Below are 111,551 nucleotides of genomic sequence, written 5' to 3'. Positions count from 1 at the left end.
GGTGCAGATCGCCAGCGACGTGCCAGACTTCGACGACCTGATCGCCCCGCCCAGCGCGCAGGGCGGCATCTCGCACGGCGATGCCAGCCGCGCACCTGACCCGCTCGACCTGCTCGACGCGCCCGGCCCCGGCGGCGATTTCCTCGACGACCTGCTCGGCCCCGAAAGCAAACCCACCGGCCCCAGCCAGTTCAACCCGGTCGACCCGATCGACGACCTGCTGCCGCCCATGGGCGAAGAGGAAGATCCCTTCTTTCACAAGCCCAGCGACGGGCGCGAAGGCAGCGGCGCCAGCCTGCCCTCGCACAGCGCCGGCATCCACGACAGCTTCCGCGGCCAGTCGACCGGCGCAGGCCAGAACCTGATCCCCGACGACTGGGACGACCTGCTGGAAGGCACCGGCGCCCCGACGCCTCCGCCTCCACCCAGCGCGCCGTCCCCGCCGCAGGTGCCGACGCCCCCGCGCCGCACGCCGCCCACCGTCCCGCCCGTGACCGCGCCGCCCCCGCCCTTCGCGGAACAAGACGACGATCCGGACTTCGACACGGCCCCCCCCATGCCGCCGACGCCCGCGACGGCGCCGATAACGCCCGCCGCCTCAGCGGCCGGCGATCCAGAGTTGATGCAGGCCTTCCTCAAGGCCGCCGGCGCCGAAGATCTGCAGATCGACCCGGCCGACCACGCCAACACGCTGGCCCGCATGGGCCGTGTAATGAAGACTCTGGTCACCGGCCTGCGCGAAATCCTGATGACACGCACCTCGATCAAGTCCGAGTTCCGGATCGAACAGACGATGATCTCCGCCGGGGGCAACAACCCGCTGAAATTCTCGATCAGCCCCGAACAGGCGGTCGAGGCGATGATCAAGCCCGCCACGCGCGGTTACCTCAGTCCCGAAAGCGCCGCCGAACAGGCGCTCCAGGACATCAAGGCGCATGAGATCGCCATGGTCACCGGCATGGAAGCCGCCCTCAAAGGCGTGCTGAAACGGCTCGACCCAAAAGTGCTCGAAGGCCAGATCGAGGTCTCCGGCGCCTTCGGCAGCCTGCTGAAGGGCAAGAAGGCGCGCTATTGGGAAGTCTACGAAAAGATGTATGCCGAAGTATCCGATCAGGCCGAGAACGACTTTCACGACCTGTTCAGCCGCGAATTTGCCCGGGCCTACAAGGATCAGCTCGACAAGCTGAAACAATAGCGTCCGTTAAGATAGGGAGAACCACGTGTCCTGGGACAGCAAGGTGCTTTGGACCGAAGGTCTGTTCTTGCAGCCGCATCACTTCCAGCAGTCCGACCGCTATATGGAAGCGCTCGTCGGCGGGCTGGCGCGGCGCGTGCGGCCCTATGCCTGGGGCGTCAGCCAGCTGGAAATCGACGACGAGGTGCTCAAGGTCGGCCAGTTCGCGCTGAAAGGTATCGCGGGCCTCACCCATGACGGCACCGTCTTCCGCGTCCCGATGACCGACGATCATCCCCCCGCTCTGGAAGTGCCGACCACGATCAAGGACTGCGTGGTCATGCTGACCGTGCCGCAGCGCCGCCAGGGCGCGACCGAGGTCGACCTCTCCGGCGCCGAGATGTCAGCCAGCCGGCTGCGCCCGTCCGAACTCGAAGTCACCGACACCATGGGCCAGCAGAAAAAGCCGGTGACCATCGGCGTCGGCAAGCTGCGCCTGCAATTCGCGCTGGCGGTGGACGACCTCGCCGACAAGCTGGCGATCCCGATTGCCCGCATCATCGAGGTGCGCCCAGACAAGTCGATCATTCTCGACCAGTCGTTCATCCCCTCGGCCGTCGATGTGCGCGCCGCCAATCCGCTCAGCGGCTTCCTGCGCGAACTCGAAGGTCTTCTCTCGCACCGCATGACCGCGCTGGCCGGTCGGCTCTCCGAAGGCGCCGGCGCACGCGGGGCGGCGGAAATCTCCGACTTCCTCCTGCTCGGCGTCGTCAACCGCACCCTGCCGCTGGTCCGCCACCTCAGCCAGATCGAGAACCTGCACCCCGAAGACCTCTACCGCACCTTCGTCTCGCTCGCCGGCGAACTCTCGGTCTTCATGAGCGCCGACAAGGAACCGCCGCGCTTCCCGGCCTACACGCACGACAACCTCACCGCGACCTTCACGCCGGTGATCCGCACGCTGCGCCAGTATCTCAGCTCGGTGCTGGAACAGACGGCGATCCCGATCGCGCTCGAACCGCGCAAATACGGCATCAGCGTGGGTGTCATCGCCGACCGCAAGCTGCTCGGCAACGCCGGCTTCGTGCTGGCGGTCAACGCCGACATACCGGCTGAGGACGTGCGCCGCCATTTCGCCGGCCAGGCCAAAATCGGCCCGGTCGAGGAAATCCGCCAGCTGGTCAACTCGGCCCTGCCCGGCATCACGATCCGGCCCCTGCCGGTCGCGCCGCGCCAGATCCCCTACCATGCCGGCGTGGTCTATTTCGAACTGGACTCCGCCAGCCCCTACTGGGGCAAGATGACAACGTCCGGCGGCATCGCCGTTCACGTCTCGGGCCAGTATCCGGGCTTGAAGATGGAGCTTTGGGCGATCCGCAATGCCTGATCGGATGGGATGAAGCATGGCTGACGAAGACCCGTTTGCAGAACCCGACGACACCGACAAGACGGTGATCCGCCCCAATCCGGGCGGCCGGCGCAGCGCGACCAATCCGATGGCCCAGCCCGGCAGGGCGTCCGACCCGCTCGACCCGCCCGCGCAGGGCGGCGGCGGTCTCGATGCCTTTGGAGTCCCCCAGGGGGCAACGCCGCGACGCGACGCCCAGCGCTCGGGCGCGCCCAACGCCAAGATGGCGATGACCGGGATGAACCCGCTCATCGCCTGCGCCAGCACGCTGTTCTCGCTGATCTCGCGCATCCGCAACCGCGCCCAGCACATGGATCCCGACAAGCTGCGCCAAAGCGTGGTGGCCGAGGTGCGCGAGTTCGAGAACCGCGCCCTGCAGGCCGGGATCGCCGCGCAGACCGTCAAGGTCGCGCGCTACGCCCTCTGCGCGACACTGGACGACGTGGTGCTGAACACCCCCTGGGGCGGCCAGTCCGCCTGGGGGCTGCAATCCATGGTCGGCACCTTCCACCGCGAAACCGTCGGCGGCGACCGCTTCTACGACCTGCTCGCCCGGCTCGAAAAGGAACCCGGCGCCAATATCGACATGCTCGAATTCCTCTACATGTGCATGTCGCTGGGCTTCGAAGGCCGCCTGCGGGTCGAGCCGAACGGGCTCGAGAAACACACCCAGATCCGCGCCGCCCTCGCCCGCATCATCCGCGCCCAGCGCGGCCCGATGGAACGCGACCTCTCGCCCCATTGGGAAGGCATCCTGAAACCGTTCAAGGCGCTCTCGGCCTGGCGTCTCGCCTGGATCACCGTCGGCGTCACCGCCTTCCTGCTGACCGCGCAGTTCCTCGGCCTCGGCTGGCTGCTCTCGCGCTCGACCGAACGGGTCATAGGCCAGCTTTCGATCATCGATTCCGGCCCCGTCGCCCAGCTTCTGCGCCGCGCGCCCCCGCCGCCGCCACCGCCGCCCGCGCCCACCGCGCTGGACCAGCAGAAAAAGGTCGAGGGCTTCCTCAAGGAAGAGATCGCCGAAGGCATCATCGAGGTCTTCCCGCGCGCCAACACCCTCGTCATCCGCATCGAGGGCTCGGGCATGTTCGGCTCGGGCTCGGACGCGCTCGAACCCCGGTTCGTCCAGCCGATCCGCCGCCTGGCCGAGGCGCTGAACGACGAAAAGGGCGCAATCATCATCGTCGGTCACTCCGACAACGTCCCGATCAAGTCCTCGCGCTTCCCGTCGAACATGCACCTTTCGCTCGCCCGGGCGAAGTCGGTGATGAACGGCATCGCCGAGACCTTCGACGACCCCTCCCGGCTGACCGCCGAGGGCCGGGCCGACAAGGAACCGATCGCGGACAACAAGACACGGGAAGGCCGGGCCAAGAACCGGCGCATTGAGGTGGTATTGGTGCGAGAGGTCAGTCAATGATCCGCTGGATTATCCGGGGTTTCCGCTCGATCTATTTCGCGCTGACCTTCGTCGCGCTCATGCTCTCGCTCGCGGTCTGGTTCCTAGGCCCGCTGATCGGCAGCGACGACTGGCACCCCTTCACCGGCCTGATCGCGCGCATCGTCACCATCTGCATCATCTGGCTGATCTTCCTGATCATCATGCTGCTGGTGCTCTGGCTGCGCTGGCGCAGAAACCGCAAGATGACCGAGGAAATCGTCGAGGCGACCGAAACCGCCGAAGACGACGTGGTGTCCGAGGAAATCGGCGAACTGCGCTCCAAGTTCAAGCTGGCCATCGCCGAACTGAAGAAATCGAAGAACGGCAAACGCCACCTGAATGAACTACCCTGGTATGTGATGATCGGCCCGCCCGGCGCCGGCAAGACCACGGCCATCGTCAACTCGGGCCTGCAATTCCCGCTCGCCGACAAGCTCGGGAAAGAGGCCATCGGCGGCATCGGCGGTACCCGCAACTGCGACTGGTGGTTCACCAACGAAGCCGTCCTGATCGACACCGCGGGGCGCTATACCACCCAGGAAAGCGATGCCGACGCCGACAACGCGGCGTGGATCGGCTTCCTCGGCCTGCTCAAGAAATACCGCAAGCGCCAGCCGATCAACGGCGCGATGGTGGCCATTTCGCTCTCCGACCTCTCGTTGCAGGACGAGATGACGCAAAAGGCGCACGCCGCCGCCGTCCGCCGCCGCCTGAACGAACTGCGCGAAAAGCTTGGCGTGCGATTTCCGGTCTATGTCCTCTTCACCAAGGCCGACCTGATCGCCGGCTTTACCGAATATTTCGACGATCTCGGCAAGGAAGACCGCGAACAGGTCTGGGGCTTCACCCTGCCGCTGGAAAAGGCCAAGGGCGAAGCCTCGCCCGTCGCCGCCTTCGACGGCGAATTCGGCGCCCTGCTCGCGCAGCTGAACGCCCAGTCGCTGGAAAAGATGCAGCGCGAAACCGACCACCAGCGCCGCGCGCTGATCGCCGGCTTCCCCAGCCAGGTCGCGTCGGTCCGCCAGGTGGCACGCGACTTCCTGACCGAGGTGTTCCAGGACAATCGCTTTGAAAACCGCCACATGCTGCGCGGCATCTACTTCACCTCGGGTACCCAGGAAGGTACCCCCATCGACCGGCTGATGCTGGGCATGGCCCAGACCTTCGGGATCGGCCGCCAGGCCATCGGCACCGGCCAGGGCACCGGACGCTCGTTCTTCCTGACCCGACTGTTCGAAAAGGTGATCTTCAACGAGGCCGGTCTCGTCTCGGCCGATGACAAGGTGGAACGCCGCTACCGCTGGACCCAGCGCGCCGCCATCGCCGCGACGATCCTGATCGCCCTCGGCATGGGCGCGCTCTGGGTCCGCAGCTATCTCGGCAATTCCGAGCTGATCGCCGCGGCCGAGGCCCAGGCCACCGCCTATCAGGAAGCCGCCGCCGTCCTGCCGCCCAGCCCGGTGGGTGACACCGACCTGCCGCCCGTCGTGCTGGCGCTGAACCAGCTGCGCGACATGCCCGGCAATCCTGTGATCAACGAACCCGACCCCGAAGGCCGCCTGCGCTATGGACTGTACCAGGGCGAGGTCATCGGCACCCAGGCCGCGCAGACTTACCGTTCGGCTCTCAACCAGCGCTTCCTGCCGCGCCTCCTGCTCCGCCTCGAAGAGCAGATGACCGGCAACATGAACAACCACGAACAGCTGTACGAAGCCCTGAAAATCTACCTCATGCTCGGCCTCCAGGGACCGATGAACGCCGAGATGGTGACCGAATTCCTGCAAGCCGACTGGGAAAACGCCTATCCCGGCGTCGTGCGCGAACAGCTGCGCAAGGACCTCGGCGACCACCTCTCGGCGCTGCTCTCCCAGCCGATGGAAGAAATCGCGCTGAACGGCCCGCTGGTCGAACAGGTGCAGGGCATCCTGACCGAACTGCCTCTGGCGCAGCGCGTCTACAACGGCATCATCAACAGCACCAAGGCCACCGCCCTGCCGAAATGGCGCATCACCGACGCCGGCGGCCCGAACGTCGCCCGCGCGATGGTGCGCTCCTCCGGCAAGCCCCTGAACGAAGGGGTCGAGGGCATCTTCACCTACAAGGGCTTCCACGAGGTCTTCCTGCCCGAAGCGGTCAGCGTTGCCGAACGGGTCCAGAACGAAAGCTGGGTGCTGGGCGCGCGCGGCGATCAGGTCCAGTCCGAACAGGCGATGCTGGTCCTCGCCCGCGACGTGCTCGACCTTTATTACAACGACTATGTCGCCCGCTACGACGCCATCCTCGGCGATCTCGACATCATCCCGATGGAAAGCGTCAGCCACGCGGTCGAGGTCACCAACGTCCTCTCCGGTCCGACGTCGCCCATCGTCAACGTTCTGACCGAAATCGCCAAGGAAACCCGGCTGACCGAAAACCGCTCGGTCCTGCCGGAAGGCGCAGTGGCGGACGCGACAAACCGGATCGTCGGCATCGAAAGCCGCTCCAACCTGTCTCTGCAGGGTCAGATCATCTTCGAGGCGCTGACCTCGGCGGCCTCCTCCCAGAGCGGCGAGCCGCCCAAGCCGCCGGGCGCCTATGTCGAGGAACGCTTCGCCTGGCTTCAGGATCTGGTCGCTCGCCCCGAGGGCCAGCCCTCGCAGCTCGACCAGCTGATGACCGTGCTTACCGAGGTCTATCAGCAACTCAACAAGATGAGCTTCAGCGGCGTCAGCAGCGGCGGCGAAAGCGGCGAAGCCATCGCCAATTTCCAGCAGGCCGCCGGTCGTTTCGACGGCCCTCTGCAACGCTGGGCCTCGCAGATCACCACCGGTTCGACCGGCGCCGCGGGCGAAACGACGCGCGCCTCCATCAACGCCAAATGGCAGGCGACGGTCCTGCCCTTCTGCGAACAGGTCGTGACCAACCGCTATCCCTTCAACCGCCGCGCCGGCGCCGACGTGGCCATGGCCGATTTCGCGAAACTCTTCGCCCCCGCAGGGCTGGTCGACACCTTCTTCAATGACAACCTGCTGGCCCACGTCGACACCCGTACCCGCCCATGGACCTGGAAACCGGTCAACAACGTGGATCTCGGCATCTCGCAACAGGTGCTCGAGAATTTCCAGTACGCCTCGGAAATCCGCGACGCCTTCTTCGCCAACGGCGCGCCCAATCCAGCGGTGCAGTTCCAGATCGCCCCCTTCTCGCTGACCCCGCCCCCCGACGCCAAGTCGGTGACGCTGGAAATCGACGGCCAGGCGCTGACCTTCTCGCACCGCGATCAGGCCCGCCCCGCTGCCATCACATGGCCCGGCTCGGTCGGCTTCGCCCGCGTCCAGATCGACCCGGCCCGCAACAATGTGGAAAGCACGCTCAAGCGGGACGGCCCCTGGGCCTGGTTCCGCCTGCTCGACGCCGCCGAGGTGCGGCGCCTGAACACGACCGACCGCAAGCGGGTGATCTTCAACATCGGCGGCCGCGTCGCGATCTTCGACATGCAATCCGGCTCGGTGCTGAACCCCTTCGCGCTGCCGGCGCTGTCCAAGTTCAGCTGTCCCAAGTCGATGTGATCATGGCAAGCGGGTTCGGCGCCTTCGGAAAGATGCCCTCGGTGGGCGACTTCTTCCGGATCAATCTCCCGGGCGGTTTCGTCACTGCCTGGGACGCCTGGATTCAGGGCGCCATGCTCTCCGCCCAGCGCACACTGGGTACCGACTGGGACGCGCATTACATGTCGGCCCCGATCTGGCGCTTTTCTCTGGCGGCTGGCCTCGGCGCCTCCAGCAAGATGCTTGGCGTCCTGATGCCCTCGGTCGATCGCGTCGGCCGGCGATTCCCCCTCACGCTCGCCGCGGCGGTCACCACGCCCGGGCCCGCCCAACTCGACCATTTCAGCGAGGAACCCCTTTTCATGCGGCTGGAAGACCTCGCGCTCGACGCGCTTGAAGACGGCATGACCCGAGAGGTGCTGGAAAGCCGCCTCGCCGACATCGCCCCGCCCGAATTCCGACGCGCCGCCCCCCTGCGCGCGGCCGGCCGCACTCTTGTGCTTACCCCGGCCCTTCCCGCCAGCCCCCTGCCTGAACTCGCCGCCGCCCTGCTCGCCAAGCGCTACGAAACCCCGAGCATCTGGAGCGCGGTTGTGAACGGCGTGCCCCGGGTGATGGTCTGCGACGGCCTGCCCGACGAAACGACGGTCGAAGGGCTGTTCCACCTCAACGCACCGATCTGGAGCGAGGCGCGACCGATATGAACGAACTGCGTCCCTTCCGCTTCAACGCCAAGACCCACGTCGGGCTCAAACGCAAGGTGAACGAGGACGCGATCCTCGCGCTCCCCGATCACGACATCTGGGTTGTCGCCGACGGCATGGGCGGGCACGAGGCCGGCGACTTCGCCAGCCGACTGATCGCCGACAGCATCGCCACGATCCCGGCGGGGCTCGATCCCACCGAACGGATGCACGCCCTGCGCAGCGCGATCCAGGCCGCGCACCGGATCATCCTGGCCGAGGCCGAGGACCGCGGGCGCGGCGTCATCGGCGCCACCGTCGCTGCCCTTATGCTGGCCAACGGCCATTTTGCCGGCATCTGGGCCGGCGACAGCCGAATCTACCGACTGCGCGATCACCAGATCGAAATGCTCACCACCGATCACTCGGCCGTTGCCGAATTCGTTGCCGCCGGCAAGATGACCTGGGACGAGGCCGAACAGCACCCCCATTCCAATGCAATCACCCGCGCGGTCGGGGTCGGCGAGGTGCTGGAACTCGACAAGGTGCATGGCGAAACGCGACCGGGCGACCGCTTCCTGATCTGCTCGGACGGGCTGACCAAATACGCGACTTTCCGCATCCTGCGCAACGCGCTCGAACGCTATCCGCTGGAAACCGTGTCCGACGAGCTGATCCAGATCGCCCTGACCGGCGGCGGCGGCGACAACATCTCGGTCATCGTGGTCGACGTGGCCTGAACCCTGCCGAACCTTTCAGGGCTTGGCGGTGGTCAGGATCCGGCTGTCCAGCGACTGGATCACCGCCTCGTTCTGGCTGGCGTATTTCTCCAGCGCCTCGGCATAGCTCTTGGCCGATTCCGAACTCGGCAGCTGCCCCTCGAACAGCGGGGCAGTCGAATGGATGGCGATCACCTTGCTCTTGCCCAGCGTGCTGTCATCAACCCGGAAGGCCAGCTTCCCGGTCCCCGCCGCCTCGCTCAGCGGAAAGGCGACGCGCACGCGCACCGGCCCGTCACGACCGGCGCGCAGATCCTTCACCGAATTGTCCAGCTGGCTCAGGATCGGCAACATGTGCAGCACGTTGCCCGAAACGTCGATCACCGAGACGGTCAGATAGCCGTCGGTCACATCCGGCGGCAGCACCACATCGATCACCGGGTTCTCGCCCACGAAGAACCGGCCCGAGGGGTTCGGCTCGTTGCGGTCGCCCACGGTGAAGGCAATATCGATATCGCTCGACGGCGCCTTCGGCAGATGGCTCTCGATCAGGCACAGCGTGTCGTTCAGAACCTCGGTATCCACGACCACCTGCCGCCCGCCGGCCATGGCGGTCAGCTGGTCGAACAGACTGACCCGCGTGGCGGTATCGGCCACCCGCCCTGTCACCACGATCCGGCTGTCGGGCCCATAGCCCACGTTGGTCGCGCCCGGTGTCTCCAGCGGCCCGCAATCGGCCAGCTTCGACACCACCGCCGCGACCTCCGCCGCCGGCAGAAACAGCGGCTTGAAGGCGATCTCGGCACTGCCTTCCAGCGCGCCGGGCAGATCGCTGCCCATCGCCGCCATCAGCTGTTTCTGCTCCGCCTCATCCGTGGTGCGGCCGGTGACATGGCCGCGATTGCCGCTCAGGCTCAGCTTCCATTCGGGCAGCTCGTCGATCTGCTCGATGATCGAAATCACGTCCTCGCCCCAGCTCGGAGCGATATCGCCGCGTGCCACCGTCAGCTGCGCCTCGCCCGACTGCGCGTGCATCAGCTCGGTCAGCCGCTGCGCCACCGCCTCGCTCGGCACGTTGCCCACTGCGCTGGGCGTGCCGCCCTCGGCGCGCGCCACCAGCAGCGTATAGGGATCGGCCAGCGGCCGCGTGTCCCCGACAATGCCGTCCAGCGCCCCGCTGAACCAGGCGCCTCCGGCACCGACCGCGAGCAGAAGCACCAGCAGTGCGGCCACCAGACCGCCGCGCGACTTCTTCGCCGCCGGCGCATCCGGCGCGGGCTTTGCCGGCGCCTCGCTCCTCGGGGCCGGCGGCACCGTCGCCGTCTCGATCCGCTTGCGCGTGACCGGCGTGATCACCGTGGCGTCGCTGTCGACCGCCGCGCCGGGATTGTCGAGAAAGCTCAGAACCTCGGCCGTGCTCTGAAAGCGGTCATCCGGGTCGGGAGCGGTCATCCGGTCCAGCAGAGTCTTCAGCGGCTCAGGCACGCCGCTGGTGTCCAGCGGCTCGCTCTTCTTCTGCACAACCTCCATCGGATTGCGCCCGACATCCGGCGGCTTGCCCCGGAAGTTGGCCAGCAGCAGCGCGCCCAGCGAATAGATATCGGTGCGCGGATCGGTGTTTCCGCTTAGCTGTTCCGGCGCCGCATAGGCGTATTTCCCGGCGAATTCATTGCCGACAATCGTCTCGGCGCCCGGATTGGTGTCCTTGGCGATGCCAAAGTCGATGATCACCGCCTGCGCCGGATCGCCGCCCTTCAGGATGATATTGTCCGGCGATAGATCGCGGTGAACGATATTGCGCTTGTGCGCCGCGTTCAGCCCCTCGGCCACCCGCCGCGCGACGACCAGCAGCTCCTCCGCCGGCATCGGCCCCTGCTTCAGCCGCTTGTCCAGGCCCGGCCCCTCGACATAGTCCATCAACAGATAGACCTGCCCGCTCTGCGTGCGCGAACATTCCGAATAGCGCACCACCGCATCGTGGCGGATGTCCCGGATCTCCTCCTCGCGCGTCAGCAGCACAAGATAATCGTCGTTCCCGGTGAACTCCGATTTCAGCACCTTCAACGCCATGAGGCGCCCGGATATCTCCGAGCGCGCCCTGTAGACGTCCGAGGTACCGCCGCGCCCCAGCAGCGCTTCGATCCGGTAGGTGTTGTTCAAGAGCTCGCCAGGCTGAAAGGCATCTCCGGGACGCGAGTCAACCATGACGACAGCTCCGCCGGAGGGGTCTTGCAGGGGCGGTCAGGGCCGTTAACCCAGCGCCTGGAACTCGACGCGGCGGTTCACGTCGGCCTTGGGATCAGCGGAGTCGAAGGGGGCGGATTCACCCAGGCCCACGGCTTCCAGCCGCGTGTCGGGAATGCCGCACTCGCTGACCATGTGACGCTTCACTTCCTGCGCCCGCAGCAGCGACAGGCGCTGGTTGTACGAGGCGCTTCCCGAACTGTCGGTATGACCGATGATCTGATACAGCGCCGCATCCACCGACTTCATCGCTTCGCACAGCGCGGCGAGCTTCGGCTTCTGATCCTCGCGCAGCGAAGCGCTGTCGAAATCGAAGGAGATCTGCACGTTGACCTGATCTTCGCGGGCAACCTCGTTGTAGGTGGCGGGCGCGGCCGCGGCGACGCTGGTGGTGTCGCTGCCGGTGGCCTGCTGACCGGTCGGCACGATGACCAGACCGCGGGTCTTCTGCTTCTGCAGCTTTTCGGTGATCTGTGCGGCGGTCATTTCGCCGCTCGACTGGGCCAGTGTAGCCGCGGGCAGGCCGAGGACAATGCCGGTAACCAGAGAAATCGCGAGAAGGTTGTTAAAACGGACCATGGTTCGCTTTCCCTTTTGTAGCCGTTTGGGTTACGTAATAAGTCTATACCGTCAAGGGATATCCGACAACGGTCTATTCGATCAGTGAACTCGGTCACGTTGGTGGAAAAAAAGCGAAATTTCGAACAGATTGTGGCGAGACCCTAGGACATGAGTGCTCCCGAAGACCAGTTCATGCGCTTCATTCCGGCGGCCATCATCCTTGCCATCGCCATCGTTCTGGTGCCCATCATCTGGGTTCTGCTCAGCGTGGTTCTGCAACAGCCCGAGGACGACAGCGCCGGGGGCGCGCTCGACTCGGGTGCCCGCATCGAGATCGAACAGTTGCGCCAGCAGGTCGAGGATCTGCAGGAACGCCTCGCCCAGCTCCAGACCGAGGTCGCGCAGATCCCCGTCGGCCAGATGGGCCGCGGCCCCTACGAGCCGAACCAGGACGAGGAAGACGCGATCCTCCGTGGCACCGGCCCGAACGACATCATCAATTCCTACGCCCAGGTCGTGCTGATCGCCAACCGGACCGAGGTGAACCAGGGGCTGGTGGTCGCCTCGCCCGACTATCTCGAATCCAAGCTCGGCCGCCCGCGCGAGGTGCTGACCGACACCTGCGAGGCGATGACGAACGAGTCGCTGAAAGCCAAACTGGTGCTGGAAGAGGTCGGCCCGATCCGCGTGCGGATGCTGCGCCCCGCCGTCGACTCGCTGCGCCGCGTCTTCGCCAATGTCGAACGCGCCGACCCCGACCTTTACGCCCGGATCAACACCTCCGGCTCGCTCTGCGTGCGCCGCATCCGCGGCACGCAGGACCGTCTGTCGACGCACAGCTACGGCCTCGCGGTCGATCTCAACATCGACGGCCAGCTCGACATGTTCACCGATGGCAAGACCCAGTTGGGCCTGACGATCCTCGCCGATTTTTTCCGTCAGGAAGGCTGGGTCTGGGGCGCCGGCTTCAACCGCGAGGACTCGATGCACTTCGAGATCAGCCGCAAGCAGCTCGATGAATGGCTCGCGGACGGAGAGCTTTAGAGGTTACTCGCTCAGCCCATAGGCCAGCCGGATCGACTTGCGCGTCCCGGCCCCGAATTCCCCGTCCAGGCCACCGGTGTAGAACCCGAATTCCTTCAGCTTGCCCTGCAACGCCCGCCGCGTCTGGCGGGTGAACATGTTCGGCCGTTCGCTCAGCAGGTTCAGCACGTCGGAACTGCCCGACCGCAGCGCGGCATAGAGATATTCCGCCGCGTCCTCCGGCCCCTTGGACGGGATCAGCCCGTCGTCGATCAGCGCCGCGAAGTTGAACTGCGCCTGCGGATGGCGCAGGTCGGCCGCGCGCTCGAAATACTCGAGCGCACGTTTCGGATCCGCCGGCAGGCCCAGCCCGCCCTGATAATGCAGGAACCCCAGATCGTTGATCGCATCGGCAAAGTCCTGATCCGCCGCCTCCTGATACAGCTCCAGCGCCCGCGCCTCGTCGCGCTCGACCCCGGTGCCGCGCTCATAGAGCTTGGCCAGCTCGAACTGCGCCTCGGGCGATCCCGCCTTGGCCGCCCGCTCCAGGAAGGAAACCGCCTCCTGCGGGTTGAACCGCCCCTCGTTCGGGTTCAGCCGCATATAGGCCAGCCCCAGCATCGAGCGGGTATCGCCTAGCTCGGCCAGCGCCAGCAGCTGCTGTTCCTGATCCGGCTTGATCTTGGTCCAGGCGCTCAGCGCATCCTCGCCGCCGACATCCTCCTGCCCCTTGCCCGGCCCGGCGATGTAGAACGGCACACCCGAAAGCGAGCCATAGGTATGCGGTTCCTGCAGATTGTGCGTGGTTTCCAGCACCCGGTCGCGCACCTGGCGGAACATCAGGCTGATCTCCAGCCCCGGCACCACCATCTTTTCCATCAGCGCCAGCGCATAGGGGCTGTTTTCACCCGTGCCGTCCAGCGCGACCTGCCCGTCCTTCGCGGCAAAGGCGACCAGCGTGCCGCGATCCGGATCCGCCGGCGCAAGGCCACCGATTCCGCGCGTCGCGTCATCGGTCGACACCTGCTGCGCGGGAGCCTCCTGCTTGATGTCGATCAGATCGCCCAGCGGGTTGTTGCGGCACGAATCCAGGATGACGACCCGCATCTTGCGCGCATGGTCGACCGCCGCCAGCAACTGCTTCAGCGACACCGACTGACGCTGCACGTCGCGGTTGGACTGAACCTTGGCATCGACCGGGATCAGGAAATTCTCGCCCTGCACCTCGACGCCATGACCCGCGTAATAGATCAGCGCCAGATCGGCCGTTTCCGCACGAAAGGCGAAATCCTCAAGCAGCTTGAACAGCTGCTCCGACGTCGCGTCCAGCGCCAGCGTCACGTCGAACCCGATGCCCGACAGCGTGTTCGCCATCGCCTTGGCATCGTTGCGCGTATTGCTCAGCGGCTCGATGGTCTCGTAGGCCCCGAGGCCCAGCACCAGCGCCACGCGATCCGAAGCCGCGCTTGCCAGAGATGCCGTCCAACACAGCATCCACACGGCAACAGTTCTGACCGCCAGACTCATCATGTTGGTCCTGCTCGCAAAAATACCCGAGTCAACATCGGGCACTCTAACGCTGACGCAAAGGAAACAAAACAGCGGAATTCCTGCCTTGACGCCGATCCGCCCAGTTCCCATCTCGACTCCCACGATTGTGATCCGGTTGCTGGCCCCCCAGCGCGCCCGGCATTTGTTCTGGTTTTTTAAGTTCCGAGGTTTTTCACATGACGCATCTGTCTGCTCTTTCCCTGTTCCTCGTCGCTGCCGGCGGGCTGGCGTTCTCCAGTGCGGAATACCCTGCATCGGGCGACAGGCTCTTTTCCGGCGACGGCACCCCACAGCTCATCGGGCAAAGCACCGGCGGACAGGGCCAGACTGGCTCCGGCACCGGCGGATTGGGCGGCGAGCCCGGTGGCTTCGACGCCCGGGGCCTGCCCGTCGGCCCCGCGGTTGCCGCCTCGATCCCGGTGCCGGTCCAGATCACCGGCGTGCTGAACCGCAGCGCACTGGTCTGCGCCAGCGTGCCCAGGGAATACGCCATCGACTGCGTGATCGTTCACCTGAAACAGGCGATCTCGGTCACGCCGCACACCGGCGACTACGCCGAGGTGCGCAAAGTCCTGTCAGACACCGTAAACAGGCTCGAAAAGATCGTCGCCGACAACCGGGACGACACCAAACCGCTCATCCGCCTGCAGACCGGCGGCGCGGGGGGCCCGGCCACCGCCCGGATGCGCGCCATCCGCCCCGATACGGTGAACCGCGCCAATGCCGACGCCGCCCGCGTACTGGCCGAGGCGCAGACGGTGCTCCTGCGCTCCGCCTCCGCCCAGACCCGGGCGAAGCTGGAATATGTACGCATCGCCGAGGCGGTTGGCTCGAACAAGGTCCTGCTGCGGTCCTGACCCTCAGCGGGGCACGCCGTCCTCGCCCAGATCCCAGTAGAGCCCCGCCATAAGCCCCAGCGCCGACTCGCAGACCGGCAGCAGAACATGCTCGTCCGGCGCGTGCTGGGCGCAGCCGGCATAGGAATGCGGCAGCCAGATCGCCGGGATGCCCAGAAGGTCGGTGAACAGCTCGTTGCAGATCGACCCGCCCATTTGCGGCACCACCGCCGGTTCGGTCCCGGTCGACCGCGCCACCGATTTGCGCACCCATTCCGCCCAGGGATGATCCGGCTCGGTCCGGCTGGCCGAGAACCCGGCCTCCCGCTCGTCCGCCACCACGGCGACCCGCCCGAACCCGGCGCGGTCCAGATGGCGGCGCAACGCCGGCAGGATATCCGCCGCATCCGTCCCCGCGATGAACCGCAGCTGGCAATGCGCCCGCGCAGCTGGCGCAATCGCGTTCACCGGCGCCTCCGGCGTGCCCGCCGTCATCGCCAGCACCGCGAAACTGTTCCAGGCATAGACGTTTTCCGCCGGCGTCAGCCCCGGCTCGCCCCAGTCCGCGTCCACCTCCGGCCCGGTATCGCCGCCGTCCAGCGTCATCCCCGCCAGCAACTCGCGCACCAACGGCCGGATCGGTTCGGGCCGCCACTCCGGCACGCGGATCTGGCCCTCGGGCGTCACGATGCTGGCAATCGCATGGGCCAGGATCGCCGCCGGATCGGCCAGCGCCCCGCCCCAGTTGCCCGAATGATGCGCGCCCTCGCGCAGATCGCAGACCAGATCGAAATTCACCGCGCCCCGGCAGCCCAGCGACACCGTGGGCCGCCCGGGATGCACCCGCGGCCCGTCCGAGGCGATCAGCACGTTGGCGGCAAACGCCTCCGGATGTGCCGCGATGATCTCGTGCAGACCGGGCGATCCGGTTTCCTCGCCCGTCTCAATCATCACCTTTGCGTTGAATCCCAGCCGCCCCCGCGCGCGCAGAACCTCGGCCAGCGCGATCAGGTTGATCAGATGCTGCCCCTTGTTGTCCGCCGTCCCCCGCCCGTACAGCCGCTCGCCTTCGCGCCGCAGCACCCAGGGCTCGCGCCCCTGCGCCCAGCGCCCGGTCATCGCCCGCACCACGTCGCCGTGCCCATAGCCCAGCACGGTCGGCAGCCCCTCTCCCTCGTGCCGCGTCGCCAGCAGCACCGGCCCCCGCCCCGCCTTCGGGTTGTCGAACACCCGGCAGGTGAACCCCATCCCTTCGAACCAGCTCCGCATCGCGTCCAGATAGGCCGCGCAATGCGCCAGCCCCTCGGGCACCTGGCTCTCGCTCGGGATCGCCACCAGCCGTGCCAGTTCGCTTTCGAACCGCCCCGACCCCAGCCAGTCCACCGCCGCCGCCTGCACCGTTTCCCTGCTCATAACCGCTCCACATTCCGCCGCAGGATCCGCATCACCCGCAGCCAGGCTTCCATGTCCTCGGGGTCCACCCCCTCGATCAGCCGCGCCTCGCGCTTCAGCGCCCGCGCCAGGATCCGGTCATGCAGAGCCATCCCCGCTGCATTCAGCGCCAGTTTCTTGCGCCGCGGGTCGCTGTCCGAACTGGCCACGTCCAGCAGCCCCAGCTGATCCAGCCGGGCGACCGACCGGCTCACCGCCGCCTTGTCCAGCACGATCACCTCGCAGATCCGCGCGGCCGCGATGCCCGGCTCGGTCGCCAACCACGACAAGACCCGCCATTCCGTCACGCCAATCCCGAAATCGCGCAGATAGATCGCCGAGGCCGAGCGGGACAGCGCGGTGTTCACGGCAGTCAGGAAATAGGGCCCATAGGTGTCGATATCGATCACCCTGCGGCCCTCCGGCGTCAGGCGGACCGGCTGCGAAAGCCGTCCCTCCGGACAGGTCTTCTCATTCAATAGGGCAGTCCCACATAGTTGATCGCCAGCGTTTCCTGCGCCGTCCGCACCTCGCGAAGATGCGCGATCTCGGCTTCCTGCATCCGGATATCGAAATCCGATTGATTGGGAAAGTGGTGCAGCAACGTGGTCATATACCAGCTGAACCGCTGCGTCTTCCACACCCGCGCCAAGGCCTTCTCGGAATAACGCTCGATCCCGCCGCTGTCGCCCTCGGCGTAATAGCGGGTCAGCCCCCGATGCAGGTAGAACACGTCCGACGCCGCCGAGTTCAGCCCCTTCGCCCCGGTCGGCGGCACGATATGTGCCGCGTCCCCGCACAGGAACAGCCGTCCCCAGCGCATCGGCTCGCTCACGAAGGACCGCAGCGGCGCGATGGATTTCTCGATCGAAGGCCCCGTCACCAGCGCCTCCGCCGCCTCGGCCGGAATGCGCAGCCGCAGCTCGCCCCAGAATGCATCGTCGCTCCAGGTCTCCGCCTTGTCCGACAGCGGGCATTGTATGTAATACCGGCTGAGGTTGGCATTGCGCATCGAACACAGCGCGAATCCCCGCGACGAACTTGCATAGATCAGCTCGTCATGCACCGGCGGCGTCTCCGACAGGATGCCCAGCCAGCCAAAGGGATAGACCTTCTCGAACTCGCGCCGCACCGTGTCCGGGATGTTCTTTCGGCTGACGCCATGAAACCCGTCGCACCCGGCGATGAAGTCGCAGTCGATCCGCAGCTCTTCGCCGCCCTTGCGGTAGGTCACGAAGGGCTTGTCCGTCTCCAGATCGTGCAGCTCGACATCTGACACCTCGAAAATCGTACGCCCGACGGTCCTGTCCCGCGCGTCATACAGATCGCGCGTCACCTCGGTCTGGCCATAAACGGTCACATGCCGTCCGGTCAGCGCACCGAAGTCGATCCGCACCTGATCGTTGTCGAACGACAGGACCGCGCCGTCGTGCACGAACCCCTCGCGGTCGAGCCGCTCGGCCACGCCCGCCTCGCGCATCAGATCGACAAAGCCCATCTCCAGCACCCCGGCCCGAATCCGGCCCAGCACATGCGCCTTGGTCTGACGTTCGAGAACAACAGCCTCGATGCCGTCCTTCATCAGCAACTGCGACAGCAACAGGCCGGAAGGTCCGCCGCCGACGATGACAACCTGCGTGCGCATTGGGGTAATCCTCTCCTCTGGGATACCCCGATGTTGGATGTGCGAGTTGCGATGTCAACTCATTTCGGTCGCAGCCTCACAACTGGCCGTTTTCCTCCAGCACCTTGCGCGCCACGCGAAAGCACTCCAGCCCCTGTGGCACGCCGCAATAGATCGCCACCACATGGATGATCGCGCGAATTTCATCGCGGCTGACGCCGTTTTTCAGCGCACCCCGGCAATGGATTTCCCATTCGGTCATCTTGCCCAGCGCGCCGATCATCGACAGGTTCATCATGCTGCGCGTCTTGGCGTCGATCACGTCGTCGCCCCAGCCAAAGCCCCAGCACCAGGCCGTCATCGCCTCCTGAAACGGCCGGGTGAACGAATCGGCGGCGGCCAGATTGCGGTCCACGTATTCGGCCCCGAGGGTCGCGCGGCGCTGCTCCAGCCCCTTCAGGAACAGGTTTTCGTCAAAGATGTCGCTCATGTCCGGCCTCCAGTACTGCGGTTCGCCGCAAATCTGGGCCGGATAGCTGCCAGAGGCAACTAACCATGCCACGGCTGTGGCGGAGGAATGACAGGAGAAAGCGGGATGATATGGAGGCCGCGCCGGGCGCCTCACGGGCGCAGGGCGCGGCAAACTCATATCGCCTTCAGGCCGGTGATCCGGCCTGCGGCTGGGGCGCAAAGATCGGCGCCCCGGTGGTCGGTTCAGACGTAGTAGGTACCGCCCAGCACTTCACGGGCGATCTGGTCGCGGCGCAGGCCACGCTCTGCAAGCTGCTCGTCGCTCATTGCGGCGAGAACCGACAGTTTCTTGAAGCGCGGATCGGCTTCGGCCATGCGAACGAGACCGTTCAGGATCGCGTTGAAGAAGCGGCCGATTGCGTTGCCGTGCTCTGCGGCATGGGCCGGTGCGGTGGAAACATAAGCCATTGGAGATATCCATGTATAAGGTGTCAGTGTTCGCCAAGGAAGGTAGTTGCTGCACTGCAGCATGACCACCCCCTGACCCGGAATGCCCGCCTTGCATCTTTTGCAATGCTCCCTCCGACGCTAAACTGCACCAAGCCGCTGCGCCGGCGACGCCGTACAGCGTCGTCCCCACGCAGATCCGGCAGGGGTACGGGGTAGGAAATCAATGGCCGGACAGACCGAACAGGTTCTGAACGCAATTCTCGACGGCATCGACGCGGGCAGGCTCAATCCCGGCGATCTGATCGAGGAAGCGACCCTGATGGAGTCGCACAACGTCTCCCGCACCCCCGTGCGCGAGGCCCTGCTCCAGCTGGAGACCACCGGCCTGATCCGCCGCCTCCCCCGCAAGGGCGCGGTGCTGTTCAAGCCGACCCTGGAAGAGTTCCTCGCGATTCTCGAGGTCAACATGCGCCTCGAAGGTCAGGCCGCCGGCCTCGCCGCGCGCCGCCTGACCCCGGCCAACGCCGCCGCGCTCGAATCCGCCGTCGCCGCCTGCGAGACTCACGCCGCCACCCTCGGCGACGCCGAACCCGACGCCTATTACCAGCTGAACCTGCAGTTCCACAAAACCGTCGCGATCTCCGGCGGCAATCCGTTCCTGCTCGATCTGGTCAAGACCAACGGCCGCAAGCTGCTCGCCTATTACCGCGTCGCCTACCGCTATCCCGGCGCGATTGCCAACTCGGCCGCCGAACACCGCACCATCGCCACGCTGATCACCAGCCGCCGCATCGACGAGGCCGAGGCGCTGATGACCCGCCACGTCGGCTTCGATCACGTCACGGTCATGGACCTCATGGCAGCGCTGGGCTGAGCCTGCTCAAAAAACCGCGCCAGCGCCTCGGCAAAGGCGTCCATATCCGCCCCGCGCACCATCGACGCATGACCGCGCGCCGCCACCGCTTCGCCCAGCTCTCCGGCAAAGGCATCGGTCAGCGCGGCAAAGAACCCCGCCGTCATCTCCGGATGTTGCTGCGTCGTCCAGACGTGCCGCCCCACGGCAAACCCCGCCACCGGACAGCCCGCGCTGGCCGCAACCACCCGCGCGCCCTCGGGCAGCGCCGTCACCTGCTCCTTGTGGCTCGCGTAAAGATGCATGACTTCAGGCAGCCCCGCCGCGTGGTCCAGCACGCGCACTTTGGTCAGCCCATGCACCATCCCGCCCGGATTGTCGCCAACCGTCCCGCCCAGCGCCAACGCAATTGCCTGATGCCCGAAACAGGCCCCGAAGATCGCCTGCCCCTTTGCCACCGCCTCACGGATCACCTCCAGCAGCCGCCCGACCCAGGGCGCCCCCGAATTCACCGAATGCGGACTGCCCGTCACGATCAGCCCATCGAACCGCGCGATGTCATCAGGAAACACCCCGTCCTTCACCGCGAAAACCTCGGTCGTCCACCCCGGCCGCGCCTGCTCCACCAGCGCGGTAAACTTCTCGCCATCCTTCGGATGCGACTCTGCAAAGGCGCTTTCGTCCGTATTAGTCATGAGAATGGCAAGATGCATCGGCCGCCCGAAATTTTTCTATACATATTTAGAACCGCTTTTAATATACATCCCAGCCCCGCGATCGGAAAGCGCCAATGACAGTCTGGACTCCCACCGACAGTGGTCACGCGGACCTCACCAGCCACGACAGTTTCACCGCCGGCCCCCCGCTCAACACCTTCGCCCGCCTCCGCGTCGAAGACCCCCTGCACTGGACCGAATACGCCGCCGGGCAATCCTTCTGGTCCATCACCCGCCACGCCGACATCGCCGAGATGAACAGGCAGCCCAACCTGTTCAGTTCCGCCCAAGGCATCCGGATGGAGGACCAGACGGAAGAAGAGTACCTCGCCCGCCGCACCTTCCAGGAAACCGACCCGCCCGAGCATTCGCTGACCAGGATGAAGCTGTTCAACGCCTTCTCCCGCACTACCATGGCCGCCTACGAGGATGTCATCCGCGACCTCTGCCAGGGCATCCTCGACACCGCGCTGGAACAGGGCACCTTCGACGCCACCAGGGACATCGCCCGCCAGCTGCCGATGCGGATGCTCGGCCGCATCGTCGGCCTGCCCGACAAAGACCTCCCCTGGCTGGTCGAAAAGGGCGACGCCCTGATCGCCAATACAGACCCTGATTTCACGTCGCATGTGCTCGACAGGCTCGACACCGACGCCTTCCGCCTGATGCCCTTCAACTCTCCCGCCGGGGCCGAACTCTACGCCTATGCCCGCGACCTGATGGAGTCGAAGGCCGCGAAGGGCGACACCGGCGGCATCCTGCACATGATCCTGCAACCGGCCCGCGACGGCTCCACCATCACCGAGACCGAGTTCCGCAACTTCTTCTGCCTGCTTGTCGCCGCCGGCAACGACACCACCCGCTATTCCATCGCCGCGGGTATCCAGGCGCTCTGCCACCAGCCCGAACTGCTGGCGCAGATGCAGTCGGGCACAGTCTGGGACACCGCCCCCGACGAGATCATCCGCTGGGCCACCCCCGCGCTCTACTTCCGCCGCACGGCCACGCAGGACTACGCGATGCACGGCAAGACCATCCGCAAGGGCGACAAGGTGCTGCTCTGGTGGATCGGCGCGAACCGCGACGATACCGTTTTCACCAACCCGAACCGGGTGGATCTCGCGCGATCGCCCAACCGCCACCTCTCCTTCGGCCAGGGCGGCCCCCACGTCTGCCTCGGCATGTGGCTCGCCCGGCTCGAAGTGCGCGTCCTGTTCCAGGAACTTGCCAATCGGCTCAAATCCATCGAACCTGCGGGCGATCACCGCTTCCTGCGCTCGAACTTCGTCGGCGGGATCAAGGCCCTGCCCGTCCGCGTCACCCTCGCCTGAAGGAACGCCCATGAAGACCCGCCTGCGCGCCCTGTTCTGCGATCACCTCTCGATCATGCGGGGCAAATACCTGCCCCACTCCAAGATCCACGACGACAGCACCCGTTTCTGCCTCTCGGTCTTTGGCACCCATTACGACCGCGACCTGCTCGACGCGCCGGGCGCCAGGGTGAAACAGGGCCTCCCCGACATGGAACTGCGCTGGCGCGCCGACGAGATCCGCGACAGCTGGGAGGCCGACACCCAGATCGTCCTCGGCGACCTCCACGACGAGACCGGCGAACCCCTCGCCCTCTGCCCCCGCGGCGCGCTGAAGCGCGCGGTGGCCGACTGGCGCGCCATGGGCCTGACCCCCATGGTCGGGATCGAGCTCGAGGCCTACGCCTTCCAGGCCGACGACAAGGGCCGCCTGATGCCCTACGACGCGCCCGGCGGCGTGGTCTACGGCACCGGCCCCTTCGCCGACCCGCTCCGCTTCAACGACCGGATCTGGGAGATGGCCGACCGCCTCGGCTTCTCGCTCGATCTCATCACCTCCGAATTCGACACTCCGCAGTTCGAATACACCCTCACCTTCGACGACGCCCTCCAGGCGGTCGACGACATCGTGCTGTTCCGCCTGATGGCCCGCGAGATCGCGCTGGAATACGGCGTCGTGCTGACCTTCATGCCCAAGCCTATCGCCGAATGCGGGGGCTCGGGGATGCACATAAATTTCTCCTTCACCGATGCCGAGGGCAACAACGCCCTGGCCAACGGACCGAAGGGCGGTCCCGACCACATGAACGACCTCGCGCGCGGCTGCATCGCCGGTCTCGTCCACCACCACAAGGGCCTCGCCGGGCTGGTCGCGCCCACCGCCAGTTCCTACCTGCGCCTGCAACCCGGCTCGCTCTCGGGCTACTGGCAGAACTGGGGCGGCGACCACCGCAACGTGACAACGCGGATCAGCGGCGAGGGCGGCAGGAAGGCCCGGCTCGAACACCGCATGGCCGACGCCTCGGCCAATCCCTATACCGCCGTCGCGGCGGTGCTGCAGGCCGCGCGCCTCGGCGTGACCAAGGGCTATGCCCTGCCCCCGATGGAAACCGGCGACGGCTTCGACCGCAGCGATGCGAAGCAAGGCACCGCCAGCGGCCTCGCCGGCGCGGTCGCCGACCTCGAGGCCGACACCCCCCTCACCCAGGCCGTCGGTGCCGATCTCGTCGCAAACCACGCCTGGATGAAGCTGAAAGAGGCGAAAAAGACCCGCGACCTCGAAGGCGACGCCCTGCGCGACTTCTACATCTGGTTCGTCTGAGCGCCCGGACGCAGGTTCAGGTGACGCCCCCCCGCCCCTTCTCTGGTTCCCAAATACCTCAGGGGTGAATTGGCCGCAGGCCAAGAGGGGGCAGCGCCCCCAGACGACCCGCCGCCAAAGGGCGTGGACCCAGGCTCATTTCGCCGTCCCGGAACGTCACTTCCAATTCATGGAACAAAATCAATCCTTTGACCCCCCGTCCCAGCTGGGACGCCTGTCAAAGCACCTCATACAGCGAGATCTGGACCGCCGCCGCCAGCCGGGTGCCCGAGCCGACGAAATGCGCCCGGTTCACCCAGGCATACTTCGGATCCCCTGTCTCCAGCCGCGCCGTGGTCCGCATGTAATACTCCGCCGGATCGACCGTCTCGCCCCGCGCGATCCGGGCAATCACCTCGGGCGGTCCATGCCGGATTCCCTTGTTGACGATCTCGATCAGCGCCCCGTCCTCGGTCTCCATCGCATAGCGTGTGTCAAGGTCCGCATGACCATCCGCCAGGATCGTCTGCCAGTCGGCCCCCAGGTTCAGGATCCGCCCCCTTATGCCCGGCCCCTCCACCCGTCCGCCGATGATCGGAACGATCCGCCGCTGCCCCGCCCGGCCCATCCCCATCTCGCGGATCGGCGCCAGCTCGACGAAGAGATCGCAGAAGAACCGCAGCTCGGGCGCGGGAAGGGTCATGCCGCCACCGCCAGGCCGGTGTCCAGCGCCGCCAGGATGACGTCGATATCGGCCTCGGAAATCACCAGCGACGGCGACAGGATGATGTTCGGCCCCGACACCCGGATCATCACCCCCGCCTCATAGGTCGCCTGCAGCACCCGCGGCCCCAGCGTCTTGTCGGGTGCCGCCTTGCTCGCCCGGTCGCGCACCAGTTCCAGCGCGCACATCAGCCCGTGCCCGCCCCGCACGTCGCCGATGGCCGCGTGTTTCTCCTGCAACCGCAGCAGCCCGCGATAAAGCTGGTCACCCCGCGCCGCCGCGTTCTCGACCACGTCCAGCCGCTGCGTCTCGGCCAGACAGGCCAGCGCCGCCGCCGCGCCGACCGGATGCCCCGAATAGGTATAGCCATGCCCGATGGCCCCCTTGCCGCTGGTATCGGTTTCGAACACCTCTGCCACCGCCTCCGACAGCATCAGCGCGCCGAAGGGAAAGAACCCGTTGGTGATCGCCTTCGCCGTCGCCGCCATGTCCGGCTGCACCCCCCAGTGCCGTGAACCGGTCCAGGACCCCGTCCGCCCAAAGGCCGTGATCACCTCATCCGCGATCAGCAGGATCCCGTGCCGCGTGCAAATCTCCCGCACCCCGGGCATGAAGCTCTCATGCGGCGGGATCACCCCGCCCGAGCCCAGGACCGGCTCCATGATGAAGGCCGCGATGGTCTCGGCCCCCTGAAAGGCGATCTCGTCCTCCAGCGCCGCAAGGCACAGCTGTGCCAGCTTCGCCGGATCGCTTTCGTTGAATGGGTTGCGATAGGTATAGGGCGCCGGGATATGATGGCAGCCGGGCAACAAAGGCTCGTACTGCGTGCGGAAGTTCGCGTTACCGTTGACCGAGGCCCCGCCGAAATGGGTCCCGTGATAGCCCTTCTTCAGGCTCAGGAACTTGGTCCGCGTCCCCTGCCCCCGGATCTTGTGATACTGCCGCGCCAGCCGCAGCGCGGTCTCCACGCTGTCCGACCCGCCCGAGGTGAAGAACGCCCGGCTCAGCCCGTCCGGCGCAAAAAAGGCGCGCAATTCCTCGGCCAGCTGGATCACCGCGTCATTCGTCGTGCCCCGGAAGATCGAGTAATAGGGCAGCCGTTCCAGCTGTTCCGCAATCGCCCGTTTCACCGGTTCGCAGGAATAGCCCAGGTTGACGTTCCACAGCCCGCCCACGGCATCCACCACCTCGCGCCCGTCCACGTCGGTGATCCGAACCCCCGAGGCACCGGTGACGATGATCGGCGGATTGGCCAGGCTATCGGCCGGATGCGCCATCGGATGCCAGAGCGAGCGGGCATTGTGCTCCTTCAGAAAGTTTGAATCCTTCATGACGTCATCTCCTCTGCCGGAATGGGCTGCGGATAGTCGGCGGGCCAGAACCCGCCGGTCCGCAGGGTAAGGTCGCGCGCCGCACGGCGCAGTTCGGCCTCGATGATCCGCTTCTGCGCGGGCGTCATCCGTGACACCGGCGCGGCAACGGCAATCGCGCCAATCGGCGCCTCCCCGGCCCCGAACACCGGGGCGGCATGGGCGTGAACATCCGCCTCCAGCCCGCTCACGGATTCCGAAATGCCCCGCGCGCGAAACCCGCGCAACAGATCGGCCAGCCGTTCCGGCTCCGTCACCGTCTTCGGCGTAAAGCGCGGCAGGGGCGCGGCCAGAACCTCGGACCGCAGCGCCTCGGGCGCAAAGGCCAGAACCGCCAGACCCGAAGCCGTGGCATGAAACGGCAGCACCTCGGCGTCGTCCATCATGACCCGGGTCGCATGGCGCGTCGCATAGGTATGCGCCAGCGCGTTCAGCCGCGTTCCCTGCACGATCGACACATGCGCCGTTTCGCCGGTCGCGTCGCAGAGCCGTTGCAGCACCTCGCGCGAGACCGCCAGCATCGGCGTCGCCAGCTCGCGCAGCGCCGCCAGCCGCAGCACCTCGGGGCCCAGACGATAGGCGCGGTCGCCGCCCACCTGTTCGACGAATCCCTGCGCCTGCAGTTCCGACAGCATCCGATAGACCGTCGCCTTGTTCATGCCCGACAGCCGGGCAAAGTCGCTCAGCCCGATGGCGGACCGCGTGTGCCCGAAAAATCCCAGCAATGACAGGGCTTTGGAAACCGTGCCCATGAATACTCCTGCGCGTTATGACTTGACAGAGCCGCCATTGGGCCGCCCTGCGCCGGGGGCCGGATTGATATTTTCTTGACGGAGCGTAAGGCCGGTGTCAATCTGATTCAAACCAATGGTTCGAATAATGAACCGATGACAACAGGGGAATGACATGCGATCCAAAAGACTGCTCACCGCCGCGATGGCGCTGGTCGCCCTCGGCGCCGGTTCGGCCTGGGCCGATTATCCCGAAAAGCCGGTCAACTTCATCGTTCCCTGGCCGCCCGGAGACCTCGAGGATGTGCTGACCCGCATCATCGCCGAGGATTTCCAGAAGGAATACGGCGTCGCGGCGGCGGTCGTGAACAAGCCCGGCGGCGGCGGCGGCCCCTTCCCTGGCGCCATCGAGGTGGCGAACGCACCGGCCGATGGCTATACCATCGGCTCCTTCGTGATCGGCGTTCCCGTGCTGGGGCACCAGATCGACATTCCGCCGCTGACCCCGGCCAAGTTCGACCCGCTGGGCATCTTCCTGACCTACCCCTTCGTCATCGCCACCTCGGCCGACGCGCCCTATTCCTCGATGGCCGAACTGGCCGCCTACGCCAAGGACAACGAGGTGACGCTGGGCCACTTCGGCGACGTGCTGACCCCGACTCAGGTGACCAAGGCCTTTGCTGTCAACGCCGGTTTCACCTGGGGTTCCGACGCGGCCTTCGACGCGCTCGACTGCAACACCCTGGCCAGCGGCGACGCCGACGTGATCAACACAACGCTCCAGCTGGTCCTGCCCTGCCTGAATGACATCAAGGTGCTGATCTCGATCACCGACGAACGCATCCCTCTGATCCCCCACACGCCGACCATCGGCGAACTCGACCCCAGCCTGAACATCGCGCTCTGGAATGGCCTCTTCGTGACCAAGGACACTCCACAGGACGTGCGCGACAAAATCATCGCCGTGGCCAGCAAGTCGATGACCAGCGAGCGGGCGCAGCAGGTCGCCAAAGATACCGGCGCGCTGGTCTACTGGCAGGGGCCCGAGGACAGCGCGGCGCGGATCGAGAAGGACTCCGAGACCATCGCGCATATCGGCGAAATCCTGAAGTAAGGGTCTGGCGGGCCGCCCCCAAAGGGCGGCCCCGCTTCTGTCCGGGATACGTGACACCATGACCACCGAACGTGAGCGCCGTTTTGTCGGGCCCCGGCGCGGGCAGCTGATCTTTGCCCTGGCCTTCGTCGCGCTCTCGGCCCTCCTGCTCTCGATGATCACCCAGCAGACGGCCTGGCTGCCGAAAACCAGGCTGTTTGCCCAGCCACGGTTCTGGCCGGCGGTCGGCCTCGGGGCGATGACCCTGCTCGGCGCGCTGCACCTGATCCGCCTGCCCTGGCGGCGGCTCACCCCGGCGGACTGGACCGAACTCCGGCGCTGGGGCAGCATCCTTGAATTCGCGCTCTGGTTCATGGGCTACGTGCTGATCGTGCCGGTGCTGGGCTATCTGCCCGTGACCCTGGCCTTCGTTCTCGCCCTGACCTGGCGGATGGGCTACCGCGACCGTAAAATGTATCTCTATGCGGCCCTTTTCGGCCTTGTCGTCGTGGTGGGGTTCAAGGGGTTGCTCAACGTCCGGATCCCGGGCGGCGCGGTATATGACTACCTGCCCGACCCGTTGCGCGGCTTCTTCATCCTGTATCTCTGATGGATCTCCTGATCTCCGCCATCGAAGTCCTGATGCGCTGGGATGTCGCCCTGGCGCTGCTCGTCGGCTCGGTCGGCGGCGTGCTGATCGGCGCCATCCCCGGCGTCGGCCCGGCGGTGGCCATCGCCATCCTGCTCCCGGCCACCTTCTCGATGGACCCGATCGTCGGTCTGACCCTCCTGCTCGGCATCTACGGCAGCTCGATGTATGGCGGGGCCATTCCCGCCGTGCTGATCAACACCCCCGGCACCGCCGTCAACGCGCTGACCACCTACGACGGCTATCCGATGACCGCGCGGGGCGAACCGCAGCGCGCGCTCAGTCTCGCCTATTCGTCCTCCTTCTTCGGCGGCATGTTCTCGGTCGCGTGCCTTGTCCTCTTCGCGCCGGTACTGGCCAAGGTCGCGCCGATGTTCGGCAGCCGCGAGATCTTTCTGGCCGCCCTGCTCGGCATCATTCTCGTCATCGTCGCCCACCGCGGGCAAAGCCTGATCGCGGGCGCCCTCGCCGCGCTGGGCATCTTCATCCAGACCATCGGTTTCGAACCGGTCAAATACACCCAGCGCTACACCTTCGATCAGCCCTTCATGCAGGGCGGTCTCAACCTGATCGTCGTCGTCCTCGGCCTTTTCGCGCTCAGCCAGGCCTTTGTCCTGCTGACCAGCGAGGACGAGAAGTTCCGCACCACCCGCCTGCGCGGCGGGCTGCTGCAGGGTCTGCGCGAACTGGCCCGCCATCCCCGCGTTGCCACCGTCTCGGCCAGCTTCGGCGTGCTGATGGGAATCATCCCCGGCGTGGGCGAATTCACCGCGCAGTTCCTCTCCTACACCTACGCCCAGCGCACCTCGAAACGGCCCGAGGATTTCGGCCACGGCGCCTCCGAAGGCCTGATCGCCGCCGAAACCTCGAACAACGCCGTGCCCGCGGCGGCCATGGTCCCCCTGCTCGCCTTGGGCATCCCGGGCGAGGCGCTGACCGCCATGATGCTCAGCGTCTTCTACGTTCACAACGTGGTGCCGGGCCCGGGGCTGTTCCAGAACAGCATGGACTTCGTCGTCGCGCTCTACATCGCGCTGGCGGTGCTGAACGTGCTGGTACTGCTGTTCCTTCTGGTCGCCACCAGGCCCTTGATCCAGCTGGTCAAAATCCCTAACCGTTTTCTCGGGATCTGCGTCCTCACCCTCAGCTTCGTCGGCGTCTACTCGCTGCGCAACTCGGTCACCGACTGCGTGATTGCTGCGGTGTTCGGACTGTTCGGATACGTGCTGAAACGGCTCGACCTGCCGGTGGTGCCGATCATCCTCGGCATGGTCCTCGGCAATATCATGGAGGTAAAACTGCGCGCGGGCATGGCGCGCGTGAAGGAACCGCTCGATTTCATCGACCGGCCGATTGCCTTTATCCTCTTCATCGTCATCCTGCTCGTACTCGGCGCGCATCTGATCCGTGTCCTGGCGGACCGGCGCGACCTGAAAGCGGCCGAGCGCGAGACGAAGACACGCCCGACCCGCTTTGGCGGCCTGCTGTTCCGCCGCAAAGGCACGATCGACCGCAGCCGCGCGCGGGCGGTCCGGGCACGGCATATCAGGCCAGGCGGCGAGAGGGGACAATGACGGCTGACAAGACCATCCTCGTCGTGGGCACCTGGGATACCAAGGATGCCGAACTCGCCTATCTGGTCCGCATCATCCGCGAACAGGGCGGCGACGTGCTCACCATGGACGTCAGCGTTCTGGGCGACCCCTCCCGCCCCGCCCATATCGGCAAGCACGAGGTGGCCGAGGCCGGCGGCGCGTCGATTGCCGAGGCCATCGCCACCGAGGACGAAAACGCCGCCATGCAGATCATGGCCCGGGGCGCGGCGGCGAAGGCGCTGTCGCTCTGGCGCGAGGGGCGCATCGACGGCGTCATCGCGCTCGGCGGCACGATGGGCACCGACCTCGCGCTCGATCTCTGCGCTGCTCTGCCACTGGGCGTACCCAAGTATATCGTCTCTACAGTGGCCTTTTCCCCGCTTCTGCCCCCCGACCGGCTCGCCGCGGACATCCAGATGATCCTCTGGGCCGGGGGCCTCTACGGTCTGAACGCGGTCTGCAAATCCTCGCTGTCACAGGCCGCCGGCGCCGTGCTGGGCGCGGCCCGCGCAGTCGAACCGCCCCGCCGCGACCGCCCGCTGATCGGGATGACCTCCTTCGGCAAGACCGTCCTGCGCTACATGGTCGACCTCAAGCCGGCCCTGGAACAGCGCGGTTTCGACGTCGCGGTCTTCCACGCCACCGGCATGGGCGGCCGCGCCTTTGAATCGCTCGCCGCCGAGGGCGCCTTCGCCGCCGTCATGGACTTTGCCCCGCAGGAAGTGGCGAACCACCTGTTCGGGGGTCTGTCCGCTGGCGCCGACAGGATGACCGCCGCAGGCCGCGCCAGCATCCCGCAACTGGTCGCGCCGGGCTGCTACGACCTTGTCGATTTCGTCGGCTGGCAGGAAACGCCACGCAAACTCGCCGGCCGCCCGACCCACGCCCACAACCGCCTGTTGACCTCCGCCGTGCTGAACGCCGAAGAACGCCGGCAGGTCGCGCGCGCCCTCTGCGATAAACTCGCCTCGGCCCGTGGACCCGTGGCCCTGCTGCTGCCCGAACAGGGCTGCAACGAATGGGACCGCGACGGCGCGCCGCTCTCCGATCCCGAAGGCCTCGCCGCCTTCTGCGACGAAATCCGCAAGTGCTGCCCGCCCAATGCCACGCTCCACCGCCTGGATGCGCACATCAACGACGCCGCCTTCTCGAACCGCGCCCTCACGATCTTCGACGACTGGGTAACGCAGGGCCTCGTGCATCGCTGACCAGTTGCACCCCTGCAGGATATGTGGAATAGCCTTCCGCAGATCGGAACGATGCGGCCAAAGGCACCCTTGCAATGCCACGGCGTCCCGCTAGGCTCGCCCCACCGGGCCCAGGGGCTCCGGCCGCGAGCTTGGAGGAGAATCGCGTGCCTGACGCAATCGGATATGAACGGATCGGCGACATCGCCGTCCTGTCGGCAAACAACCCGCCGGTCAATGCCCTTGGCTACGACACACGTGTCGGGCTGATCAAGGGGATCGAACGCGCCGAAGCCGACACAGGCGTGCGCGCCGTCCTGATCTATGGCGAAGGCGCGACCTATTTCGCCGGGGCGGACATCCGCGAATTCGGCAAGCCGCCGCGCGAACCCTACCTGCCCGACGTTTGCAACCGGATCGAGGCCTGCCCGCTGATCGTTGTCTCGGCCATGCATGGCACCGCGCTGGGCGGCGGGCTGGAAATCGCGCTCTCCTCGCATTACCGCATCGCCGTCCCTTCGGCCCGCATGGGTCTCCCCGAGGTCAACCTCGGCCTGATCCCCGGCGCCACCGGCACCCAGCGCCTGCCCCGCCTGACCGGGGTGGAACCCGCCATCGACCTCGTCACCTCGGGCCGCCAGATCGGCGCGAAAGAGGCGCTCAGCCTCGGCGTCATCGACAAGGTGGCCGAGGGCACCCCGCGCGACATCGGCCTCGCCTATGTGCAAGAGCTGCTCGACAGCGGCGCGAACCGCCGCGCCGTCAGCGAACTGCCCGCCCCTGCGCCGATCGACTTCGACGCCGCATATGACGCGGCACTCGCCAAGGCGCGCGGCCAGCTTTCCCCCGCCTACGGCGTCCGCGCCATCCAGGCCGCCAGCGAGAAACCCTTTGCCGAGGGCGTCGCCGAGGAACGCCGCCTGTTCATCGAACTGATGGGCACGAAGCAGCGCCAGGGCATGATCCACGCCTTCTTCTCGGAACGCGCCGTGGGCAAGCTTCCCGAACTTGACGGCGTCACCCCGCGCGAGGTCAAGGCCATCGGCGTCATCGGCGGCGGCACCATGGGCGCCGGCATCGCCACCGCCGCGCTGCAATCCGGCCTGAACGTCGTCCTGCTGGAAATGTCGGCCGAGGCCGGCGAGGCCGCGCGTGGCCGGATCGAGGGCAACCTCTCCGGCGCGCTGAAACGCGGCAAGCTGTCCCAGGAAAAATACGACGCGATGGTCGGCAAGGCCCTGACCATTGCCACCGATTATCAGGCTCTAAGCGACGTGGATCTCGTCATCGAAGCCGTCTTCGAACGGATGGACGTCAAGAAGGAGGTCTTCCGTAAGCTCGACGCCGTCTGCAAACCGGGCGCGGTACTGGCGACGAACACCTCCTACCTCGACATCGACGAAATCGCAGCCGAAACCAGCCGCCCGCAGGACGTGATCGGCCTGCACTTCTTCTCGCCTGCCCATATCATGAAGCTGCTCGAGGTGGTCGTCGCAGCCAAGACCGCGCCCGAAGTCGCCGCAACCGGCTTTGCCCTCGGCAAGCGGCTGGGCAAGATCTCGGTGCGCGCCGGGGTCTGCGACGGTTTCATCGGCAACCGCATCCTCAAGACCTACCGCACCGCCGCCGAACACATGGTGCTGGACGGCGCCAGCCCCTACCAGATCGACAAGGCGCTGACCGATTTCGGTTTCGCCATGGGCCCCTATGCCGTCAGCGACCTCGCCGGTCTCGACATCGGCTGGATGACCCGCCAGCGCCTCGCCCCCACGCGCCACCCACGCGAACGGGTGCCGACCTATGCGGACAGGCTCTGCGAGGCCGGCCACTACGGCCAGAAGACCGGCAAGGGCTATTACATCTACGAAGGCTCGCGCCGCGGCGGCATCCCGAACCCCGAGGTGATGGACCTGATCGAGGCCGAGCGTGCGCAGCTGGGCCTGACCCCGCGCGACTTCTCCGACGACGAGATCGTGCGCCGCTACATGGCCGCGATGGTCAACGAAGGCGCCAAGGTGCTGGAAGAAGGCATCGCCCGCCGCCCGCTCGACATCGACATGGTGTTCCTGTCGGGCTACGGTTTCCCGCGCTATCAGGGCGGGCCGATGAAATGGGCAGATATGCAGGGTCTGGACAAGGTTCTGGCCGATATCCGCACATTCGCAAAAGACGACGACTGGTTCTGGCAGCCCGCACCGCTGCTGGAACGGCTGGTGGCCGAGGGCAAGACCTTCGACGACCTGAACAAGGCCGCGGCCTGACATTCAAGCGGAGGGACAAATGGACCTGAACTGGAGCCCCGAAGACATCGCCTTCCGCGAGGAAGTGCGCGCCTTTCTGGACGAGAAACTGCCGAAAGACCTGTCCGACAAGGTCAAACGCCGTGGCGAGCTGACCAAGGCCGACATGGAACGCTGGCACGCCATCCTGAACGAAAAGGGATGGCTCGCCCCCGGCTGGCCCAAGAAATTCGGCGGCGCGGAATGGAACGCGGTGCAGAAACACATCTTCGAGGAAGAAGCCGCCCGCGCCGGTGCCCCGCGCATCGTGCCCTTCGGCCTCGCCATGCTGGCTCCCGTTCTGCAGAAGTTCGGCAGCAAGGAACAGCAGGACTACTACCTGCCTCGCATCCTCAACGGCGACGACTGGTGGTGCCAGGGCTACTCTGAACCCGGTGCAGGCTCTGATCTGGCGTCCCTCAAGACCCGCGCGGTGCGCGAGGGCGACCACTACATCGTCAACGGTCAGAAGACCTGGACGACGCTCGGCCAGCACGCCAACATGATCTTCTGCCTGGTCCGCACCGACCCCGACGCCAAGCAGCAAGAGGGCATCTCCTTCCTGCTGATCGACATGAACACCCCCGGCATCGAGGTGCGCCCGATCATCCTGCTCGACGGCGTTCACGAGGTGAACGAGGTCTGGTTCACCGACGTCAAGGTGCCGGTCGAAAATCTGGTGGGCGAGGAAAACAAGGGCTGGACCTACGCCAAATACCTGCTGACCCACGAACGCACCGGCATCGCCGGGGTCGGGTTCAGCCAGGCCGGTCTGGAATCGGTGAAACGGATCGCCAAGGCCGAACAGGCGGGTGGCAAGCCGCTGATTCACAACCCGCATTTCGCGGCGCGGCTCGCCAAGGTGGAAATCGACCTGATGGCGATGGCGACCAGCAACATGCGCATCATTTCGCAGGCCGCCGCCGGTCAGGCCCCGGGCGTCGAAAGCTCGATGCTCAAGGTCAAGGGCACCATCATCCGCCAGGAAATCAACGACCTCGCCCGCCGCGCGGTCGGCCCCTACGCGATGCCCTTCCCGTCGGAATCTATCGAGGGCGACAACGACCCGATCGGGCCGGACTACGCCGGGCCCCAGGCCGCGGCCTATTTCAACAATCGCAAGCTGTCGATCTTCGGCGGCTCCAACGAGATCCAGCGCGGGATCATCGCCAAAGTGAAGATGGGAGGCTGAGCAGGTGGATTTCAACCTGACCGAAGAACGCCAGATGCTGCAGGACACCCTGCGTCGCTATCTGTCGGACAAATACGACACCAAGACCCGCAACGCCATCATCGACTCTGACAAGGGCTATTCGCCCGAAATCTGGGCCAAACTGGCCGAACTGGGCGTCATCGGCGCGCTGTTCACCGAAGATCAGGGCGGCTTTGGCGGCCTCGGCTTCGACCTCTCGACCGTGTTCGAGGAACTGGGCCGCGCCGGCGTCGTGGAACCGCTGCTCGACACCGCCATCCTGGGCGGCGGGCTGATCGCCGCGCTGGGCAACGACGACCAGAAGGCGCTGATCGAAAAGCTTATCGAAGGTGACGTGCAACTCGCGCTCGCCCATGGCGAACCGGTTGCCCGCTATGACCTCTCGCGGGTCGAGACCACCGCCAAGGACTCCGGCGGCGATATCGTGCTGAACGGCCGCAAGTCCGTCGTGGTGAATGCCGAGGCCGCCGACCACCTGATCGTCTCCGCCCGCGAAAGCGGTGGCGTCGCGGATACCGATGGCATTTCGCTCTTCCTCGTGCCGGCCGGCACCTCGGGCATGACCCTGCGCAGCTATCCGATGCTCGCCGGGGGCCACGCCGCCGAGGTGACGCTCGACAACGTGACAATCCCGGCCAGCGCGCGTCTGGGCGCGGCCGGAAAGGGATTTGGCCCGCTGACCGATGCCATCGCCCGCGCCAACGTCGCCCTCGCGGCCGAGGCGCTTGGCGCGATGGTTACGGCGGTCGAACTCACCCGCGACTACCTGATGACCCGCAAGCAGTTCGGCCGCCCGATCGGCACCTTCCAGGCCCTGGCGCACCGCTATTCCGACCTGCTGATCGAGCTGGAACAGGCCCGCTCCGCCGTCATCAACGGCGCAGGCCACCTCGAAACCGACGCGCGCGACCTGCAGATCGCCTCGATGCGCAACCTGATCGGGCGCGTGGGTCGTCTGGTGGCCGAGGAATCGATCCAGATGCACGGCGGCATCGCCATGACCAAGGAATACGAACTCGCCCATATTGCCAAGCGGATCGTGATGACCGACCACCGCTTTGGCGACACCGACTACCACCTGGGGCGTTTCATTGAACTCAGCGCGGCATGATCCCGTCCTGCGGATCGGCGAGACCGGAACGCAGCGCCTGATCGGATGGGTGACCGACACCGGTCACCCGGACGGCCGCGCGCGCGTGTCGCTGGATGTCACCGGCGATCACACCAACCGTCACGATGTCCTGCACGGCGGCATCGTCGCCACCCTGCTCGACAGCGCCTGCGGCATCTCGGGCTCCATGCACATGGACCCCGTAGACCTGCCGCCGATGCTCAGCGTGTCTTTCACTGTCCAGTTCATCGCGCCGATGCTGCAGGGGCAGGCGACGGCCATCGGCACCGTGACCGGCGGCGGCAAGCGAACGCTCTTCATCTCGGGCGAGTTGCGCGACGAAAGCGGACGGCTGATCGCAACCAGCACCGGCGTCTACAAACCCGCCCGAAAGGAAGCCGCGGCATGACCCTGGCCCGCATCGACGACCGGGGCGACCGCCTTGTCGTGGTCAACATGAACGCCAGCCGGCGCGGCGCGCTGTCGCCCGACCTCTATTCGGCGATCAACGAAGCCACCTGGCAGGCCACCGAAAAGCGCATCCGCGCGGTGATCCTGACCTCCGAGGGCGGCTTCTTCTGCGCCGGCGGCGATCTGAACACCCTGATCGAGCGGCGCAAGCTTACCGAACCGGAACGCCGCGACAAGATCGACGGTCTTCACGGCGTCATCCGCGCCATCCGCGCCTGCCCGGTGCCGGTGATCGCCGCCGTCGAAGGCGGCGCGGCCGGGGCCGGCGTCTCGCTGGCGATGGCCTGCGACCTGATCGTCGCCTCTGCCGGAGCCAAGTTCACCGCCGCCTACGTGAAGGCCGGGCTGGTGCCCGACGGCGGGCTGACCGCTGCCTTCGCCCGCATGCTCCCCCGTCCGCTGGCGATGGAGATGTGCCTGCTGGCGCGCCCCGTCACCGCCGAACGGATGGCGCAGCTGGGCGTCGTCAACGCCGTTGTCCCGGCAGGCAGCACCGAAGCCGAGGCGAACGCCCTCGCCGATGCCCTCGCCGCCGGCCCTCCGCTGGCCCAGTCCGCCATCCGCGCGCTGGTCAATCAGGCCTACGACACCACCGAGGCCGAACAGCTCGACCGCGAACGCGACGCCATGGCCATCGCCCAGGGCGGCGACGAAGCGGGCGAAGGCATTTCCGCTTTCCTCGAAAAACGCAAAGCCGACTTTTCCAAATGACCGCACACTGGCACGACTATCTCGCGGCACAGATCGCCACGCGCCCCGACGCACGCGCGGTCAGCGATGCCGGCGGCACCGACTGGACCTATAGCGACCTCGACGCCGCCTGCGACGCCATCGCGGGGCATCTCCGCGCGGCCGGGGTGCAGCCGGGCGACCGTGTCGCCGTGCTGATCGAGAACTCGGCGGCCGGTGTCGCCGCCCTCTTTGCCGCCTCGCGCATGGGCGCCATCGCCCTGCCAGTGAACCCGCGCCAGTCCGCCGGCGAGATCGACCGCATCCTCGGCCACGCCCGGCCCGCGGCGGTCCTCTTCACCTCTGCCATATCGACGGATGCGGCAGCCCAGGCCGCCCGCCTCGGCGCCACCCCCATCACCGGTGCCTTCGGCGAGATGCATCTCGCCACGCCCTTCCTCAGCGCGCCCGATGACCTGCCCGACGTCGCGGTCCTGCTCTACACCACCGGCACCACCGGCGCGCCCAAGGGCGTGATGCTGACCCACGCCAACCTTCTCTTCGGCGGCCGCAGCTCGGCCACCCAGCGCAAGATCACCCCCGAGGACCGGATTTACGGCGTTCTCCCGGTCAGCCACGTCTTCGGCCTGACCTCGATCACCACCGCCGGCCTCTGCGCCGGCGCGCACCTGCATTTCGAGCCGCGCTTCTCGGCCGCCCGGCTGTATCAGGCTCTGACAAGCGGGTTCACACTCTATTCCGGCGTTCCGCAGATGCACGCGGCCCTCATGCAATACGCCAAGGAACAGGGCTACGACCGCCTTCCCGACAGCAGGCTGCGCTATGTCTCCTCCGGCGCCGCGCCGCTCGATCCGGCGTGGAAGCGCAAGGCCGAGGCCTTCTATGGCGTGCCCCTGCAAAACGGCTTCGGAATGACCGAAAGCACCGCAGGCGCCACGCTGACCCACAGCCTGCTCGGCGACCCCGACACCTCCTGCGGTCCCGCCCTGCCGGGAACCGAGCTGGCGATTGACGAGTCCGTGCCCGGCGGCGGCAATGGCGTGGGCGAGGTGCTGACCCGCGGCCCGCATGTGATGAAGGGCTATTACCGCAACCCCGAGGCAACCGCCGCGGTTCTCTCGGCCGACGGCTGGCTGCGCACCGGCGACCTCGGCCGCATCGACGAGCAGGGCCGTCTGCACATCGTCGGCCGCTCGAAAGAACTCATCATCCACGGCGGCTTCAACGTCTATCCGCCCGAGGTCGAAGCCGCGCTGAACGAACATCCCCAGGTCATCCAATGCGCCGTGATCGGCCGGCGCAAGGACGGCGATGAAGAAGTTCTCGCCTTCGTCCAGGCCGCGCCCGACGATCTGCCCGACCCGGACGCGCTGCGCGCCTTCGCCGCCGAACGCCTGTCGGGTTACAAGCGCCCCGCGCGGATCATCGTCGCAACCAGCCTGCCCGCCGCACCCACCGGCAAGATACTGAAACACCGCCTGCTGGACATCTTCGCCGATCAGCTCGGCCCGGCCTGACCGCCCTTGCGGCCCCACGGGGTTGCCCGATACACTCATCCCGTTCCCGAAGCGGAGGCGCAGGCTCATGAGCATCGGATACACCATGGCGGGCAGCCGCGGCGGCACCGACCTGCTGCTGGCCGGTCTGGCCGCGCGTCTCGCGGGCAACGGCCTGCGGGTGGCGGGCGTCGTCCAGATCAACAGCGACTGCGGCCCCGACCGGCCCTGCGACATGGATGTCCGCGTTCTGCCGAACGGTCCCGACCTGCGCATCTCGCAATCGCTCGGCCGCGGCTCGCGCGGCTGCCGGCTCGACCCCGAGGCGCTGGAAACCGCCGTGGGCCATGTCCTTGCCTCGCTCAACACCCCCGTCGATCTGCTGCTGGTCAACAAGTTCGGCAAGCATGAATCCGAAGGCCGCGGCTTTCGTCCTGTCATCGCCGAAGCCGCCGCTCTTGGCATCCCGGTCCTCGTGGGTCTGAACGCGACCAACCGCGCTGCCTTCCTCAACTTCGCCGGCGATCTGGCCGTCGAGCTGCCCGCCGACGAGGGCGCGCTGGCCGAATGGGTCGCCGATACCCGCGCCCGGATCACCGCCTGATTTCGGCTGTACCTTGCGCTGACGGCCATTCTTTGCCATTGCCAGCGCGACCGGAAATTGCCCTGCGAAAGCCGAACCGATGAAATTCACCCTGTCCTGGCTGAAAACGCACCTCGAAACCACCGCCAGCGTCGACGAGATCGCCGAGACGCTGACCGATCTCGGGCTCGAGGTCGAAGAGGTGTCGAACCCCGCTGACCGGCTCAGGGAATTTACCATCGGCAAGGTGCTCCATGCCGAGCCCCACCCCGACGCCGACCGCCTGCGTGTCTGCAAGGTGGCGACCGACGAGGGCGAGCTGCAGATCATCTGCGGCGCCCCGAACGCGCGCGAGGGCATCACCGTCGTCGTGGCAAAGCCGGGCGTCTACGTGCCAGGCATCGACACCACCATCGGCGTCGGCAAGATCCGCGGCATCGAAAGCTTCGGCATGATGGCCTCGGAACGCGAACTCGAGCTGTCGGACGAACATGACGGCATCATCGAACTCCCCTCGGGCGAGGTCGGCGAGCGCTTCATCGACTGGCTGGCCGATAACGACCCCTCCAAGGTCGATCCGGTGATCGAGATCGCAATCACCCCCAACCGGCCCGACGCGCTTGGCGTGCAGGGCATCGCGCGCGATCTCGCCGCACGCGGGATCGGGAAGCTGAAGCCCCGGCCCGTCGATCCCGTTCCCGGCGAATATCCCTGCCCGATCTCCGTCAGCATCGACGCGGATACCCTCGACGGCTGCCCGGTCTTCACCGGCCGGCTGATCCGCGGCGTGAAAAACGGCCCGTCGCCGCAATGGCTTCAGGACCAGCTGCGCGCCATCGGGCTGCGCCCGATCTCCGCGCTGGTCGATGTGACCAACTTCTTCACCTACGACCGCAACCGCCCGCTGCACGTCTTCGACGCCGACAAGGTCGCCGGCGGCACCCTGCGCGTGCACCGCGCCAAGGGCGGCGAGACCATCGAGGCGCTCGACGACAAGACCTATACCTTCGAACCCGGCATGATGGTAATCTCCGACGCCAACGAACCGGAAAGCATCGCCGGCATCATGGGCGGCGCCGCTTCGGGCGTGACCGAGGAGACCGTCAATGTCTTCCTCGAATCCGCCTTCTGGGACAACGTGCAGATCGCGCTGACCGGCCGTGCGCTCAAGATCAACTCGGACGCGCGCTATCGTTTCGAGCGGGGCGTCGATCCTGAATTCACCCTCCCGGGCCTGGAACTGGCAACCCAGATGATCATCGATCTCTGCGGCGGCGAAGCCTCCAGTGTGGTCGTCGCCGGCGCCATTCCTGATCACCGCCGCGCCTACAAGCTCGACACCGCGCGGGTGCAAAGCCTTGTCGGCATGGACATCCCCGAAAGCGAACAGCGCCAGACGCTGACCCGCCTCGGCTTCCGTCTGGAAGGCAATCTGGCCCAGGTGCCCAGCTGGCGCCCCGACGTGACCGGCGAGGCCGATCTGGTCGAGGAGGTCGCCCGCGTCGCCTCGCTCACCAAGCTCGAAGGCCGGCCGCTGCCGCGCCTCACCGACGGCGTGCCGCGTCCGGTGATGACGCCGATGCAGCGCCGCGAACAGGCCGCGCGCCGGACCTGCGCCGCGCTCGGCTACAACGAATGCGTGACCTACTCCTTCATCGACCAGGCCAGCGCGGCACTGTTCGACGGCGGAACCCCGGCGACGATGCTCGAAAACCCGATTTCCTCGGAAATGAGCCACATGCGCCCCGACCTTTTGCCCGGCCTGCTTCAGGCGGCAGCCCGGAACCAGGCGCGCGGCTTCATGGACATGGGCCTGTTCGAAATCGGCCCTGTCTTCCACGGCGGCGAACCGGGCGAACAGCAGGCCCAGGTGACCGGCCTGCTGATCGGCCGCACCGGCCCGAAGGACGTGCAAAAGGCCGCGCGTGCCGTGGATGTCTTCGATGTCAAGGCCGACGCCGAGGCCGTGCTAGCCGCGATGGGCGCGCCCGCCAAGGTGCAGATCCAGCGCGGCGGCGCCGGCTGGTGGCATCCGGGCCGGCACGGGCGTATCTGCCTAGGCCCGAAGAAGGTGCTGGGCGTCTTCGGTGAGCTGCACCCCAAGATTCTGGCCGCGATGGACGTGAAAGGCCCGGCGATGGCCTTCACCCTCTGGCCCGAAGAGGTGCCGCAGGCCCGCAAGGGCACCGCGACGCGCGCGGCGCTGGAACTGCGCGACCTGCAGGCGGTCGAACGCGACTTCGCCTTCGTGGTCGACGCCGGGGTCGAGGCGCTGACGCTCGTCAACGCCGCCGCCGGGGCGGACAAGGCGCTGATCGAGGACGTGCGCGTCTTCGACGAATTCCGCGGCGGCTCGCTGGGCGAGGGGAAGAAATCCCTCGCCGTCACCGTGCGCCTCCAGCCCACCGGCAAGACCCTGACCGAGGCCGAGATCGAGGCGGTTTCGGCCAAGATCGTCGAAAAGGTGACCAAGGCCACCGCCGGCACCCTGCGCGGCTGACGGCACGCCGTTCCTACATGTCCTAGCTAGGACGGGGGTCTAACCCGTTGTCCAAAATACAGATAGCGCTAACAGCCTTCTGAAGACGCCGCGCCGAAAAGGCGCGGCACAGTCTCCGCTAGGCTTACCGCGGGCTGCGCTTGGCCAGGATCCGCTGCAACGTCCGGCGGTGCATGTTCAGCCGCCGCGCCGTCTCGCTCACATTGCGCTCGCACAGCTCATAGACCCGCTGGATATGCTCCCAGCGCACGCGGTCCGCGCTCATCGGGTTGTCGGGCGGCGGGGGCAGTTCGTCCGACCGCGCCAGCAGCGCATTGGTGATATCCGTCGCATCCGCCGGCTTCGAAAGATAGTCGGTGGCCCCGACCTTCACCGCCGCCACCGCCGTCGCAATCGCGCCATATCCGGTCAGAACCACAATCCGGCAATCCGGCCGCTTTTCCCGCAGCACCTCGACCACATCCAGCCCGTTGCCGTCCTCCAGCCGCAGGTCGACCACGGCATAGGCCGGCGGGCGAGCCGTCGCCACCGCGCGTCCGGCAGCGACGGATCCGGCCATCTCGATCTCGAAGCCACGCTTTTCCATGGCCTTGGCCAGACGCCGCAGAAACGGCTCGTCATCGTCCACCAGCAACAGCGATTTGTCCGGCCCCAAATCGGCCTGTGACCCGTCAGCCATGTCAGCGTCTCCTTCTGGAACACACTTTTTCCGAGTATGGCCAGCGCTGCCGTAAAGGTCAAACGCCGTTACATCTTCACGCTTCGTCAAGGAAACACCCGATCCGGTCCGCCACGGTGTCGGCGCTCTCTTCATGGCGGAAATAATCGACGAAACCGATCTGCGGCAGAACCAGATAGCTGAAGGTCGAATGATCGACCATGTAAAACTCGCCCTGTTCCGGATGCGCCTTGTAATAGGACCGATAGGCCTGGCTCGCCGCCTTGATCTGCGCGGGCGACCCGGTCAGCCCGATGGCCCGCTCGTGGATATTCGCCGCGAAATCGCCCACCACCTCGGGTGTATCGCGCTCGGGATCGACCGTGATGAACACCGGCGTCACCATCTGCCCCTTGGCCGCCAGCAGATCGACCGCATCCGCATTGCGCGACATGTCGAGCGGGCAGACATCGGGACAGAAGGTATAGCCGAAATAGATCAGCGTCGGTTCGGTGATCACGTCCTTGTCCGTCACGGTCTCGCCCTTGGCATTCACCAGCTCGAAGGGCCCGCCGATCTGCGCCGTGCCCCCGGCGATCTGACTGGTGCGGCACTGGGCAAAGCGGTCATCGCCCTGACCCAGCGTGCTGGCAAACCACAGACCCCCGGACAGCACGGCCAGGAACCCGGCGGCAAGATAGACGTAAAACGGGCGCATCGGGCGGGATCCTCCCCTTCAGGAACGCGGTTGATCGGGACGCCGGGCAGACCTATCAAGATGACCATCAGGCGCAATGCGCAAAAGGTCACAATGTCGTTGTCCGATCTTCTCAGCCCCTACGGCCAGGAACGCGGGAACTGGATCCGTCTGCGGACGATGATCCTGCTGCGTTGGGTGGCCATTTTCGGACAGCTCGCGGCGATCCTGGTGGCCCAGGTCGTCTATCACATCCAGCTCGAGGTCGGGCTCTGCTACATGGCCGTCGGCGCCTCGGTCATCGGCAACCTCATCGCGATCTTCGTTTTTCCGCAGAACAAGCGCCTGTCAGAATCCGAAAACCTCCTGATGGTACTGTTCGACCTGTTGCAGCTCTCCTTCCTGCTGTTTCTCACCGGTGGCCTGCACAACCCCTTCGCCCTGCTGCTGCTGGGGCCGGTCACGATCTCGGCCAGCGTTCTGGGCCTGCGCTCGACCCTGCTGGTCGGCGGCACCGCCATCCTGCTGGTGACGCTGCTGGCCAACACCCACCTGCCGCTGATGATGGACGACGGCACCATCCTGCATCTGCCCGCCCTCTTCGTCTTCGGCAACTGGGTCGCGATCACCATCGCCGTGCTGTTCATCGGCGCCTATTCCCAGCGGGTGAATTCCGAGATCCACTCGATGTCCGACGCGCTCTCCGCCACCCAGATGGCTCTGGCCCGTGAACAGAAGCTGACCGACCTGGGCGGGGTGGTGGCGGCGGCCGCGCACGAACTCGGCACGCCGCTGGCGACGATCAAGCTCACCAGCGCCGAACTGATGGAAGAGCTGGCAGACCGGCCCGACCTGCGGGACGACGCCGCGCTGATCCGGCAGCAGGCCGACCGCTGCCGCGACATCCTGCGCGACATGGGCCGGGCAGGGAAGGACGACCTGCACCTGCGCCAGGCCCCGCTGAGCGCGGTTCTGACCGAGGCGGCCGAGCCGCATCTGGAGCGGGGCAAGAACATTCATTTCGCCGAGATGCCGGGCAAGGATGCCCCGACGCAGGTGCCGTCGATCCTGCGCAAGCCCGAGGTGATTCACGGTCTGCGCAATCTCGTGCAGAACGCGGTCGACTTTGCCCGCAGCACGGTCTGGATCGAATCTGCCTGGACCGAGGATCGCATCTCGGTCCGGATCATGGACGACGGACGGGGATTTCCGCCGCATCTGATCGGACGCATCGGCGATCCCTTCGTACGGCGGCGGCGCAGCGAAAGCGACCGCAAGTCGCGGCCGGAATACGAAGGCATGGGCCTTGGCCTGTTCATCGCCAAGACCCTGCTGGAACGCACCGGGGCCGAACTCAGCTTTGCCAACGGCCCGGACCGTGACCTGCCGGGGCCAGACGCCGGCGCGCGCATCGGCGCGGTGGTCGAGGTCGTCTGGCCCCGCGCCAAGATCGACGCCCAGCACCGCGACAACGCTGTGCCCATGCGGGCGAACCAGCCGATCCGCATCTGATTGCTTAAAATCCCAACGCGTTAAGCCGGCGTTAACCATTGCTGAAAATAGTCGTCGCGGCATGACAGGCTGGGACGCCACGACGATGATGACACCGCAGTTAGTGGACCTGGTTCTGCTCATTGGCGTCAGCCTGGTCACCGCGATCCTGGCCGTGGTCTGGCTGGGACCGGGCAGGCAGCGACGACCTGAACCGCTGCTGGGCGACGCTGCGGTCTGGCTGTTCGCCGGGCACGAGCTGCTCGATCTCTCCGACCGGGCCCGCCTCCTGTTCGACGGCCAGACTGACCGGCCCGACTGGGACAGCCTCTGCGCCTGGCTGTCGCAGCAGTTTCCCGACCTGCCGCGCGATCAGGCCCGCATCCGGGACAGCCAGCGCATCGACATCGCGGCCGGAGCTCCGGGCGACCCAAGCTGCCTGACCTGCGAATGGCTGAACGGCGTCATCCGGCTGCATCTTTCCGAAACGACCCAGCCACAATCCGGCGGCAACGGACTGCTGGTGGCCCAGCGCCGGGAACTGGCCGCGCTGCGCTGCGCGGTCGACAAATCGCCCTATCCGATCTGGACCCTGACCAAGACGGGTGAGGTCGCCTGGGCCAACAGCGCCTACACCCGGCTCGCCGGGGACAGCGCCGCGCCGCTGTTCAACCTGCCACGCGGGCCACAGACCGGACGCAAACGCCTGCCGCTCGCCCGCGAAGGCGAGGACAACCGCCATTGGTTCGATGTCTCGATGGTGCCCGATGCCTCCGGGATGCTCTGCTATGCCGTCGACGTCGATGCCGTGGTGCAGGCCGAAGAGGCGCAGCGCCAGTTCGTCCAGACGCTGGCCAAGACATTCGCGCAGCTCTCCATCGGCCTCGCGATCTTCGATCGTCACCGCCAGCTCGCGCTGTTCAATCCCGCGCTTGTCGATCTTACCGCCCTGCCGGCCGATTTCCTGACCGCGCGCCCCAACATGCTGTCGTTCTCCGACCGGCTGCGCGACCAGAACATGATGCCCGAGCCGAAGAACTACAACAGCTGGCGCCATCAGATGGCCGACCTCGTGGCCGCCGCGAAGGACGGGCGCTATCACGAAACCTGGTCGCTGCCCTCGGGCGCGGTCTATTCGGTCAGCGGGCGACCGCATCCTGACGGCACCATCGCCTTCCTGTTCGAGGACATTACCGCCGAAATCACCCTGACCCGCCGCTTTCGCGCCGATCTGGAACTGGGCCAGTCGATCCTCGACCGGCTGGAACAGGGCGTGGCCGTCTTTGCCGCCGATGGCAGCCTGACGGTGACGAATGCCGCCTACCGCGACCTCTGGGCCACCGACCCGGAAAAGAGCTTTGCCCAGCTCTCGGTCATCGATGCCACAAGATGCTGGCAGGCGCGCTGCAAGGCCAGTCCGCTGTGGGGAGAGATCCGCGATTTTGTCGCCACGCGCGAGAACCGCACCGATTGGTGGGCCGAAATCTTTCTGACCAGCGGCGAGCCGATCACCTGCCGGATCATGCCGCTGCAGAAGGGCGCCACTCTGGTGTCATTCCACCGCCACCCAAAACCCCTGTCAGGAGAGCGCGAGGGCAGGGCAGCAACGGCCGACGCCATGCCCTGAACCGGCTTGCGGCCAGCCCGGCCCGGCGCCATGGTACGCGCATGGCCGAAACGTCGCTCTCGCTTACCCTGCCTTCGCCCGAGGCCACAGCCGATCTGGCCCGCAGACTGGGCGCGCGGCTCCACCCCGGCGACACCCTGCTGTTCAGCGGCCCCATCGGCGCCGGCAAGACGCATTTCTGCCGCCAGATGATCCGGTCGCTGCTGGACCGGGACGAGGATGTTCCCTCGCCGACCTTCACCCTGGTGCAAAGCTACGACAGCCCCGCCGGCGAGATCTGGCACGCCGATCTCTACCGCCTGGGCGATATCGGCGAGATCATCGAACTCGGCCTCGATGACGCTTTCGCGACCGCGATCTGCCTGGTCGAATGGCCCGACCGGCTGGGGCCGCTCGCGCCGCCGGGCGCTCTCGACATCGCCCTTGCGCCCGACGCCGCGCTGGAGGACACCCGGCACATCACCTTCACCTGGACCGATCCGAAATGGGCCGGCCGACTGGATTTCGCGCGCGATGACTGACCGCTCCACCCTGGCCGACAGCTTCCTGGCCACCACCTTCATGGCCGGCGCCACCCGCGGCCCGCTGGCCGGCGACGCCTCGAACCGCCGCTATGAACGGCTGCGCGATGCCGGGGGCCGCACCGCGGTCCTGATGGACGCCCCGCCGGACAAGGGCGAGGATGTGCGCCCCTTCGTCCGCATTGCCCGACACCTGCACGGGCTGGGGCTGAGCGCGCCCGAGATCTACGCCGAAGATACCACGCATGGCTTTCTCCTGATCGAGGATCTGGGCGACGCCCTGTTTTCCCGCGTGATCCCGAAGGACCCGGCCATTGAGGCAACGCTCTACCGCGCCGCGACCGATGTTCTGGTGACACTGGCCCAGGCGCCGCTGCCGCAGCTCGACCCCTACGGCCCCCAGCGGATGACCGACCTGGCCTGCCTGGCTTTCACCAAGTATCGCGATCCCGTCGCGGGTGCGGCGGACGCGCAGGCGCAGACCGAATTCGCCACCCGCTTCCGCGAGATCCTGGAGCGCACTACGACAGGCCGAACCGTCCTCGCCCAGCGCGACTACCACGCCGACAACCTCTTGTGGCTGCCCGAACGCGAAGGCCCGGCCCGCGTCGGCCTGCTCGACTTTCAGGACGCCATGGCCGGGCACCCGGCCTATGATCTGGTCTCGCTTCTGCAGGACGTCCGCCGGGATGTCTCGCCCGAGGTCGAAGACCAGATGCTCGCCCACTACATCGCGGACACCGGCGTGGCGGACTCGGACTTCCGCACCGTCTACCGCGTGCTCGGCGCCCAGCGCAACCTGCGGATCCTCGGAGTCTTCGGCCGGCTGGGCCTCGATTATGGCAAGCCGCATTACGTCGACATGATCCCCAAGGTCTGGGCACACGTGATGCGCGACATCGCCGACCCCGCGCTCGCCCCGGTGGCGCAGCTCTTGCGCGACAGCCTGCCCGAACCGACGCCCGCCGTGCTTGCAAGGCTGCGCCGATGACGCTGCCCGTCCTCCTCTTCGCCGCCGGCTTCGGCACACGCATGGGCGCGCTGACCCGCGACCGGCCCAAACCGCTGATCGCGGTGGCCGGGCGGCCCCTGATCGACCACGCGCTTGATCTCGCGGTCGGTATCGGCGCCCCGGTGATCGCCGCAAACGCCCATTACAAAGCCGAGATGCTGGCCGCGCATCTGACACCGAAGGGCGTCGAGATCTCGCATGAAACGCCCGATATTCTCGACACCGGCGGTGGCCTCAAGGCGGCCCTGCCGCTGCTGGGCGACGGCCCGGTGATCACCCTGAACACCGACGCAATCTGGTCCGGCCCGAACCCGCTGGCGCAATTGCTCGCCGCCTGGGATCCCGCCCGGATGGATGCCCTGCTGACCTGCGTGCCACACGCCCGGACGGTCGGGCGCGACAAGGGCGGTGACTTCGGCCTCGACGCCGAAGGCCGCATCTCGCGCGGTGGCGACATGGTCTATGGCGGCGCGCAGATCATCGCCGCCGAACACGTTGCGGCGCATCCCGGCCAGGTCTTCTCGATGAACGCGGTCTGGGACGAGATGGCAGAGCGCGGCCGCCTGTTCGGCGCGATTTACCCCGGCCGCTGGTGCGACGTGGGCCACCCCGATGGCATAAGGATCGCCGAAACCCTCCTGTCAGAGCCGCATGTTTGAGCCGTCCGACAAACCAAGGGTCTTTGCCCTGCCGCCCGGCGTCGACTTTCCCGCCGCATTGCTGGCCGGAATCGACGCCCGCCTGGCGGGCCAGCCGCCGCAGGCGGCGGCGCGCCTCCGCCTGATCGTCAACACCCGCCGCATGGCCCGCCGCATCCGGGCGCTGCAGGACGCCGGGCCGGCGAAACTGCTGCCCCGCCTCTCGCTGGTGACCGATATCGCCGCGCTGACCCCGCTCGCCCCGGCGGAACCCGCCGCGCCGGGCCTGCGCCGCCGCCTGCAACTGGCCCAGCTGGTCGCCCGCCTGCTCGACCGCCAGCCCGATCTGGCCGCCCGCGCCTCGGTCTACGACCTCGCCGACAGCCTCGCCGCGCTGATGGACGAGATGGCCGATGAAGGCGTCGCCCCCGATGTCCTGCGCCAGCTCGACGTCGCCGACATGTCGGGCCATTGGGCGCGCGCGCTCGCCTTCATCGGCATCGCCGAAGACTACCTGCAATCCGGCGGCGCCGACGACGCGACCCACCGCAACCGCCGCGCCGTCGAGGCGCTGAGCGCCGCCTGGGCCGAGACCCCGCCTCAGGGGCCGGTGCTGGTGGCCGGCTCGACCGGATCGCGCGGCACCACGCTCATGCTGATGGAGGCGGTGGCGCGTCTGCCGCAGGGCGCGATCCTCCTGCCGGGCTTCGACTTCGACCAGCCGGACCGCGTCTGGGCCGACCTGACCCGCACCCAGGGCACCGAGGACCATCCGCAATACCGCTTCGCCCATATGATGGAGCGGCTGGGCATCACCCCCGGCGACGTGATCCGCTGGACCGATACGCCCGCCCCCGCACCGGCGCGCAACCGGCTCGTCTCGCTCGCCCTGCGGCCCGCGCCCTTCACCGATGCCTGGCTCGACGAAGGGCCGCGGCTGGGCGACATCGGACAGGCCACCGAGGCCATGACGCTGGTCGAGGCGCCCGACCCCCGCACCGAGGCGCTGGCCATCGCGATGCGCCTGCGCGCCGCCGCCGAAGCCGGCCAGACCGCCGCGCTGATCACCCCCGACCGGATGCTGACCCGCCGCGTTTCCGCCGCACTCGACCGCTGGCGGATCACCCCCGACGACAGCGCCGGGATGCCGCTGCACCTCTCGCCGCCCGGCCGCTTCCTGCGCCATGTTGCGGCGCTGTTCACCGATCGCCTGACGGCCGAGGCCCTGGTGACGCTGCTGAAACATCCGCTCTGCCATTCCGGGCCGGATCGCAACCTGCACCTGATCCACAGCCGCAACCTGGAACTGCACCTGCGCCGCAACGGCCCAGCCTTCCCCGACGCTGCGGGGCTGAGGGCCTATGCCGCCCGGCTGGACGATCCGCCAACCGCCTGGATCGACTGGCTGATCGCGCTTGTCACCGACCAGACCGTCCGCGGCGACCTCGACCTGTCCGACTGGGTGCTCCGCCTGCGCCGCGTGGCCGAAGCGCTCGCAGGGGGCAGCGCGACCGAAGGCTCGGGCGGCCTGTGGGAGAAAAACGCCGGACAGGAGGTGCTGAAGACCCTGACCGCATTGGAAACCGAATCCGGCCACGGCGGCGCGATGGGCGCCCGCGACTTCGCCGACCTGCTTGGGGCTCTGCTGCAATCCGGCGAAGAGGTGCGCGACCGCGACAAGCCGCACGAAGGCATCCTGATCTGGGGCACGCTCGAGGCGCGGGTGCAGGGCGCCGACCTGCTGATCCTGGGCGGCCTGAACGAAGGCGCCTGGCCCGAGGTCGCCCGCCCCGATCCCTGGCTGAACCGCTCCATGCGCAAACAGGCCGGGCTGTTGCTGCCCGAGCGGCGCATCGGCCTCTCCGCCCATGACTTCCAGCAGGCAATCGCCGCGCCCGAGGTCTGGCTCACCCGCGCGATCCGCTCCGACGATGCCGAAACCGTGCCCTCGCGCTGGCTGAACCGTCTGACCAACCTGCTCGAGGGCCTGCACGAAACCGGCAAACCCGCGCTGGCCGGGATGCGCGACCGGGGCCGTCACTGGCTCGATCTGGCCGAGGCCGCCGAATTCGCGCCCAGGATCGCGGGCGCGCATCGCCCCTCGCCAAAGCCCCCCGTCGCCGCGCGGCCCCGGCGGCTGTCGATCACCGAGATCAAGACGCTGATCCGCGACCCCTATGCGATCTATGCCCGCCATGTGCTGCGGCTGAACCCGCTCGACCCGCTGGCGATGGAGCCCGACGCGGCCCTGCGCGGCAATGTCGTGCACGACATTCTCGAAGCCTTCATCAAGGAAACCCGCGACGATCCCGCCGCCCTGACGCCCGCGCGCCTGCTCGACCACTGCGCCCGCGTGCTGGAAACCGACGTGCCCTGGCCCGCCGCCCGTCGGCTGTGGCTGGCCCGGCTGGGCCGCATCGCCGGCGATTTCGTCCAGGCCGAACGGCGCCGGCAGGATCAGGCCCGCCCCGAGCATCTGGAAACCAAGGTGCGGGTGCCGCTGCCGGGCGTCGATTTCACCCTGACCGGCCGCGCCGACCGGATCGACATCGACGCCTCCGGCAACCTGCTGATCTACGACTACAAGACCGGGCATGTGCCAACGACGCGCGAACAGAAATACTTCGACAAACAGCTCCTGATCGAAGCCGCCCTCGCCGAACAGGGTCTGTTCAAGGGGATTCCCGCCGCGCCCGTGGTCCAGGCGCTGTTCCTCGGGATCGGCAGCACCCTCAGCGAACAGCCCGCGCCGTTGGACGAGGAAAGCGCGGCCGAGGTGCTGGCCCGGCTGGTCACGCTGATCCGCCACTATCACCGCGCCGATCAGGGATTCACCGCACGGCGGATGCTGTTCAAGGACACCGACCGCGGCAACTATGACCATCTGGCCCGCTTCGGCGAATGGGACGGCAGCGTCACGGCCACCCCGGAGGTCCTCGAATGACCCGCGACGCGGCGACCGAGGCGCAGGTGCGCGCCGCGCGGCCCGATGCCTCGACCTGGCTGGCCGCCAACGCCGGGTCGGGCAAGACGCGGGTGCTGACCGACCGGGTGGCGCGGCTGCTGCTCGACGGGGTCGAACCCCAGAACATCCTCTGCCTCACCTATACCAAGGCGGCGGCCAGCGAGATGCAGAACCGCCTGTTCCGCCGCCTGGGCGAATGGACCATGCTGACCGACACCGCGCTGGCCGAACAGCTGGACGTGCTCGGCGTCGAAGGCGCGCTGACACCCGACCGGATGCGCCACGCCCGCACGCTCTTTGCCCGCGCCATCGAGGCGCCGGGCGGTCTCAAGATCCAGACGATCCACTCCTTCTGTTCCGCCCTCCTGCGCCGCTTCCCGCTCGAAGCCGGCGTCAGTCCGCAATTCGCCGAGATGGAAGACCGCGCCGCCCGGCTGCTGGTGAGCCAGATCGTCGAAACCATGGCCGACGGCCCGCAGCGCCCGCTGCTCGACGGCATCGCCGCCTATGTCTCGGACGCCCGGCTGGAGGATCTGTTGCAGGCGGTGCTGAAACACCGGCAGGCGCTGATCGAAGTCAGCCCCGAGGCCATCACTCGTGCACTTGGTTTGCCGCCGAACCCAAGTGAGCTTGACGCTATTGCAATTGCATTCGACGGATCGGAACAAGCTCTCTGGTCTGACCTTTTGCCAATCCTCAAAACGCTGTCGAAAAGCTATGCGGATTTGGCAGATCGCCTCGCAAAAATTGATGTTATCGCACCGACGCTTTCCGATCTTGAGGCCTTAAAGCCCGAGTTTCTATATCAAAGTGATGGCAAAAACGGGGACTACCAAAAAGGCGACTCCAAGTCTCGGAACTTCCCGCAATCAAACCACAGCAAAGCCTTAGTAGCCGTAGAACCGGTTGCGGATGCACTGCATGGTTTCATGGACCGGGTTCACGAGGCGCATGTCTTTCAGAATGCAATTGCTAGCTTTGAAAAATCCCGCACCCTCCACGCCTTCGCCGCCGCGTTCCTGCCGGAATACGAACGCCAGAAACAGCTGCGCGGCCTGCTCGATTTCGACGACCTGATCCTGAAGGCCCGGCAGCTGCTGAACGACCGCTCCGTCGCGGCCTGGGTGCTCTACCGTCTCGACGGCGGCATCGACCACATCCTGGTGGACGAGGCGCAGGACACCAGCCCCGAACAATGGGACGTGATCGAAAAGCTGGCGCAGGAGTTCACCACCGGCGAAGGCGCGCGGCCCGATGTGCGCCGGACCATCTTCGTGGTGGGCGACAAGAAACAGTCGATCTACTCCTTCCAGGGCGCCGATCCCGGCGCCTTCGACCGGATGCAGGCCGATTTTGCCGGCCGGCTGGAGGCGACGGGCGACCGCCTCTTTGACCTGACGCTCGAATTCTCCTTCCGTTCGGCTGAAACGATCCTGCGGCTGGTCGACAACGTCTTCGCCGGGAAGGCGCAGGCCGGGTTCCCCGTCGACGGGCGACACCGCGCCTTCCACTCCGACCTGCCGGGGCGGGTCGATCTCTGGCCCGCGATCCCCAAGGCCGAAGACGACGAACGCCCCGAATGGACCGACCCGGTCGACCGGCCCGGCGCACAGCATCACGAGGTGCTGCTGGCGCGGCAGGTGGCGCAGTCGATCAAGGACATGATCGACCGCCGGGAAACCGTCCCGGACCGCGACCGCGACAGCCTGTTCCGCCGTCCCGTGCGCCCCGGCGATTTCCTCATCCTGGTGCAGCGCCGCTCCACCCTGTTTTCCGAGATCATCCGCGCCTGCAAGGGCGCCGGTCTGCCCATTGCCGGCGCCGACCGGCTGAAGGTCGGCGCGGAACTGGCGGTCAAGGATCTGGCCGCGCTGCTGCGGTTCCTCGCGACGCCCGAAGACGACCTCTCGCTTGCCGCCGCCCTGCGCTCGCCGCTGTTCGGCTGGACCGAACAGATGATCTTCGACCTCGCCCACCGAAGGCCCGAAGGCCGCTTCCTCTGGGCCGAACTTCGCAGGCGCGAACCCGAATTTCCCGACACCCTCGCCATGCTGCACGATCTGCGCGGGCAGGCCGATTTCCTGCGCCCCTACGATCTGATCGAACGGGTGCTGATCCGCCACGATGGCCGCAAACGCCTGATCGGCCGCCTGGGCGCCGAGGCCGAGGATGGCATCAACGCGCTGCTGGCCCAGGCGCTGGCCTATGAATCCTCGGCCGTTCCCAGCCTCACGGGTTTCCTCGTCTGGATGGAAACCGACGATCTGGAAATCAAGCGTCAGCTCGGCTCGGCGGGCGACATGATCCGGGTGATGACCGTCCACGGCGCCAAGGGGCTCGAGGCGCCCATCGTCATCCTGCCCGACACCGCCAACCGCAAGATCGACCCGCGTGGCGACATCCTGACCGCCGGGGGAGTCCCACTCTGGCGGACCCCGGCCGATGCCATGCCCCCCGCGATGGCAGAGTCCCGCGCCGAGGCGGTCGAGCGCGAGGCGGCGGAACGGCTGCGGCTGCTCTATGTGGCTCTGACACGGGCGGAAAAGTGGCTGATCGTCGCCGCAGCGGGCGAGGCCGACGACGGCTGGCACAGTGTGGTCGAGGCCGGGATGCAGGCCTCGGGCAGCGTCGCTGCCGATCAGCCCACCGGCCCCGGCCTGCGCATGATCGACGACGCCTGGGACCGGCTGCCGCTGCGCGAGCCCGAACAGACCACCCGCACCCTGGCCCCCGTTCCGGCTTTCTATGCCACCCCCGCCACGGTCCCGCCGCCGCTGCCAGAGGTGCTCAGCCCCTCGGACCTCGGTGGCGCCAAGGCGCTGCCCGGCGCCGAGGGCGACGAGACCGACACCGCGAAACAGCGCGGCACCCGGATTCACCGCCTGCTGGAACATCTGCCGGGCATCGCCGCCACCGACCGAGCCGCGCTCGCCGCGCACCTGCTGCCCGACGCCAGCCCCGACGATCTCGCCTTCGCCCTGGCCGAGGCGGCGTCGGTGCTCGACAATCCGACGCTCGCGCACGTCTGGGGCGCTGAGGTGCTGGCCGAGGTGGCCGTCACCGCCCCCATCGGCAACCGCCGCATCCACGGCGTGATCGACCGGCTGGTGATAACCGACGACGAAATCCTCGCCGTCGACATCAAGACAAACGGCACCTTTCCCGCCGATGCCGCCGCCTGTCCCGAAGGCGTGTTACGCCAGATGGGCGCCTATGCCGAGGCGCTCCGCCAGATTTGGCCGGGCCGCCGGATCTCTACCGCGATCCTCTGGACCCGCAGCGCCACGCTCATGCCCCTGCCGCACGATCTTGTGACGGAGGCCCTGGGTCGCACCCAAGATCTTGACCTTGGGGCCGCGGCTACCTAGGTTTCCAACCCTGACACATCCCTCCAGGAGACCCCGCATGTCGACCGTTGCCGTGACCGACGCCACCTTCGATGCCGAAGTGAAAAATTCCGATATCCCCGTCGTGGTGGATTTCTGGGCCGAGTGGTGCGGCCCGTGCAAGCAGATCGGCCCGGCTCTGGAAGAGCTTGCCAAGGAATACGAAGGCAAGATCAAGGTTGCCAAGGTCGACGTCGACAGCAACCCGAACTCCGCCGCCACCATGGGCGTGCGCAGCATTCCCGCGCTGTTCATCTTCAAGGACGGCCAGGTCGTCAGCAACCGCGCCGGCGCCGCACCGAAGGCAGCCCTGCAGAACTGGATCGATTCCTCGATCTGATCCGGCCGGCACCGGAAATCTCACGGCGCTCCCCTGGGGGCGCCGTTGTCGTTCGTGGCGATCAGACCGGCCAGCCGGCAGCGCGCAGGATGGCGGCGATGCGCATATCGACAGTATCCTTCCCGGCATTGATCGACATGGTCTGCCAGAACCAGTGGACATACCCGGCATAGTCCGGCGTCAGCGTTGGGCCGAGGGCGAGTGCAGCCTCGACCCCCAGTTCATGAACGTTTGCCGCTATGTGGTGAAAGTCGATCCGGCCGAAGAGAACCGAGGGCTTGGCGAAGAAATTCGCCAGGAAGGCTACCGATGAGTTCTGCGTCACAACGTAATCGCAGTCGGCCAGCAGCCCCTCCATGCCGCCGGTACGCAGATCAAGCCGCGGATGGGCGCGGGCAAGATCAACGAGCGCGTCCCGTTCGGGCTGGGAGTACGTTTCTTTCGGATGCAGCGTTGCCACAACCGGCCGGTCGTCATGCGCCAGAACGGCGCGCAACATGTCCACCGGGGAACAGCTTTGAAACGACCGGTGCTCCAGCAGTCTCCCTTGCAGCGGAACGTAACAAATGCCGTCTCGGCGCGGTTCGGGGGCCTCCCGGAACAGGCGATTGCGCCAGTAACCGTAAAAGCGGTCCGCCTCGGCCCGATGAACCTCTCCGGCCGGGAACGGGGTCCGCGCAACCGTCCAGTCCCAGCGGCGCGCCGATTTCTCGATCGACCAGAAGGGATATTCGTAGACCTTGCGCATTGTCAGGGTCCGGTCGTTGCCCGGTTCGGCCATGTGCAACATGGCATACCCGTCGCGCAGCGGCGCGCTCAGCAATTCGGCCGGGCCATCGTTCAGATATTCGACGCGGAACCCCGCGCGGGCGGCGACACCGGCGATACGCGAAATGAAATTATGCCCGCCGTTCGCGGCCCGGCGGCGCAGGGCTTCGTGAAGATAGAACCGCAGGACCGGGGCGTTCGACATGGGCGGACCTTAGAGTCGGCCCCGTGGGCAGACAAGCTGCTGCCCTTGTGCCGGGCGCCATCGTTGGCCATATACCCCTGAAGCAAAACGCGGAGGATGCATGAGCACGCAGGATTTCCCCGGCTGGCACGGCACCACGATCATCGGCGTCCGCAAGGGCGGAGAGGTGGTGATCGCGGGTGACGGACAGGTCTCGCTGGGCCAGACCGTGATCAAGGGCACCGCCCGCAAGGTGCGCCGCCTGTCTCCGGGCGGATACGACGTGGTCGCGGGCTTTGCCGGATCGACGGCCGACGCCTTCACCCTGCTGGAACGGCTGGAATCCAAGCTCGAGGCGACGCCCGGTCAGCTGGCCCGCGCCAGTGTCGAGCTCGCCAAGGACTGGCGCACCGACAAGTATCTGCAAAAGCTCGAGGCGATGCTGATCGTCACCGACGGCAAGGAACTGCTCGTCATCACCGGCGCGGGCGACGTGCTCGAACCCGAACATGACGTCGCCGCCATCGGCTCGGGCGGGAACTATGCGCTCGCCGCCGCGCGCGCGATGATGGACAGCGACAGGACCGCCGAGGAGGTGGCCCGCGCCGCCATGGCCATCGCGGCCGATATCTGTGTCTACACCAACGGAAACCTCTCGGTGGAATCCATTCGGTGATCGACACGGCCGACATCCGCGCCGCGGTCAGCGCGGGTGTCCTGTCGGAACGACAGGCCGCGCAGCTGACCGCCCTGGCCCACAGCCGGCGCGGCGCGCGCGAGAACCTGGCGGCGGGCGACGAACCCTTCGAGCTCTTCCGCGGGTTCAACGAAATCTTCATCATGACCGGGCTGATCATCCTGGCGACGGGCTATGTCTCGGTTGTCGGATGGTTCGTCGCCGGCCGGCTGGAAATCTGGCAATGGTCGCTGCAATGGATCAGCATCGCCACCGCCGCCTTCGTCTGGCTGTTTTCCGAATATTTCATCCGCCGCCGCCGGATGATCGGCCCCGCGATCCTGCTCTCGCTGATGTTCGCCTCCGTGGCGGTCCTGGGCTTCGGCAACTGGCTGGCCCAGGTCTTCATGATCGCGCGCGAGGATTACGCCAGCCTGATCCTGCCCGGCCTCCTGGCCACGCTCGCCGTCTTCGTCTTCTGGCTGCGTTTCAAGGTGCCCTTCGCGCTGGCGCTGGTCGCACTTGGCCTCTTCGCCACCGCCCTGCTGGCCGCCGCCACCCGCAATGGCACCCCGCAGGACGTGAAAGAGCTCTTCATCCTCTCGGCCGATGGCGGTTTTGCCTGGATCACCCTGGCGCTGGGCCTCTGCACCTTCGCCGTCGCCATGGCCTTCGACGCCAGCGACCCCCATCGAGTCACCCGCCGCGCTGCACAGGGCTTCTGGCTGCACCTCGTCGCCTCGCCCATGATCATCAACACCGTGGCGCTGTCGCTGATCGCCGCCCAAAGCCAGTCCGGAAATCTGACCCTCTTCCTCGTCATGGGTGGTTTTGCGCTGATCGCGGTCGTGATCGACCGCAGGTCTTTTCTCATGGCCGCGATTGCCTATGTCGTTGGGGTGATCGCAACGCTCTATCCCGTCACGCAGGGCGGAAACTTCGGCTGGGTGATCCTCGCTTTGGGCGTCTTCCTGCTCACGCTCGGCGCGTTCTGGGCGTCCATCCGCACCGCGCTGCTGGCGCTGCTGCCGCTCGGACGGCTGCGCGCCTATCTCCCGCCGGCACATTGAACAACGGCCGCAAACTGAACAAAGGACCGTGATGACCGACCTTACCCCCCGTGAAATCGTCAGCGAACTCGACCGCTACATCATCGGCCAGAAGGATGCGAAACGGGCCGTGGCCGTGGCCCTGCGCAACCGCTGGCGGCGCAAGCAGCTCTCCGACGACCTGCGCGACGAGGTCTATCCCAAGAACATCCTGATGATCGGCCCCACCGGCGTCGGCAAGACCGAGATCAGCCGCCGCCTGGCCCGTCTGGCCCGCGCGCCCTTCATCAAGGTCGAGGCGACCAAGTTCACCGAGGTCGGCTATGTCGGCCGCGATGTCGAGCAGATCATCCGCGATCTCGTCGACAGCGCCATCGTCCAGGTGCGCGACCAAATGCGCGAAGACGTGAAGGTCGCCGCACACAAGGCCGCCGAGGAACGGGTGATTTCCGCCATCGCCGGCGAGGACGCCCGCGAAGGCACCCGCGAGATGTTCCGCAAGAAACTCAAGGCGGGCGAGCTCGACGACACCATGATCGAACTCGATCTGGCCGACACCTCCAACCCGATGTCCATGTTCGAACTGCCGGGCCAGCCGGGCGCCAACATGGGGATGATGAACCTGGGCGACATGCTGGGCAAGGCGATGGGCGGCCGCAAGACACGCCGCCGGCTCAGCGTCGCCGAAAGCTACGAGGTCCTGATCGGCGAAGAGGCCGACAAGCTGCTGGATGACGAGACGGTGACCAAGAACGCGCTGGAAGCGGTCGAACAGAATGGCATCGTCTTCCTGGACGAGATCGACAAGGTCTGCGCCCGCGCCGAGACCCGCGGCGCCGATGTCAGCCGGGAAGGGGTGCAGCGCGATCTTCTGCCCCTGATCGAGGGCACCACGGTCTCGACCAAGCACGGCCCGGTGAAAACCGACCACATCCTCTTCATCGCCTCGGGCGCCTTCCACATCGCCAAGCCGTCCGACCTCCTGCCCGAACTCCAGGGCCGCTTGCCGATCCGCGTCGAACTGCGCGCCCTGACGGAAGAGGATTTCGTGCGCATCCTGACCGAAACCGACAATGCGCTGACCCGCCAGTATACCGCGCTGATGGGCACCGAACAGGTCACCGTGACCTTCACCGAGGACGGCATCGCCGCGCTCGCGCGCATCGCCGCCGAGGTGAACCGCTCGGTCGAGAACATCGGCGCGCGGCGGCTCTACACCGTGATGGAGCGGGTGTTCGAGGAACTGTCCTTCACCGCCCCCGACCGGTCGGGCGACAGCGTGACGGTCGATGCCGCCTTTGTCGACAAGAATCTGGGCGAACTGATGAGCAAGACCGACCTCAGCCGCTACGTCCTCTGACGCGGCTTTTCGGCCGAGGCGGTCTCTGCTAGCTGTTCCGGCATGCGAGCATTGGTCGCCCTGTTTCTGTGTCTCACCGTCGCCGCCTGCGGCGACCGCAGCTTTACGCCGGTCCTGCCGGATGCGCTGACGGTGGGCCAGCCGGTGCAGGTGCTGACAGCCACCAGCCGCAACCGCGAACAGGACGGCAACTTCGGCTACAACCGGTCCGAAACCCTCAGCTTTCTCGATCTCGACGTGTCCATCCCGCCCGATCACAAGGTCGGAACGCTCGAATTCGCCTACGCCCGTCCGAACCCCCGAACCCAGTTCACGCTCGCGGGTCAGGAAAACTTCTCCGGCCCGTCGGCCTTCGTGAACCACCTCCGCACCGACCTGGCCCGCAAGCCCGGCGGGCAGCGCGAGGTCACGATCTTCGTCCACGGTTTCAACACCACCCATTACGAAGCCGCCTTCCGCGCCGCGCAACTGGTGCACGACATCCAGCTGCCGGGCGAACTCGTGCTCTATTCCTGGCCCAGCCGGGGCAAGCCTCTGGCCTATGGATATGACTACGACAGCGTGCTTTTCGCGCGCGGCGGGCTGGAACAGCTGCTGACGCTGGTCACCCGGGACGGGGCGACGAAGGTTCTGCTGGTCGGACACTCGATGGGCAGCGCGGTGATCATGGAGACGCTGCGCACGCTCGACAACAAATCACCCGGCTGGGCAGGGCGCAACACCAGCGGCGTCGTGCTGATCTCGCCCGATCTCGATGTCGACGTCTTCCGCAGCCAGATGGACGGCCTCAAGACGGTGCCGCGCCCCTTCGTGATCTTCGTCTCGCATCAGGACCGGATCCTCAACCTCTCGGCCCGCCTGCGCGGCGCGCACGAACGCGAACGGCTGGGGACGATCTCGGATATCGCGCAGATTTCCGATCTGCCGGTCGAGATTGTCGATACCACCGCCTATGCGAAAGATGCCGGATCCACCCACTTCACGCCGGCGACCTCACCCGCGCTCATCTCGCTGCTGCGGCAGTTCCGGGTGGTGGACGGGATGCTCGGGCAGAACGATATCTCGCTTTCCTCGCTGCTGACGGGCCGGCCCTCGCAAAGCTCTTCGGCGGTGCGGATCGTCCTGCCGTTCCTGGGTGGCGACAAGTAGGTTCTCTCCCGTCCCGGCAGGGCCGGGCCATCAAGTTATTGATATCGAAGACATTGTTGCGAAAGTGATGTGCGGGTGCCGGATGGCACCCGTCACCGGCCCCGGCGCAGGTAGACGTAAAACGCGCCTTCGCCGCCGTGGCGGATGTGGGCCGAGGTAACCTGCAGAACCGCCTGCGCCAGCGGCGGCGTTTCCAGCCAGTGCGGCACCTGACGGCGCAGGATCCCGCGCGGCGTGGGATAGAGCACCCCGTGATCGCCGGCCCGGCCCTTGCCGGTAATGACCAGAACCAGTCGCTTGCCATCCGCCTGGGCCCGCAGGATGAACCGGACCAGGGCGGGATGCGCCGCGTCCAGCGTCATGCCGTGCAGGTCGATGCGGCCCTCTGGCACCAGCCGCCCGCGCTTCATCCGTCCGAAGGTGCCATGATCCATCCGCAGCGCGGGCGCCGATGCCGGGCGCGGCGGCGGTTCCGGCCGCGCCGCCGGGGCAGGGGAGGCCACAATCCGCGGCTGCGGGGTCTTCGATGGCTTGGGCTTGGGCCGCTGCACGGGTGCCGGATCGCGTTCGGGATGCAGACGCTCGGCGCGCTCCACAACCCTCTGCCACAAGGCGATCTCTTCAGGGCTGAGACGGCGCCGGGTCATCCCGTGCTGTCCGGCGCCAGGGCATAGGCGGTCTGGATCGGCATCAGCACCATCATCCGCCCCGGATCCTTCAGCCGCCCCGCCGCCGACCCCGCGGCGTCGCCGGTGCCAAAGAACACATCGGCCCGCTGCGCGCCCTTGATCGCCGATCCGGTATCCTGCGCGACCATCAGCCGGTGGATCGGCCCCGCGCCGTCCTTTTCCAGCCAGACCGGCGCGCCCAGCGGCGTATAGACCGGATCGACCGCAATCGACCGCATCGGCGTCACCGACCGGTTCATCGCGCCCAGCGGCCCGTCCTGCGCCGATATCTTGCGGATTTCCCGGAAGAAGACATAGGAATCGTTGTGCAATAACAGCTCTTCGCCCTCGACCGGATTGCGCCGCACCCAGTTCTTGATCACCTCGGCGCTGACCTGATGCGCCGAATAGACCCCGCGCCGCACCAGTTCCACCCCGATCGACCGATAGGGCTGACCGTTCGACCCGCCATAGCCGACGCGCAACAGGCCGCCATCGGGCAGGCGGATACGCCCCGACCCCTGTATCTGCAGAAAGAACAGCTCGACCGGATCGTCGACCCAGGCGATCTCCAGCCCCCGGTTCTTCATCACGTCGGTGGTCAGGATCTCGCGCCGGCTCAGCCAGCCCGGCACATTGCGGGCCTCGTCGGGCATCCGGTACAACGGATAGCGGAACCGGCTGGTCGGAAAACGCGAGCCGTCCAGCTCCGGTTCGAAATAGCCGGTGAACAGCGCCGGGCTGCCATCGCGGATCAGCACCGGGCGAAAGAACAGCTCGAAGAATGCCCGCGCGCCGCTGTCCTTCTGGGAATAGGCAACCGCGCACAGTGCCTGCCATTCCTGGCCTTCCATATCTGCGCAGGTGTTGCGGAACACCGAAAGGGCCGCCGCATGATCGTCACGCGGCCAGCCCTCCAGATCGGTGAAGGACATCACCGTATAGGTGGTATCGGAACTGGCACTGCCCGCCGTCATCAGCGCCCCCAGGACACAAAACGCGCGCAGCGCCGCGATCATGCGTCGGTTGCGACCAGCAGCCAGTTCGGATCCTTCGAACCCATCTCGCGGGCAAAGGTCCAGCTGTCCTTCTGGCGCTTGACGGCGGTCGGGCTTCCCTCGACCACATCGCCGCCCCTGTCGCGGACAACCGAGGTCATCTCGGCGACAAAGCGCATGGTGATTTCGGCGCGGTTCGTAGCCTTGTCAAAGGTCACCTGCTGCACCTTGGTCTCGCGCACCCCGATGAACTCCGCCTCGACCGTCAGGCCCTTGTCCTCGCGCGCGGCGACGCCGTCGACGAAGGCCTGGAACACATCCTCGGCCAGGAAGGGCTTGATCTCGTCCAGCTGGCCGCGTTCAAAGCCCATCAGGATCATCTCGTATGCGCTGCGCGCACCGCCGATGAACTCCGTCACGGAAAACTCGGGCTCGATCCGTTTCATCGCCGCAAGGTTGCGGGCATTCTCGCTGTCCTTGTCGACGTGATCCGTGATGTCGTGATCCGGCCCGCCTTCGATAACCTCGAATCCGCGACGCGGCGCCGCCGGCGCCGGATTGGGAAGGGGCGGCTTTTCGAAACCTTCCCGTGTTCCCAGAACGCTTTTCAGGCGCAGGATCAGGAAGATGGCGATGCCAGCCAGCACCAGAAGCTGGATCAGTGGCGAGTTCATTTGCACCTCATGTCACGCGGCAATCTTTGTAAGCGCGGCTTCAAAGCCTTATGTAGGTGCTGTGCCGGGCCAAGTCCACCGCCCAGCACAAGCGAAAGGACATGCCCATGTATCTGTTTCTGGCCCTTCTGCTGGTGCCGATCATCGAAATCGCCCTGTTCATCCAGGTTGGCGGGCTTATCGGCCTCTGGCCGACGCTGGCCATCGTGGTGCTGACCGCGATCATCGGCAGCTGGCTGATGCGGGTTCAGGGACGGCTGGCGCTGGCCCAGCTCGGGAAGTCGTTCTCGGAGCTGCGGGACCCGACCGAACCGCTGGCGCATGGCGCGATGATCCTCGTGGCAGGGATCCTGCTGCTGACGCCCGGCTTCTTCACCGACGCGATGGGCTTTGCCCTGCTGATCCCGCCCGTTCGCGCGGCGGTGATGCGCTTTGCCTCGTCCCGCATCAAGATCCAGCGTTTCCAGATGGGCCCGGCGCCGCAACGGCGGTATCCCGACGGCGATATCGTCGAGGGTGAATATCAGGACGTGACGCCGCACCGGGGCCACGACAGCGGCCCATCGGGTTGGGTCAAGGGGCCCGAGCGTCATTGAGAAGCGCGGCGCAAGCTGTTAAGCAGCGCCAAATTCGGTTTGCTTGAGGAGAATTCAGATGTCCGAAAACGGTGCGTCAAACGGCGCCGCGCAGCCCCAGGTGCAGATGAACATTCTGGGCCAGTTCGTGCGCGACCTGTCGTTCGAAAACGTGATGGCGCAGAAGGGTGCGACCGGCGAGGTTCAGCCCGACATCAGCGTTCAGGTCAACCTCGACGCCAAGAAACGCCCCGCCGAGGGACAGTTCGAAGTCAACATCAAGCTGAACATCCAAAGCAAGTCCAAGCCGACCGGCGACAAGCTGTTCCTGCTGGAAATCGACTATGTCGGCGTCTTCGCGATCAAGGGCGTTCCGGAAGACCAGCTGCACCCGTTCCTGCTGATCGAATGCCCGCGGATGCTGTTCCCCTTCCTGCGCCGCATCGTCAGCGACGTCACCCGCGACGGTGGCTTCCCGCCGCTGAACCTGGAAAACATCGACTTCGTGCAGATCTACCGCGCCGAGCTGGCCCGCCGTCAGGCGGCACAGGCCGCCACCACGCCGCAGCAGGCCTAGGTCAGGCCAACCACAGGGCGTCTTCGCCCAGTTTTGCCACGAAAGCCTCGTGCGCCGCCCGCTCCGCATCGCTGATGCGGGGCGGCAGTTTTTTTGGGCGGGGCATCGGGCGCCAAACCTCGGCGCCCCCCGGTCCCGATCCGGCGGCTTCGGTCGACAGGCCGAAATCCGGCTGCCGCCCGCCGATCAGCTCCAGATAGACCTCTGCCAGAATTTCCGAGTCGAGCAGCGCGCCGTGCAGGGTGCGCGCCGAATTGTCGATCCCGAACCGCCGGCACAGCGCGTCGAGCGAGGCAGGCGACCCCGGAAACCGCTTGCGCGCGATCATCAGAGTATCCACCGCCCGCTCATAGGGAATGGGCGGCATGTTCAGCCACTTCAGCTCGGCATTCAGGAATTTCATGTCGAAGCTGGCGTTGTGAATGACCAGATCCGCATCGCCCACGAAATCCAGAAACGCCTGGGCGATCTCGGCGAACTTGGGCTTGTCCGACAGGAATTCGATCGACAGCCCGTGCACCTCGAAGGCTTCCTGCGGCATGTCCCGTTCCGGGTTGATATACTGGTGATAGGTCCGCCCGGTCGCGATGTGGTTGTACAGCTCCACCCCGCCGATTTCGACAATCCGGTCGCCGGTCTCGGGATCGAAGCCCGTGGTTTCGGTATCGAGCACGATCTCACGCATCGGCGATCTTCCTTCGGATATCCGCAACCACATCCTGCACCTGCGCCCGCGCATGGTCCAGAGTGTCGGTGACAATCACGTAATCCGCCCGTGCGCGCTTTTCGGCGTCGGGCACCTGCTTGGACTTGATCAGCAGGAATTGCTCCCGCGTCATCGTCCCCCGCGCCAGCACCCTTTGTTCCTGCGTCTCTTCATCGACCGAGACCACCGCCACCGCATCCACGCGCCCCTCGCCGCCGGTTTCATAGAGCAGCGGGATGTCCAGCACGATGATATCCGCAGTCGCATTGGCCTTGAACGCCTCGCGGTCGGCCCCGACCAGCGGGTGAACAATCCCTTCGATCCGCTTCAGCGCGGTGGGATCGGCGGCGATGATATCCTTGAGGATTCCGCGGTCGATGGCTCCATCGACCAGAGCGGCGGGAAAAGCCTCCGCCAGGGGCGCCACAGCCGCGCCGCCCTTCGCATAGAGGCGATGCACCGCATCATCCGCGCTCCACAGCGCGCAGCCAAGTTCGGCGAACAGCGCGGCGGTTGTGCTTTTCCCCATACCGATCGAACCGGTCAATCCCAGAAGAAAGCTCATCCCAGCACCGCCAGTCGCGTTGGCCCGTCGATCATCGGACGTTCACCGAACCACCGCTCGAAAGCCGGGATAGCCTGACAGATGATCATGCCCAGCCCGTCGATGGCGATACAGCCCATCCGTTCGGCCTCCAGCAGAAGGGGTGTGCGCAGCGGGTTGATCACCAGATCGGTCACAACCGTCCCCGGCCGCAACCCGTCCAGCGGCACCCGCAGCTCGGGCTTGCCGGTCATCCCCAGCGGCGTCGTGTTCACCACCAGCGCTGCCCCGTCGATGGCATTGCCCGCCTGCACCCAGTCGACCACGCGCACGCGCTGGCCGAAATCCTCTTTCAGCTTCTCCGCGCGCACCCGCGTGCGATTGGTCAGCAGGATCTCGGGCACCCCGGCATCCGACAAGGAGGCGACAACCGACCGCGCCGCCGCGCCCGCGCCCAACACCACCGCCGTCCCGTCCCGCGCCGACCAGCCGGGCGCGCCGTTGCGCAGGCTTTCAATGAAACCGTAACCCTCGGTGTTGTCCGCGTGAATCTTGCCATCCTTGCGGAAGATCAGGGTATTGGCTGCCCCGATCAGCGTCGCCCGGTCGGTGATCAGATCCGCCACCGACATCACCGTCTCTTTATACGGTGCCGCGATATTGACCCCCACAAAGCCCATCTTCGGCAGCGTCCGGATCACCTGCGCCAGGTCGGCCTGGGCGATATCCATCGGCACATAGGCGCCGCGAAGCCCCATCGACTTGAGCCAGTGCCCGAACAAGCGCGGCGCACGAGATGGCGCAACCGGCGATCCGATGACGCCAGCCAGGGGAATGCGCTGGTCACTCATGTCTCTTCCAGGCCTTTGAGGATCAGGTAATTCAACAGTTCGATCAGCGGCATTCCGAGCACGTTGAAAAGATCCCCCTCGATCGCGCTGAACAGCCGCACGCCTTCTTCCTCAAGTTTGTAGGCCCCCACGGAATGGCGCACGCTGTCCCAGTTGCGCGCGACGTAGGACTCGATGAACCCGGGCGACAGCTCGCGCATCCGCAGCCGAACCTGCCCCACGTGGCGCCAGACCGGTTGCCCGTTCTCATAGATCACCGCCGCACTGAGCAGCTGATGCCGCCGGCCCTGCATCTCGGTCAGCTGGGCCACCGCCTCTTCGGGGCTGCCCGGCTTGGACAGGACGCGGCCCTCCAGATCCAGCACCTGATCGCAGCCCAGAACCATCGCGCCGGGGTGCTTGTCGGCGATCCGACGGGCCTTCAGCTCGGCCAGCGCATCGGCAATGTCACGCGGCTTGGCCGCCTCCGCTTCGAGCGAGCGGCGCACCTGGTCCTCGTCGACCCGGGGCACCACGACCTCGAACGGTACGCGCGCCCGGCGCAGAAGATCCGCGCGTGTTGACGAGCCTGAGGCAAGAATGAACGGGACAGTCATGTGGACAACAGCCGGACAACAGGGTGGTTATGACGGGATCGTTTTGGTGGTTTTGTCCCGGCTTGGCAACCTCGGCCGCATTCCACCCCTCGCTGGGGACCGTTGCAACATTCTATCCCGAAGGGAAAAGGATAAGACGGTGCTGTGAACATGTGACGCAGATGCGGTTATTCCCGAAGTTATCCCCAGGCCGAAAATGATATGTTTCCATTTATCTTATTGTTTTTAAATGATATTAAATTCTGTTCAGACTCCTCGCCTCGATCCCCGTAAATTCTGTCCACCTGTTGAGAACACAGCCCGAACCGGTGCATCCACGGGTTTTGCCCACCCTACTTAATCATCATCCTTTCTTCTTTCTTTATTCCTTATTAGGAAAACCCGGTCTGCTCGAGGTTCCCAAGATGACCGATCTGCTTGCCCTGCTCTATCCCTGGACCAAGGTCGGGCATATCGTCTCGGTCATCGCCTGGATGGCCGGGCTGTTCTATCTGCCCCGGCTGTTCGTCTATCACGTGGAACAGAATGGGGTAGGCGGGCTCGACGCGGTGTTCCAGACCATGGAACGCCGCCTGCTGCGGGCGATCATGAATCCTGCCATGATCGCGACCTGGATTTTCGGCCTGATGCTGGTCTTCACCCCCGGCATCGTCGACTGGTCCGAAATCTGGCCCTGGACCAAGGCCGCGGCCGTGCTGGCGATGACCTGGTTCCACCATTGGCTCGGCCGCCGCCGCAAGGATTTCGCGGCCGGGCTCAATCAGGTCACCGGGCGCACCTACCGCATGATGAACGAGGTCCCGACCCTCCTCCTGATCGTGATCGTCACCTCGGTTGTCGTGCGCTTCTAGGTCGGGTTTGACTCGAGGCATGGAAATCACTATCTAGGCGCCGACGCCCCCGTCCGGGTGGCGGTTCTTCCCAAGTTTGCGACTGTGCCCCCGATCCCGCCGGGCCGCCGAAAGGTATTTAAGACGATGGATGTCGAAAAGCTGAACCTGGCCGATCTCAAGGCAAAAAGCCCGACCGACCTGCTGGCGATGGCCGAGGAACTGGAGATCGAGAACGCCTCGACCATGCGCAAGGGCGAGATGATGTTCCAGATCCTGCGCGAGCGGGCGGACGAAGGCTGGGAAGTGTCGGGCGACGGCGTGCTCGAGGTGCTGCAGGACGGCTTCGGCTTCCTGCGCTCGCCCGAGGCGAACTATCTTCCCGGTCCGGACGACATCTACGTTTCGCCCGACATGATCCGGCAGTATTCCCTGCGCACCGGCGACAGCATCGAAGGCGTGATCCGCGCGCCCGACGACAGCGAGCGCTATTTCGCGCTGGTCGACGTGAGCAAGATCAACTTCGAGGATCCCGAACGCGCCCGCCACAAGATCGCCTTCGACAACCTGACGCCGCTCTATCCAGACGAACGGCTGACCATGGAAATCCCCGACCCGACCGTGAAGGACCGCACCGCGCGGATCATCGACCTGGTCGCGCCGATCGGGAAGGGTCAGCGCTCGCTAATCGTGGCGCCGCCGCGGACCGGTAAGACGGTGATCCTGCAGAACATCGCCCATTCGATCGAGAAGAACCACCCAGAGTGCTATCTCATTGTCCTTCTGATCGACGAACGGCCCGAGGAAGTCACCGACATGCAGCGCTCGGTGAAGGGCGAGGTCGTCTCCTCAACCTTCGATGAACCGGCGACCCGGCACGTCGCCGTGGCCGAGATGGTGATCGAAAAGGCCAAGCGTCTGGTCGAACACAAGCGAGATGTTGTGATCCTTCTCGACTCGATCACAAGACTTGGTAGGGCTTTCAACACGGTTGTCCCGTCCTCGGGTAAGGTCCTCACCGGCGGTGTGGATGCGAACGCCCTGCAACGTCCCAAGCGATTCTTCGGCGCCGCGCGTAATATCGAAGAGGGCGGTTCGCTCACCATCATCGCCACCGCGCTGATCGACACCGGCAGCCGGATGGACGAGGTGATTTTCGAGGAATTCAAGGGCACCGGCAACTCGGAACTCGTGCTCGACCGCAAGATCGCGGACAAGCGCGTCTTCCCGGCCATCGACATTCTCAAGTCGGGCACCCGGAAGGAAGACCTGCTGGTGGACAAGGTCGACCTGCAGAAAACCTTCGTCCTGCGCCGCATCCTGAACCCGATGGGCACGACCGACGCCATCGAATTCCTGATCTCGAAGCTGAAGCAGACCAAGACCAACTCGGAATTCTTCGATTCGATGAACACCTAAGCCCCGTCGCGGGGCAGCGGGGGCTGGGATGGACACGATCTTTGCGCTGGCCAGCGCACCGGGGAAAGCCGGTGTCGCAATCGTTCGCCTTTCCGGTCCGGAGGCACATTCTGTCGCCACGTCGCTGGCCGGCGGGCCATTGCCCCCAGCCGGTCGCAAACTGGCGGTCCTGCGTGACGCGGAAGGCTTGCGTCTCGACCAGGCGCTGGTTCTCACCTTTTCGGCCCCGGCCAGCTTTACCGGCGAGGATGTGGCGGAGCTTCACCTGCATGGCAGCCCCGCAGTGGTGGCGGCGGTCCTGCGCACTCTTGGCGCCGTCAAAGAGCTTCGTATGGCAGAGCCGGGTGAATTCACCCGTCGTGCCCTGGAAAATGGCCGGCTCGATCTGGCGCAGGTCGAAGGTCTCGCCGACCTGATCGACGCCGAAACCGAGGCGCAGCGGCGGCAGGCGCTGAAAGTTCTGTCCGGCGATCTGGGCCGCGTTGCCGATGGCTGGCGCCAGAAACTCATCCGCGCCGCCGCGCTGATCGAGGCAACCATCGACTTCGCCGATGAGGACGTGCCCGAAGATGTGACGGGCGAAGTTACCGGATTGATTACTGCGGTTCTGGCTGAACTTGACCGGATGGCCGGCGGGGTTTCGGCGGCAGAGCGCGTGCGTTCCGGCTTTGAGGTGGCAATAGTCGGTGCACCGAATGTCGGGAAATCCACCTTGCTCAATGCACTGGCTGGGCGAAAAGCGGCGCTGACCTCCGAGATCGCCGGCACCACCCGCGACGTTATCGAGGTGCGAATGGACATTCAGGGCCTGGCGGTCACGGTGCTCGATACCGCCGGCTTGCGCGATGCCGAGGATACGGTGGAACGCATGGGCATTGAACTGGCGCGCGAAAGGGCGGACCAGGCAGACCTCCGGGTGTTCCTGGCGGAGCCAGGAGAGGTGCTCCCGGTGACGGTGCAGCCCGGGGATATCGTCCTTCGGCCGAAAGGCGATCTGCTGGGAATGGAAGAGGACACGGTGTCCGGAAAGACCGGGCAGGGCGTAGACGTGTTGATCTCCCGGATCGGCAATGTGCTGTCCGAACGCTCGGCTTCGGCCGGGTTGGCCACCCGCGAACGGCACCGCGCCGCGATGTCCCGCGCGCAAACCGCGCTTGGTCGTGCGCTGACCTTGCTGTCGGACGGTCCGGAGCAGTATGATATCGTGGCGGACGACATTCGCCACGCGGTGCGCGCCCTCGAATCGCTGGTCGGGCGGATCGACGTCGAGGATCTTCTGGACGAAATCTTCGCCAGCTTCTGTCTGGGCAAATAGGAGTGTTCCACGTGAAACATTCAAAGGTGGATGTGGTTGTCATCGGTGGCGGCCACGCCGGCGCCGAAGCCGCCAGCGCCGCGGCCCGGATGGGTGCGGCAACCGTCCTCGTCACCCTTCGCCGCGATGGCATCGGCGTCATGTCGTGCAATCCGGCCATCGGAGGCCTGGGCAAGGGCCATCTTGTGCGCGAGATAGACGCCATGGACGGCGTAATGGGCCGCGTTGCCGATGCGGCGGGCATCCAGTTTCGCCTGTTGAACCGCCGCAAGGGCCCGGCGGTGCAGGGGCCCCGCGCGCAGGCCGACCGGAAGATCTATCGCGAGACCATGCTGGACGAGCTCTCGTCACAGGAAAACCTCGAAATTGAAGAAGGCGAAGTCGTGGACTTCCTCATGAACGGCGACCGCGTCGCAGGCGTGCTGCTCGAGGACGGTCGCGAGATCGAAAGCGCCGCCGTGGTCCTGACGACCGGCACCTTCCTGCGCGGAGTGATCCATATCGGCGACGTCTCGCGCCCCGGCGGCCGCATGGGCGACAAGCCGTCAGTCCGTCTGGCAGACCGGATGTCGCAGTTCGGACTGCCCCTCGGACGGCTGAAAACCGGCACACCGCCCCGCCTGGATGGCAGAACCATCGACTGGACTGGGCTGGAAATGCAGCCGGGCGATGATGAGCCGGTATTGTTCTCGTTCCTGTCCCATGGCGTAACGGCCCCGCAAATCTCCTGCGGCATCACCCATACGAATGAACGAACCCACCAGATCATTGCCGAAAACCTCAAGCGGTCTGCGATGTATGGCGGGCATATCGAGGGGATCGGACCCCGTTACTGCCCATCCATCGAGGACAAGGTGGTGCGCTTTGCCGACAAATCCTCGCATCAGGTTTTCCTGGAACCCGAGGGCGCGGACGATCACACCGTTTATCCCAACGGCATTTCCACGTCGCTGCCGGAAGAGGTGCAGCACGACTACGTCCATTCGATCCGAGGTCTGGAAGAGGCGGTGATCCTCCAGCCCGGCTATGCCATCGAATACGATTACGTCGATCCGCGCGCACTGTCGGCGACGCTTGCGGTCAAGACGGTGCCCGGTCTGTTCCTCGCCGGTCAGATCAATGGCACGACAGGATATGAAGAAGCCGGCGCGCAAGGGCTGGTTGCCGGCCTGAATGCCGCTCTCTCTGCCATGGGTCGGGATCCAGTGCTTTTCAGCCGCTCGACCAGCTATATTGGGGTAATGATCGACGATCTTACCAGCCGTGGTGTCACCGAACCCTACCGCATGTTCACCTCGCGGGCGGAATTCCGGCTGTCGCTACGCGCCGACAATGCCGATCAACGCCTGACGCCGCTTGCAATTGCACTTGGCTGCGCGAGCCCCGACCGCCATGCACGGTTCGAAGATAAGGCAGGGCGACTCGCGATCGCGCGGGAATTGCTGACCGCGGAAAGCTATACGCCCAAGCAAATCTCTTCTGCCGGGCTGAGCGTAAACAACGATGGCAACCGCCGTACTGGTCTGGAGGTTCTGGCCTTTCCGGGGCTGACCTGCCGCGATCTGGAACCGCTCGTGCCGGGTCTTGCGAACCTCGACGATGAAATCCGCCAGCAGGTCGAGCGAGACGCCATCTATGCCAGTTATATCGAGCGGCAGCAGAAAGACAGCGAAGCGCTCAAGCGGGACGAGGCGCGGGACATTCCGTCGGATTTCGCCTTCGCCGAAATTCCCGGCTTGTCCAACGAACTGAAGCACAAGCTCACCGCTCGTCGGCCAGAAAACCTTGCCCAGGCGGCCAAGATCGATGGAATGACACCAGCGGCGCTGGCCTTGATCCTCGCGCACCTGCGGCGCGGCACCGCACAGCGGCGTGCGTGATGACGGGGCAGGTGGGGGCGCCGAATGTTTCACGTGAAACATTGCAACGGCTGGATATCTACGAATCGCTGCTGATCAAGTGGAATCCCAAGATCAACCTGGTCTCCCGCAACAGCTTGCAGGACCTCCGCACCCGCCATTTCGCTGATTCCATTCAGCTTTACACGCTGGCCCCGCCGGACGGCCATTGGTGCGACCTGGGCAGCGGCGGCGGTTTCCCCGGTTTGATCGCCGCCATTCTTGCCGCAGAAGCGCCTGAGCCGCGCCAAATGACGCTGATCGAAAGCGATCAGCGCAAGGCGGCCTTCCTCAGAACCGCGATTCGCGAAACCGGCGTTCACTGTACGGTCCTGTGCGAACGCATCGAACAGGCCGCGCCGCAGGCAGCTCAAGTCCTCTCTGCCCGCGCACTGGCCGATCTGTCTACGCTCCTGGGCTTTGCCAACCGCCATCTTGCGCCCGGAGGGCTCGCGCTCTTTCCGAAGGGGGTCAGTTGGAAAAAAGAGGTCGAAGCTGCCCGGCAGGAATGGTCTTTCGACTGCCTTCCGATTAAGAGTGAGACAGAACCCGCCGCTGCGATCCTGTCCATCACCGGAGTGAAACGTGTCTGACCCCACACGCCCGTCCGGGCCCAGAATCATCGCCGTCGCCAATCAAAAGGGCGGCGTTGGCAAGACCACCACCGCCATCAACCTGGCTGCCGCTCTGGTCGAGTTGGGGCGACATGTACTGGTGGTGGATCTCGATCCGCAGGGCAATGCATCGACCGGGCTCGGGATCGAACGGGACGACCGCGAATACACAACCTACGATCTTCTGCTGGATGACGCCCCGCTGAGCGAGGTGATTCACCCCACCACCATCGCCGGGCTCAGCATCGTTCCGGCCACGGTGGACCTCAGCTCGGCCGATATCGAACTGATTTCGAACGAAAAGCGCAGCTTTCTCCTGCATGACGCCCTTCGCCAGGTCGCCATCGACAGTTTCTCCTTCGATTACGTGCTGATCGACTGCCCGCCCTCGCTGAACATCCTTACGGTTAACGCCATGGTGGCGGCGCACTCAGTCCTGGTGCCGCTGCAAAGCGAGTTCTTTGCGCTCGAAGGTCTCTCGCAGCTGATGCTGACCGTCCGCGAAGTGCGCCAGACCGCCAACCCCGGGCTGCGAATCGAAGGTATCGTGCTGACGATGTATGACCGGCGGAACAACCTGTCGCAGCAGGTCGAGCAAGACGCGCGCAGCAATCTCGGCGATCTGGTGTTCCAGACCGTGATTCCGCGCAACGTCCGGGTCAGCGAGGCACCATCCTTTGCGATGCCGGTGCTGTCCTATGACCCGCGCTCGCAGGGGGCGATGGCCTATCGCGAACTGGCCGCAGAGCTGGTGAACAAACGCAGCCAGGCCGCGGCCTGACGACAGGAGGACGACCGATGGTAGAGAAAAAGCCGCGCGGGCTGGGTCGGGGGCTGTCGGCCCTCATGGGTGACATCTCCGCACCGAACGATTCCACGAACCCCAACGCGCCGGCGCGACCGGATCGCCTGGTGCCCATCGAACGGCTGGTAGCCAACCCGAACCAGCCGCGGCGCGATTTCGAACCCGATGCGTTGAACGACCTGTCGGCCTCGATCAAGGAAAAGGGTATCATTCAGCCCCTCATCGTGCGCGCCGTCGCCGATGGCAAGTTCGAGATCGTCGCCGGCGAACGCCGCTGGCGGGCGGCGCAGATGGCCCAGCTGCACGAGGTGCCTGTCCTGGTGCGCGATTTCGACGACACCGAAGTGCTCGAAGTCGCGATCATCGAAAACATCCAGCGCGCCGATCTGAACGCGGTGGAAGAGGCGGCCGGCTATCGGCAGCTGATGGACCGGTTCGGGCATACGCAGGAACGCATGGCCGAGGCCCTGGGCAAAAGCCGCAGCCACATCGCCAACCTGCTGCGCCTGCTGAACCTGCCGGACGAGGTACAGGTGATGCTGCGGCAGGGCAAGCTCTCGGCCGGTCACGCCCGCGCCCTGATCACCGCGCAGAACCCGCTCGAACTGGCCAAGATCGTGATCGCCAAGGGCCTGTCGGTGCGCGCGACCGAGGAACTGGCGCGCAAGTCCCAGCAGCCCGCACCGCAGGCGACGGCGCCCAAAGCGCGGCCCGATCCGGAAAAAGACGCTGACACCCGCGCGCTCGAAGGCGATCTGTCGGCGGCGCTCTCGATGAAAGTCACGCTGCACCACGAACCGGGCGGCGAAAAGGGAAGGCTGACGATCCAATACGGCACGCTGGAAGAGCTGGATCGTCTCTGCCAGATGCTGGGGGGTCACTAGGCCCCGGCCAGCCGCGCGATCACCCGGTTCAACAGGTTAAACCCTTGATAAGTCACGGAAATACTGGTTTCTGAGGCCTCGATCATACCCAGTTCGACCAATTCGGCCACGGCGGCCTCTGACAGCGGCCGCCCGGCCAACGCGGCATAGCGGGCACGGTCGATCCCTTCGGAAATCCGCAGCCCCATCAGCAGATATTCCTCGGCCTGTTCCGCGCCGCTCAGCGCCTCGCGCAGATCTTCGCCGCTGCCGCGCGCCACGGCCTCCAGCCAGGCCTGCGGCATCCGGGGGCATTCCGTCGCGTGGCGCTGACCGCCCAGCGTCAGCCGCCCATGCGCGCCGGGCCCGATCCCGGCGTAATCGCCATAGCGCCAGTAGATCAGGTTGTGCCGCGATTGCGCGCCGTCCCGTGCGTGGTTCGACACCTCATAGCGCGGCATCCCGGCGGCTTCGCAGATCTCTTGCGTCAGGTCATACATCTCCGCGCCCAGATCTTCATCGGGCAAGCCGCGCAACCCGCCCCGCGCCTGCCGGTCGCCAAAGGCGGTGCCGGGCTCGATCGTCAGTTGGTAGAGCGACAGGTGATCCACCGCCATCGCCAGCGCCTCGGTCAGCTCGCGCTCCCAATCCTCCAGCGACTGGTCCTGCCGGGCATAGATCAGGTCGAAACTCACCCTGTCGAACAGCCCGCGCGCCACGTCAAACGCCGCGCGCGCCTCGGCCAGCGTGTGGATCCGCCCCAGCCGCCGCAGGTCCGGATCGTTCAGCGCCTGAATGCCCATCGAGATGCGGTTGACCCCGGCATCGCGATAGCCGGCAAACCGCCCGGCCTCGACCGAACCGGGGTTGGCCTCCAGCGTGACCTCGATGTCATTGGCAAAGCGCCAGTGCCCGCGCGCCGCCTCGATCACCGCGGCGGCGGTCTCGGGCGCCATCAGGCTGGGCGTGCCACCGCCAAAAAAGATCGAATTCAGCACCCGGTCGGGCGTCAGCGCGGCAACCCGGGCGATCTCGCTCAGATAAGCGTCGCGCCAGGCGTTCTGATCGATGTGGCGCACGACATGCGAGTTGAAGTCGCAATAAGGGCATTTGGCTTCGCAAAAGGGCCAATGGACGTAAAGGCCAAAGCCCCCGTTGCGCCAGTCCTCAGCCAAAACAGCCTTTCACCAGCTTCGCCACCGCGTCGGCGCGGTGGCTGATCCGGTTCTTCTGGGCCGTCTCCATTTCCGCAAAGGTCACATCGTGACCGGCCGGGATGAAGATCGGATCGTAGCCGTGCCCGTTGTCGCCCCGCATCGGCCAGACCACGCGGCCGGGCATCACGCCGGTAAAGACCTCGTCATGTCCGTCCGGCCAGGCCAGCACCAGCGTGCAGCAGAACCGCGCGTGGCGCGGTTGTGGCGCGTTGATCGCCTCCAGTTCGCGGTGCGTGCGCTCCATCGCCATGACGAAATCGCGCCCGTTCGGCGTTTCGGCCCAATCGGCGGTATAGACCCCGGGCGCGCCACCCAGCGCGTCGATCTCGATGCCCGAGTCGTCGGCCAGCGCGGGCAGCCCGGTTGCCTTAACGGCGGCATGGGCCTTGATCCGCGCATTGCCGACGAAGGTGGCTTCCGTCTCATCCGGCTCGGCCAGCCCCATCTCGGCCGCGCCCACCACCTGCACGCCGAAGGGGGCGAGCAGGGCGCGCATCTCCTCCAGCTTGCCGGCGTTATGCGTCGCCACCAGCAGCCGGTCGCCGGTAAACCGTCGGCTCACTGCGTCGCCGCCTTCTGCGCGGCGACCAGTTCGCCGACACCCTTCTCGGCGAGATCCAGCAGCGTGTTCATCTGGCTGCGCGAAAAGACCGAACCCTCGGCCGACATCTGCACTTCCACCAGATGCCCCGCGCCGGTCAGGATAAAGTTGCCGTCAACGCCGGCCTCGCTGTCCTCGGGGTAATCGAGGTCCAGCACAGGCTGCCCGGCATAGATGCCACAGCTGACGGCAGCGACATGGTCGGTCAGCGGGTCGCTGATCACGGTCCCGGCCTTCATCAACTTGTGCACCGCCAGCCGCAGCGCGACCCAGCCGCCGGTGATCGCGGCACAGCGCGTGCCGCCATCGGCCTGCAGCACGTCGCAGTCGATGGTGATCTGACGTTCGCCCAGCGCCACCCGGTCAACGCCGGCGCGCAGCGAACGGCCGATCAGCCGCTGGATCTCGACCGTGCGGCCGCCCTGCTTGCCGGTCGCGGCCTCGCGGCGCATCCGCGTATTCGTCGCACGCGGCAGCATCCCGTATTCGGCAGTGACCCAACCCAGTCCGGTGCCCTTGATGAACGGCGGCACCCGCTCCTCCAGCGTGGCGGTGCACAGCACATGCGTGTCCCCGACCTTGATCAGGCACGAGCCTTCCGCATGACGGGTCACACCCGTCTCTATGGAAATGCTGCGCATTTGGCTTAAGTCTCGTCCGGAAGGTCGCATCGGTCAGTCCTCGCTTGGCTGCGCCGGGATATCCCCCGGCACGACGTTGGATGCAAGTCCGATTGACCTTTCCGTGGCAAGCCGGTCTACTGCCCACCGGCCTTGGAAATGTGACGATGCCCGACGCTCCGCAACTTCTGCAGCAGATGAACGACCGCTCGCGCGAGGTCTTCCGCCGGGTGGTGGAATCCTATCTCGCCAGCGGCGAGCCGGTGGGCAGCCGTACGCTGACCCGCACGCTGAACGAAAAGGTCAGCGCCGCGACCATCCGCAACGTGATGCAGGATCTCGAATTTCTCGGCCTGCTCGACAGCCCGCACGTCAGTGCCGGGCGGATCCCCACGCAGCTGGGCCTGCGCATGTTCGTGGACGGCCTGCTCGAAATCGGCGATCTGTCCGAAGCCGACCGCACCCGGATCGAATCCACCGTGACCGACGGCGCCCGCGATGTCGAAAGCCTGCTCGACAGAGTCGGGTCCGCGCTTTCCGGTGTGACCCACAGCGCCTCGCTGGTGCTGACCCCGAAACACGAGGCCGCGCTCAAGCACATCGAATTCGTCTCGCTCAATCCCACCCGGGCGCTGGTGGTGCTGGTCTTCTCGGACGGCCACGTGGAAAACCGCCTGTTCTCGCCGCCCCCCGGCCAGACCCCCAGCTCGATGCGCGAGGCGGCGAACTTTCTCAACGCCCTGATTGACGGGCGCACCCTGACCGAGGCGCGCGACCTGATCCAGCGCGAGATTTCCGCCCGCCGGCAGGAACTTGATTCGCTGGCCGCCGCCATGGTGGAAAGCGGCCTCGCCGCATGGGAGACACAGGGCGACGACACCAGCCGGCTGATCGTGCGGGGCAGGGCGAATCTGCTCAGCGGCGGCGATCACGCCGAGGAACTGGAACGCATCCGCAGCCTGTTCGACGACCTCGAACGCAAGCGCGATATCGCCGCCTTTCTGGACCTCACGGAACAGGGCGACGGGGTGCGCATTTTTATCGGGTCAGAGAACAAACTTTTCTCACTTTCGGGTTCCTCTTTGGTGGTCTCTCCCTATATGAACGCGGACCGTAAGATCATTGGTGCCGTGGGAGTCATCGGCCCGACCCGACTGAATTATGGGCGGATCGTGCCCATCGTGGATTACACCGCGCAGTTGCTCGGGCGCATGGTGACGGATCACGGCGAGAGGTGAAGAATGGCAGAACCGAAGAAAACCGAGGCTGACGAGCCGATGACCGAGGCCGAAAGCCAGCAACTGGCCGACGAACTTGCCGGCTTTGGCAGCAGCGACGACGAGTCCGAGTCCGAACTCGAAGCGCTCCGCGCCGAGCGGGACGACTACCGCGACCGCTTCATTCGCTCGCTGGCCGAGACCGAGAACGCGCGCAAGCGCTGGGAAAAGGACCGCCGCGAAGCCGAACAATACGGCGGGACCAAGCTGGCCCGCGACATGCTGCCCGTGTTCGACAACATGAAGCGCGCGATGGAAGCCGCGAACGAGGAACAGCGCGCCGCCAACGCCGCCCTGTTCGAAGGGATCGAGCTGACGATGCGCGAATTGCTCAACGTCTTCTCCAAGCACGGGATCGAGGTCATCGCGCCGCAGGTCGGCGACCGCTTCGACCCCAAGCTGCACCAGGCGATGTTCGAGGCGCCGCTGCCCGGCACCCGCGCCGGCGACATCATCCAGGTGGCGGCCGAAGGCTTCCTGCTGCACGACCGCCTGCTGCGCCCGGCCCAGGTCGGCGTTTCGTCGACCCCGGCGTCCTGAGCGCAATCGGATAAGAAACAGCGCCCGCCGGTCCTCCGGCGGGCGTTTGCGTTTCACGCGAAACGCTCAGCCCCCGGCCGCATCCTTCAGCCGGTACAAAGCCTCCAAAGCCTCGCGCGGGGTCAGCTCGTCGGGATGCAGCGCCGCCAGCATGTCGAGCGCGGGCGAGGCGGCGGGTTTCTCCTTCACCGGCTCGACCCGCGCCGCCGCCGAGAACAGCGGCAGATCGTCGATCAGCGCCTTGGGTTTCACGCCGCCCTCGCGCTCGCCCTTCTCCAGTGCCTCCAGCACCACGCGCGCCCGCGCGACCACCGAGGCCGGCAGCCCTGCCAGCTGCGCGACCTGAACGCCATAGGACCGGTCCGCCGCGCCCTGCTTGACCTCGTGCAGGAAGATCACCTCGCCCTGCCATTCCTTCACGCTGACCGTCGCGTTCTCGACGCCTTCCAGCTTGCCCGCCAGCGCGGTCAGCTCGTGGTAATGCGTCGCGAACAGCGCTCGCGCGCGGTTCTGGCCGTGCAGATGTTCCAGCGTCGCCCAAGCGATGGACAGCCCGTCATAAGTTGCCGTCCCTCGCCCGATCTCGTCCAGGATCACCAGCGCACGGTCGTCGGCCTGATTGAGGATCGCCGCCGTCTCCACCATCTCGACCATGAAGGTCGACCGCCCTCGCGCCAGATCGTCCGAGGCACCGACCCGGCTGAACAGCTGGCTCACCAGCCCGATATGCGCCGCATCCGCCGGAACATGGCTGCCCGCCTGCGCCAGCAGCGCGATCAGCGCATTCTGCCGCAGGAAGGTCGATTTACCGGCCATGTTCGGCCCGGTCAGCAGCCAGATCGCCGCGCCGTCGCTCGCCGACAGATCGCAGTCGTTGGCGACAAAGGTCTCGCCCGCTCGGCGCAGCGCCCGCTCCACCACCGGATGCCGCCCGCCCTCGATCCGGAACGCGCGCGAGGTATCGACCTTCGGCCGGCACCAGTTCTCGCCGCGCGACAGATCCGCCAGCGCCGTCGTCAGATCCAGCTCGGCCAGCGCGCGCGAGGCCTGCAACAGCCGCGGCGCCTCGGCCAGAACCTGCTGCCTCAACCCTTCGTAGAGCCGCTTTTCCAGCTCCAGCGCATGGTTCCCCGCATTCAGGATACGGGTCTCCATCTCGGACAGCTTCACCGTGGTGAACCGCACCTGGTTGGCCGTGGTCTGCCGGTGGATATACCGCTCGTTCAGCGGCGCAGAGAGCATTTTCTCCGCATGGGTGGCCGTCGTCTCGATGAAATAGCCCAGCACGTTGTTGTGCTTGATCTTCAGCGAGTTGATGCCGGTGTCGCGTATATACTCCTGCTGCATCTGCGCGATGACCGACCGGCCCTCGTCCCGCAGGGCGACCGCCTCGTCCAGCTCGGCGTGATAGCCGCGCGCGATGAACCCGCCGTCGCGCACCAGCAGCGGCGGTTCTGCCACCAGCGCGGCATCCAGCTCGGCGGTCAGCGCGTCGAACCCGACCAGATCGCGCGCCCCCTGCGCCAGGCTGCGCGGCAGCTCGCACCCCTCGCAGCGCGCGACGATGGCGCGAGCCTGCTCCAGCGCCGACCGCACCGCCACCAGATCGCGCGGGCCGCCCCGGTCCAGCCCCAGCCGCGACAGCGCGCGGTCCAGATCGGGCGTCTTCTTCAACGCCTCGCGCAGATCGGCGGCCAACCGCGTCTCCGCCACCGCGAAATCCAGCGCATCCAGCCGGTCGTGGATCAGCGCCAGATCGCGCGAGGGGCTGGACACCCGCTGTTCGAGCAGCCGCGCGCCCCCCGGCGTCACCGTCCGATCGATCACCGACAGCAGCGACCCCTCGCGCCCGCCCGACAGCGACCGCGTCAGTTCCAGGTTCCGCCGCGTCGCCGTGTCGATCTGCACCACGCGCGACGCCGCCTCGCGCACGGGCACCTGCAACAGCGGCAGCTTGCCCTTCTGCGTGATGTCCAGCCAGTCGACCAGCGCCCCCATCGCCGAAACCTCAGCCCGCGAAAACGTGCCGAAGGCGTCCAGTGTGGCCACACCGAACAGATTGCACAGCCGCCCCTGCGCCGCGGTGCTGTCGAAACTCGCGCGTCCCAGTTGCGACAGCGCCACGCCCAGATCCTCGGCCAGCGCGTGGGGCGCATCGGGGCTGTCGACCACCACCAGTTCCGACGGCGCCAGCCGCGACAGTTCCGGCGACAGGCGGGCCGCGTCGATCTCCATCACATGGAAATCCCCAGTCGAGATATCGGCCCAGGCCAGCGCCGCATCGTCCCGCACCTGCGCGAAGGCGGCCAGAAAGTTGTGCCGCCGCGCCTCCAGCAGCGAATCCTCGGTCAGCGTCCCGGGCGTGACCAGCCGAACCACCTCGCGCCGAACCACCGATTTAGAGCCGCGTTTCTTCGCCTCGGCCGGGTCTTCCATCTGCTCGCAGACAGCCACGCGAAACCCCTTGCGGATCAGCGTCAGGAAATACCCCTCGGCCGAATGCACCGGCACGCCGCACATCGGTATATCCTGCCCCAGGTGCTGCCCGCGCTTGGTCAGCGCGATGTCCAGCGCGGCCGAGGCGGCGACAGCATCGTCGAAGAACATCTCGTAGAAATCGCCCATGCGATAGAACAGCAGGGCGTCCTTATGCCCGTCCTTGATCTCGAGATATTGCGCCATCATCGGCGTGACGTTCGACACCCGCACCCCCGCTGTTCTGAACGGGCGGACCTTACAAACCCGGGCACCGCCGCGAAAGGCGAAAACGCATATCCGTTGTGACCCCGCCCGCCCTTGTGTAAGACGGGGGCCGCAGTGGAGGAGAGGCGCCAGATGACCAGGATCAGGATAACCGACGAAGAGGCGCTGGCCTTTCACCTTGAACCGACTCCGGGCAAGTTCGAGATCCGCGCCACGGTGCCGATGACCACCCAGCGCGACCTCAGCCTGGCCTATTCCCCCGGCGTCGCCGTGCCCTGCAAGGCCATCGCGAAGGACCCGGAAACCGCCTATGACTACACCAACAAGGGCAACCTCGTGGCGGTCATCTCCAACGGCACCGCGGTTCTGGGTCTCGGCAACCTCGGCGCGCTCGGCTCCAAGCCGGTGATGGAGGGCAAGGCGGTCCTGTTCAAGCGTTTCGCCGACGTCAACAGCATCGACATCGAACTCGATACCGAGGATCCGGATGCCTTCTGCCAGGCGGTCAAGCTGATGGGCCCGACCTTCGGCGGCATTAACCTCGAAGACATCAAGGCGCCCGAATGCTTCATCATCGAGCAGCGCCTCAAGGAAGAGATGGACATTCCCGTCTTCCACGACGACCAGCACGGCACCGCCGTGATCTGCGCAGCGGGCCTCATCAATGCGCTGCACCTGACCGGCAAGAAGATCGAGGACGTCAGGATCGTCCTGAACGGCGCCGGGGCGGCGGGCATCGCCTGTCTCGAACTGCTGAAAAGCATGGGCGCGCGGCATGACAACTGCATCATGTGCGACACCAAGGGCGTGATCTACCAGGGCCGCACCGAAGGCATGAACCAGTGGAAATCGGCCCATGCGGTCAAGACCGAGCTGCGCACGCTGGAAGAGGCGATGAAGGGGGCCGACGTCTTCCTGGGCGTCTCGGCCAAGGGCGCGGTGACCCAACAGATGGTCATCGACATGGCGCCCGATCCGGTGATCTTCGCCATGGCCAACCCCGATCCCGAAATCACGCCGGAACAGGCACATGAGGTGCGCCCCGACGCGATCGTGGCGACCGGGCGCTCGGACTATCCGAACCAGGTCAACAACGTGCTGGGGTTCCCCTACCTGTTCCGGGGTGCGCTCGACATCCACGCCCGCGCGATCAACGACGAGATGAAGATCGCCTGCGCCCAGGCGCTGGCCCGTCTCGCGCGCGAGGACGTGCCCGACGAGGTGGCGCTGGCCTATGGCAAGAACCTGACCTTCGGGCGCGACTACATCATTCCGACGCCCTTCGATCCCCGCCTGATCCACCGCATTCCCCCCGCCGTGGCGCGGGCCGGGATGGACACTGGCGCGGCGCGGCGGCCGATCATCGACATGGAGGCCTACGAGCTTTCGCTGAAATCGCGCATGGACCCGACCGCCAGCATCCTGCGCGGCCTCAACACCCGCGCCCGCGCGGCCCAGGCCCGCATGATCTTTGCCGAAGGCGACGATCCCCGCGTGTTGCGCGCGGCGGTGATGTACCAGCGATCGGGCCTCGGCCACGCGCTGGTCGTCGGCCGCGAGGATGACGTGAAACGCAAGCTGGAAGCCGCCGGCCTCGCCGACGCGGTGGGAGAGCTGGAAATCGTCAACGCCGCCAACACCAGCCACCTCGCAACCTACAAGGACTTTCTCTACAACCGCCTGAACCGCAAGGGGTTCGACGCGCAGGACATTCACCGCCTCGCCGCCCGCGACCGGCACGTCTTTGCCGCGCTGATGCTGGCCCATGGCCACGGCGACGGGCTGGTGACAGGGGCGACGCGCAAGTCGGCCCATGCGCTGGAACGGATCTGCCACGTCTTCGACGCCGACGCCTCGCACGGCGCCGTCGGCATCACCGCTCTGCTGCACAAGGGCCGGATCGTGCTGATCGGCGATACGCTGGTGCACGAATGGCCCGAGGCCGAGGATCTCGCCACCATCGCCGAACGCGCCGCGCAGGTCGCCCGCCACATGGGTCTGGAACCGCGCGTGGCCTTCGTCAGCTTCTCGAACTTCGGCTACCCGATGTCCGAACGCGCCGAAAAGATGCACCGCGCCCCCGCCGTGCTGGAACAGCGCGGGGCCGATTTCGAGTATGAGGGCGAGATGACGGTCGACGTCGCGCTGAACGAAAAGGCGCAGGCCTCCTATCCCTTCTCACGCCTGACCGGCCCGGCGAATATCCTCGTCGTCCCGGCGCGGCACTCGGCTTCGATTTCGGTCAAGCTGATGCAGGAAATGGCGGGCGCCACGGTGATCGGTCCGATTCTGGTCGGCGTCGACAAGCCGATTCAGATCGCCTCCACCGTCTCTACGGCGAACGACATCCTCAACATGGCTGTCCTCGCCTCCTGCAAGATCGGCTAGGAGTGTTTGCCGGCAAAGGGCGCTTCACCGCCCCAAAGCTGGCGCACCCGCTGATCCCGGCCGCAGGACTTGCGATAGAAGTTATAGGCGCTCGACTGCCGCTTGGGCCCCGCGCGGGTGATCACCAGATTGGTGCCCTTGTAGTAATCCTGATGATAGTCCTCGGCTGGATAGAACCGGCCGGCGGGCAGGATCGGCGTCACGACAGACTGTTTCAGCGCTCCCTGCGCTTCGGCCTTCGCCGCCTGCGCTTCGGCCCGTTCGGCCTTGCCAGAGACGAATATCGCCGTGCGATAGCTGTCTCCCCGGTCGCAGAACTGTCCGCCCGCATCGGTCGGATCGACCGAGCGGAAGAACATGTGCAGCAACTGCGCACGTGACACCCTGGCCGGATCGAACCGGATCTGCACCGCCTCGTAATGCCCGGTCCCGCCCGCTGACACCTGCTTGTAACTCGGGTTCTTCAGCGTCCCGCCGGTATAGCCCGACACCACGCCCAGAACCCCAGGCACCGATTCGAAATCGGCCTCGACACACCAGAAACAGCCGCCCGCCACGGTCAGCACCTGGCTGTCCGCCGCACGGGCAGGGTGGCCGCGCGCGATCAGGCCAAGGCCGATCAGCAGGACAAGGGTGATAGTCCGGATGGTGTCGCGCGTCATGATGGGCACTCCTTCGCCCGCATCATGCCGCAACGCGTTCACCGAACAATCCGGCGAAACCGATTATCACGCGCTGGTGACAGGTGTTTACCACTTGGCCCGGCGCGCCGTCCTGCTAGCCTGTGCGCAACACAGGAGGTCGGACATGCGGATTGCCATGTGGTCGGGGCCACGCAACCTCAGCACGGCGATGATGTATGCCTTTGGCAACCGCGCCGACTTTGCCGTCGTGGACGAACCCTTTTACGCCGTCTACCTCGCCCGCACCGGCCTTGCCCACCCGATGCGGGCCGAGGTTCTGGCGGCGCAGTCCGACGACCCCGAGACTGTAATTCAGGCTCTGACAGGCCCAATTCCCGGCAACAAGCCGCATTTCTACCAGAAACACATGTGCCACCACATGATCGACGGCGTTCCCCGCGACTGGATCGGCGGAATGCGCAACGTTTTCCTGATCCGCCACCCCGCGCGGGTCGTGGCCAGCTATTCCGAGAAACACGACGAACGCACGCTCGAGGCGCTGGGCTTCGTGCAGCAGGCCGAGATCTTCGACACCGTCGCCGGCGACAATCCCATCGTGATCGACAGCCACGATATCCGCGCCGATCCCGAAGGGATGCTGCGCCGCCTTTGCGCCGCCCTTGATCTGGACTGGGATCCCGGAATGCTGCACTGGCCGGCCGGCGGCCACCCCTCCGACGGCGCCTGGGCGCCGCACTGGTATGGCGCCGTCCACCGCTCGACCGGTTTCGCCGGGGCCGAAGGCGCCCTGCCGGACCTGACCGGCGAAGCCGCGGAACTCGCCGAAGCCGCGCTGCCCTATTATCGCAGGCTGGAAGCGGTCAAGCTCTAGTCCAGCGTCGCCATCAGCTCGGCATGGCGCGCGGTATAGGCGGCGCGCACCTCGGTCGGCGGCCGCAGGTGCAGCGACAATCCCGATATCAGGCTCTGTTCAGGCTTTCCAAAGAACCGATCCGCCTCGGCCTCGGAAAACCCGGCCAGCTGCGTCGCTTCCATCCAGGCGCTGATCCGGTCGGCCTTCTTGATCTGCTTCTTGACCTGCGCCGGCAGCACCGCCGGCAGACCGAACCGGATGTGGATCGCCGCCGTCAGCCGCTCGTCCAGCGCGCCATAGCTCGGCCCGACCGCGGCCTTGACGGGCGAGATCATGTCCCCGATCACATATTCCGGCGCGTCGTGCAGCAGCGCGGCCAGCTGCCAGCGCACCGGCGGCTTCGCGCAGATCCGGCTGAACAGCACCTCCACCAGCAGCGAATGTTCCGCCACCGAATAGGCGAAATCGCCCCGCGTCTGGCCGTTCCAGCGTGCGACAAAGGCCAGCCCGTGGGCGATATCCTCCACCTCGATATCCACCGGGGTCGGATCCAGCAGATCCAGCCTGCGCCCCGACAGCATCCGCTGCCATGCCCGTGCCTGTGGTGCCATGCGGACACACTCCTCTGAACTTGCCGTTCTTTTGCCGCATTTCGCGCGCAGCCTTGTCCCATCGAACCACAGGCGCTGCCACGCGACAACACGACCAAAGGTCAAAAGACCGGGGCGCGGCCGCGGTGGGTTCGAGACGACTGGGGGGCACGTTTCTTCCTCCCGGCGTGCCCCCTATTTCACACAGAGTCCGGCAAGGCCACAGCGCGTCTTGACCACGTCCGCCCAGTCGCATTGCGCGAAAGCGGCTGGAATGCTAGACGCCGGTCAAACTCCAGGAGAATTTTCACCGTGACTCAGGATTACGTCGTCAAGGATATCAATCTGGCCGACTATGGCCGCAAGGAACTGGATATCGCCGAAACCGAAATGCCGGGCCTGATGGCCCTGCGCGAGGAATACGGCACCAAGAAACCGCTGAAGGGCGCCCGCATCGTCGGCTCGCTCCACATGACCATCCAGACCGCCGTTCTGATCGAAACGCTGGTCGCGCTTGGCGCCGACGTGCGCTGGGCGTCGTGTAACATCTTCTCGACTCAGGACCACGCCGCCGCCGCGATCGCCAAGGCGGGCGTCCCGGTCTTCGCGGTCAAGGGCCAGACCCTGACCGAGCACTGGGACTACCTCGACAAGTCCTTCATGTTCCCCGACGGCGCGAACATGATCCTCGACGACGGTGGCGACGCCACCCTCTACGTCCTGCTGGGCGCGCGGGCCGAGGCGGGCGAGGACATCATCCCCGTGCCGCAGTCCGAGGAAGAAGAGGTGATCAAGAAGCAGATCGCCAAGCGGATGAAGGAAAGCCCCGGCTGGTTCACGAAAACCCGCGACGCGATCAAGGGCGTGTCCGAGGAAACCACCACCGGCGTGCACCGCCTCTACGACCTCTACAAGAAGGGCCAGCTGCCCTTCCCGGCGATCAACGTCAACGACTCGGTCACCAAGTCGAAGTTCGACAACAAATACGGCTGCAAGGAATCGCTGGTCGACGGCATCCGCCGCGCCACCGACACCATGATGGCCGGCAAGGTCGCCGTGGTCTGCGGCTATGGCGACGTGGGCAAGGGCTCGGCCGCCTCGCTGCGCGGCGCGGGCGCCCGCGTGAAGGTTACCGAGGTCGACCCGATCTGCGCGCTTCAGGCCGCGATGGACGGCTACGAGGTGACGCTGCTCGAAGACGAAGTCGCCAGTGCCGATATCTTCATCACCACCACCGGCAACAAGGACGTGATCCGCATCGAGCATATGCGCGAGATGAAGAACATGGCCATCGTCGGCAACATCGGCCACTTCGACAACGAAATCCAGGTCGCTGCGCTGAAGAACCACAAGTGGACCAACATCAAGGAACAGGTCGACATGATCGAGATGCCCTCGGGCAACAAGATCATCCTGCTCTCCGAAGGCCGCCTGCTGAACCTCGGCAACGCCACCGGGCACCCGTCCTTCGTGATGTCGGCGTCGTTCACCAACCAGGTGCTGGCCCAGATCGAACTCTGGACCAAGGGCGACCAATACGAAAACAAGGTCTACATCCTGCCCAAGCATCTCGACGAAAAGGTCGCGCGCCTGCACCTGGGCCGGATCGGCGTCAAGCTGACCAAGCTCAGCTCGGATCAGGCCTCCTACATCGGCGTCACGCCGGAAGGGCCGTTCAAGGCCGAACACTACCGCTACTGATTTGGCGCTGATTTGAATAGAAGGCGGCGGGCAATTTCTTTGCTCCGCCGCCTTTTTCGCGCTATGACCAGCCATCGGCCAGGACGGCCGGAACCGAATTCAGATGCGTGTGGTGACTTGGGAGCACGCGGGTGAGGGAGGGTTCCGGTGTGGTGCCGGTCCCTCCAACTCCGCCCCTCAGGGTTTCGTCGCGCCCATCTCGCAGACCAGCGTCCATTCCGCCTCGGTGACCGGCTGCACCGACAGGCGCGAATTCTTCACCAGAACCATCTCGGCCAGCCGCGGCTCGGCCTTGATCTGCTCCAGCGTGACAGGCTCTGCAAAGGGCCGAACCGCCTTGATGTCCACGCATTCCCAGCGGGCATCATCGGTCGAACTGTCGGGATGCGCCTCGGCGCAGACCTCGACAATGCCGACCACCGCCTTGTCGGTCTGCGAATGGTAAAAGAACCCCTTATCGCCCACCTTCATCTCGCGCATGAAGTTGCGCGCCTGATAGTTGCGCACGCCGTCCCATTCCTGGCCGGCGTCTCCCTTGGCCTGCTGGTCGTCCCAGCCCCAGGTGTCAGGTTCGGATTTGAACAGCCAGTAAGCCATGCGACGTCCTTTCATTCTTCCTTGAGCGAGCGCGCCAGCAGACGCGCCATGACCGAGGGCAGGGTTTCGCGCCCGTCCACCAGGTCCGCGACCGCCCGCGTGATCGGCAGATCCAGCCCGCGATAGGCCTCGGCCTTCACCATCGCCCGCGCGGTGGCGGCGCCTTCTACCGTCACGGCGGGATCGAATGCCGCGCCGCGCCCGATGGCAAGCCCCAGCTGATAGTTGCGCGACATGTCCGAGGTGCAGCTCAGCGTCAGATCGCCGAACCCCGACAGACCCGCCAGCGTCTCGGGCCGCGCCCCCCGCGCGGCGGCGATGCGCAGCATCTCGGCATAGCCCCGCGTCATCAGCGCGGCACGGGCGCTGTTGCCCAGCCCGGCGCCGATCACCGCGCCGCAGGCGATGGCCATCACGTTCTTCAAAGCGCCGCCCAGCTCGGCCCCGGCGGTATCCGTCGTGCGATACAGCCGCAAGACATCCGTGCTCAGCGCCCTTTGCAGCGTCTCGACCCGCGCCGCATCCGCACAGGCCAGCGTCAGCGCAGTTGGCAGCCCGCGCGCGATCTCCCCGGCAAAGCTCGGGCCCGTCAGCAGCGCAGCGGTCGCCCCCGGCGCGACCTCGGCAATCACGCCCGTCGGCCCCAGCCCGGTGTCCAGCTCGATGCCCTTGCAACAGGCCACCAGCGGCCGGTCGGCCAGCTGCGCCAAAGGCCCCGCCAGCGCGGCGCGCATCTGCTGCATCGGCATCGCCAGCAGAACCACCTCGCAATCGTCCAGTTCGCCAACATCGGCACTCGGCGTCACGCCTTCGGACAGGTCCGCGCCGGGCAGCCGGGCAGCGTTCTGCCGGCTGTCCCGCATCGCCCGCGCCTGACCTTCATCCCGCGACCACAGCGTGACCGCCCCCTTGCGCCCCAGCGCGATAGCCAGCGCCGTTCCGAAAGCTCCGGCTCCGGCAACCCCGACCCTCATGCCTTGGCCCCCTTGCGCCCGCCGCCGACCAGCGCGGCCTGCGTCGTGTCCAGCGGCCAGCGCGGCCGCGCCGACAGCGTCATGTCATGGCGCAGCCCGGTCTCGAACAGCTCGGCCCCGGCATGGGCGATCATCGCCGCATTATCGGTGCACAGCTTCAGCGGCGGCGCGACGAACCGGGCACCGGCCTCGCCCGCGACCTGCTCCAGCCGCGCGCGGATCTGCATGTTCGCGGCCACGCCCCCGGCCACCGCAACGCAGGGCTGCGCGGGATTTTCCCCAAGATAGAGCCGCAAAGCACGCCGCATCCGGTCCGCCAGCACATCGCAGACCGCCTGCTGGAACCCCGCGCACAGATCGGCGCGATCCGCTCGGGTCAGCCCGCCGAACTCCTGCACCAGGGTGTCCCGCGTGCGCAGCACGGCGGTCTTCAGCCCCGAGAACGACAGGTTGCAATCATCCCGGTCGATCAGCGGGCGGGGCAGGGAGAACCGCTTCGCATCCCCGCCGTGCGCTTCGGCCTCGATCCCCGGCCCGCCGGGCTGCGCCAGGCCCAGCAGTCGCGCCACCTTGTCAAACGCCTCGCCCGGTGCGTCGTCGATGGTGCCGCCCAGCCGCGAGAAATCCTCGGGCCCGCGCACGATCAGGAACTGACAATGCCCGCCCGAGACCAGCAGCATCAGATAGGAGTATGCGATCCCATCCGTCAGCCGCGGCGTCAGTGCATGGCCCGCCAGATGGTTCACCCCGATCAGCGGCAGCCCGGTCGCGGCGCAAATGCCCTTGGCGCACATCACGCCCGACAGCACGCCGCCGATCAGCCCCGGCCCGGCGGTCACGGCCACCCCGTCCATGTCGGAAAGGCTCAACCCCGCCTCGGCCAGCGCCTGCCGCACCGCCACATCCAGCTTTTCGGCATGGGCGCGCGCGGCGATCTCGGGCACCACGCCGCCAAAGGCATCGTGCAGCCCGCTCTGCCCGATCACGACCGAGGACAGCACCTCCGAACGCCCGTCCAAACGGCGCACGACAGCCGCGGCGGTATCGTCGCAGCTGCTCTCCAGTCCCAGCAGGATAAGGGGGTCGCTCATGTGCCTCTGCGGTTGCATCACCTTGCGTCCGGAGGTATCACCCAAAGTCCCCGCTCACAATCCCGGGCCATCCGATGTGCGCCTTGCGACCTGTCCTGCTCTTGACGCGGCCAGCCGAGGCCTCGGAACGCTTTGCCAGCCAGCTGCCCCCGGATGTTCTTGCCCGCGTCGATCTGATCATTTCTCCCCTGATCTGCATCGAACCGCTTGTACAGAGCCTTGATTTCGGCCCCGCTCGCGGCCTGCTCTTCACCTCGGCCAATGCCGTCCGCGTGGTCGCCGGGGTGACCGAAGACCGCCTCCTCCCCTCATTCTGCGTCGGTGAAAAAACGGCCGCCACCGCCCGTGACGCCGGCTGGAACGCCCACGCACTGGGGGCGACGGCCGACGAACTGGTTGCGGCACTGCTGCGCGACCGCCCCGAAGGCCCGCTTCTGCATCTCTCTGGTGAGCACACCCGGGGCGACGTCGCGGCACGTCTGTGCGCGGCTGGGCTGCCCACGGCGGAAACCGCCGTCTATGCCCAACCGCTGCAGCCGCTCGACGACGCGGCGCAGCGCGCGCTGGTCGGCAAGATGCCCGTGATCGTGCCGTTGTTTTCACCACGCACGGCGCGACACTTTGCCGAACAGGCCACCGGCCCCGCCGCGGTGCACGCCATAGCGCTCAGCGAATCCGTCGCAGAACCGTTGAAACCAAAAGGCTTTTCGCGCGTTGATGTTGCGTTGCGGCCTGACGCGGGGGCGATGGTCGAGGCGATTGCAGCCTGCCTTGCCGGGATCACCCGGGTTGAGGGTGCCCGGCCCCCACAGTAGTGTTTGCAGAAGCAGGATCGGGCATTTCAGATTCGAAGGGGTGATTTTCAGGTGGCAAACGATCCAAAGTCCAAACCGGATATCGACGACGCGCCCATTGCCGGCAGCGAGCCGGTGATCACGGAGTCCGGCACGGACACGCCTGCGGATACCCCGCTGGTCGAGGATGTGCCGGCGATCGGACCGCCCATGCCCGACGTTTCCGCAACCGAGCCTGACGACGAGCCCCCCGTCGAGGACGCAAGGCCCAGGGTCGAGGACCATCCGCCCGAAGCCGCCCCCGAAACCGTGGCCGCGGCCCAGCCCGCCCCCGCCCGTGGCGGCTTTGGCGCGGCGCTTCTGGGTGGTGTCGCTGCCGGCGTGATCGGCTTCGTCGCAGGCAAGGCCGGCTTGCTCGACCCGCTGCTGCCCGCGGACTGGCGCCAGCCGGATTACTCTGCACAGCTCGCCACGCTCGAAAACCGGCTGTCCGACCAGACCGCCGAAATCGCCGCCTTGCGCGACCAGCTCGGCGCGGTGCAGATGCCAGACATCGCCCCGCTCGACAGCCGCATCGACAGCCTCGCCGGCCAGGTCGAGCCGCTTGCCGACAAGATGACGGCGCTCACCTCGGCCCAGTCCGACCTCCAGTCCCGCATCGACGAACTGGAAAAACGCCCGATCAGCGAAGGCGTCTCGCAAAGCGCCATCGACGCCTACGAACGCGAGCTGACCCGCATGAAGGACTCGCTCGAAGCCCAGCGCGCCGAGGTCGACAATTACATCTCCCAGGCCCGCAGCATGGAGGCCGAGGCAGACCAGTCGCGCCAGCTTGCCACCCAGCGCAACGCCCTGACCCGCCTCCAGACCGCCCTGACCGAGGGCGCGCCCTACGCCGAACAGCTCGACGCGCTGCGCGCCGCCGGTCTCGACGTGCCCGCGCCGCTCGCCGACTCCGCCGAAACCGGCGTCCCGACGCTCGCGGTCCTGCGCGCCGCCTTCCCCGACGCCGCACGGGAAGCTTTGGCCGCCGCCCGCGAGGCCAGCAAGGGTGACACCCCCGGCTTCAGCGCCTTCCTCGCCCGCCAGTTCGGCGCCCGCTCGGTCGAACCGCGCGCTGGCAACGACCCCGACGCGATCCTGTCGCGCGCCGAGGCCGCGGTGACCGAAGGGCGGATCGACACCGCGCTCACCGAACTCGACGCGCTGCCCGACGTCGCCAAGGCGCCGCTGGCCGACTGGATCGCCCAGGCCCAGCGCCGCCAGGCCGCCATGACCGCCGCCGACACGCTCGCGCAATCGCTGACCTCGAAGTGAAGGGACTCCCATGCTCTGGTCGCTGATCAAGATTCTGGTCTTCGTCGCCCTGATCGCCGCCCTCACGCTGGGCGCGGGCTATCTGATGGAGGCCGGCGGGGGCGTGCGCGTGACCTTCGCGGGCATCGAATACACCCTCGGGCCGCTGCAAACCGTGATCGGCCTGCTGGCCCTGCTGGTCGCGCTCTGGCTGCTGCTCAAGCTGCTGTCGCTGACCGTGGCGGTCCTGCGCTTTCTCAGCGGCGACGAGACCGCCGTCTCGCGCTATTTCGACCGCGGCCGCGAGCGCAAGGGCTATCAGGCGCTGGCCGATGGCCTCATGGCGCTCGCCTCGGGGGAAGGGCGCGTGGCGATGCACAAGGCCGCCCGTGCCGAGAAATACCTGCGCAAGCCCGAGCTGACCAACCTGCTGACCGCCCAGGCGGCGGAGATGGCCGGAGACACCAAAAAGGCCGCCGAGACCTACAAGCAGCTGATCGCCGACGACGCGACCCGCTTTGTCGGCGTGCGCGGCATCCTGCGCCAGAAACTGGCCGAGGGCGACACCGAGACCGCGCGCAAGCTCGCCGAAAAGGCATTCCAGCTGAAACCGCGCCATGAAGAAACGCAGGACGTCCTGCTGCGGCTTCAGGCCCAGGCCCATGACTGGGCCGGCGCGCGCAGCACGCTCAGCGCCAAGCTGAAATCGGGCACCCTGCCGCGCGATGTCTACACCCGCCGCGAGGCGGTGCTGGCGCTTTCCGAGGCGCGCGAACTGCTCGACGACCAGACCAGCGTGGAAAAGCGCGAACAGGTGATCGAGGCGAACCGCCTTTCGCCCGACCTCGTCCCCGCCGCCGCACTGGCCGCCCGCGGCTATGTCGCCAAGGGCCAGCCGAAATACGCCGTGCGGATCCTGAAAAAGGCGTGGGAGGCGCAGCCGCACCCCGACCTCGCCGCCGCCTTCGCCCGGATCGAACCCGAAGAAACCCCCGAGGCGCGTCTCAAGCGGTTCCAGCTGCTTACCAAGCTTCACCCCGAGAACCCGGAAACCAAGCTGCTCCTGGCCGAGCTGAACCTCGTGGCCGAAGATTTCCCCGCCGCCCGCCGCGCGCTGGGCGATCTGGCCACCGCCCCGGGCGCCGATGCCCGCGCGCTCACCCTGATGGCCGCCATCGAACGCGGCGAGGGCGCCTCGGACGCGGTGGTGAACGGCTGGCTGGCCCGCGCGCTGAACGCCCCGCGCGGCCCGCAATGGATCTGTGACAACTGCCAGCACATCCACACCGACTGGCAGCCGATCTGCGACAACTGCCACGGCCTCGACACGCTCAGCTGGCGCGCCCCGCAGCATTCCGACGTCGCCACCGCCACCGGCATCGCCGTCCTGCCCCTGATCGCGGGCACTCCGGCGGTCGCCCCGGTGCCCGATATCCCCGACGCCGAACTGATGCCCGAGGACGACTCCCAAGAACCCCCGAAGCCCCCGGCAAATTAGCCCTAAACCCTGTAAAAATACGTCCATTGGTTCATGTGACAAGGCATGGCTGGTGGGCGACGTCTACACAATTGCGGTCCCCAAGTTGGAGCATACATAGCTCACCGCATGGGAGTCAAAAAATTAAAAAAGTTTCGGTATTGACTCAGTGGGCGCCTTGAGTCCTTGCCTGTGATTCGGGCTGGGGCTACATTGCGATTCGAAGTGGAGGGCGAAGTGTCCGAAAGAAGACTGCCGACAATTCTTGAGCGCGAGCCACTGGTCGATGCGGTTTTTGAAGTCCGCTTAGGTGGCAATCCCCACTTGGCGGACCTTCTGCCTGGCATCCTATTTAATCAGCTTGGTCCAAGACCAACACTTGAGCGTCTCGCAACTGCCGACATTCCGGAACCGATCAGAGTAAGCGAGCCAAATCTAGCTTTTGCTCCAGTTATACGACTTCATTGGCGGGAATTCGCGATTTCGTTCGGGAGCCGTAACGTGGTGATTGCCTGTAAACTTCCCTATCCCAAGTGGCCTCGCTTCAAAGATGCAATCTTGGACATCGTAGACAAGGTTTCTCAGGTCGGGATTTCTGGCCCGATCGAGCGCTATTCCCTGAAGTACGTCAACCTGATCCAGGCCCCGACAGTGGCGGAGCAGATACAAAAGATCAATCTCGCGATCCGAGTGGGCGATGTAGACGTCAAAGATGACCACGTGTCTGTGCAGGTTCACAGGACTGAAGGCGAAACCTTGCACATCATGTCGGTTGTGACGGGCGCAAAAGGCAAAATGGCAGATGGGAAACTAGTATCTGGTGCTGTAGTCGACATCGATTCTATCCGCCCAATACAGTTTCCTGACTTCCGAACCTTTGCCGAAAACCTCGGCGAGGCCGTTGAAACTTTGCGAACCGAAAACAAAATCAAGTTTTTCAGTTGCTTGACCGAAGCTACGGTCGATGAAATGGGGCCCAAATATGATTGACTTAGTGGCGACCAAGCCAACCACGACCACCTTCGCAGCCGCAGTTGGCGCGATTATGTTCGCCGGGCAGGTTCAATATCCCCCGCGAACGGAGGCGTATCAAGTCTACCAAGTGGGTGGCACCTACAGTGACTTCATGGCGAATCTTCCCCGAACGGCAGCGATTGACGACTTTGCGCGGCAAATCGGCGCGCTTTATGATGTCTTTGCACAACGACAAGAGCGTCTCGGTGCTGAGTTCGAGGCCGCGATCTTTAGCGATGTCGAAAGCCTCTACGAGGCATAATCCCTAAGATGGCCTTAGACCCGGAAGCACTTCGTCAACAAATTCCCTACTACCTCACGGCCGAACCGGCCCGTAAGGAGCTAGTCGAGGGGCTCAAGGCGCTGAGCGAAGGTGCTACTGACGGGTACTTCTTCCCGGCAGGCGGTGACCCGCACGCAAATACTATGCTTCAGGGTGACGGTTGGCGCGGCTTTCAGGTGTTCTCTTTCACGTCAGGAGCGCAAAATCTTACGCGCGGCATAGTTCTCTCGAATTCCTGCGACATTTCCCCCGAAAACGAGCGCGTGTTGCCACCGAAAGTGACCTTCGCACCGCTCGTCAAGTTGGCGAGGATCAAGGCTCGCTTCGAGGAACACGGACTGAGAGCGGAGCAGATTGAAGGGCGCCTTCAAGCGATCCGGGCACAGTCTGTCACGAGTATCTTCTATCTTCCGGCAAGCGGTCCGCTCGAGGAAGAGTACGTCGCACTACTTGACGACCTCCATTCGATGCCGGTCGAAGCCCACCGGCAGGCGGCAGAAAAGGTCTTCACCCTAAGCATGGCCGGCTTCTATCTTTTTGTCTTCAAACTCTCGGTCCACTTCTGCCGTCTTCAAGAGAACGTTGACCGATCAATGCGAGCGGCAACGGTCTAGCGGAGTTTCAGCTTGCGTTGTTTCCGGTGAAAGCTTAAACGCTGCACCGGGACGCCGCTGTAGCTCAGCTGGTAGAGCACGTCATTCGTAATGATGGGGTCGGGGGTTCGAGTCCCTTCAGCGGCACCACCTGTTCCCAAACCCATCAGCCGGGCCTGTGGCGCATCCCTTTGACCACCCTCCGTAATGGATCCCCCCGGCCGCCCACGGTTGTCAAACTCCCGACCGGGGACTAGACAGACCTTTCCGGTCCATGCGGGAGTGCGCCGTGTCCACCACCATCCGGCTCGCCATCGGCAGCGTCTTCGTCGGCATTCTCGTGCTCGGGATCAAGTTCCTGGCCTGGTGGATCACCGGGTCGGTGGCGCTCTATTCGGATGCGCTGGAAAGCACGGTCAATGTCGCCACCGCCATTGCCGCGCTGATCGCGATCCGCATCGCGGCGCGGCCGGCCGATGCCGAACATCCCTATGGCCACCACAAGGCCGAGTTCTTCAGCGCGGTGCTGGAAGGCGTGATGATCATCGTCGCAGCCCTGCTGATCCTGCGCGAGGCCTATCTGAACCTGCTGCACCCGGTGTCGCTGGACCTGCCGGTCGAGGGGCTGATCGTCAACGGCGGCGCGACGGTGATCAACGCGCTCTGGGCCTGGGTGCTGGTCACGCGCGGGCGCCGGCTGCGCTCGCCTGCGCTGGTGGCGGACGGGCGGCACCTGTTTACCGATGTGGTCACCTCGGCGGGGGTGGCGCTGGGCCTGCTGGTCGCCATCGTCACCGGCTGGTGGATCCTCGACCCGCTGATGGCGGCGGTCGTCGCGGTCAACATCCTCTGGTCGGGCTCAAAGGTGGTGCGCGAGTCGCTCAGCGGTCTGATGGATGAGGCGGTCCCGCAAAAGACGCTGGATGCGATCCGCGGCATCATCTCGGCCGAGGCCGGTGGCGCGGTCGAGGCCCATGACCTGCGCACCCGGCATGCGGGCAAGGCGACCTTCATCGACTTTCACCTCGTCGTGCCGGGCGACATGACGGTGTTTGACGCCCATGAGATCTGCGACCGGGTCGAAGCCGTGCTGAAGAAGGAAATCCAGGGGTCGAAAATCACCATTCACGTCGAACCCGAGCACAAGCAGAAACATTCCGGCATCATCGTTCTGGACTGAGCCGCGATGGCGCTTTTGCAGCATCTTCGTGACCCGGCCACCCAGCCGCCGAGAGCGGCCCGGATCGCGGCCACGCCTTCGCCACATTTCCGCAGAGGTTGACCCTGCGGTCCGATCAATCGCCGCGCCGGTCCCGCGATCGCCCCGCAAGCGGGAACAATCGCGCGAGGTCCGGATGCGCGAGCGTCACAGGACCAACCAGCCATTTACCAGATTTGGTGCCCGGATCGGGACAGTCACCTAGGATGCTCGCAAATTGATGCAAAGACGCACCAGTTTGTCCATGTTTTTGCCCCAAAGCTGCGGTGACCTGCCAGCACGACTTGAGGAACCATTCGAATAACGGCACAAATAAGGCCAAAATGAGGCATACCGCCCTAATTCGGGTGGATTCAACTGGTACAGGGGTCGGCAAAGCACCGGAACCGTCCAGATTGAGGGGATCGGACAGTGATCGCAAGGATCGCAGGCGCAGCCGTTCGCGGGCTGCTGGTGGCAATGCTGGTGGCGACGCCATCCCTGCTGTTGCCCGGTGGAATTGCGGATCCTTCCGAGATGATCGCCCTTCTGGCCATCCTCGCCGGCGCGCTCACCTTCGCCGAATACAATACCGAATTTCCCAGCTTCATCGAATTCCGCGACGCCCCGCCGCTGAACCGGCTGCGCTTCATCGCGCTCCTGTCGATGCTGCTGATCGTGACGCTAATCACCCGCAACAGCTTTGCGCCGACCGGCCTCACCACCTTCCTCGCCGGCTTGGGCGGGCTGATCGGGCATCTGGCCGATTTCCCCTACTCGCCGGTGCGTCTGGCCGTGCTCATGCTGCCTTCGGACGCACTGGCGCATACGGTCGACAGCGTGCGCGTCGCCGCCGGTGTCTGCTATGTGATCGCCGTGCTGACCGTTCTCGCCTTCCTCTTCGCCGTGCGCGTGATGGGCTGGCCCACCAGCAGCGGCGCCTTCAATGTCTGGGTGAACCTGCCGCTGTTCGATCCGACAACGGGCGGCGATGTGGTCCGCCGCCTCCACCGTGACGGCAAGATCAACATCATCGTCGGTTTCCTCGCGCCCTTCATTGTGCCGGCCGCGATCAAGCTGTTTTCGGATTCCTTCGAACCGCTGTCGATGGTCGATCCGAAAACCCGCATCTGGCTGCTCAGTGCCTGGGCCTTCCTCCCGGCCAGCATGATCATGCGCGGCATGGCGATGGCGCGGATTGCCGAGCTGATCGAGGAAAAGCGCCGCCGGGTCTACGCCAGCGCCGAGGCGATGCAGACCGCCTAAGCCTCGCTGCCCACACCGGCACCCGGCCGCTCCACCGCCTCCGACCCCACCGCCGTGGCCAGTGCCGCCTCCAGCTGGGTCGCGCGGAACTCCGGCAGCAACGCGTCGAACCGCGCACGGTCCAGCCAGTGCGGCGTGCGCCAGAGATAGCTCATCTCGACCAGCCGCCGCGCCATCGGCCAGAGCGGCGACAGGAGGCGCGGCGGCAGCAGCGGATAGCGTTTCAGCCGCAGCGGTCGGCCCAGCGTACGCGACAGCGCGGCCGCCAGTTCGGTGCCGGTCAGGGTGAACCCCGGAAACGGGATATCGGCAAAGGCTGGCAGCGTCTCGCGCATCTCCGCCAGCATCACAGCGGCGCGGGCCATGTCGGGCAGATAGGCCCATGCGTGCGGGATCTCGGGATTGCCCGGATACTGCACCACCCCCCGCGCCAGTTTCGCCGTCACCACCCGGTCGAACCAGTTGCCCGTCGCGCCGATGTCGATGAAGTCCCCCGCGCGCAGGACGATGGTGCGCACACCCGCCGCGCGATAGGCCGCCTCCAATGCAACGCGGATGCGGCCCAGCTCGTTGGCGGCGGCGTGCGGCGTCTCTTCCGACCAGGGCGCGGGAGTCTGCTCGCCAAAGACATAGACGTTGCCCGGGATGATGACAGCCGCCCCGGTCTGCCGCGCGACCTTGATCACCTTGTCGGTCAGCCCCGGCACCTGGCTCGGCCAGTCCGGATAGGCCGGGTTCCAGGCGTTGACGATCACATCGGCGCCCCAGGCCGCGCGGGTTAGATCGCCCGAGGCGCGGTCATAGGGGCGCACGCTCCAGCCGGCCGCGGCAAAGGCCTCGGCGGCGGCCGACCCGAAACGCCCCGTGGCGCCAAGGATGAGAACGGTGTGGGTCATGGTGAGGTCCTTTCCAGTCCGTGATGCAAGACAGATAGCTATTCACCAACCCCGGGGATATTGCCCGAATCCGCAGGCCTGCTATTCATCTGCGAATGGATAATACCCTGTCCTCCCTCGACTGGTCCTTGATCCAGGTCTTTGTCGCCGTGGCCGAGACCGGATCGCTCTCCGCCGCCGCGGCGCGTCTGGGGCGCAGCCAGCCGACGCTTGGCCGTCAGGTCCAGGCGCTGGAACAGGCGCTCGACGCCAAGCTCTTCGAACGCCATGCCCGTGGCCTGCGGCTCAGCGCGCTGGGCGAGTCCCTCTTGCCGCTAGCGCAAGAGATGCACGGCGCGATGAACGCCCTCACCCTGCGCGCGGCGGGGCAAAGCCAGCGCCTCGAAGGCACCGTGCGCCTCACCGCCTCGGTCTTCGTCTCGCACTACCTGCTGCCGCCGATCCTCGCCCGGATCCGCGCGGCCGAGCCCGCCATCTCGCTGGTGCTGGTCCCCTCGGACCGCAGCGAAAACCTGCTCTTCCGCGAGGCCGACATCGCCCTGCGCATGTTCCGCCCGACCCAGATGGATATCGTCACACGGCATGTGACCGACCTCCCCATCGGCATCTTCGCCGCCAAATCCTATCTTGACCGCGTCGGTCGGCCCGCCACGCCCCAGGATGTGCTCGACCTCGACATGGTCGGCTATGACACCAACGAACTGATGGTGCGCGCCATGCGCGCCCTTGGCTGGCCCGTCACGCTCGACAGCTTTGCCGTCCGCTGCGACAACCAGGCCACCTACTGGGAACTGGTCCGCGCCGGCTGCGGGATCGGCTTTGCCCAGCGCTCCGTGGGCCGCTCCGACCCCTCGGTCGAGGAAATCGACCTCAACATCGCAATACCCCCGCTGGAAATCTGGCTCTCCGCCCATCCAGTCATGCGCCAGACCCCACGCATCCGGCGGGTGTGGGACCTGCTGGCCGAAGGCCTGCTCGCCGCAAAAACCTAGGCCTTCAGGCCACCCACCACCGTTCGGCGATGCGGCCGTCGTCCAGCGGCGCGCGATTGCCGATCTGGCGCGGAATGCCCACACCGGCCCGCGCCGCGATGGCGATATCGTCGGCGCTCGGATGATAGCGGAACTCGCCCTGCCCGATCAGCCCCGAGGCCTCCGGCAGATAGGCCAGATCGACATAGCCGCCGCGCAGCGCCTCGGCCCGCACCCGCGCATCCGGGATCACGATCACCTCGATCCGGTCGGCCCAGCCTGCGGCGCCGGCCTTGTAGTGATCCTCGACCCGTAGCGCCAGCAGATGTCGCGCCTCGTCCATGCGCGCGATGCGATAGGCCCCGGTCCCCATGCCATCGCGGCGGATCGCGTGGGCCGGGTCGGCCAGATCCAGCGGCAGTTGAAAATTCGCCGCCGACAGCTCCACCGTCAGATCGAAGGCCGACTCGAGGTGCACCGCCCGCACGCCGGGCACAGCGCCCAGCATCTCGGTCGCATGGCGCGCGGCAAAGACCGTTCCGTCGTGAAACCGCGCGTCGCGCCGCAGCCGGAAGCTGAACCGCCGCGCATCCTCGCTGCCCCGCCACGACAGCGCCAGCTCGCCCCGCAGCGTGCCATCCGGCGCGATCTCGGTCAGCTGGTCGAACGCCGCGCCCTCGGCCACCCGCGCCAGGCTGCCATCGCGCGGCACCGCCAGCTTCAATGTCCCGCCCGCCCGCGGCCGCGCATCCGCCGATAGGCCCGAGGCCGCCAGCAGCGCCGCGGCGGCGCCCGAGGTGAACAGAGCACGGCGATCCAGCCGGGTCATTTCAGCCCCCGCGCTTCGGCGATCTGGTCCATCGCCCGCACCAGCTCGGCACTGATCCCCGGCTCGCTCAGCGCGTGCCCGGCATTGCGCACCATCTTCAGCTCGGCCTTCGGCCACAGCTTCGCCAGATCATACGCCCCCTTGGGCGGGCAGATCATGTCGTAGCGCCCCTGCACGATGACGCCGGGGATATGGGCGATCCGGTCCATATGCGCCAGGATCTGGCCGTCGAACTCCAGGAACCCCCGGTTGGTGAAATAGTGGTTCTCCAGCCGCGCGAAGGCCCGGGCATAATCCCCCGGGCTTTCCCCCGAAGACCCGCTCGAATGGATCGAGGCCAGCGCATTCTCCCAGGCCGACCAGGCGCGCCCGAACTGGGTTTCCTGCACCATGTTCCCGGAAAACAGCCGCCGGTGATAGGCGGCGATCAGGTCGCCCCGCTCCTCCTCCGGGATCGGCGCGACAAAACGCTCCCAGGTCTCCGGCCAGAACCGCCCCGCGCCGCCGCCATAGAACCAGTCGAGCTCGGACTGCGTCATCAGGAAGACGCCGCGCAGGATCAGGTTGGTCACATGGTCCGGATGCGTCTGCGCATAGATCAGCGCCAGCGTCGCGCCCCAGCTGCCGCCGAAGACGATCCAGCGCTCGATGCCCAGCACCGCGCGAATCGCCTCGATATCCGCCACCAGATGCCAGGTGGTGTTGTTCTCGACCGAGGCATGGGGCCGCGACCGCCCGCAGCCGCGCTGATCGAACAGCACGATGCGATAGACGCTCGGGTCGAAATACCGCCGCATCGCCGGGCTGCACCCGCCGCCGGGGCCGCCATGCAGGATGACGACAGGCGCGCCATCGGGGTTGCCGCATTGCTCGACATAGATGTGATGGCTGTCGCCCACGTCCAGCATCCGCTGGTCGAACGGATCGACCGGCGGGTAAAGATACTGTACTGCGCGCTTTTGATCCGGGTGTCTGTCCATCAAAGCCCTATATAGTCGTCTGCAAACAAAAGATCACGCGGAGTCCGCAATGCCAATGTCACAAACGACCGTCGATCCCGCCGAAATCGCGAAATTCGAGGCGATGGCCGCCGATTGGTGGGATCCGACGGGCAAGTTCAAGCCGCTGCACATGCTGAACCCCTGCCGGCTGGACTATATCTGCGCCCAGATCGCCGCCGAATACGACCGTGACCTGACCACGAAAACGCCCTTCGCCGGTCTGCGCCTGCTCGACATCGGCTGCGGCGGCGGGCTCCTGTCCGAACCGATGGCGCGTCTCGGCGCCGAGGTGGTCGGCGCCGACGCGGCCGAGCGCAACATTCCCGTGGCCCAGGTCCACGCCGCGCAGATGGGCCTGACCATCGACTATCGCAACACCACGGCCGAGGCGCTGGCGCAGGCCGGCGAACGCTTCGACGTCGTGCTGAACATGGAAGTGGTCGAACATGTCGCCGACCCGCTCGCCTATCTTACCGCCTGCCACGACCTGCTGAAACCCGGCGGGCTGCACATCTGTTCGACGATCAACCGAAATCCCAAGTCCTATGCCATGGCGATCGTCGGGGCCGAGGTGGTGATGCGCTGGCTCCCGCGCGGCACCCACGACTGGTCCAAGTTCATCACCCCCGACGAACTCTTCGCCCTGCTCGAACAGGCCGGTCTGCGCCCGGTCGACCGCAAGGGCTTTGTCTTCAACCCGTTGTCGTGGAATTGGCGGCTCTCCGACCGCGACCTCTCGGTGAACTACGTCACCGCCAGCCTTCGGCCCGAATAGCTCAGTCCTTGCGCTCCAGCCGCGCCCGCAGCTCGCGCAGCACCGGCAGAACGGTGCGCACCTTCTCGGCGCCCAGATCGCCCACCACTTCGTTGATCATCGGCGCCAGCGAGGCGACGGCATAATCGCGTGCCTGCCGTCCCGCCGGGCTGATCGCCACTGCCTTGCGCCGCGCGTCGTCCCAATCGGGGCGAATGTGCACATACCCCGCCCACTCCAGCTTGTTCAGCGTATTGGTCATCGCCCCGCGCATCACATGGAACGTCTCGGCCAGCTGCGCCGGGCTGCGCTCGCCCCCGGAAAAGGCCAGATGGTTCAGCACCGAGAAATGCGAGATCTCCATGCCCTTCGGAAGCACCTTGCTCAGCCGGTTCCGCATCAGCTGGTCGGCCGTCAGGATCTCGCTGAACAGCGCCACGGCCAGCGTATTGTAATCGTCGGACATCCGCTATTCCCTGTCAGGGGCCGTCGAACTTCCTGACATGGGACAGGGACGGAACCTTTCTGCGCGCTTCGTCCACCAGCGTAGCATCCAGATCGAGAATATGAAAACCCGGCGCGGTGCCGCCGTCGATCAGAACCTCGCCCCAGGGCGACACCGCCAGGCTGTGCCCGTAAGTCCGTCGCGTCTTGCCCTCGGTGGCCGGGTGCTCGCCGCATTGCGCGGGGGCCAGCACGAAACACCCGGTCTCGATGGCCCGCGCGCGCAGCAGGCTGTGCCAGTGCGCCGCGCCCGTCACCGGCGAAAACGCCGCCGGAACGGTCATCACCGTCGCCCCCGCCTGCGCCAGCGCCTGATAGAGCGCCGGAAACCGGATGTCGTAGCAGACCGTCATGCCGACCTTGGCAAAATCTGTCTCGGCCAGAACCGCCCGCGTCCCGGGCCGGAATCCGGCCGATTCGCGATAGGTCTCTTCCGGCGTCACCTCCACGTCGAACATGTGGATCTTGTCATAGCGCGCGCGCACCGTCCCGTCCGGCCCGATCAGGAACGACCGGTTGGCAAAGCGCCCGTCAGGATCGTCCGTCTTCAGCGCCAGCGACCCGATCAGCAGCCACACGCCCAGCTCCCCGGCGCGCTGGCTCAGCCCCTTCAGCGTGATGTCCTCGGCTTCGCTCTGCAGGACCTCCTTCTGCCGCGCCCGGCTGGTCGACACACAGTTCGTCACCTCGGGCGTCAGCATGAACCGCGCGCCCTCGGCATGGGCGCGGTCCATATAGCCCAGCACAGAGTCCAGATTGGCCACCGGATCGTCGCCCGACGACAGCTGGATCAGCGCCGTCCGCATCAGTTCGCCAGCATCGCGTCAAGCTTGCCGGCGCGTTCCAGCTCGTACAGATCGTCACAGCCGCCCACATGCGTCCCGCCGATGAAGATCTGCGGCACCGTGCGCCCGCCGTTCGAGCGCTGCGTCATCTCGGCCCGCCGCTGCGGATCCGCGCCGACATCGACCTCGGCAAAGCTCACGCCCTTCTGCGACAGCAGCCGCTTGGCCGCATGGCAATATCCGCACAGCTGCGTGGTGTAGATTTCAACGTTTTTCATATCCGACCCCGGTATCTGGTCCTGTTCACGACGGAACCTAGTGTTCCTTGGTCACGCGCGCCAGTGCCAGGACAAAGATGTCGCCCGATCCGGCCGCCAGACAGGCCCGCGCGCAGGCCGCAAGGGTCGCGCCCGAGGTCATCACGTCGTCGACGATCAGCACTGGCCGCCCCTCCAGCAGGGCGCGGCGGCGGGGATGCACCGCGATGGCCTCCTCCAGGTTGGCGAACCGTTCGTCGGCACTCTTGCCGTCCTGGCTGGCCGTCGCCCGCCGCCGCACCAGCAGGTCCGGGCAATGCGCCATCCCGCGCGCCGCCAGCTCCCGGCTCAGCAGGGCCGACTGATTATACCGCCGCCGCAGCAGCTTGAACCGATGCAGCGGCACCGGTGCGACCAGCAGATCGGGCCGCAGCAGGGGCCGCGCCGCCAGCGCCAGCCAGGGCCCGGCCAGCCGCGCCACTTCGGGCCGGTCCCCATGTTTCAGTGCCAGCACCAGCTCGCGGGCCTTGTCGCGATAGATCAGCACCGACCGCCCCTGCGCCCAGGGCCGGGACGTCCGCATGCAGTCGTCGCATTCAACCCGGTGCGAATCACCCGCCCCGAGCAGCGGCGCGCCGCAGGCGTCGCAGACCGTGCCGCCGATGAAAGGCGTGGCGCGCCAGCAGCTTGGGCAAAGCGCAAAGTCGCTTTCAACCAGCGCGCCGCAGCCGACGCAGCGTGAGGGAAACAAAAGCCGCGTCGCCGTTTGAAAGATCGCGCGCATGCGCCTAGGTTCCCGCCATGACCACGCCCCCCGCCCTGTTCGACCGGCCCGCCCTGACCACCCGCCGCGCCCGCGCGCGCCCCGAGGCGCTGTTCCTGCACGAGGCCGCCCGCGACGAGGTTCAGGATCGCCTGTCGATGGTTAACAGGTCGTTTACGTCCCCCGCCGTGGTGACGCCCTTCCCAGCGATCTGGGACGACGCCCTGCCCGGCGCGGCGCTGGTGCCCGACGGCGATGTGCTCGACCTTCAGCCCGCCAGCCACGATCTCGTCGTCCACGCCATGTGCCTGCACTGGGCCAACGATCCCGTCGGCCAGATCATCCAGTGTCGCCGCGCGCTCCGCCCCGATGGCCTCTTCCTCGCCGTGCTGCTCGGCGGCCAGACCCTGCACCAGCTGCGCGCCGCGCTGGGCGAGGCCGAGTCGCGCCTGACCGGCGGCCTCTCCCCCCGCGTCGCGCCGATGGCCGAGATCCGCGACCTCGGCGCGCTGCTGCAACGCGCGGGCCTCGCACTTCCCGTGGCCGACAGCGTGCCGCTCACCGCCTCCTACCGCGACCTGACCCACCTCATGCACGACCTGCGCGCCATGGCCGAAACCAATGTGCTCGCCGCGCGCCGCCGCAGCCCGACCCGGCGCGCGGTCTTCGATCTGGCGCAAAGGCTCTACACCGACCATTTCGCCGACCCGCAGGGCCGTCTGCCCGCCACCTTCGACCTGATCTGCCTCACCGGCTGGGCCCCCGACGACAGCCAGCCCAAACCGCTCCGGCCCGGTTCCGCCAAGGCCCGGCTTGCCGACGCCCTGCGCGTGCCGGAAACGCGGCTGCCCGATTGACGCGACCCCAGAACCGGATATCTGACCCCCATCCCCACGGACACGAGGACCCTCTTTCGATGCCCGATGCACAGCGACCGGCCCACGCGCCACAGACCCACCCCGCCCTGCCACGCCAGAAGATCGGCGTCCTTCTCGCCAACCTCGGCACTCCGGACAATTACGACTACTGGTCGATGCGCCGCTATCTGAACGAGTTTCTCTCGGACCGCCGGGTGATCGACTATGCGCCGTGGAAATGGCAGCCGCTGCTCCAGACCGTCATCCTGACAAAACGACCCTTCTCCAGCGGCGCGAATTACAAGCTGATCTGGAACCACGAGGCCGGCGAAAGTCCGCTCATGACCATCACCAAGGCGCAGACGGCCAAGATCGCGCAGGCCGTCTCGCAGCGATTCGGCGATCAGGTGCAGGTCGACTTCTGCATGCGCTACGGCAACCCCGCCACCAAGGCCAAGGTGCGCGAGATGGTCGCGCAGGGCTGCAGCCGCATCCTGTTCTTCCCGCTCTATCCGCAATATGCCGGCGCGACGACCGCCACCGCCAACGATGCCTTCTTCCGCGCCCTGATGGCCGAGAAATGGCAGCCGGCCAGCCGCACGGTGCCTGCCTATTTCGACCATCCCGCCTATATCGACGCCCTCGCGCAATCGGTCGAACGCGCCTACGCGGCGCTCGACCAGCGGCCCGACCTCCTGGTCTGCTCCTACCACGGGATGCCCGAACGCTATCTGACCGAAGGCGACCCCTATCACTGTCAATGCCAGAAAACGACGCGCCTCCTGAAAGAGCGTCTGGGATGGCAGTCAGGCGATCTCGCCACCACCTTCCAGTCGAAATTCGGCCCCGAAGAGTGGCTGAAACCCTATACCGTCGAAGAGGTCGCGCGCCTGGCAAAGGCCGGAACCAAACGCATCGCCGTCATCGCGCCCGCCTTTTCGGCCGATTGCATCGAGACGCTGGAAGAGATCAACGGCGAGATCCGCGAAAGCTTCGAACACGCCGGGGGCGAGTCCTTCACCTATATTCCCTGTCTCAACGACGACGACGCCCATGTCGCGGCGCTGACGCAGGTGATCGCGGAAAACCTGCAGGGCTGGGTCGGCTGAAGGTGCCGACACCCTGAAAAAGTAAAAGGCGGTGGTTTGACCCACCGCCTTTAGTTTTGGTCTGTCGTGCTTCTTAGTTCGAAGCGACGGCAGCTGCCACCAGAACCAGCAGGATCAGCGGCAGCAGGATGCCGCTCGACGAACCCTTGGTTTCTGCAACGACGACGGGCTCAACGACGACCGGTGCCATCGAACCAGCAGTTGCGGTCGATGCGGCGGTTGCCAGAGTGGCGGCGAGAACGAGTTTCTTCATGTTAACCTCCAGTTTCGACGCGAAAACAGCATCCTGAATCGCGTACATAGACGTACCTCGTATGGATTTTCTAACCAGCAAAACGGAGGGATTGCAAATGGTTGTTCATGGCCGATCACACAGCGCGTGGCAAATGTCGTCAATTTGGCAACACTCTGGGGCGCGATGATCACCCGGACGGCAGACAGCCCGCCGTCCGGGAAGGGACCTGCGCGAAAACGTCAGTTCGAGGCGACGGCAGCCGCCACGAGAACCAGCAGAATCAGGGGGAGAAGGATGCCGCTGGACGACCCCTGGGTGTTGCTGACGACGACCGGCGCCGGAACGACCGGCGTGGCCATGCCGCCGGCGCTGGCGGTGGTGGCGGCAGCCGCCAGGGTGGCGGCAAGAGCGAGCTTCTTCATGGTGACCTCCAAGTGTGGCGCCACCTGACCATCCAGATGACGCACCCGAGCGCGGGTACCGGCAAGTATAGCGACCCCCATCCCCCGGCCCCAAAGCGGAGCATGACGCCGCGCTCTGCAAGGCGCCGGAATCGCGTCAAATCAGCAACACCTGCGTTCCGACCGAGGTCATGCCGTACAGCCGGGCGATATGCTCGTTATACAGCCCGATACAGCCATTCGACGACCGCCGCCCGATCTTGCGCGTGTCATGCGTGCCGTGAATCCGGTAGTACTGCCAGCTAAGGTAAAGCGCATGCGTTCCCAATGGGTTGTCCGGCCCCGGCGGGATATACTTCGGCCATTCCGGATTGCGCTCCAGCATCGACGGCGTCGGCCGCCACTCCGGCCCCTCGACCTTGCGCACGATGCTCGTCCGCCCGCGCCGCGTCAGATCCTCGGTCAGCGGCACGCTGGAGGGGAACAGGTAATAGGTGCCCTCCTCGGTCCAGAAGTGCAGCGCGCGCGAGGTGATATCGACAAGAATCGCACCCTTGGACAGGGTGCTGAAATGCGGCTGCCACTCCAGCGACCGGAAGCTCGAGATATTGTGCCGCACCGAATGCGAGATGTCGCGTTCCACCTCGGTGGTCTCGGCGTTGTTGACCCCCTGCCGCGCCAGCGTCGGTCCGGCGGCGGCCATTGCGGCCAGTCCACCGATGAAACCGCGCCGCGAAGGGGTGAATTCGGGCCGCTTTTTCATGGTCTGTGATCGTCCCCGTGATGCCACGTCGACTTCACCTGCCTGAATATTGCCCGAATGCCTCAGTCGCAAATCAAACCACCCCCGGATGGCATCTTTTTGCCGTTGTGCGTTTGCGGTGCCCTTGCGGGCGCGATACATCCCGCCTCGGGTCGGCTAAGGGGGCGTTGACATGGTTCGGCAGGTTTCGATTCTTCTGGCACTGGCGATCACGCTGGCCGGATGCGCCGAGCCCACCCGCCAGATCGCCCCCGATGGCCGGGCGCTGCCGCAGGTCTACACCATCCGCCCCGCCGACCAGAGCAAGATCCAGTTCCGCATGCTCGACGCCATCAACGCCCTGCGCGGCGCCTCGGGCGCGGCTCCGGTGCAGATGAACGCCCAGCTTACCGCCGCCGCCGCCACCCACTCGCGCGACATGTCGGTGCAGAACCGCCCCTGGCACTTCGGCTCGGACGGCTCCTCGCCCATCGACCGGGTCCGCCGCGCGGGCTTCCCCGGCACCATGCTGGGCGAGGCGATCTCGGAAACCTACGAGACCGAGCTCGAAACGCTGGGCGCCTGGATGGAAGAGCCGGGCACCCGCGCCGTCATCCTCGAGCCGCGCGCGCGCAACATGGGCTTTTCCTGGTTTCAGGAACCCAACGGCAAGATCTGGTGGACGCTGGTTCTGGGCGACTAGGCCCGATCAGGCATAGATCGTGATCGGCGTGCCGTCGCGCACCATCGCGTAGATATCCTCGATCTCGCGGTTCTTCACAGCGATGCAGCCGGCGGTCCAGTTCTTCTGCCGCGACGCCTTCTTGTTGGTGTTCGGCTGCCCGTGGATAAAGATATCGCCCCCCGGCCGCTTGCCCTGAGCCTTGGCAAACTCGACATCCGCTTCGTTCGGATAGGAAATGCCCAGCGACAGGTGAAACGCGCTGTTCGGGTTGCGGCGGTTGATGAAATAGGCGCCCTCGGGCGTCTTGCCGTCGCCCTCGAACTGCTTCGGCCCGGCTGGCGCGAACCCGAAGTTCACCTTGTAGGCCTTCAGCACGTCCCTCTCGTTCAACAGATACATCATCGACGATGACTTGTTGACAACGATGCCGGTCACGGCCGGTCCGCGATAGGTTCTGAACTTGCTGGCGCAGGCCGACAATGCCAATGCGACAAGCCCCAGGCCGAAAGTGCGGCGTTTCATTCTCTTCTGCCCTCGTGTTTTGCGCGAGCAATACCCTCGCGCGCCCCGTCATGCAAAATCAAATTCGCGCGGGGTCGGGCAAATGCCGCTCAATCGCCCAGGCGAAAGGCGGCTGCCAGCTCGATATGCACAGACCAGCGGAACTGATCGACCACCTGCACCCAATCCAGGCGATAACCGGCCTCGATCAGAACCCGCGCGTCGCGGGCAAAGGTCACCGGATTACACGACACATGGGCGATCGCCGGCACCCGCGCGCGGGCCAGCTCGGCGGTCTGCGCCTCGGCCCCGGCGCGCGGCGGGTCGATCACCACGGCGTCGAACCGGCGCAGCTCGTCCGGCATCAGCGGCCGCCGGAACAGGTCGCGCGCCTCGGTCGTGACCCGCTTCAGCCCCTCGGCCTGCCGCCAGCCCGCGTCCAGCGCCCGGGTCATCGCCGCCTCGCCCTCGACAGCGTGCACCTCGGCGGTCCGGGCCAGCGGCAAGGCAAAGGTGCCGCAGCCGGCGAACAGATCCGCCACCCGCCGCGCATCGCCCACGATCTCGGTCACCGCCGCCAGCAGCGCCGCCTCGCCCTGCGGCGTGGCCTGCAGAAACGCGCCCGGCGGCGGCGCGACCTGCGCCGCACCGAAGACCTGCAGCGGCGGCGCGCGCAGGGCGATCACCTCGTCGTCCCAGGCCATCCGGGCCAGCCGATACTGTTCCGCCAGCCCCGCCAGCACCATGCGCAGTGGCGTATCCGCCGGCTTGCCGCCGGTCACCAGCACGTCCAGCCCGTTCCGCGTGACCGTCAGCGTCACGTCCATCTCGCCCTTGCGGCTGGCCCCCGCCTGCGCCAGCGCTTCGGCCAGCGGTAGCGCCGCCAGCAGCGCCGGATCCAGCAGAAGACAGTCCGGAATCTCGACGACGGTGCCCGAGGCGCGCCCGTGAAACCCGGCCAGCGCGCCCTTCTTCGTCCGGCGCACCGCCAGCGTCGCCCGCCGCCGCGACTGCGGCGGCGATGTCACCAGCGGCCGAAATGCCGTCTCGATCCCCTGCGCGGCCAGCGCGTGGCGCACCACGTCCTGCTTCCACCCGGCGACAAACCCGTCCGAGGCATGTTGCAGCTGACAGCCGCCGCAGCCGCGATAATGCCGGCAGGGCGGCGCGACCCGCTCCGCCGAGGGCGTGACGATCCGGATATCCTCCAGCTGCGTCCCATCGGCCCGCGCCTGGATCACCTCGCCCGGCAGGGTGCGCGGCGCGAAATACGGCCCCGGCGCGATGCCGTCGCCCATGTGGCCCAGCCGCTCGATGGTAAACTGCTGCGGCACCACGCTATTCCGCGGCCTCGGCCTGAATGAACCCGCCCGATTGCCTGTCCCAGAACTTGGCATACAGCCCGTTCCGCTCCAGCAGATCGTCATGCGTGCCGATCTCCACGATCCGCCCGGCGTCCAGCACCACGATCCGGTCCATCTCGGACAGCGTCGACAGCCGGTGCGCGATGGCCAGCACGGTCTTGCCCTCCATCACCCGGTGCAGCGCCGTCTGGATCGAGGCTTCGACCTCCGAATCCAGCGCGCTCGTCGCCTCGTCCAGCACCAGGATCGGCGCGTCCTTCAGGATGGCGCGGGCCAGCGCAATCCGTTGCCGCTGCCCGCCCGACAGCTTGACGCCCCGCTCGCCCAGATGCGCCTCGTATCCCGTGCGCCCCTTGTGATCCCTCAGGTTCAGGATGAACTCATGCGCCTCGGCCTTGCGCGCGGCGGCGAACAGCTCTTCGTCCGTCGCATCGGGCCGCCCGTACAGGATATTCTCCCGCGCCGAGCGGTTGAACATCGCCGTCTCCTGCGTGACCATCCCGATCTGGCGGCGCAGGCTTTCCTGCGTAACGCCGCCGATGTCCTGCCCGTCGATGCGGATCTGGCCATCTTCGCCCTTGTAGAGCCTGAGCAGCAGCGACACCAAGGTCGATTTCCCGGCCCCCGAGGCCCCGACGATCCCCAGCTTCTCGCCCGCCTCGATCGTCAGGTCGATGTCCTGAATCCCGCCCGTCTCGCGCCCATAGGCAAAGCTCACGTGATCGAATTCGATCCGCCCGCCCGGCACCTGCAGATCCGGCGCGCCCGGAACGTCCTCCAGCCGGTTGCGCGGCGTCAGGGTGCGCATCCCGTCCTCGACCTCGCCGATGTTGGAATAGATCGCCATCAGGGTGAAACTGACCCAGCCGGTCATCTGCGCGATGCGGATCGCCACCGCCCCGGCGGCCACGATATCGCCCTCGGTCGCGCTGCCGCGCTGCCACAGGAACAGCGTGCCGCCGATCAGTATCACCGGCAGCAGCCCCGCCAGCGTCATCAGGCAGAACCGGAACATCGCCGAAGTATGCCCGAACGCCAGCGCCCGCTCGCGGAAGGTCGCCAGCGCCCCCAGCGCGGCCCGGTCCTCGAACTCGGCATGGGCGAACAGCTTGACCGTCTTGATATTGGTGATCGTGTCGACGATCTGCCCCGAAACCATCGCCCGCGCCCCGGCCCGCCCGGCGGCAAGCCGGCGGATGCGCGGCAGGAACAGCGCGATCAGCAGGAAATACAGCACCAGCCAGCCCAGAAACACCAGCGTCATCACCCCGTTGATCGCCGCCAGCAGCGCCAGCGACCCCGCCAGCGAGGCCAGCGCAAAGGCCACCACGTTGATCGTCTCGACCGCCACATCGGTCACGGCGCGGGCGCATTGCATCTGCTTCTGTGCGATCCGCCCCGCGAAATCGTCGTCGAAGAACCGCACCGACTGCCCCAGCGTCCAGCGGTTCAGCCGCGACAGCACCAGCGGATTGACGTTCGGAAAGACGATGATGGCGTTCGATGCCGACGACAGCCCGAACAGCACCGGCCGCGCGATCAGGAAGAACGCGACCGAAGCCACCAGAACCGCCGTGTTCGACCCGTCGAAAAACGCCTCCGGTCCCGTCGCCACAGCCGAGTCGATGACCTTCCCCAGAATATAGGCCGTTCCCGCCTCCAGCGCGCCCGCCAGCACCGACAGGATCGTCGCCAGCCACAACGCGCCCCAG

At 66.3% G+C, this 111,551-nt stretch carries 106 protein-coding genes and 1 tRNA gene (2 of these 107 running past the window's edge); 63 read left to right on the top strand and 44 right to left on the bottom strand.

The annotated features are described in order from the left end of the window. The 6 genes in view from tagH to ACFO5X_RS11360 are tightly spaced (at most 25 nt apart) and all read left to right on the top strand, a layout consistent with a single transcriptional unit that may run on beyond the window. Positions 1-1,195 carry the 3' portion of a type VI secretion system-associated FHA domain protein TagH gene (gene tagH / locus ACFO5X_RS11385; RefSeq protein WP_380717569.1) on the top strand. Its footprint begins 299 nt before the window's first position, so the window shows 1,195 of its 1,494 coding nt (coding positions 300-1,494); its start codon lies off the left edge, out of view; the stop codon is at positions 1,193-1,195. A 25-nt stretch (positions 1,196-1,220) separates the two neighbouring features. Next, complete coding sequence (tssK, locus tag ACFO5X_RS11380; RefSeq protein WP_380717568.1) at positions 1,221-2,561, top strand: type VI secretion system baseplate subunit TssK; 1,341 nt, start codon at positions 1,221-1,223, stop codon at positions 2,559-2,561. A gap of 16 nt (positions 2,562-2,577) precedes the next feature. Continuing rightward, positions 2,578-4,002 (top strand): type IVB secretion system protein IcmH/DotU, encoded by a 1,425-nt coding sequence (gene icmH / locus ACFO5X_RS11375; protein WP_380717567.1) that lies wholly within the window; start codon positions 2,578-2,580, stop codon positions 4,000-4,002. Continuing rightward, positions 3,999-7,571 carry a type VI secretion system membrane subunit TssM gene (gene tssM, locus ACFO5X_RS11370; RefSeq protein WP_380717566.1) on the top strand — a complete coding sequence of 1,191 codons (3,573 nt, stop codon included), beginning with the start codon at positions 3,999-4,001 and terminating at the stop codon, positions 7,569-7,571. Before icmH ends, tssM begins: the two co-directional genes overlap by 4 nt. Positions 7,572-7,573: 2 nt before the next feature. Next, entirely contained in the window at positions 7,574-8,254 is a 681-nt protein-coding gene (tagF, locus tag ACFO5X_RS11365) for a type VI secretion system-associated protein TagF (protein ID WP_380717565.1), read from the top strand. Further along, positions 8,251-8,973: a PP2C family protein-serine/threonine phosphatase gene (locus tag ACFO5X_RS11360; RefSeq protein ID WP_380717564.1), complete on the top strand. Its 723-nt coding sequence runs from the start codon at positions 8,251-8,253 to the stop codon at positions 8,971-8,973. Before tagF ends, ACFO5X_RS11360 begins: the two co-directional genes overlap by 4 nt. 15 nt (positions 8,974-8,988) lie before the next feature. Here ACFO5X_RS11360 and ACFO5X_RS11355 read toward each other — a convergent pair whose 3' ends face one another. After that, entirely contained in the window at positions 8,989-11,157 is a 2,169-nt protein-coding gene (locus tag ACFO5X_RS11355; RefSeq protein ID WP_380717563.1) for a serine/threonine protein kinase, read from the bottom strand. 45 nt (positions 11,158-11,202) lie between these two features. Next, the gene (locus ACFO5X_RS11350; protein ID WP_380717562.1) at positions 11,203-11,775 is read right to left on the bottom strand and encodes an OmpA family protein; all 573 of its coding nucleotides are present in this window, start codon (positions 11,773-11,775) and stop codon (positions 11,203-11,205) included. Between the two features lie 150 nt (positions 11,776-11,925). Between ACFO5X_RS11350 and ACFO5X_RS11345 the strand changes: the two genes are divergently transcribed. Next, a complete protein-coding gene (locus ACFO5X_RS11345) occupies positions 11,926-12,801 on the top strand; it encodes a M15 family metallopeptidase (protein WP_380717560.1) in 876 nt (291 codons plus the stop codon). A gap of 3 nt (positions 12,802-12,804) precedes the next feature. On the opposite strand, the gene ACFO5X_RS11340 is transcribed toward ACFO5X_RS11345, so the two are convergent. Further along, entirely contained in the window at positions 12,805-14,307 is a 1,503-nt protein-coding gene (locus tag ACFO5X_RS11340) for a caspase family protein (protein WP_380717559.1), read from the bottom strand. A 200-nt stretch (positions 14,308-14,507) separates the two neighbouring features. Between ACFO5X_RS11340 and ACFO5X_RS11335 the strand changes: the two genes are divergently transcribed. After that, positions 14,508-15,188: a hypothetical protein gene (locus ACFO5X_RS11335; protein ID WP_380717558.1), complete on the top strand. Its 681-nt coding sequence runs from the start codon at positions 14,508-14,510 to the stop codon at positions 15,186-15,188. Between the two features lie 3 nt (positions 15,189-15,191). Here the strand turns inward: ACFO5X_RS11335 and ACFO5X_RS11330 are convergent, their stop codons facing one another. From ACFO5X_RS11330 to ACFO5X_RS11310, 5 genes are all read right to left on the bottom strand, one after another. Next, on the bottom strand, positions 15,192-16,580 hold the full coding sequence (locus tag ACFO5X_RS11330) for a M20 family metallopeptidase (RefSeq protein ID WP_380717557.1): 1,389 nt from the start codon (positions 16,578-16,580) through the stop codon (positions 15,192-15,194). Further along, the gene (locus ACFO5X_RS11325) at positions 16,577-17,008 is read right to left on the bottom strand and encodes a MarR family winged helix-turn-helix transcriptional regulator (protein WP_380717556.1); all 432 of its coding nucleotides are present in this window, start codon (positions 17,006-17,008) and stop codon (positions 16,577-16,579) included. The genes ACFO5X_RS11330 and ACFO5X_RS11325 overlap by 4 nt, the downstream gene beginning before the upstream one ends. 65 nt (positions 17,009-17,073) lie before the next feature. After that, positions 17,074-18,243, bottom strand: a complete 1,170-nt coding sequence (gene pobA / locus ACFO5X_RS11320; protein WP_380717555.1) for a 4-hydroxybenzoate 3-monooxygenase — start codon at positions 18,241-18,243, stop codon at positions 17,074-17,076. A 76-nt stretch (positions 18,244-18,319) separates the two neighbouring features. Continuing rightward, positions 18,320-18,712, bottom strand: coding sequence for a carboxymuconolactone decarboxylase family protein (locus ACFO5X_RS11315; protein WP_380717554.1), 393 nt, complete (start codon positions 18,710-18,712; stop codon positions 18,320-18,322). A gap of 224 nt (positions 18,713-18,936) precedes the next feature. After that, positions 18,937-19,161: a DUF1127 domain-containing protein gene (locus ACFO5X_RS11310; RefSeq protein WP_380717553.1), complete on the bottom strand. Its 225-nt coding sequence runs from the start codon at positions 19,159-19,161 to the stop codon at positions 18,937-18,939. Positions 19,162-19,366: 205 nt separating this feature from the next. Here ACFO5X_RS11310 and ACFO5X_RS11305 point away from each other — a divergent pair, with 205 nt between their 5' ends. Continuing rightward, positions 19,367-20,017, top strand: coding sequence for a GntR family transcriptional regulator (locus ACFO5X_RS11305; protein ID WP_380717552.1), 651 nt, complete (start codon positions 19,367-19,369; stop codon positions 20,015-20,017). Here the strand turns inward: ACFO5X_RS11305 and ACFO5X_RS11300 are convergent. Then, positions 19,978-20,691: a type 1 glutamine amidotransferase gene (locus ACFO5X_RS11300; protein ID WP_380717551.1), complete on the bottom strand. Its 714-nt coding sequence runs from the start codon at positions 20,689-20,691 to the stop codon at positions 19,978-19,980. The two genes, ACFO5X_RS11305 and ACFO5X_RS11300, sit on opposite strands and share 40 nt — an antisense overlap. Before the next feature lie 95 nt (positions 20,692-20,786). Here ACFO5X_RS11300 and ACFO5X_RS11295 point away from each other — a divergent pair, with 95 nt between their 5' ends. Both ACFO5X_RS11295 and ACFO5X_RS11290 read left to right on the top strand, forming a co-directional pair. Next, the gene (locus tag ACFO5X_RS11295) at positions 20,787-22,043 is read left to right on the top strand and encodes a cytochrome P450 (protein WP_380717550.1); all 1,257 of its coding nucleotides are present in this window, start codon (positions 20,787-20,789) and stop codon (positions 22,041-22,043) included. 10 nt (positions 22,044-22,053) lie between these two features. Continuing rightward, entirely contained in the window at positions 22,054-23,343 is a 1,290-nt protein-coding gene (locus ACFO5X_RS11290; RefSeq protein ID WP_380717549.1) for a type I glutamate--ammonia ligase, read from the top strand. 217 nt (positions 23,344-23,560) lie between these two features. Here ACFO5X_RS11290 and ACFO5X_RS11285 read toward each other — a convergent pair whose 3' ends face one another. The 3 genes from ACFO5X_RS11285 to ACFO5X_RS11275 are packed head-to-tail and all read right to left on the bottom strand — an operon-like array spanning position 23,561 to position 26,168. Continuing rightward, the gene (locus ACFO5X_RS11285) at positions 23,561-24,025 is read right to left on the bottom strand and encodes a DUF3237 domain-containing protein (RefSeq protein ID WP_380717548.1); all 465 of its coding nucleotides are present in this window, start codon (positions 24,023-24,025) and stop codon (positions 23,561-23,563) included. Continuing rightward, the gene (locus ACFO5X_RS11280) at positions 24,022-25,377 is read right to left on the bottom strand and encodes an aminotransferase class III-fold pyridoxal phosphate-dependent enzyme (RefSeq protein ID WP_380717547.1); all 1,356 of its coding nucleotides are present in this window, start codon (positions 25,375-25,377) and stop codon (positions 24,022-24,024) included. Before ACFO5X_RS11280 ends, ACFO5X_RS11285 begins: the two co-directional genes overlap by 4 nt. After that, on the bottom strand, positions 25,374-26,168 hold the full coding sequence (locus ACFO5X_RS11275; RefSeq protein ID WP_380717546.1) for an IclR family transcriptional regulator: 795 nt from the start codon (positions 26,166-26,168) through the stop codon (positions 25,374-25,376). Before ACFO5X_RS11275 ends, ACFO5X_RS11280 begins: the two co-directional genes overlap by 4 nt. 154 nt (positions 26,169-26,322) lie before the next feature. Here ACFO5X_RS11275 and ACFO5X_RS11270 point away from each other — a divergent pair, with 154 nt between their 5' ends. The 12 genes from ACFO5X_RS11270 (at position 26,323) to pheT (ending at position 41,014) form a co-directional block, all read left to right on the top strand. Beyond that, positions 26,323-27,261 (top strand): tripartite tricarboxylate transporter substrate binding protein, encoded by a 939-nt coding sequence (locus tag ACFO5X_RS11270; protein WP_380717545.1) that lies wholly within the window; start codon positions 26,323-26,325, stop codon positions 27,259-27,261. A gap of 58 nt (positions 27,262-27,319) precedes the next feature. Further along, positions 27,320-27,850 carry a tripartite tricarboxylate transporter TctB family protein gene (locus tag ACFO5X_RS11265; RefSeq protein ID WP_380717544.1) on the top strand — a complete coding sequence of 177 codons (531 nt, stop codon included), beginning with the start codon at positions 27,320-27,322 and terminating at the stop codon, positions 27,848-27,850. After that, positions 27,850-29,463 (top strand): tripartite tricarboxylate transporter permease, encoded by a 1,614-nt coding sequence (locus ACFO5X_RS11260; protein ID WP_380717543.1) that lies wholly within the window; start codon positions 27,850-27,852, stop codon positions 29,461-29,463. The genes ACFO5X_RS11265 and ACFO5X_RS11260 overlap by 1 nt, the downstream gene beginning before the upstream one ends. Next, positions 29,460-30,692 carry a Tm-1-like ATP-binding domain-containing protein gene (locus ACFO5X_RS11255; RefSeq protein ID WP_380717542.1) on the top strand — a complete coding sequence of 411 codons (1,233 nt, stop codon included), beginning with the start codon at positions 29,460-29,462 and terminating at the stop codon, positions 30,690-30,692. The genes ACFO5X_RS11260 and ACFO5X_RS11255 overlap by 4 nt, the downstream gene beginning before the upstream one ends. Positions 30,693-30,838: 146 nt before the next feature. Next, positions 30,839-32,932, top strand: a complete 2,094-nt coding sequence (locus ACFO5X_RS11250; RefSeq protein WP_380717541.1) for an FAD-dependent oxidoreductase — start codon at positions 30,839-30,841, stop codon at positions 32,930-32,932. Positions 32,933-32,951: 19 nt separating this feature from the next. After that, positions 32,952-34,142 (top strand): acyl-CoA dehydrogenase family protein, encoded by a 1,191-nt coding sequence (locus ACFO5X_RS11245; protein WP_380717540.1) that lies wholly within the window; start codon positions 32,952-32,954, stop codon positions 34,140-34,142. Between the two features lie 4 nt (positions 34,143-34,146). Next, on the top strand, positions 34,147-35,274 hold the full coding sequence (locus tag ACFO5X_RS11240; RefSeq protein WP_380717539.1) for an acyl-CoA dehydrogenase family protein: 1,128 nt from the start codon (positions 34,147-34,149) through the stop codon (positions 35,272-35,274). After that, positions 35,255-35,683, top strand: coding sequence for a PaaI family thioesterase (locus ACFO5X_RS11235; RefSeq protein WP_380717538.1), 429 nt, complete (start codon positions 35,255-35,257; stop codon positions 35,681-35,683). The genes ACFO5X_RS11240 and ACFO5X_RS11235 overlap by 20 nt, the downstream gene beginning before the upstream one ends. Next, complete coding sequence (locus ACFO5X_RS11230; RefSeq protein WP_380717537.1) at positions 35,680-36,456, top strand: oxepin-CoA hydrolase, alternative type; 777 nt, start codon at positions 35,680-35,682, stop codon at positions 36,454-36,456. The genes ACFO5X_RS11235 and ACFO5X_RS11230 overlap by 4 nt, the downstream gene beginning before the upstream one ends. Continuing rightward, positions 36,453-37,952: a class I adenylate-forming enzyme family protein gene (locus ACFO5X_RS11225; protein ID WP_380717536.1), complete on the top strand. Its 1,500-nt coding sequence runs from the start codon at positions 36,453-36,455 to the stop codon at positions 37,950-37,952. Before ACFO5X_RS11230 ends, ACFO5X_RS11225 begins: the two co-directional genes overlap by 4 nt. 67 nt (positions 37,953-38,019) lie before the next feature. Continuing rightward, positions 38,020-38,535 carry a DUF2478 domain-containing protein gene (locus ACFO5X_RS11220; protein WP_380717535.1) on the top strand — a complete coding sequence of 172 codons (516 nt, stop codon included), beginning with the start codon at positions 38,020-38,022 and terminating at the stop codon, positions 38,533-38,535. 79 nt (positions 38,536-38,614) lie between these two features. Then, entirely contained in the window at positions 38,615-41,014 is a 2,400-nt protein-coding gene (gene pheT / locus ACFO5X_RS11215) for a phenylalanine--tRNA ligase subunit beta (protein WP_380717534.1), read from the top strand. Between the two features lie 124 nt (positions 41,015-41,138). Here the strand turns inward: pheT and ACFO5X_RS11210 are convergent, their stop codons facing one another. Both ACFO5X_RS11210 and ACFO5X_RS11205 read right to left on the bottom strand, forming a co-directional pair. Next, complete coding sequence (locus ACFO5X_RS11210; RefSeq protein ID WP_380717533.1) at positions 41,139-41,693, bottom strand: ActR/PrrA/RegA family redox response regulator transcription factor; 555 nt, start codon at positions 41,691-41,693, stop codon at positions 41,139-41,141. Positions 41,694-41,769: 76 nt separating this feature from the next. After that, the gene (locus tag ACFO5X_RS11205; protein ID WP_380717532.1) at positions 41,770-42,390 is read right to left on the bottom strand and encodes an SCO family protein; all 621 of its coding nucleotides are present in this window, start codon (positions 42,388-42,390) and stop codon (positions 41,770-41,772) included. 93 nt (positions 42,391-42,483) lie between these two features. Between ACFO5X_RS11205 and regB the strand changes: the two genes are divergently transcribed. The 8 genes from regB to trxA all read left to right on the top strand — a co-directional run bounded on the left by regB (position 42,484) and on the right by trxA (position 54,349). Next, positions 42,484-43,881, top strand: a complete 1,398-nt coding sequence (gene regB / locus ACFO5X_RS11200) for a sensor histidine kinase RegB (RefSeq protein WP_380717844.1) — start codon at positions 42,484-42,486, stop codon at positions 43,879-43,881. 85 nt (positions 43,882-43,966) lie between these two features. After that, on the top strand, positions 43,967-45,487 hold the full coding sequence (locus ACFO5X_RS11195) for a PAS-domain containing protein (protein ID WP_380717531.1): 1,521 nt from the start codon (positions 43,967-43,969) through the stop codon (positions 45,485-45,487). Positions 45,488-45,528: 41 nt separating this feature from the next. Then, a complete protein-coding gene (gene tsaE, locus ACFO5X_RS11190; RefSeq protein ID WP_380717530.1) occupies positions 45,529-46,008 on the top strand; it encodes a tRNA (adenosine(37)-N6)-threonylcarbamoyltransferase complex ATPase subunit type 1 TsaE in 480 nt (159 codons plus the stop codon). Beyond that, positions 46,001-46,999: an aminoglycoside phosphotransferase family protein gene (locus ACFO5X_RS11185; RefSeq protein WP_380717529.1), complete on the top strand. Its 999-nt coding sequence runs from the start codon at positions 46,001-46,003 to the stop codon at positions 46,997-46,999. The genes tsaE and ACFO5X_RS11185 overlap by 8 nt, the downstream gene beginning before the upstream one ends. After that, entirely contained in the window at positions 46,996-47,679 is a 684-nt protein-coding gene (locus ACFO5X_RS11180) for a nucleotidyltransferase family protein (protein ID WP_380717528.1), read from the top strand. The genes ACFO5X_RS11185 and ACFO5X_RS11180 overlap by 4 nt, the downstream gene beginning before the upstream one ends. Continuing rightward, entirely contained in the window at positions 47,672-50,602 is a 2,931-nt protein-coding gene (gene addB / locus ACFO5X_RS11175; RefSeq protein WP_380717527.1) for a double-strand break repair protein AddB, read from the top strand. The genes ACFO5X_RS11180 and addB overlap by 8 nt, the downstream gene beginning before the upstream one ends. Next, a complete protein-coding gene (gene addA / locus ACFO5X_RS11170) occupies positions 50,599-53,991 on the top strand; it encodes a double-strand break repair helicase AddA (RefSeq protein WP_380717526.1) in 3,393 nt (1,130 codons plus the stop codon). Before addB ends, addA begins: the two co-directional genes overlap by 4 nt. Before the next feature lie 37 nt (positions 53,992-54,028). After that, positions 54,029-54,349 (top strand): thioredoxin, encoded by a 321-nt coding sequence (trxA, locus tag ACFO5X_RS11165; RefSeq protein ID WP_380717525.1) that lies wholly within the window; start codon positions 54,029-54,031, stop codon positions 54,347-54,349. A gap of 61 nt (positions 54,350-54,410) precedes the next feature. Here trxA and ACFO5X_RS11160 read toward each other — a convergent pair whose 3' ends face one another. Continuing rightward, a complete protein-coding gene (locus ACFO5X_RS11160; RefSeq protein ID WP_380717524.1) occupies positions 54,411-55,322 on the bottom strand; it encodes an acetolactate synthase small subunit in 912 nt (303 codons plus the stop codon). A gap of 100 nt (positions 55,323-55,422) precedes the next feature. Between ACFO5X_RS11160 and hslV the strand changes: the two genes are divergently transcribed. Genes hslV through ACFO5X_RS11140 form a run of 4 tightly spaced genes read left to right on the top strand, consistent with a single transcriptional unit; the run spans position 55,423 to position 59,535 of the window. After that, positions 55,423-55,977, top strand: a complete 555-nt coding sequence (gene hslV, locus ACFO5X_RS11155) for an ATP-dependent protease subunit HslV (protein WP_380717523.1) — start codon at positions 55,423-55,425, stop codon at positions 55,975-55,977. Next, on the top strand, positions 55,974-57,047 hold the full coding sequence (locus ACFO5X_RS11150) for a hypothetical protein (RefSeq protein WP_380717522.1): 1,074 nt from the start codon (positions 55,974-55,976) through the stop codon (positions 57,045-57,047). Before hslV ends, ACFO5X_RS11150 begins: the two co-directional genes overlap by 4 nt. Positions 57,048-57,078: 31 nt before the next feature. After that, a complete protein-coding gene (hslU, locus tag ACFO5X_RS11145; protein ID WP_380717521.1) occupies positions 57,079-58,386 on the top strand; it encodes an ATP-dependent protease ATPase subunit HslU in 1,308 nt (435 codons plus the stop codon). Positions 58,387-58,428: 42 nt separating this feature from the next. Next, positions 58,429-59,535 carry an alpha/beta hydrolase gene (locus ACFO5X_RS11140; RefSeq protein WP_380717520.1) on the top strand — a complete coding sequence of 369 codons (1,107 nt, stop codon included), beginning with the start codon at positions 58,429-58,431 and terminating at the stop codon, positions 59,533-59,535. Positions 59,536-59,627: 92 nt separating this feature from the next. Here the strand turns inward: ACFO5X_RS11140 and ACFO5X_RS11135 are convergent, their stop codons facing one another. The 3 genes from ACFO5X_RS11135 to ACFO5X_RS11125 are packed head-to-tail and all read right to left on the bottom strand — an operon-like array spanning position 59,628 to position 61,875. Continuing rightward, positions 59,628-60,182 (bottom strand): Smr/MutS family protein, encoded by a 555-nt coding sequence (locus ACFO5X_RS11135; RefSeq protein ID WP_380717519.1) that lies wholly within the window; start codon positions 60,180-60,182, stop codon positions 59,628-59,630. Further along, a complete protein-coding gene (gene mltA, locus ACFO5X_RS11130; protein ID WP_380717518.1) occupies positions 60,179-61,222 on the bottom strand; it encodes a murein transglycosylase A in 1,044 nt (347 codons plus the stop codon). The genes ACFO5X_RS11135 and mltA overlap by 4 nt, the downstream gene beginning before the upstream one ends. Next, positions 61,219-61,875, bottom strand: coding sequence for a Tim44/TimA family putative adaptor protein (locus ACFO5X_RS11125; RefSeq protein WP_380717517.1), 657 nt, complete (start codon positions 61,873-61,875; stop codon positions 61,219-61,221). The genes mltA and ACFO5X_RS11125 overlap by 4 nt, the downstream gene beginning before the upstream one ends. 107 nt (positions 61,876-61,982) lie before the next feature. Here ACFO5X_RS11125 and ACFO5X_RS11120 point away from each other — a divergent pair, with 107 nt between their 5' ends. Together ACFO5X_RS11120 and secB are read left to right on the top strand one after the other, a co-directional pair. Beyond that, positions 61,983-62,471 carry an FxsA family protein gene (locus ACFO5X_RS11120; RefSeq protein WP_380717516.1) on the top strand — a complete coding sequence of 163 codons (489 nt, stop codon included), beginning with the start codon at positions 61,983-61,985 and terminating at the stop codon, positions 62,469-62,471. A 58-nt stretch (positions 62,472-62,529) separates the two neighbouring features. Continuing rightward, positions 62,530-63,027: a protein-export chaperone SecB gene (secB, locus tag ACFO5X_RS11115; RefSeq protein WP_380717515.1), complete on the top strand. Its 498-nt coding sequence runs from the start codon at positions 62,530-62,532 to the stop codon at positions 63,025-63,027. 1 nt (position 63,028) lies between these two features. Here secB and dnaQ read toward each other — a convergent pair whose 3' ends face one another. Genes dnaQ through ACFO5X_RS11095 form a run of 4 tightly spaced genes read right to left on the bottom strand, consistent with a single transcriptional unit; the run spans position 63,029 to position 65,724 of the window. Next, the gene (gene dnaQ, locus ACFO5X_RS11110; protein ID WP_380717514.1) at positions 63,029-63,712 is read right to left on the bottom strand and encodes a DNA polymerase III subunit epsilon; all 684 of its coding nucleotides are present in this window, start codon (positions 63,710-63,712) and stop codon (positions 63,029-63,031) included. Then, on the bottom strand, positions 63,705-64,298 hold the full coding sequence (coaE, locus tag ACFO5X_RS11105) for a dephospho-CoA kinase (RefSeq protein WP_380717513.1): 594 nt from the start codon (positions 64,296-64,298) through the stop codon (positions 63,705-63,707). The genes dnaQ and coaE overlap by 8 nt, the downstream gene beginning before the upstream one ends. Beyond that, positions 64,295-65,128, bottom strand: a complete 834-nt coding sequence (locus tag ACFO5X_RS11100; RefSeq protein WP_380717512.1) for a shikimate dehydrogenase — start codon at positions 65,126-65,128, stop codon at positions 64,295-64,297. Before ACFO5X_RS11100 ends, coaE begins: the two co-directional genes overlap by 4 nt. Further along, entirely contained in the window at positions 65,125-65,724 is a 600-nt protein-coding gene (locus ACFO5X_RS11095; RefSeq protein ID WP_380717510.1) for a Maf family protein, read from the bottom strand. The genes ACFO5X_RS11100 and ACFO5X_RS11095 overlap by 4 nt, the downstream gene beginning before the upstream one ends. A gap of 404 nt (positions 65,725-66,128) precedes the next feature. On the opposite strand from ACFO5X_RS11095, the gene hemJ reads away from it, so the two are divergent. From hemJ to ACFO5X_RS11060, 7 genes are all read left to right on the top strand, one after another. Beyond that, positions 66,129-66,575 carry a protoporphyrinogen oxidase HemJ gene (gene hemJ, locus ACFO5X_RS11090; protein ID WP_380717509.1) on the top strand — a complete coding sequence of 149 codons (447 nt, stop codon included), beginning with the start codon at positions 66,129-66,131 and terminating at the stop codon, positions 66,573-66,575. Between the two features lie 126 nt (positions 66,576-66,701). Next, complete coding sequence (rho, locus tag ACFO5X_RS11085) at positions 66,702-67,973, top strand: transcription termination factor Rho (RefSeq protein WP_380717508.1); 1,272 nt, start codon at positions 66,702-66,704, stop codon at positions 67,971-67,973. Between the two features lie 28 nt (positions 67,974-68,001). Continuing rightward, a complete protein-coding gene (gene mnmE / locus ACFO5X_RS11080; protein ID WP_380717507.1) occupies positions 68,002-69,288 on the top strand; it encodes a tRNA uridine-5-carboxymethylaminomethyl(34) synthesis GTPase MnmE in 1,287 nt (428 codons plus the stop codon). Positions 69,289-69,299: 11 nt separating this feature from the next. Beyond that, positions 69,300-71,168, top strand: a complete 1,869-nt coding sequence (mnmG, locus tag ACFO5X_RS11075) for a tRNA uridine-5-carboxymethylaminomethyl(34) synthesis enzyme MnmG (protein ID WP_380717506.1) — start codon at positions 69,300-69,302, stop codon at positions 71,166-71,168. Further along, positions 71,168-71,779 carry a 16S rRNA (guanine(527)-N(7))-methyltransferase RsmG gene (gene rsmG / locus ACFO5X_RS11070; RefSeq protein ID WP_380717505.1) on the top strand — a complete coding sequence of 204 codons (612 nt, stop codon included), beginning with the start codon at positions 71,168-71,170 and terminating at the stop codon, positions 71,777-71,779. Before mnmG ends, rsmG begins: the two co-directional genes overlap by 1 nt. Beyond that, positions 71,772-72,581, top strand: coding sequence for a ParA family protein (locus tag ACFO5X_RS11065; RefSeq protein ID WP_380717504.1), 810 nt, complete (start codon positions 71,772-71,774; stop codon positions 72,579-72,581). The genes rsmG and ACFO5X_RS11065 overlap by 8 nt, the downstream gene beginning before the upstream one ends. 17 nt (positions 72,582-72,598) lie before the next feature. Next, entirely contained in the window at positions 72,599-73,489 is an 891-nt protein-coding gene (locus ACFO5X_RS11060; RefSeq protein ID WP_380717503.1) for a ParB/RepB/Spo0J family partition protein, read from the top strand. Here the strand turns inward: ACFO5X_RS11060 and hemW are convergent. Genes hemW through rph form a run of 3 tightly spaced genes read right to left on the bottom strand, consistent with a single transcriptional unit; the run spans position 73,486 to position 75,957 of the window. Continuing rightward, positions 73,486-74,643 carry a radical SAM family heme chaperone HemW gene (gene hemW, locus ACFO5X_RS11055; protein ID WP_380717502.1) on the bottom strand — a complete coding sequence of 386 codons (1,158 nt, stop codon included), beginning with the start codon at positions 74,641-74,643 and terminating at the stop codon, positions 73,486-73,488. The two genes, ACFO5X_RS11060 and hemW, sit on opposite strands and share 4 nt — an antisense overlap. Next, the gene (rdgB, locus tag ACFO5X_RS11050) at positions 74,636-75,247 is read right to left on the bottom strand and encodes an RdgB/HAM1 family non-canonical purine NTP pyrophosphatase (RefSeq protein ID WP_380717501.1); all 612 of its coding nucleotides are present in this window, start codon (positions 75,245-75,247) and stop codon (positions 74,636-74,638) included. Before rdgB ends, hemW begins: the two co-directional genes overlap by 8 nt. After that, entirely contained in the window at positions 75,244-75,957 is a 714-nt protein-coding gene (gene rph / locus ACFO5X_RS11045) for a ribonuclease PH (RefSeq protein ID WP_380717500.1), read from the bottom strand. The genes rdgB and rph overlap by 4 nt, the downstream gene beginning before the upstream one ends. Before the next feature lie 116 nt (positions 75,958-76,073). Between rph and hrcA the strand changes: the two genes are divergently transcribed. Together hrcA and ACFO5X_RS11035 are read left to right on the top strand one after the other, a co-directional pair. Beyond that, positions 76,074-77,144: a heat-inducible transcriptional repressor HrcA gene (gene hrcA, locus ACFO5X_RS11040; protein ID WP_380717499.1), complete on the top strand. Its 1,071-nt coding sequence runs from the start codon at positions 76,074-76,076 to the stop codon at positions 77,142-77,144. A 3-nt stretch (positions 77,145-77,147) separates the two neighbouring features. Next, complete coding sequence (locus ACFO5X_RS11035) at positions 77,148-77,723, top strand: nucleotide exchange factor GrpE (RefSeq protein ID WP_380717498.1); 576 nt, start codon at positions 77,148-77,150, stop codon at positions 77,721-77,723. Between the two features lie 66 nt (positions 77,724-77,789). Here ACFO5X_RS11035 and mutS read toward each other — a convergent pair whose 3' ends face one another. Further along, positions 77,790-80,408: a DNA mismatch repair protein MutS gene (gene mutS, locus ACFO5X_RS11030; protein WP_380717843.1), complete on the bottom strand. Its 2,619-nt coding sequence runs from the start codon at positions 80,406-80,408 to the stop codon at positions 77,790-77,792. A 150-nt stretch (positions 80,409-80,558) separates the two neighbouring features. On the opposite strand from mutS, the gene ACFO5X_RS11025 reads away from it, so the two are divergent. After that, positions 80,559-82,814: an NADP-dependent malic enzyme gene (locus ACFO5X_RS11025; RefSeq protein ID WP_380717497.1), complete on the top strand. Its 2,256-nt coding sequence runs from the start codon at positions 80,559-80,561 to the stop codon at positions 82,812-82,814. On the opposite strand, the gene msrA is transcribed toward ACFO5X_RS11025, so the two are convergent. Then, positions 82,811-83,476 (bottom strand): peptide-methionine (S)-S-oxide reductase MsrA, encoded by a 666-nt coding sequence (gene msrA, locus ACFO5X_RS11020; RefSeq protein WP_380717496.1) that lies wholly within the window; start codon positions 83,474-83,476, stop codon positions 82,811-82,813. The two genes, ACFO5X_RS11025 and msrA, sit on opposite strands and share 4 nt — an antisense overlap. A 145-nt stretch (positions 83,477-83,621) precedes the next feature. Between msrA and ACFO5X_RS11015 the strand changes: the two genes are divergently transcribed. Continuing rightward, positions 83,622-84,329, top strand: a complete 708-nt coding sequence (locus ACFO5X_RS11015; protein ID WP_380717495.1) for a sulfotransferase-like domain-containing protein — start codon at positions 83,622-83,624, stop codon at positions 84,327-84,329. On the opposite strand, the gene ACFO5X_RS11010 is transcribed toward ACFO5X_RS11015, so the two are convergent. Then, positions 84,326-84,922, bottom strand: coding sequence for an HD domain-containing protein (locus tag ACFO5X_RS11010; RefSeq protein WP_380717494.1), 597 nt, complete (start codon positions 84,920-84,922; stop codon positions 84,326-84,328). The genes ACFO5X_RS11015 and ACFO5X_RS11010 overlap by 4 nt on opposite strands. Before the next feature lie 291 nt (positions 84,923-85,213). On the opposite strand from ACFO5X_RS11010, the gene ahcY reads away from it, so the two are divergent. Next, on the top strand, positions 85,214-86,602 hold the full coding sequence (gene ahcY, locus ACFO5X_RS11005) for an adenosylhomocysteinase (protein WP_380717493.1): 1,389 nt from the start codon (positions 85,214-85,216) through the stop codon (positions 86,600-86,602). Positions 86,603-86,779: 177 nt separating this feature from the next. On the opposite strand, the gene ACFO5X_RS11000 is transcribed toward ahcY, so the two are convergent. The 3 genes from ACFO5X_RS11000 to tsaD are packed head-to-tail and all read right to left on the bottom strand — an operon-like array spanning position 86,780 to position 89,264. Then, positions 86,780-87,199, bottom strand: coding sequence for an EVE domain-containing protein (locus ACFO5X_RS11000; protein WP_380717492.1), 420 nt, complete (start codon positions 87,197-87,199; stop codon positions 86,780-86,782). Between the two features lie 11 nt (positions 87,200-87,210). Next, positions 87,211-88,173 carry an NAD(P)H-dependent glycerol-3-phosphate dehydrogenase gene (locus tag ACFO5X_RS10995; protein ID WP_380717490.1) on the bottom strand — a complete coding sequence of 321 codons (963 nt, stop codon included), beginning with the start codon at positions 88,171-88,173 and terminating at the stop codon, positions 87,211-87,213. Next, positions 88,170-89,264 carry a tRNA (adenosine(37)-N6)-threonylcarbamoyltransferase complex transferase subunit TsaD gene (gene tsaD / locus ACFO5X_RS10990; RefSeq protein ID WP_380717489.1) on the bottom strand — a complete coding sequence of 365 codons (1,095 nt, stop codon included), beginning with the start codon at positions 89,262-89,264 and terminating at the stop codon, positions 88,170-88,172. The genes ACFO5X_RS10995 and tsaD overlap by 4 nt, the downstream gene beginning before the upstream one ends. Positions 89,265-89,347: 83 nt before the next feature. Here tsaD and ACFO5X_RS10985 point away from each other — a divergent pair, with 83 nt between their 5' ends. From ACFO5X_RS10985 to ACFO5X_RS10945, 9 genes are all read left to right on the top strand, one after another. After that, complete coding sequence (locus ACFO5X_RS10985) at positions 89,348-90,079, top strand: uroporphyrinogen-III synthase (protein ID WP_380717488.1); 732 nt, start codon at positions 89,348-89,350, stop codon at positions 90,077-90,079. Between the two features lie 51 nt (positions 90,080-90,130). After that, positions 90,131-91,375 carry a hypothetical protein gene (locus ACFO5X_RS10980; RefSeq protein ID WP_380717487.1) on the top strand — a complete coding sequence of 415 codons (1,245 nt, stop codon included), beginning with the start codon at positions 90,131-90,133 and terminating at the stop codon, positions 91,373-91,375. A 10-nt stretch (positions 91,376-91,385) separates the two neighbouring features. Next, the gene (locus ACFO5X_RS10975) at positions 91,386-92,852 is read left to right on the top strand and encodes a heme biosynthesis protein HemY (protein ID WP_380717486.1); all 1,467 of its coding nucleotides are present in this window, start codon (positions 91,386-91,388) and stop codon (positions 92,850-92,852) included. A 216-nt stretch (positions 92,853-93,068) separates the two neighbouring features. Beyond that, positions 93,069-93,821, top strand: coding sequence for a TIGR04255 family protein (locus tag ACFO5X_RS10970; protein WP_380717485.1), 753 nt, complete (start codon positions 93,069-93,071; stop codon positions 93,819-93,821). Then, complete coding sequence (locus ACFO5X_RS10965) at positions 93,814-94,107, top strand: hypothetical protein (RefSeq protein ID WP_380717484.1); 294 nt, start codon at positions 93,814-93,816, stop codon at positions 94,105-94,107. Before ACFO5X_RS10970 ends, ACFO5X_RS10965 begins: the two co-directional genes overlap by 8 nt. 8 nt (positions 94,108-94,115) lie before the next feature. Beyond that, complete coding sequence (locus ACFO5X_RS10960) at positions 94,116-94,742, top strand: hypothetical protein (protein ID WP_380717483.1); 627 nt, start codon at positions 94,116-94,118, stop codon at positions 94,740-94,742. Between the two features lie 53 nt (positions 94,743-94,795). Next, a tRNA-Thr gene (locus tag ACFO5X_RS10955) sits at positions 94,796-94,871 on the top strand. A gap of 139 nt (positions 94,872-95,010) precedes the next feature. After that, the gene (locus ACFO5X_RS10950) at positions 95,011-95,901 is read left to right on the top strand and encodes a cation diffusion facilitator family transporter (protein ID WP_380717482.1); all 891 of its coding nucleotides are present in this window, start codon (positions 95,011-95,013) and stop codon (positions 95,899-95,901) included. Between the two features lie 450 nt (positions 95,902-96,351). Continuing rightward, positions 96,352-97,185: a hypothetical protein gene (locus ACFO5X_RS10945; RefSeq protein WP_380717481.1), complete on the top strand. Its 834-nt coding sequence runs from the start codon at positions 96,352-96,354 to the stop codon at positions 97,183-97,185. Here ACFO5X_RS10945 and ACFO5X_RS10940 read toward each other — a convergent pair. After that, a complete protein-coding gene (locus tag ACFO5X_RS10940) occupies positions 97,182-98,081 on the bottom strand; it encodes a Rossmann-fold NAD(P)-binding domain-containing protein (RefSeq protein ID WP_380717480.1) in 900 nt (299 codons plus the stop codon). The genes ACFO5X_RS10945 and ACFO5X_RS10940 overlap by 4 nt on opposite strands. A gap of 95 nt (positions 98,082-98,176) precedes the next feature. Here ACFO5X_RS10940 and ACFO5X_RS10935 point away from each other — a divergent pair, with 95 nt between their 5' ends. Then, on the top strand, positions 98,177-99,073 hold the full coding sequence (locus tag ACFO5X_RS10935) for a LysR family transcriptional regulator (protein ID WP_380717479.1): 897 nt from the start codon (positions 98,177-98,179) through the stop codon (positions 99,071-99,073). A 4-nt stretch (positions 99,074-99,077) separates the two neighbouring features. Here ACFO5X_RS10935 and ACFO5X_RS10930 read toward each other — a convergent pair whose 3' ends face one another. Together ACFO5X_RS10930 and pip are read right to left on the bottom strand one after the other, a co-directional pair. Beyond that, positions 99,078-99,881: a periplasmic substrate-binding domain-containing protein gene (locus ACFO5X_RS10930; protein ID WP_380717478.1), complete on the bottom strand. Its 804-nt coding sequence runs from the start codon at positions 99,879-99,881 to the stop codon at positions 99,078-99,080. After that, positions 99,878-100,861, bottom strand: coding sequence for a prolyl aminopeptidase (pip, locus tag ACFO5X_RS10925; protein WP_380717477.1), 984 nt, complete (start codon positions 100,859-100,861; stop codon positions 99,878-99,880). Before pip ends, ACFO5X_RS10930 begins: the two co-directional genes overlap by 4 nt. A gap of 49 nt (positions 100,862-100,910) precedes the next feature. Here pip and ubiG point away from each other — a divergent pair, with 49 nt between their 5' ends. Continuing rightward, positions 100,911-101,657: a bifunctional 2-polyprenyl-6-hydroxyphenol methylase/3-demethylubiquinol 3-O-methyltransferase UbiG gene (gene ubiG, locus ACFO5X_RS10920; protein ID WP_380717476.1), complete on the top strand. Its 747-nt coding sequence runs from the start codon at positions 100,911-100,913 to the stop codon at positions 101,655-101,657. Position 101,658: 1 nt separating this feature from the next. On the opposite strand, the gene ACFO5X_RS10915 is transcribed toward ubiG, so the two are convergent. From ACFO5X_RS10915 to ACFO5X_RS10900, 4 genes are read right to left on the bottom strand one after another with little or no spacing between them, the layout of a single operon-like run. Continuing rightward, the gene (locus ACFO5X_RS10915; protein WP_380717475.1) at positions 101,659-102,102 is read right to left on the bottom strand and encodes a MarR family winged helix-turn-helix transcriptional regulator; all 444 of its coding nucleotides are present in this window, start codon (positions 102,100-102,102) and stop codon (positions 101,659-101,661) included. A gap of 13 nt (positions 102,103-102,115) precedes the next feature. Beyond that, positions 102,116-102,946, bottom strand: coding sequence for a carbon-nitrogen hydrolase family protein (locus tag ACFO5X_RS10910; protein ID WP_380717474.1), 831 nt, complete (start codon positions 102,944-102,946; stop codon positions 102,116-102,118). Beyond that, positions 102,946-103,203 carry a glutaredoxin 3 gene (gene grxC, locus ACFO5X_RS10905; protein WP_380717473.1) on the bottom strand — a complete coding sequence of 86 codons (258 nt, stop codon included), beginning with the start codon at positions 103,201-103,203 and terminating at the stop codon, positions 102,946-102,948. Before grxC ends, ACFO5X_RS10910 begins: the two co-directional genes overlap by 1 nt. 37 nt (positions 103,204-103,240) lie before the next feature. Continuing rightward, a complete protein-coding gene (locus ACFO5X_RS10900; protein WP_380717472.1) occupies positions 103,241-103,966 on the bottom strand; it encodes a ComF family protein in 726 nt (241 codons plus the stop codon). Between the two features lie 17 nt (positions 103,967-103,983). Between ACFO5X_RS10900 and ACFO5X_RS10895 the strand changes: the two genes are divergently transcribed. Together ACFO5X_RS10895 and hemH are read left to right on the top strand one after the other, a co-directional pair. Continuing rightward, on the top strand, positions 103,984-104,802 hold the full coding sequence (locus ACFO5X_RS10895) for a methyltransferase domain-containing protein (protein WP_380717471.1): 819 nt from the start codon (positions 103,984-103,986) through the stop codon (positions 104,800-104,802). A 59-nt stretch (positions 104,803-104,861) separates the two neighbouring features. Next, positions 104,862-105,911 carry a ferrochelatase gene (gene hemH, locus ACFO5X_RS10890; RefSeq protein ID WP_380717470.1) on the top strand — a complete coding sequence of 350 codons (1,050 nt, stop codon included), beginning with the start codon at positions 104,862-104,864 and terminating at the stop codon, positions 105,909-105,911. Positions 105,912-105,984: 73 nt separating this feature from the next. On the opposite strand, the gene ACFO5X_RS10885 is transcribed toward hemH, so the two are convergent. The 3 genes from ACFO5X_RS10885 to ACFO5X_RS10875 all read right to left on the bottom strand — a co-directional run bounded on the left by ACFO5X_RS10885 (position 105,985) and on the right by ACFO5X_RS10875 (position 107,310). Further along, a complete protein-coding gene (locus ACFO5X_RS10885) occupies positions 105,985-106,164 on the bottom strand; it encodes a hypothetical protein (RefSeq protein WP_380717469.1) in 180 nt (59 codons plus the stop codon). Between the two features lie 221 nt (positions 106,165-106,385). Beyond that, positions 106,386-106,568, bottom strand: coding sequence for a hypothetical protein (locus ACFO5X_RS10880; RefSeq protein ID WP_380717468.1), 183 nt, complete (start codon positions 106,566-106,568; stop codon positions 106,386-106,388). Positions 106,569-106,704: 136 nt separating this feature from the next. Continuing rightward, a complete protein-coding gene (locus tag ACFO5X_RS10875; protein ID WP_380717467.1) occupies positions 106,705-107,310 on the bottom strand; it encodes a L,D-transpeptidase in 606 nt (201 codons plus the stop codon). Between the two features lie 172 nt (positions 107,311-107,482). On the opposite strand from ACFO5X_RS10875, the gene dalA reads away from it, so the two are divergent. After that, entirely contained in the window at positions 107,483-107,992 is a 510-nt protein-coding gene (dalA, locus tag ACFO5X_RS10870) for a divisome-associated lipoprotein DalA (RefSeq protein WP_380717466.1), read from the top strand. 6 nt (positions 107,993-107,998) lie between these two features. Here the strand turns inward: dalA and ACFO5X_RS10865 are convergent, their stop codons facing one another. The 3 genes from ACFO5X_RS10865 to ACFO5X_RS10855 form a co-directional block, all read right to left on the bottom strand. Next, positions 107,999-108,496 carry a L,D-transpeptidase family protein gene (locus tag ACFO5X_RS10865; RefSeq protein WP_380717465.1) on the bottom strand — a complete coding sequence of 166 codons (498 nt, stop codon included), beginning with the start codon at positions 108,494-108,496 and terminating at the stop codon, positions 107,999-108,001. Between the two features lie 89 nt (positions 108,497-108,585). After that, on the bottom strand, positions 108,586-109,773 hold the full coding sequence (locus tag ACFO5X_RS10860) for a class I SAM-dependent RNA methyltransferase (RefSeq protein ID WP_380717842.1): 1,188 nt from the start codon (positions 109,771-109,773) through the stop codon (positions 108,586-108,588). A 40-nt stretch (positions 109,774-109,813) separates the two neighbouring features. Next, positions 109,814-111,551, bottom strand: partial view of an ABC transporter ATP-binding protein gene (locus ACFO5X_RS10855; RefSeq protein ID WP_380717464.1) — the 3' portion only. It continues 95 nt past the right edge of the window; the window shows 1,738 of its 1,833 coding nt (coding positions 96-1,833); its start codon lies off the right edge, out of view — the gene reads right to left on this strand; its stop codon occupies positions 109,814-109,816.

It is taken from the genome of Seohaeicola nanhaiensis, assembly GCF_042654245.1.
In the GTDB taxonomy this organism is placed as follows: domain Bacteria; phylum Pseudomonadota; class Alphaproteobacteria; order Rhodobacterales; family Rhodobacteraceae; genus Seohaeicola_A; species Seohaeicola_A nanhaiensis.
The sequence above is the reverse complement of the archived record's forward strand: the minus strand, read 5'-3'. Positions and strand labels throughout refer to the sequence as shown.

What these genes read in the sequence shown, in the direction of transcription:
- ACFO5X_RS11225 (WP_380717536.1), top strand. Translation starts at nt 36,453, where the DNA reads ATGACCGCACACTGGCACGACTATCTCGCGGCACAGATCGCCACGCGC.
- icmH (WP_380717567.1), top strand. Translation starts at nt 2,578, where the DNA reads ATGGCTGACGAAGACCCGTTTGCAGAACCCGACGACACCGACAAGACG.
- ACFO5X_RS10880 (WP_380717468.1), bottom strand. Translation starts at nt 106,568, where the DNA reads ATGAAGAAGCTCGCTCTTGCCGCCACCCTGGCGGCTGCCGCCACCACC.
- dalA (WP_380717466.1), top strand. Translation starts at nt 107,483, where the DNA reads ATGGTTCGGCAGGTTTCGATTCTTCTGGCACTGGCGATCACGCTGGCC.
- grxC (WP_380717473.1), bottom strand. Translation starts at nt 103,203, where the DNA reads ATGAAAAACGTTGAAATCTACACCACGCAGCTGTGCGGATATTGCCAT.
- ACFO5X_RS11305 (WP_380717552.1), top strand. Translation starts at nt 19,367, where the DNA reads ATGGCCGGACAGACCGAACAGGTTCTGAACGCAATTCTCGACGGCATC.
- mutS (WP_380717843.1), bottom strand. Translation starts at nt 80,408, where the DNA reads ATGATGGCGCAATATCTCGAGATCAAGGACGGGCATAAGGACGCCCTG.
- ACFO5X_RS11275 (WP_380717546.1), bottom strand. Translation starts at nt 26,168, where the DNA reads ATGGGCACGGTTTCCAAAGCCCTGTCATTGCTGGGATTTTTCGGGCAC.
- ACFO5X_RS10965 (WP_380717484.1), top strand. Translation starts at nt 93,814, where the DNA reads ATGATTGACTTAGTGGCGACCAAGCCAACCACGACCACCTTCGCAGCC.
- dnaQ (WP_380717514.1), bottom strand. Translation starts at nt 63,712, where the DNA reads ATGCGTGAGATCGTGCTCGATACCGAAACCACGGGCTTCGATCCCGAG.
- ACFO5X_RS10860 (WP_380717842.1), bottom strand. Translation starts at nt 109,773, where the DNA reads ATGGGCGACGGCATCGCGCCGGGGCCGTATTTCGCGCCGCGCACCCTG.
- ACFO5X_RS11010 (WP_380717494.1), bottom strand. Translation starts at nt 84,922, where the DNA reads ATGGCACCACAGGCACGGGCATGGCAGCGGATGCTGTCGGGGCGCAGG.
- mnmE (WP_380717507.1), top strand. Translation starts at nt 68,002, where the DNA reads ATGGACACGATCTTTGCGCTGGCCAGCGCACCGGGGAAAGCCGGTGTC.
- ACFO5X_RS11270 (WP_380717545.1), top strand. Translation starts at nt 26,323, where the DNA reads ATGCGATCCAAAAGACTGCTCACCGCCGCGATGGCGCTGGTCGCCCTC.
- ACFO5X_RS10930 (WP_380717478.1), bottom strand. Translation starts at nt 99,881, where the DNA reads ATGACCCGGCTGGATCGCCGTGCTCTGTTCACCTCGGGCGCCGCCGCG.
- tagF (WP_380717565.1), top strand. Translation starts at nt 7,574, where the DNA reads ATGGCAAGCGGGTTCGGCGCCTTCGGAAAGATGCCCTCGGTGGGCGAC.
- ACFO5X_RS10865 (WP_380717465.1), bottom strand. Translation starts at nt 108,496, where the DNA reads ATGAAACGCCGCACTTTCGGCCTGGGGCTTGTCGCATTGGCATTGTCG.
- ACFO5X_RS11345 (WP_380717560.1), top strand. Translation starts at nt 11,926, where the DNA reads ATGAGTGCTCCCGAAGACCAGTTCATGCGCTTCATTCCGGCGGCCATC.
- trxA (WP_380717525.1), top strand. Translation starts at nt 54,029, where the DNA reads ATGTCGACCGTTGCCGTGACCGACGCCACCTTCGATGCCGAAGTGAAA.
- ACFO5X_RS10935 (WP_380717479.1), top strand. Translation starts at nt 98,177, where the DNA reads ATGGATAATACCCTGTCCTCCCTCGACTGGTCCTTGATCCAGGTCTTT.
- ACFO5X_RS11025 (WP_380717497.1), top strand. Translation starts at nt 80,559, where the DNA reads ATGACCAGGATCAGGATAACCGACGAAGAGGCGCTGGCCTTTCACCTT.
- ACFO5X_RS11125 (WP_380717517.1), bottom strand. Translation starts at nt 61,875, where the DNA reads ATGAACTCGCCACTGATCCAGCTTCTGGTGCTGGCTGGCATCGCCATC.
- ACFO5X_RS10960 (WP_380717483.1), top strand. Translation starts at nt 94,116, where the DNA reads ATGGCCTTAGACCCGGAAGCACTTCGTCAACAAATTCCCTACTACCTC.
- tsaD (WP_380717489.1), bottom strand. Translation starts at nt 89,264, where the DNA reads ATGAGCGACCCCCTTATCCTGCTGGGACTGGAGAGCAGCTGCGACGAT.
- ACFO5X_RS11300 (WP_380717551.1), bottom strand. Translation starts at nt 20,691, where the DNA reads ATGACTAATACGGACGAAAGCGCCTTTGCAGAGTCGCATCCGAAGGAT.
- ACFO5X_RS11290 (WP_380717549.1), top strand. Translation starts at nt 22,054, where the DNA reads ATGAAGACCCGCCTGCGCGCCCTGTTCTGCGATCACCTCTCGATCATG.
- ACFO5X_RS11140 (WP_380717520.1), top strand. Translation starts at nt 58,429, where the DNA reads ATGCGAGCATTGGTCGCCCTGTTTCTGTGTCTCACCGTCGCCGCCTGC.
- ACFO5X_RS10900 (WP_380717472.1), bottom strand. Translation starts at nt 103,966, where the DNA reads ATGCGCGCGATCTTTCAAACGGCGACGCGGCTTTTGTTTCCCTCACGC.
- ACFO5X_RS11230 (WP_380717537.1), top strand. Translation starts at nt 35,680, where the DNA reads ATGACCCTGGCCCGCATCGACGACCGGGGCGACCGCCTTGTCGTGGTC.
- regB (WP_380717844.1), top strand. Translation starts at nt 42,484, where the DNA reads ATGTCGTTGTCCGATCTTCTCAGCCCCTACGGCCAGGAACGCGGGAAC.
- ACFO5X_RS11310 (WP_380717553.1), bottom strand. Translation starts at nt 19,161, where the DNA reads ATGGCTTATGTTTCCACCGCACCGGCCCATGCCGCAGAGCACGGCAAC.
- ACFO5X_RS11095 (WP_380717510.1), bottom strand. Translation starts at nt 65,724, where the DNA reads ATGACTGTCCCGTTCATTCTTGCCTCAGGCTCGTCAACACGCGCGGAT.
- rho (WP_380717508.1), top strand. Translation starts at nt 66,702, where the DNA reads ATGGATGTCGAAAAGCTGAACCTGGCCGATCTCAAGGCAAAAAGCCCG.
- ACFO5X_RS11255 (WP_380717542.1), top strand. Translation starts at nt 29,460, where the DNA reads ATGACGGCTGACAAGACCATCCTCGTCGTGGGCACCTGGGATACCAAG.
- ACFO5X_RS11265 (WP_380717544.1), top strand. Translation starts at nt 27,320, where the DNA reads ATGACCACCGAACGTGAGCGCCGTTTTGTCGGGCCCCGGCGCGGGCAG.
- ACFO5X_RS11120 (WP_380717516.1), top strand. Translation starts at nt 61,983, where the DNA reads ATGTATCTGTTTCTGGCCCTTCTGCTGGTGCCGATCATCGAAATCGCC.
- ACFO5X_RS11195 (WP_380717531.1), top strand. Translation starts at nt 43,967, where the DNA reads ATGATGACACCGCAGTTAGTGGACCTGGTTCTGCTCATTGGCGTCAGC.
- ubiG (WP_380717476.1), top strand. Translation starts at nt 100,911, where the DNA reads ATGCCAATGTCACAAACGACCGTCGATCCCGCCGAAATCGCGAAATTC.
- ACFO5X_RS11220 (WP_380717535.1), top strand. Translation starts at nt 38,020, where the DNA reads ATGAGCATCGGATACACCATGGCGGGCAGCCGCGGCGGCACCGACCTG.
- ACFO5X_RS11285 (WP_380717548.1), bottom strand. Translation starts at nt 24,025, where the DNA reads ATGACCCTTCCCGCGCCCGAGCTGCGGTTCTTCTGCGATCTCTTCGTC.
- ACFO5X_RS11015 (WP_380717495.1), top strand. Translation starts at nt 83,622, where the DNA reads ATGCGGATTGCCATGTGGTCGGGGCCACGCAACCTCAGCACGGCGATG.
- ACFO5X_RS10915 (WP_380717475.1), bottom strand. Translation starts at nt 102,102, where the DNA reads ATGTCCGACGATTACAATACGCTGGCCGTGGCGCTGTTCAGCGAGATC.
- ACFO5X_RS11295 (WP_380717550.1), top strand. Translation starts at nt 20,787, where the DNA reads ATGACAGTCTGGACTCCCACCGACAGTGGTCACGCGGACCTCACCAGC.
- ACFO5X_RS10885 (WP_380717469.1), bottom strand. Translation starts at nt 106,164, where the DNA reads ATGAAGAAACTCGTTCTCGCCGCCACTCTGGCAACCGCCGCATCGACC.
- rph (WP_380717500.1), bottom strand. Translation starts at nt 75,957, where the DNA reads ATGCGACCTTCCGGACGAGACTTAAGCCAAATGCGCAGCATTTCCATA.
- ACFO5X_RS10910 (WP_380717474.1), bottom strand. Translation starts at nt 102,946, where the DNA reads ATGCGGACGGCGCTGATCCAGCTGTCGTCGGGCGACGATCCGGTGGCC.
- ACFO5X_RS11335 (WP_380717558.1), top strand. Translation starts at nt 14,508, where the DNA reads ATGACGCATCTGTCTGCTCTTTCCCTGTTCCTCGTCGCTGCCGGCGGG.
- ACFO5X_RS10975 (WP_380717486.1), top strand. Translation starts at nt 91,386, where the DNA reads ATGCTCTGGTCGCTGATCAAGATTCTGGTCTTCGTCGCCCTGATCGCC.
- pobA (WP_380717555.1), bottom strand. Translation starts at nt 18,243, where the DNA reads ATGCGCACGCAGGTTGTCATCGTCGGCGGCGGACCTTCCGGCCTGTTG.
- tsaE (WP_380717530.1), top strand. Translation starts at nt 45,529, where the DNA reads ATGGCCGAAACGTCGCTCTCGCTTACCCTGCCTTCGCCCGAGGCCACA.
- ACFO5X_RS11245 (WP_380717540.1), top strand. Translation starts at nt 32,952, where the DNA reads ATGGACCTGAACTGGAGCCCCGAAGACATCGCCTTCCGCGAGGAAGTG.
- ACFO5X_RS11185 (WP_380717529.1), top strand. Translation starts at nt 46,001, where the DNA reads ATGACTGACCGCTCCACCCTGGCCGACAGCTTCCTGGCCACCACCTTC.
- ACFO5X_RS11000 (WP_380717492.1), bottom strand. Translation starts at nt 87,199, where the DNA reads ATGGCTTACTGGCTGTTCAAATCCGAACCTGACACCTGGGGCTGGGAC.
- tssM (WP_380717566.1), top strand. Translation starts at nt 3,999, where the DNA reads ATGATCCGCTGGATTATCCGGGGTTTCCGCTCGATCTATTTCGCGCTG.
- hslV (WP_380717523.1), top strand. Translation starts at nt 55,423, where the DNA reads ATGAGCACGCAGGATTTCCCCGGCTGGCACGGCACCACGATCATCGGC.
- ACFO5X_RS11210 (WP_380717533.1), bottom strand. Translation starts at nt 41,693, where the DNA reads ATGGCTGACGGGTCACAGGCCGATTTGGGGCCGGACAAATCGCTGTTG.
- mltA (WP_380717518.1), bottom strand. Translation starts at nt 61,222, where the DNA reads ATGATCGCGGCGCTGCGCGCGTTTTGTGTCCTGGGGGCGCTGATGACG.
- ACFO5X_RS11280 (WP_380717547.1), bottom strand. Translation starts at nt 25,377, where the DNA reads ATGAAGGATTCAAACTTTCTGAAGGAGCACAATGCCCGCTCGCTCTGG.
- pip (WP_380717477.1), bottom strand. Translation starts at nt 100,861, where the DNA reads ATGGACAGACACCCGGATCAAAAGCGCGCAGTACAGTATCTTTACCCG.
- ACFO5X_RS10895 (WP_380717471.1), top strand. Translation starts at nt 103,984, where the DNA reads ATGACCACGCCCCCCGCCCTGTTCGACCGGCCCGCCCTGACCACCCGC.
- ACFO5X_RS11340 (WP_380717559.1), bottom strand. Translation starts at nt 14,307, where the DNA reads ATGAGTCTGGCGGTCAGAACTGTTGCCGTGTGGATGCTGTGTTGGACG.
- hrcA (WP_380717499.1), top strand. Translation starts at nt 76,074, where the DNA reads ATGCCCGACGCTCCGCAACTTCTGCAGCAGATGAACGACCGCTCGCGC.
- addB (WP_380717527.1), top strand. Translation starts at nt 47,672, where the DNA reads ATGTTTGAGCCGTCCGACAAACCAAGGGTCTTTGCCCTGCCGCCCGGC.
- ACFO5X_RS11355 (WP_380717563.1), bottom strand. Translation starts at nt 11,157, where the DNA reads ATGGTTGACTCGCGTCCCGGAGATGCCTTTCAGCCTGGCGAGCTCTTG.
- secB (WP_380717515.1), top strand. Translation starts at nt 62,530, where the DNA reads ATGTCCGAAAACGGTGCGTCAAACGGCGCCGCGCAGCCCCAGGTGCAG.
- ACFO5X_RS11160 (WP_380717524.1), bottom strand. Translation starts at nt 55,322, where the DNA reads ATGTCGAACGCCCCGGTCCTGCGGTTCTATCTTCACGAAGCCCTGCGC.
- ACFO5X_RS10940 (WP_380717480.1), bottom strand. Translation starts at nt 98,081, where the DNA reads ATGACCCACACCGTTCTCATCCTTGGCGCCACGGGGCGTTTCGGGTCG.
- coaE (WP_380717513.1), bottom strand. Translation starts at nt 64,298, where the DNA reads ATGAGCTTTCTTCTGGGATTGACCGGTTCGATCGGTATGGGGAAAAGC.
- ACFO5X_RS11180 (WP_380717528.1), top strand. Translation starts at nt 46,996, where the DNA reads ATGACGCTGCCCGTCCTCCTCTTCGCCGCCGGCTTCGGCACACGCATG.
- ACFO5X_RS11260 (WP_380717543.1), top strand. Translation starts at nt 27,850, where the DNA reads ATGGATCTCCTGATCTCCGCCATCGAAGTCCTGATGCGCTGGGATGTC.
- ACFO5X_RS11035 (WP_380717498.1), top strand. Translation starts at nt 77,148, where the DNA reads ATGGCAGAACCGAAGAAAACCGAGGCTGACGAGCCGATGACCGAGGCC.
- hemH (WP_380717470.1), top strand. Translation starts at nt 104,862, where the DNA reads ATGCCCGATGCACAGCGACCGGCCCACGCGCCACAGACCCACCCCGCC.
- rsmG (WP_380717505.1), top strand. Translation starts at nt 71,168, where the DNA reads ATGACGGGGCAGGTGGGGGCGCCGAATGTTTCACGTGAAACATTGCAA.
- ACFO5X_RS10995 (WP_380717490.1), bottom strand. Translation starts at nt 88,173, where the DNA reads ATGAGGGTCGGGGTTGCCGGAGCCGGAGCTTTCGGAACGGCGCTGGCT.
- msrA (WP_380717496.1), bottom strand. Translation starts at nt 83,476, where the DNA reads ATGACGCGCGACACCATCCGGACTATCACCCTTGTCCTGCTGATCGGC.
- ACFO5X_RS11330 (WP_380717557.1), bottom strand. Translation starts at nt 16,580, where the DNA reads ATGAGCAGGGAAACGGTGCAGGCGGCGGCGGTGGACTGGCTGGGGTCG.
- ACFO5X_RS11360 (WP_380717564.1), top strand. Translation starts at nt 8,251, where the DNA reads ATGAACGAACTGCGTCCCTTCCGCTTCAACGCCAAGACCCACGTCGGG.
- ACFO5X_RS11135 (WP_380717519.1), bottom strand. Translation starts at nt 60,182, where the DNA reads ATGACCCGGCGCCGTCTCAGCCCTGAAGAGATCGCCTTGTGGCAGAGG.
- ACFO5X_RS11100 (WP_380717512.1), bottom strand. Translation starts at nt 65,128, where the DNA reads ATGAGTGACCAGCGCATTCCCCTGGCTGGCGTCATCGGATCGCCGGTT.
- ACFO5X_RS10875 (WP_380717467.1), bottom strand. Translation starts at nt 107,310, where the DNA reads ATGAAAAAGCGGCCCGAATTCACCCCTTCGCGGCGCGGTTTCATCGGT.
- pheT (WP_380717534.1), top strand. Translation starts at nt 38,615, where the DNA reads ATGAAATTCACCCTGTCCTGGCTGAAAACGCACCTCGAAACCACCGCC.
- hemJ (WP_380717509.1), top strand. Translation starts at nt 66,129, where the DNA reads ATGACCGATCTGCTTGCCCTGCTCTATCCCTGGACCAAGGTCGGGCAT.
- ACFO5X_RS11315 (WP_380717554.1), bottom strand. Translation starts at nt 18,712, where the DNA reads ATGAGCGACATCTTTGACGAAAACCTGTTCCTGAAGGGGCTGGAGCAG.
- ACFO5X_RS11205 (WP_380717532.1), bottom strand. Translation starts at nt 42,390, where the DNA reads ATGCGCCCGTTTTACGTCTATCTTGCCGCCGGGTTCCTGGCCGTGCTG.
- ACFO5X_RS11350 (WP_380717562.1), bottom strand. Translation starts at nt 11,775, where the DNA reads ATGGTCCGTTTTAACAACCTTCTCGCGATTTCTCTGGTTACCGGCATT.
- addA (WP_380717526.1), top strand. Translation starts at nt 50,599, where the DNA reads ATGACCCGCGACGCGGCGACCGAGGCGCAGGTGCGCGCCGCGCGGCCC.
- hslU (WP_380717521.1), top strand. Translation starts at nt 57,079, where the DNA reads ATGACCGACCTTACCCCCCGTGAAATCGTCAGCGAACTCGACCGCTAC.
- ACFO5X_RS11060 (WP_380717503.1), top strand. Translation starts at nt 72,599, where the DNA reads ATGGTAGAGAAAAAGCCGCGCGGGCTGGGTCGGGGGCTGTCGGCCCTC.